At 52.2% G+C, this 101,661-nt stretch carries 91 protein-coding genes, 7 tRNA genes and 1 riboswitch; of the genes, 61 read left to right on the top strand and 37 right to left on the bottom strand.

The window, feature by feature from the left end:
- The first annotated feature begins 36 nt into the window (after window positions 1-36).
- Window positions 37-113: transfer RNA gene (locus C9I99_RS24185), tRNA-Asp, on the top strand.
- Window positions 114-255: 142 nt separating this feature from the next.
- On the opposite strand, the gene C9I99_RS24180 is transcribed toward C9I99_RS24185, so the two are convergent.
- On the bottom strand, window positions 256-1,461 hold the full coding sequence (locus C9I99_RS24180) for a Rossmann-fold NAD(P)-binding domain-containing protein (protein WP_107351385.1): 1,206 nt from the start codon (window positions 1,459-1,461) through the stop codon (window positions 256-258).
- Between the two features lie 21 nt (window positions 1,462-1,482).
- Window positions 1,483-2,361: an HTH-type transcriptional activator IlvY gene (gene ilvY / locus C9I99_RS24175; RefSeq protein WP_107351384.1), complete on the bottom strand. Its 879-nt coding sequence runs from the start codon at window positions 2,359-2,361 to the stop codon at window positions 1,483-1,485.
- Window positions 2,362-2,492: 131 nt separating this feature from the next.
- On the opposite strand from ilvY, the gene ilvC reads away from it, so the two are divergent.
- Window positions 2,493-3,977, top strand: coding sequence for a ketol-acid reductoisomerase (gene ilvC, locus C9I99_RS24170; protein WP_107351383.1), 1,485 nt, complete (start codon window positions 2,493-2,495; stop codon window positions 3,975-3,977).
- A 70-nt stretch (window positions 3,978-4,047) separates the two neighbouring features.
- On the opposite strand, the gene ubiK is transcribed toward ilvC, so the two are convergent.
- The 4 genes from ubiK to C9I99_RS24150 form a co-directional block, all read right to left on the bottom strand.
- Window positions 4,048-4,317 (bottom strand): ubiquinone biosynthesis accessory factor UbiK, encoded by a 270-nt coding sequence (gene ubiK, locus C9I99_RS24165; protein ID WP_107351382.1) that lies wholly within the window; start codon window positions 4,315-4,317, stop codon window positions 4,048-4,050.
- Window positions 4,318-4,446: 129 nt separating this feature from the next.
- Window positions 4,447-7,566 carry a multidrug efflux RND transporter permease subunit gene (locus C9I99_RS24160; RefSeq protein ID WP_107351381.1) on the bottom strand — a complete coding sequence of 1,040 codons (3,120 nt, stop codon included), beginning with the start codon at window positions 7,564-7,566 and terminating at the stop codon, window positions 4,447-4,449.
- A gap of 12 nt (window positions 7,567-7,578) precedes the next feature.
- Window positions 7,579-8,685, bottom strand: a complete 1,107-nt coding sequence (locus tag C9I99_RS24155) for an efflux RND transporter periplasmic adaptor subunit (RefSeq protein WP_107351380.1) — start codon at window positions 8,683-8,685, stop codon at window positions 7,579-7,581.
- Between the two features lie 35 nt (window positions 8,686-8,720).
- On the bottom strand, window positions 8,721-9,287 hold the full coding sequence (locus C9I99_RS24150; protein WP_107351379.1) for a TetR/AcrR family transcriptional regulator: 567 nt from the start codon (window positions 9,285-9,287) through the stop codon (window positions 8,721-8,723).
- A gap of 185 nt (window positions 9,288-9,472) precedes the next feature.
- Between C9I99_RS24150 and rep the strand changes: the two genes are divergently transcribed.
- On the top strand, window positions 9,473-11,488 hold the full coding sequence (gene rep / locus C9I99_RS24145; RefSeq protein ID WP_107351378.1) for a DNA helicase Rep: 2,016 nt from the start codon (window positions 9,473-9,475) through the stop codon (window positions 11,486-11,488).
- Window positions 11,489-11,589: 101 nt separating this feature from the next.
- Here the strand turns inward: rep and C9I99_RS24140 are convergent, their stop codons facing one another.
- The gene (locus C9I99_RS24140) at window positions 11,590-12,000 is read right to left on the bottom strand and encodes a c-type cytochrome (RefSeq protein ID WP_107351377.1); all 411 of its coding nucleotides are present in this window, start codon (window positions 11,998-12,000) and stop codon (window positions 11,590-11,592) included.
- A gap of 290 nt (window positions 12,001-12,290) precedes the next feature.
- Here C9I99_RS24140 and C9I99_RS24135 point away from each other — a divergent pair.
- The 12 genes from C9I99_RS24135 (at window position 12,291) to hemB (ending at window position 21,008) form a co-directional block, all read left to right on the top strand.
- Window positions 12,291-12,367: transfer RNA gene (locus tag C9I99_RS24135), tRNA-Arg, on the top strand.
- 35 nt (window positions 12,368-12,402) lie between these two features.
- Window positions 12,403-12,478, top strand: a tRNA-His gene (locus C9I99_RS24130).
- Between the two features lie 61 nt (window positions 12,479-12,539).
- A tRNA-Pro gene (locus tag C9I99_RS24125) sits at window positions 12,540-12,616 on the top strand.
- A 9-nt stretch (window positions 12,617-12,625) separates the two neighbouring features.
- Window positions 12,626-12,701, top strand: a tRNA-His gene (locus tag C9I99_RS24120).
- Window positions 12,702-12,828: 127 nt separating this feature from the next.
- A tRNA-Pro gene (locus C9I99_RS24115) sits at window positions 12,829-12,905 on the top strand.
- A 98-nt stretch (window positions 12,906-13,003) separates the two neighbouring features.
- Window positions 13,004-13,079: transfer RNA gene (locus C9I99_RS24110), tRNA-His, on the top strand.
- Between the two features lie 611 nt (window positions 13,080-13,690).
- A complete protein-coding gene (locus C9I99_RS24105; protein ID WP_107351376.1) occupies window positions 13,691-15,409 on the top strand; it encodes a dipeptide ABC transporter ATP-binding protein in 1,719 nt (572 codons plus the stop codon).
- A gap of 93 nt (window positions 15,410-15,502) precedes the next feature.
- Window positions 15,503-17,059, top strand: coding sequence for an ABC transporter substrate-binding protein (locus C9I99_RS24100; RefSeq protein ID WP_107351375.1), 1,557 nt, complete (start codon window positions 15,503-15,505; stop codon window positions 17,057-17,059).
- Between the two features lie 68 nt (window positions 17,060-17,127).
- Window positions 17,128-18,105 (top strand): ABC transporter permease, encoded by a 978-nt coding sequence (locus tag C9I99_RS24095; protein ID WP_107351374.1) that lies wholly within the window; start codon window positions 17,128-17,130, stop codon window positions 18,103-18,105.
- Window positions 18,106-18,108: 3 nt separating this feature from the next.
- Window positions 18,109-19,050 carry an ABC transporter permease gene (locus C9I99_RS24090; RefSeq protein ID WP_107351373.1) on the top strand — a complete coding sequence of 314 codons (942 nt, stop codon included), beginning with the start codon at window positions 18,109-18,111 and terminating at the stop codon, window positions 19,048-19,050.
- Window positions 19,051-19,112: 62 nt separating this feature from the next.
- Window positions 19,113-19,910 (top strand): 3'-5' ssDNA/RNA exonuclease TatD, encoded by a 798-nt coding sequence (gene tatD, locus C9I99_RS24085; protein ID WP_107351372.1) that lies wholly within the window; start codon window positions 19,113-19,115, stop codon window positions 19,908-19,910.
- Between the two features lie 48 nt (window positions 19,911-19,958).
- The gene (hemB, locus tag C9I99_RS24080) at window positions 19,959-21,008 is read left to right on the top strand and encodes a porphobilinogen synthase (protein ID WP_107351371.1); all 1,050 of its coding nucleotides are present in this window, start codon (window positions 19,959-19,961) and stop codon (window positions 21,006-21,008) included.
- A gap of 99 nt (window positions 21,009-21,107) precedes the next feature.
- On the opposite strand, the gene asnC is transcribed toward hemB, so the two are convergent.
- Window positions 21,108-21,569 carry a transcriptional regulator AsnC gene (asnC, locus tag C9I99_RS24075; protein WP_107351370.1) on the bottom strand — a complete coding sequence of 154 codons (462 nt, stop codon included), beginning with the start codon at window positions 21,567-21,569 and terminating at the stop codon, window positions 21,108-21,110.
- Between the two features lie 137 nt (window positions 21,570-21,706).
- On the opposite strand from asnC, the gene C9I99_RS24070 reads away from it, so the two are divergent.
- The 3 genes from C9I99_RS24070 (at window position 21,707) to C9I99_RS24060 (ending at window position 26,234) form a co-directional block, all read left to right on the top strand.
- On the top strand, window positions 21,707-24,838 hold the full coding sequence (locus C9I99_RS24070; protein ID WP_107351369.1) for an ABC transporter substrate binding protein: 3,132 nt from the start codon (window positions 21,707-21,709) through the stop codon (window positions 24,836-24,838).
- Between the two features lie 60 nt (window positions 24,839-24,898).
- A complete protein-coding gene (locus C9I99_RS24065; RefSeq protein ID WP_107351368.1) occupies window positions 24,899-25,669 on the top strand; it encodes a class I SAM-dependent methyltransferase in 771 nt (256 codons plus the stop codon).
- Window positions 25,670-25,751: 82 nt separating this feature from the next.
- The gene (locus C9I99_RS24060) at window positions 25,752-26,234 is read left to right on the top strand and encodes a hypothetical protein (protein ID WP_107351367.1); all 483 of its coding nucleotides are present in this window, start codon (window positions 25,752-25,754) and stop codon (window positions 26,232-26,234) included.
- Window positions 26,235-26,585: 351 nt separating this feature from the next.
- Here the strand turns inward: C9I99_RS24060 and C9I99_RS24055 are convergent, their stop codons facing one another.
- From C9I99_RS24055 to hemC, 4 genes are read right to left on the bottom strand one after another with little or no spacing between them, the layout of a single operon-like run.
- Window positions 26,586-27,773, bottom strand: a complete 1,188-nt coding sequence (locus C9I99_RS24055) for a heme biosynthesis HemY N-terminal domain-containing protein (RefSeq protein WP_107351366.1) — start codon at window positions 27,771-27,773, stop codon at window positions 26,586-26,588.
- Complete coding sequence (gene hemX / locus C9I99_RS24050) at window positions 27,770-29,005, bottom strand: uroporphyrinogen-III C-methyltransferase (protein WP_107351365.1); 1,236 nt, start codon at window positions 29,003-29,005, stop codon at window positions 27,770-27,772. Before hemX ends, C9I99_RS24055 begins: the two co-directional genes overlap by 4 nt.
- On the bottom strand, window positions 28,998-29,765 hold the full coding sequence (locus C9I99_RS24045; protein WP_107351364.1) for a uroporphyrinogen-III synthase: 768 nt from the start codon (window positions 29,763-29,765) through the stop codon (window positions 28,998-29,000). The genes hemX and C9I99_RS24045 overlap by 8 nt, the downstream gene beginning before the upstream one ends.
- Window positions 29,765-30,697 (bottom strand): hydroxymethylbilane synthase, encoded by a 933-nt coding sequence (hemC, locus tag C9I99_RS24040; RefSeq protein WP_107351363.1) that lies wholly within the window; start codon window positions 30,695-30,697, stop codon window positions 29,765-29,767. The genes C9I99_RS24045 and hemC overlap by 1 nt, the downstream gene beginning before the upstream one ends.
- Before the next feature lie 408 nt (window positions 30,698-31,105).
- Between hemC and C9I99_RS24035 the strand changes: the two genes are divergently transcribed.
- On the top strand, window positions 31,106-33,664 hold the full coding sequence (locus tag C9I99_RS24035) for a class I adenylate cyclase (protein ID WP_107351362.1): 2,559 nt from the start codon (window positions 31,106-31,108) through the stop codon (window positions 33,662-33,664).
- 76 nt (window positions 33,665-33,740) lie between these two features.
- Here C9I99_RS24035 and cyaY read toward each other — a convergent pair whose 3' ends face one another.
- Window positions 33,741-34,052 carry an iron donor protein CyaY gene (gene cyaY, locus C9I99_RS24030; protein WP_107351361.1) on the bottom strand — a complete coding sequence of 104 codons (312 nt, stop codon included), beginning with the start codon at window positions 34,050-34,052 and terminating at the stop codon, window positions 33,741-33,743.
- A 78-nt stretch (window positions 34,053-34,130) separates the two neighbouring features.
- Here cyaY and lptM point away from each other — a divergent pair, with 78 nt between their 5' ends.
- Genes lptM through yigB form a run of 6 tightly spaced genes read left to right on the top strand, consistent with a single transcriptional unit; the run spans window position 34,131 to window position 38,736 of the window.
- Complete coding sequence (lptM, locus tag C9I99_RS24025; RefSeq protein WP_107351360.1) at window positions 34,131-34,250, top strand: LPS translocon maturation chaperone LptM; 120 nt, start codon at window positions 34,131-34,133, stop codon at window positions 34,248-34,250.
- Between the two features lie 26 nt (window positions 34,251-34,276).
- Window positions 34,277-35,530, top strand: coding sequence for a diaminopimelate decarboxylase (lysA, locus tag C9I99_RS24020; RefSeq protein ID WP_107351359.1), 1,254 nt, complete (start codon window positions 34,277-34,279; stop codon window positions 35,528-35,530).
- Between the two features lie 14 nt (window positions 35,531-35,544).
- Window positions 35,545-36,375 (top strand): diaminopimelate epimerase, encoded by an 831-nt coding sequence (gene dapF, locus C9I99_RS24015; RefSeq protein WP_107351358.1) that lies wholly within the window; start codon window positions 35,545-35,547, stop codon window positions 36,373-36,375.
- Window positions 36,372-37,076 (top strand): DUF484 family protein, encoded by a 705-nt coding sequence (locus C9I99_RS24010; RefSeq protein WP_107351357.1) that lies wholly within the window; start codon window positions 36,372-36,374, stop codon window positions 37,074-37,076. The genes dapF and C9I99_RS24010 overlap by 4 nt, the downstream gene beginning before the upstream one ends.
- The gene (xerC, locus tag C9I99_RS24005; protein WP_107351356.1) at window positions 37,073-37,984 is read left to right on the top strand and encodes a tyrosine recombinase XerC; all 912 of its coding nucleotides are present in this window, start codon (window positions 37,073-37,075) and stop codon (window positions 37,982-37,984) included. Before C9I99_RS24010 ends, xerC begins: the two co-directional genes overlap by 4 nt.
- Before the next feature lie 29 nt (window positions 37,985-38,013).
- Window positions 38,014-38,736 carry a 5-amino-6-(5-phospho-D-ribitylamino)uracil phosphatase YigB gene (gene yigB, locus C9I99_RS24000; protein ID WP_107351355.1) on the top strand — a complete coding sequence of 241 codons (723 nt, stop codon included), beginning with the start codon at window positions 38,014-38,016 and terminating at the stop codon, window positions 38,734-38,736.
- Window positions 38,737-38,875: 139 nt separating this feature from the next.
- On the opposite strand, the gene C9I99_RS23995 is transcribed toward yigB, so the two are convergent.
- The 5 genes from C9I99_RS23995 to C9I99_RS23975 are packed head-to-tail and all read right to left on the bottom strand — an operon-like array spanning window position 38,876 to window position 41,527.
- Window positions 38,876-39,331, bottom strand: a complete 456-nt coding sequence (locus tag C9I99_RS23995; protein ID WP_107351354.1) for a DoxX family protein — start codon at window positions 39,329-39,331, stop codon at window positions 38,876-38,878.
- A complete protein-coding gene (locus tag C9I99_RS23990; protein ID WP_107351353.1) occupies window positions 39,325-40,101 on the bottom strand; it encodes an HvfC/BufC N-terminal domain-containing protein in 777 nt (258 codons plus the stop codon). Before C9I99_RS23990 ends, C9I99_RS23995 begins: the two co-directional genes overlap by 7 nt.
- Entirely contained in the window at window positions 40,082-40,951 is an 870-nt protein-coding gene (gene bufB / locus C9I99_RS23985) for an MNIO family bufferin maturase (RefSeq protein ID WP_107351352.1), read from the bottom strand. Before bufB ends, C9I99_RS23990 begins: the two co-directional genes overlap by 20 nt.
- On the bottom strand, window positions 40,952-41,212 hold the full coding sequence (locus C9I99_RS23980) for a BufA1 family periplasmic bufferin-type metallophore (protein WP_107351351.1): 261 nt from the start codon (window positions 41,210-41,212) through the stop codon (window positions 40,952-40,954). It lies immediately after the preceding gene.
- A 48-nt stretch (window positions 41,213-41,260) separates the two neighbouring features.
- Entirely contained in the window at window positions 41,261-41,527 is a 267-nt protein-coding gene (locus C9I99_RS23975) for a BufA1 family periplasmic bufferin-type metallophore (RefSeq protein ID WP_107351350.1), read from the bottom strand.
- Window positions 41,528-41,862: 335 nt separating this feature from the next.
- Here C9I99_RS23975 and uvrD point away from each other — a divergent pair, with 335 nt between their 5' ends.
- A complete protein-coding gene (gene uvrD, locus C9I99_RS23970; protein WP_107351349.1) occupies window positions 41,863-44,034 on the top strand; it encodes a DNA helicase II in 2,172 nt (723 codons plus the stop codon).
- A 104-nt stretch (window positions 44,035-44,138) separates the two neighbouring features.
- On the opposite strand, the gene ggt is transcribed toward uvrD, so the two are convergent.
- The 4 genes from ggt to rarD all read right to left on the bottom strand — a co-directional run bounded on the left by ggt (window position 44,139) and on the right by rarD (window position 48,656).
- Window positions 44,139-45,908 (bottom strand): gamma-glutamyltransferase, encoded by a 1,770-nt coding sequence (gene ggt / locus C9I99_RS23965; protein WP_107351348.1) that lies wholly within the window; start codon window positions 45,906-45,908, stop codon window positions 44,139-44,141.
- Between the two features lie 120 nt (window positions 45,909-46,028).
- Window positions 46,029-46,691 (bottom strand): LysE family translocator, encoded by a 663-nt coding sequence (locus C9I99_RS23960; protein WP_107351392.1) that lies wholly within the window; start codon window positions 46,689-46,691, stop codon window positions 46,029-46,031.
- A 113-nt stretch (window positions 46,692-46,804) separates the two neighbouring features.
- The gene (locus tag C9I99_RS23955) at window positions 46,805-47,599 is read right to left on the bottom strand and encodes an AraC family transcriptional regulator (RefSeq protein WP_107351347.1); all 795 of its coding nucleotides are present in this window, start codon (window positions 47,597-47,599) and stop codon (window positions 46,805-46,807) included.
- Window positions 47,600-47,744: 145 nt separating this feature from the next.
- Entirely contained in the window at window positions 47,745-48,656 is a 912-nt protein-coding gene (rarD, locus tag C9I99_RS23950; protein ID WP_107351346.1) for an EamA family transporter RarD, read from the bottom strand.
- Between the two features lie 246 nt (window positions 48,657-48,902).
- Here rarD and recQ point away from each other — a divergent pair, with 246 nt between their 5' ends.
- The 4 genes from recQ to C9I99_RS23930 all read left to right on the top strand — a co-directional run bounded on the left by recQ (window position 48,903) and on the right by C9I99_RS23930 (window position 52,729).
- The gene (recQ, locus tag C9I99_RS23945) at window positions 48,903-50,747 is read left to right on the top strand and encodes an ATP-dependent DNA helicase RecQ (protein WP_107351345.1); all 1,845 of its coding nucleotides are present in this window, start codon (window positions 48,903-48,905) and stop codon (window positions 50,745-50,747) included.
- A gap of 322 nt (window positions 50,748-51,069) precedes the next feature.
- Window positions 51,070-51,375: a DUF3630 family protein gene (locus tag C9I99_RS23940; protein WP_107351344.1), complete on the top strand. Its 306-nt coding sequence runs from the start codon at window positions 51,070-51,072 to the stop codon at window positions 51,373-51,375.
- Between the two features lie 118 nt (window positions 51,376-51,493).
- Window positions 51,494-52,189 carry a 7-cyano-7-deazaguanine/7-aminomethyl-7-deazaguanine transporter gene (locus C9I99_RS23935; RefSeq protein WP_107351343.1) on the top strand — a complete coding sequence of 232 codons (696 nt, stop codon included), beginning with the start codon at window positions 51,494-51,496 and terminating at the stop codon, window positions 52,187-52,189.
- Window positions 52,190-52,282: 93 nt separating this feature from the next.
- A complete protein-coding gene (locus C9I99_RS23930; RefSeq protein WP_107351342.1) occupies window positions 52,283-52,729 on the top strand; it encodes a GNAT family N-acetyltransferase in 447 nt (148 codons plus the stop codon).
- Window positions 52,730-52,973: 244 nt separating this feature from the next.
- Here C9I99_RS23930 and elbB read toward each other — a convergent pair whose 3' ends face one another.
- On the bottom strand, window positions 52,974-53,624 hold the full coding sequence (gene elbB / locus C9I99_RS23925; protein WP_107351341.1) for an isoprenoid biosynthesis glyoxalase ElbB: 651 nt from the start codon (window positions 53,622-53,624) through the stop codon (window positions 52,974-52,976).
- 324 nt (window positions 53,625-53,948) lie between these two features.
- Between elbB and polA the strand changes: the two genes are divergently transcribed.
- Complete coding sequence (gene polA, locus C9I99_RS23920) at window positions 53,949-56,720, top strand: DNA polymerase I (RefSeq protein ID WP_107351340.1); 2,772 nt, start codon at window positions 53,949-53,951, stop codon at window positions 56,718-56,720.
- A 188-nt stretch (window positions 56,721-56,908) separates the two neighbouring features.
- The gene (gene spfP / locus C9I99_RS27770; protein WP_438616993.1) at window positions 56,909-56,956 is read left to right on the top strand and encodes a small protein SpfP; all 48 of its coding nucleotides are present in this window, start codon (window positions 56,909-56,911) and stop codon (window positions 56,954-56,956) included.
- A 725-nt stretch (window positions 56,957-57,681) separates the two neighbouring features.
- Here the strand turns inward: spfP and yihA are convergent.
- Window positions 57,682-58,338: a ribosome biogenesis GTP-binding protein YihA/YsxC gene (yihA, locus tag C9I99_RS23915; RefSeq protein ID WP_107351339.1), complete on the bottom strand. Its 657-nt coding sequence runs from the start codon at window positions 58,336-58,338 to the stop codon at window positions 57,682-57,684.
- 158 nt (window positions 58,339-58,496) lie between these two features.
- Here yihA and C9I99_RS23910 point away from each other — a divergent pair, with 158 nt between their 5' ends.
- From C9I99_RS23910 to hemN, 5 genes are all read left to right on the top strand, one after another.
- On the top strand, window positions 58,497-59,114 hold the full coding sequence (locus C9I99_RS23910; RefSeq protein WP_107351338.1) for a c-type cytochrome: 618 nt from the start codon (window positions 58,497-58,499) through the stop codon (window positions 59,112-59,114).
- Window positions 59,115-59,987: 873 nt separating this feature from the next.
- Window positions 59,988-60,629 (top strand): class I SAM-dependent methyltransferase, encoded by a 642-nt coding sequence (locus tag C9I99_RS23900; protein ID WP_107351336.1) that lies wholly within the window; start codon window positions 59,988-59,990, stop codon window positions 60,627-60,629.
- Window positions 60,629-61,168, top strand: a complete 540-nt coding sequence (gene yihI, locus C9I99_RS23895) for a Der GTPase-activating protein YihI (protein ID WP_107351335.1) — start codon at window positions 60,629-60,631, stop codon at window positions 61,166-61,168. The genes C9I99_RS23900 and yihI overlap by 1 nt, the downstream gene beginning before the upstream one ends.
- Window positions 61,169-61,180: 12 nt before the next feature.
- Window positions 61,181-61,657 carry a DUF2489 domain-containing protein gene (locus C9I99_RS23890; protein ID WP_107351334.1) on the top strand — a complete coding sequence of 159 codons (477 nt, stop codon included), beginning with the start codon at window positions 61,181-61,183 and terminating at the stop codon, window positions 61,655-61,657.
- A gap of 154 nt (window positions 61,658-61,811) precedes the next feature.
- Window positions 61,812-63,185, top strand: coding sequence for an oxygen-independent coproporphyrinogen III oxidase (hemN, locus tag C9I99_RS23885; protein WP_107351333.1), 1,374 nt, complete (start codon window positions 61,812-61,814; stop codon window positions 63,183-63,185).
- A 79-nt stretch (window positions 63,186-63,264) separates the two neighbouring features.
- On the opposite strand, the gene C9I99_RS27620 is transcribed toward hemN, so the two are convergent.
- The 5 genes from C9I99_RS27620 to glnA form a co-directional block, all read right to left on the bottom strand.
- On the bottom strand, window positions 63,265-63,393 hold the full coding sequence (locus C9I99_RS27620) for a hypothetical protein (RefSeq protein WP_275937939.1): 129 nt from the start codon (window positions 63,391-63,393) through the stop codon (window positions 63,265-63,267).
- Window positions 63,394-63,689: 296 nt separating this feature from the next.
- Window positions 63,690-65,105, bottom strand: coding sequence for a nitrogen regulation protein NR(I) (gene glnG, locus C9I99_RS23880; RefSeq protein ID WP_107351332.1), 1,416 nt, complete (start codon window positions 65,103-65,105; stop codon window positions 63,690-63,692).
- A gap of 10 nt (window positions 65,106-65,115) precedes the next feature.
- Window positions 65,116-66,165: a nitrogen regulation protein NR(II) gene (gene glnL, locus C9I99_RS23875; RefSeq protein WP_107351331.1), complete on the bottom strand. Its 1,050-nt coding sequence runs from the start codon at window positions 66,163-66,165 to the stop codon at window positions 65,116-65,118.
- Between the two features lie 120 nt (window positions 66,166-66,285).
- Complete coding sequence (locus C9I99_RS23870) at window positions 66,286-66,846, bottom strand: DUF4124 domain-containing protein (protein ID WP_107351330.1); 561 nt, start codon at window positions 66,844-66,846, stop codon at window positions 66,286-66,288.
- Window positions 66,847-66,968: 122 nt separating this feature from the next.
- Window positions 66,969-68,378: a glutamate--ammonia ligase gene (gene glnA / locus C9I99_RS23865; protein WP_107351329.1), complete on the bottom strand. Its 1,410-nt coding sequence runs from the start codon at window positions 68,376-68,378 to the stop codon at window positions 66,969-66,971.
- A gap of 483 nt (window positions 68,379-68,861) precedes the next feature.
- On the opposite strand from glnA, the gene typA reads away from it, so the two are divergent.
- Together typA and C9I99_RS23855 are read left to right on the top strand one after the other, a co-directional pair.
- Window positions 68,862-70,691, top strand: coding sequence for a translational GTPase TypA (gene typA / locus C9I99_RS23860; RefSeq protein ID WP_107351328.1), 1,830 nt, complete (start codon window positions 68,862-68,864; stop codon window positions 70,689-70,691).
- A 91-nt stretch (window positions 70,692-70,782) separates the two neighbouring features.
- Window positions 70,783-71,322, top strand: coding sequence for an AAA family ATPase (locus C9I99_RS23855; protein ID WP_107351327.1), 540 nt, complete (start codon window positions 70,783-70,785; stop codon window positions 71,320-71,322).
- Here C9I99_RS23855 and C9I99_RS23850 read toward each other — a convergent pair.
- Window positions 71,319-71,960, bottom strand: coding sequence for a DUF2959 domain-containing protein (locus tag C9I99_RS23850; protein WP_107351326.1), 642 nt, complete (start codon window positions 71,958-71,960; stop codon window positions 71,319-71,321). The two genes, C9I99_RS23855 and C9I99_RS23850, sit on opposite strands and share 4 nt — an antisense overlap.
- Before the next feature lie 65 nt (window positions 71,961-72,025).
- Between C9I99_RS23850 and C9I99_RS23845 the strand changes: the two genes are divergently transcribed.
- From C9I99_RS23845 to C9I99_RS23835, 3 genes are read left to right on the top strand one after another with little or no spacing between them, the layout of a single operon-like run.
- Entirely contained in the window at window positions 72,026-73,003 is a 978-nt protein-coding gene (locus C9I99_RS23845) for a virulence factor BrkB family protein (protein WP_107351325.1), read from the top strand.
- On the top strand, window positions 73,000-73,437 hold the full coding sequence (gene dtd, locus C9I99_RS23840; protein ID WP_107351324.1) for a D-aminoacyl-tRNA deacylase: 438 nt from the start codon (window positions 73,000-73,002) through the stop codon (window positions 73,435-73,437). Before C9I99_RS23845 ends, dtd begins: the two co-directional genes overlap by 4 nt.
- A 43-nt stretch (window positions 73,438-73,480) precedes the next feature.
- Window positions 73,481-74,401, top strand: a complete 921-nt coding sequence (locus C9I99_RS23835; protein WP_107351391.1) for a bifunctional GNAT family N-acetyltransferase/hotdog fold thioesterase — start codon at window positions 73,481-73,483, stop codon at window positions 74,399-74,401.
- Here C9I99_RS23835 and C9I99_RS23830 read toward each other — a convergent pair.
- The 4 genes from C9I99_RS23830 to hslR all read right to left on the bottom strand — a co-directional run bounded on the left by C9I99_RS23830 (window position 74,356) and on the right by hslR (window position 79,916).
- The gene (locus C9I99_RS23830; protein ID WP_107351323.1) at window positions 74,356-76,410 is read right to left on the bottom strand and encodes an AsmA family protein; all 2,055 of its coding nucleotides are present in this window, start codon (window positions 76,408-76,410) and stop codon (window positions 74,356-74,358) included. The two genes, C9I99_RS23835 and C9I99_RS23830, sit on opposite strands and share 46 nt — an antisense overlap.
- A gap of 170 nt (window positions 76,411-76,580) precedes the next feature.
- Window positions 76,581-78,212 (bottom strand): phosphoenolpyruvate carboxykinase (ATP), encoded by a 1,632-nt coding sequence (pckA, locus tag C9I99_RS23825; protein WP_107351322.1) that lies wholly within the window; start codon window positions 78,210-78,212, stop codon window positions 76,581-76,583.
- A 320-nt stretch (window positions 78,213-78,532) separates the two neighbouring features.
- Entirely contained in the window at window positions 78,533-79,411 is an 879-nt protein-coding gene (gene hslO / locus C9I99_RS23820; RefSeq protein WP_107351321.1) for an Hsp33 family molecular chaperone HslO, read from the bottom strand.
- 94 nt (window positions 79,412-79,505) lie between these two features.
- Window positions 79,506-79,916, bottom strand: coding sequence for a ribosome-associated heat shock protein Hsp15 (gene hslR / locus C9I99_RS23815; RefSeq protein ID WP_107351320.1), 411 nt, complete (start codon window positions 79,914-79,916; stop codon window positions 79,506-79,508).
- A gap of 284 nt (window positions 79,917-80,200) precedes the next feature.
- Between hslR and gspC the strand changes: the two genes are divergently transcribed.
- The 14 genes from gspC to cysQ all read left to right on the top strand — a co-directional run bounded on the left by gspC (window position 80,201) and on the right by cysQ (window position 93,018).
- Window positions 80,201-81,103, top strand: a complete 903-nt coding sequence (gene gspC, locus C9I99_RS23810; RefSeq protein WP_107351319.1) for a type II secretion system protein GspC — start codon at window positions 80,201-80,203, stop codon at window positions 81,101-81,103.
- A 38-nt stretch (window positions 81,104-81,141) separates the two neighbouring features.
- On the top strand, window positions 81,142-83,160 hold the full coding sequence (gspD, locus tag C9I99_RS23805) for a type II secretion system secretin GspD (RefSeq protein ID WP_420849265.1): 2,019 nt from the start codon (window positions 81,142-81,144) through the stop codon (window positions 83,158-83,160).
- Window positions 83,160-84,662 carry a type II secretion system ATPase GspE gene (gene gspE, locus C9I99_RS23800; RefSeq protein WP_107351318.1) on the top strand — a complete coding sequence of 501 codons (1,503 nt, stop codon included), beginning with the start codon at window positions 83,160-83,162 and terminating at the stop codon, window positions 84,660-84,662. Before gspD ends, gspE begins: the two co-directional genes overlap by 1 nt.
- A gap of 3 nt (window positions 84,663-84,665) precedes the next feature.
- Entirely contained in the window at window positions 84,666-85,886 is a 1,221-nt protein-coding gene (gene gspF / locus C9I99_RS23795) for a type II secretion system inner membrane protein GspF (protein ID WP_107351317.1), read from the top strand.
- An 18-nt stretch (window positions 85,887-85,904) separates the two neighbouring features.
- Window positions 85,905-86,339 (top strand): type II secretion system major pseudopilin GspG, encoded by a 435-nt coding sequence (gene gspG, locus C9I99_RS23790; protein ID WP_166645514.1) that lies wholly within the window; start codon window positions 85,905-85,907, stop codon window positions 86,337-86,339.
- A 9-nt stretch (window positions 86,340-86,348) separates the two neighbouring features.
- Window positions 86,349-86,939, top strand: coding sequence for a type II secretion system minor pseudopilin GspH (gene gspH / locus C9I99_RS23785; protein ID WP_107351389.1), 591 nt, complete (start codon window positions 86,349-86,351; stop codon window positions 86,937-86,939).
- Window positions 86,936-87,313, top strand: coding sequence for a type II secretion system minor pseudopilin GspI (gene gspI, locus C9I99_RS23780; protein WP_275937940.1), 378 nt, complete (start codon window positions 86,936-86,938; stop codon window positions 87,311-87,313). The genes gspH and gspI overlap by 4 nt, the downstream gene beginning before the upstream one ends.
- A complete protein-coding gene (gene gspJ, locus C9I99_RS23775; protein WP_420849266.1) occupies window positions 87,300-87,986 on the top strand; it encodes a type II secretion system minor pseudopilin GspJ in 687 nt (228 codons plus the stop codon). Before gspI ends, gspJ begins: the two co-directional genes overlap by 14 nt.
- The gene (gene gspK / locus C9I99_RS23770) at window positions 87,976-89,004 is read left to right on the top strand and encodes a type II secretion system minor pseudopilin GspK (protein WP_243734694.1); all 1,029 of its coding nucleotides are present in this window, start codon (window positions 87,976-87,978) and stop codon (window positions 89,002-89,004) included. The genes gspJ and gspK overlap by 11 nt, the downstream gene beginning before the upstream one ends.
- Window positions 88,973-90,244, top strand: coding sequence for a type II secretion system protein GspL (gene gspL / locus C9I99_RS23765; protein ID WP_107351315.1), 1,272 nt, complete (start codon window positions 88,973-88,975; stop codon window positions 90,242-90,244). Before gspK ends, gspL begins: the two co-directional genes overlap by 32 nt.
- Entirely contained in the window at window positions 90,241-90,717 is a 477-nt protein-coding gene (locus C9I99_RS23760; protein ID WP_107351314.1) for a type II secretion system protein M, read from the top strand. Before gspL ends, C9I99_RS23760 begins: the two co-directional genes overlap by 4 nt.
- Before the next feature lie 2 nt (window positions 90,718-90,719).
- Window positions 90,720-91,478 (top strand): type II secretion system protein N, encoded by a 759-nt coding sequence (locus C9I99_RS23755; RefSeq protein ID WP_107351313.1) that lies wholly within the window; start codon window positions 90,720-90,722, stop codon window positions 91,476-91,478.
- Between the two features lie 143 nt (window positions 91,479-91,621).
- Window positions 91,622-92,173, top strand: coding sequence for an ADP compounds hydrolase NudE (nudE, locus tag C9I99_RS23750; RefSeq protein WP_107351312.1), 552 nt, complete (start codon window positions 91,622-91,624; stop codon window positions 92,171-92,173).
- 8 nt (window positions 92,174-92,181) lie between these two features.
- A complete protein-coding gene (gene cysQ, locus C9I99_RS23745; RefSeq protein ID WP_107351311.1) occupies window positions 92,182-93,018 on the top strand; it encodes a 3'(2'),5'-bisphosphate nucleotidase CysQ in 837 nt (278 codons plus the stop codon).
- Window positions 93,019-93,075: 57 nt separating this feature from the next.
- On the opposite strand, the gene sthA is transcribed toward cysQ, so the two are convergent.
- A complete protein-coding gene (gene sthA / locus C9I99_RS23740) occupies window positions 93,076-94,491 on the bottom strand; it encodes a Si-specific NAD(P)(+) transhydrogenase (protein WP_107351310.1) in 1,416 nt (471 codons plus the stop codon).
- A gap of 317 nt (window positions 94,492-94,808) precedes the next feature.
- Here sthA and fabR point away from each other — a divergent pair, with 317 nt between their 5' ends.
- Complete coding sequence (fabR, locus tag C9I99_RS23735; RefSeq protein WP_107351309.1) at window positions 94,809-95,441, top strand: HTH-type transcriptional repressor FabR; 633 nt, start codon at window positions 94,809-94,811, stop codon at window positions 95,439-95,441.
- A 23-nt stretch (window positions 95,442-95,464) separates the two neighbouring features.
- On the top strand, window positions 95,465-95,836 hold the full coding sequence (locus tag C9I99_RS23730) for a YijD family membrane protein (protein WP_107351308.1): 372 nt from the start codon (window positions 95,465-95,467) through the stop codon (window positions 95,834-95,836).
- Between the two features lie 64 nt (window positions 95,837-95,900).
- Here the strand turns inward: C9I99_RS23730 and trmA are convergent, their stop codons facing one another.
- Entirely contained in the window at window positions 95,901-97,007 is a 1,107-nt protein-coding gene (trmA, locus tag C9I99_RS23725) for a tRNA (uridine(54)-C5)-methyltransferase TrmA (protein ID WP_107351307.1), read from the bottom strand.
- 146 nt (window positions 97,008-97,153) lie between these two features.
- Window positions 97,154-97,378, top strand: a riboswitch (cobalamin riboswitch).
- A 39-nt stretch (window positions 97,379-97,417) separates the two neighbouring features.
- On the opposite strand from trmA, the gene C9I99_RS23720 reads away from it, so the two are divergent.
- The 3 genes from C9I99_RS23720 (at window position 97,418) to murI (ending at window position 100,844) form a co-directional block, all read left to right on the top strand.
- On the top strand, window positions 97,418-99,265 hold the full coding sequence (locus C9I99_RS23720) for a TonB-dependent receptor domain-containing protein (protein WP_107351306.1): 1,848 nt from the start codon (window positions 97,418-97,420) through the stop codon (window positions 99,263-99,265).
- 49 nt (window positions 99,266-99,314) lie between these two features.
- Window positions 99,315-99,977: a Dph6-related ATP pyrophosphatase gene (locus C9I99_RS23715; protein ID WP_107351305.1), complete on the top strand. Its 663-nt coding sequence runs from the start codon at window positions 99,315-99,317 to the stop codon at window positions 99,975-99,977.
- 81 nt (window positions 99,978-100,058) lie between these two features.
- Window positions 100,059-100,844 carry a glutamate racemase gene (murI, locus tag C9I99_RS23710; RefSeq protein WP_107351304.1) on the top strand — a complete coding sequence of 262 codons (786 nt, stop codon included), beginning with the start codon at window positions 100,059-100,061 and terminating at the stop codon, window positions 100,842-100,844.
- Here murI and C9I99_RS23705 read toward each other — a convergent pair.
- A complete protein-coding gene (locus C9I99_RS23705) occupies window positions 100,816-101,265 on the bottom strand; it encodes an RNA recognition motif domain-containing protein (protein ID WP_107351303.1) in 450 nt (149 codons plus the stop codon). The two genes, murI and C9I99_RS23705, sit on opposite strands and share 29 nt — an antisense overlap.
- Window positions 101,266-101,661: the final 396 nt, after the last annotated feature.

The raw sequence follows: 101,661 nt of genomic DNA, 5'->3' as shown, positions 1-101,661 counted from the left end.
GGTATCGGATAGAGACGAAAGTGTCTATCACCGTGTGGAGCGGTAGTTCAGTTGGTTAGAATACCGGCCTGTCACGCCGGGGGTCGCGGGTTCGAGTCCCGTCCGCTCCGCCACTTATACTAAGCCCAAGCAGAAATGCTTGGGCTTTTTTACATCTGTAGGTTTTGGTGCCACTCCAGTTCTTCATCATTTATGAAAAAGCCTCATCTTGCGATGAGGCTTTGTTCTATAAGACGGTAGCACCCGGTTGATGCCCTACTGGTAGTTATAAAAGTGCCGTAACCAGTGTTCGGCTATGGCGGTCTCGTCAGTCTCGTTTAATGGCTGGATCCCCGGTTTAAAATCGTCTGGTTGGCAAAGTAGCTGTAGTCCTGCCAGCATGTGCGCCGCTTCGAATAAATACAGAGTCGGATCACCCATGCCTGTTTTGAATGGGGTATTGGCTGATTCACCACCGGCAAGAAGGTAGAGGCGATGGCCCTGCCGCGTCTGATATTCACGGATTAGCTTATTCCCACCTACCTCTATTAGTGCGCCATTGGCTATCAGGCTTGGCAGGTTGAGCTCATCATCGGCCGAGGTCACGGTGGCGATAAAGCTGTTGTCATTGATGGTATCAAGGAGGTGTTCCGGGATCGCACCATTACCCGTACAGCAGTAAATCAAATTACATTCGTGAACCAATCGCTCTATCGAGCTGACTTGTACACCGTTGCGGGGAAATTGAGTTAGCCTTCTCGGGTCGATATCTGCAACTAGAATGTTGCCAATAGCTTTACCTTTAAGGTATTGGATCACCCCGCAGCCGAGGTTACCGGCACCAATCACACCTACCTTGAGGAACCCATCGTTATTGAGTTTCAAGCCAAATTCTTCACGCAGGATCTGATCGGAATAATGGACAATGCACTCTGAGGCCTCATAGTCTGCAGGGGCCTTGATGCTGAGGTGGGAGACCGTGACCAGAGGGTGATTCAGGTTGCGGTTTAGGTATTTGTACAAACCATTGGCGGTGAGTTCGGTGATGCCGACGAGTTGTTCTTTAAAGACTTTACCAAGGTGCTCGATGGCGTGAGAGAAGTAACCACCGTGATCGAGAAGCAGGAACTTGCTGTCCGCCTTGACGTATTGACGAATAAAGCTTTCAGCAGCAAGGGGGTCTCTGAGGTGTTCTTTGGTTATGTCATTATTGGCAATAGTACAGCTCGGCAGTTTCTCGATCGTTGCTTTGATTTCGCTGTTACCGTTGGCTGTTGCCCCCTTGGGGATAAAGATCAGTTGATGAGCAAGCTCGGCAAGGACATTGATATAAGGTAGCGAGCCTTCGTAGCAATGCATGACTGAAAAAATAATAAGGTTTTGCGGTGTGTTATAGCACTGCGAAATCTGTTTTAGGAAATCGTAGCCTTTGGCGGCATAAAAATCAGAGTAGTACGAATGAGTTAAGATTGGTTGGGGCATTATTATTATTCCATTGATAAATTAATTACAGCCAAAAAGATTCAGTAGCGCATAGAGTAACGGCTCATTCTGCCTGCTTTGTTTACAGCACAGACCCAAATGCATTGGTTGTACTTTTTCTTTTTCTAGCCGTTTGACTTTATTACCTACCGGGCTGTTCTCAATCACCACATCAGGAGCTATACCTACTCCACAGCCCAGGGCAACCATACTGACAATGGCTTCGTGACCACCGACTTGAGCATAAATATTAGGCTTTATCTTTTTGCTTTTTAGCCATCTATCGGCCTTATCCCTCGCTGTGCCCGACTCCGGTAGGATAAATGGCAGACTGGCCCAGTTCGGTGGTTCTGCCAATGCTTTTTGCAGGCTCGGTGGTGGAAGAAAAGGGGCGATGACCGACATCGAGACATTGTCGAGTTCGATATAGGTCATTTTCCCAGGCAAGGTCTCGGGTTTGGCTGCAATGGCGATATCAGCTTCATCTTGCTGTACTTTATCGATCGCTTGGGCGGGATCGCCGGTAAGCAGCTGGATTTCAACCTGGGGATAGAGCTGACGGAAACGGTTAAGAATATCGGGCAGGTGACTATAGCTGGCGGTGACGGAGCAAAATAGCTTGAGCTTACCTTGCAGCTTATGGTGGTGATCAGCAAGTTCAGCTTTGACTTCCTGCCAGTTAGAGACAATGAGTGCCGCTGTCGGCAATAAGGTTTGGCCAGCAGAGGTGAGTTCGACACTTCGATTGTCACGGACGAACAGACTTTGGCTTAAGTCTTCTTCGAGGCGTTGGATAATCCGGCTGAGGGCGGATGGGCTGATATGCATAGCCTGAGCGGTCTGGCTAAAGCTCTTTGACTCGCACAGGTGAAGGAATAACTGCAAGGTTTTTATGTTCATCTTCCATGTTGCACTTTTTGCAATGACTTATTGTGAATATATCACTTTGCGCAATTTACTGCGTGATCTACTATCGGATTATTCGACAAGCATTGTCGACCCAAGGAATAGAATTCACGGAGTTTGCTGTTATGGCTAATTATTTCAACACCCTTAATCTTCGCCAGCAATTAGATCAACTAGGTCGTTGTCGATTCATGGATCGCAACGAATTTGCCAACGAGGCTGATTACCTCAAGGGTAAGAAAGTCGTTATCGTCGGTTGTGGCGCTCAGGGCCTAAACCAGGGTCTAAACATGCGTGACTCTGGCCTGGATGTGGCTTATGCCCTTCGCCAGGCTGCTATCGACGAGCAGCGTCAGTCCTATAAGAATGCGAAAGAAAACGGTTTTGAAGTAGGTAGCTACGAAACGCTGATCCCAAAAGCGGATCTGGTTGTTAATCTAACGCCGGACAAGCAACATACCAATGTGGTTGAAACAGTGATGCCACTGATGAAGCAAGGTGCTTCACTTGGCTACTCCCACGGTTTCAACATTGTTGAAGAAGGTATGCAGATCCGCCCTGATATTACGGTTGTCATGGTGGCACCTAAGTGCCCGGGGACTGAGGTACGTGAAGAGTACAAGCGTGGTTTTGGTGTACCAACACTGATCGCGGTTCACCCAGAAAATGATCCTCAAGGTGATGGCCTAGAGATTGCCAAGGCATGGGCAGCTGCAACAGGCGGCCACCGTGCAGGCGTATTGGAGTCCTCTTTCGTTGCTGAAGTAAAATCTGATCTTATGGGTGAGCAGACTATTCTGTGTGGCATGCTCCAGGCTGGCTCGATTGTTTGCTACGAGAAAATGATTGCTGATGGTGTGGATGCGAGCTATGCCGGTAAGTTGCTGCAGTACGGTTGGGAAACCATTACCGAAGCACTGAAGTTCGGTGGTATCACTCATATGATGGATCGCTTGTCTAACCCTGCGAAAGTGAAAGCCTTTGAGCTATCAGAAGAGCTGAAAGATCTCATGCGTCCGCTTTACAACAAGCATATGGACGACATTATTACTGGCCACTTCTCTAGCACTATGATGGCTGACTGGGCCAACGACGATGTGAACCTATTGGGTTGGCGTGGTGAGACAGCAGAAACCGCATTTGAGAACTACCCAGATAGTGATATTGAGATCTCAGAACAAGAGTATTTCGATAACGGCATCTTGATGGTGGCAATGGTACGTGCTGGTGTTGAACTAGCGTTCGAAGCAATGACGGCTTCCGGCATTATCGAGGAGTCGGCTTACTATGAGTCACTGCACGAGTTGCCACTGATTGCTAACACTATTGCCCGTAAGCGCCTATACGAGATGAACGTGGTTATCTCTGATACGGCTGAATACGGTAATTACCTGTTTGCCAATGTTGCCACGCCTCTATTGCGTGAGAAGTTCATGCCATCTGTAGGCACGGATGTTATCGGCAAGGGCCTAGGTGAGACCTCTAACCAGGTTGATAATGCAACGCTTATTACGGTGAATGACACCATCCGCAATCACCCGGTTGAATATATCGGTGAAGAATTGCGTGGCTACATGACTGACATGAAGCGCATTGCTGTAGGCGGTTAATTTCCCCCTGCAAGCCAAGCATAAAAAAGCCCGGACAATATCCGGGCTTTTTGTTGGCAATGTCGCAAGATTACTCTTGTTCTGTATCTGCCTTTGGTGCCAAACGGCCTTCTAGCTCATCGAGCTTCTGCTCAAGTGCCGATAGTTTTTGGCGGGTACGTAGTAGCACCTGAGTCTGTACATCAAACTCTTCACGGCTGACAACATCCAGTTTACCAAGCTGTGCTTGGATCACCTGGCGCACTTTTTGTTCTACATCGTTGCCCAACTCTTTGACTGGCTGAGGCATGGAATCCTGGATCTGCTTGGCCACTTGCTCAAGTTTCTTTGGATCAAACATAGCTTAGTTAACTCCGTAACGGCATTTCATCTGTTGTCGTTATTTTATTCAAATATAACAGGATTGTCGTTGCTGTTGATACAAAATAAAAGAGGCCGTGTAAAACGGCCTCTTTGCTCACTGTGTAGACTAGCAATCGTGCGCTTCTTTCAGAGCGTTGCGTGCTTCATCAGCACGCTTAAGCTTTTCCAAGTCTTTGTCCTCGACAAAGACCGGCAGCGGTTTATGAATGCTCGCAAGGTAAGAATAAATCACCGGCAGTACAAACAAGGTGAATACCGTACCGATAGCCAGGCCGGCAACGATAACAATACCGATACTGAAGCGCTGAGCCGCACCGGCACCGGTAGCGTACAGTAGCGGGATCAGGCCGGCTATCATTGCAGCCGTGGTCATCAGAATTGGACGCAGACGAATTTTCGCCGCTTCCATTACTGCTGCCGTTCGGTCTTTCTTGTGGTGCAGTTGCTCTTCTTTGGCAACCTCACAAATCAAGATACCGTGTTTGGTGATAAGCCCAATCAGGGTGATGAGACCGACCTGCGAGTAGATATTCATCGAGGCGGCACCCCACGCCAAGGCGATCAGGGCACCACAGATTGCCAGCGGTACCGACACCATGATAACCAGTGGGTCGCGCAGCGATTCAAACTGGATCGCCAGAACCAGGAAGATGATCGCCAATGCCAAGGCAAAGGTGGTGTACAGCGCATTACCTTCGGTCACGAACTGACGGGCCTCACCCATGAAGTCATACTGGTAACCTGCAGGTAGGGTACTGGCAGCTTCGTTCTGGAACCAGTTGATTGCATCACCCATCGCGACACCCGGTGCAGGAACTGCGCCGACGGTGGCTGAGTTCAGCTGGTTGAAGTGCGGCAGTGAACGCGGTTCAGACACAACGTCAATCGTCACCAGGCTCCCCAGTGGAATCGCATTGCCGTCAGCGGCGCGGACATAGTAGCCCTTAAGTGACTCAGGGTTGAGGCGGTACTTACGCTCCACCTGCGGGATCACCTCGTAAGAGCGGCCGTTGAGGTCGATACGGTTGACATAACCATCGGCCATCATGGTACTCAGGGTGATACCGATATCCTGCATCGTTACACCATAGGCACCGGCTTTGTCCTTGTCGATCTTGATCTTCATCGTTGCCGAGTCGTAGTTCAGATCGAGATCCGAGTAGACAAACATTGGGTTGCTTTTCACCTTACCCAAAATATCACTACTGATCTGGAATAGGCTCTCGAAGCTGTTCGGTGTAGTGAGCACGAACTGGATTGGCAAGCCAGAGCCCGCGCCGGGTAGCTCAGGCATCTGGAATGCCGTGACGGCCATTTCCGGTACGTCCTTCACCAAGTCCGTCACTCGCTTGACCACTTCAGCCTGGCTCGCTTCACGTTCGCTCCACGGTACCATCGAGGCAATACCAAAGGCCTGGTTGGAGTTCGGTACCCCTGAGAAAACTTGGGCAAAGGCTACTTCTGGCTGTTCGACCAGCATACGGTTCACTTCGCCCATGGTGTTCTCGATATAATCGAGGTTGGCATTTGATGGTGCGGTGCCCATCATAACCAGTACGCCTTTATCTTCCGATGGGGCCAGTTCACTCGGGATGAACTTGAACAGCACAGGCATAACACCGAATACCAGCAGTGCGAACACTATGACCACAGGGCGCATTGTCATGATCCCGCCAAGCATTTTCTCGTAGCGGTTGGTCATGCGATCAAGGAAATGGTGCACCGTGGTTTCGAATTTGCTTGGCTTTTCGTTGGCCTTCAGCATTTTCGAACACATCATCGGTGAAAGTGTCAGGGCGATGATCCCCGAGACGAATACTGCACCAGCCAGGGTCAGGGCAAATTCCTTGAACAGTGAACCGGTGATCCCACCCATCATTGCAATAGGCGCATACACCGCACCCAGTGTCAGGGTCATGGCAATAACCGGAACGGCGATTTCACGGGTACCGATAATCGCTGCTCGGAACGGCGACTCCCCTTCCTTGATATGACGGTCGACGTTTTCCAGTACCACGATGGCATCATCAACCACGAGGCCGATAGCCAGTACCATTGCCAGCAGGGTCATCAGGTTCCATGAGAAACCGAAGGCCTGCATCACCATGGCAACGCCAATCAAGGAGAGCGGAATGGTGACAATCGGAATAATAACGGCACGGAACGAGCCGAGGAACAAGGTGATCACCACCAGTACGATCAATGCTGCTTCGGCAATGGTCTTGATAACTTCATTGATAGACTCGTTAATCGCAATGGTCGAGTCATACATGATGTTCATCGAGATGTTGCTTGGCATGTTGCGCTCTAGTTCTGGCAACAGCTCATAGACATCAGCGGCAATGTTGATCGGGTTGGCACTAGGCGCGGCGTTGATCGCCGCGACAACGGCCTCTTCACCGTTGGCAGATGCACGATAGACATCGTGGCTCTTCTCCAGGGTTACCTTGGCGATATCACCGAGGCGGATCACCTGGCCTTCCTTGGTGGATACGACCAGCTTTTCCAGATCATCGGTATTGCTCACCTGGGTATCAGCCGTACCGTTGTACAGCACGAACTCGCCCGTCGCCTGACCGGTGGCCGACTGGTAGTTGTTGGCGTTCAGTACGCTCATTACGTCCGACGCTGTCAGGTTATAGGCCGCCATCTTGGCCGGATCCAACCACACGCGCAGGGCATATTTCATCCCGCCGTACAGGTCGACCTTGGAGACACCGTTGACCGTGAACAGCTGCGGGTTGATCACTCGCTCCAGGTAATCGGTGATCTGGCTAGAAACCAACTCATCACTGGTAAAGCCGATATACATGACCGCTGTTGTCGATCCTGTCGACATGGTCACGGTTGGGTCTTCGGCTTCTTTGGGTAGCTGCGAGCGAACCGAGTTAGTCTTGGCAAGGATATCTGCCAGGGCCGCATTCGGATCGGTGTTGAGCTTCATGGTGACCGTGATGGTCGATGAACCGAGCACCGATGACGAGGTCATGAAGTCGATATTGTCAGCCTGTGCGATGGCCTGTTCCAATGGCTGGGTAATAAAGCCCTGGATCAGATCGGCACTGGCGCCGTAGTAGCTGGTGGTCACCGTCACTACGGTATTGGTCATGTCAGGGTATTCCCTGACCTGCATTTTGAAGATTGCCTGCAGGCCAAGAAGGGCGATCAAAAAGCTGATCGATACCGCTAACACAGGACGTTTAATAAAAACATCTGTAAAGCGCATGGCTCCTCCGGATCACAGCATTGGGGTTTTAGCTGGGGCTTCCAGCGAGTTGCTTTCTACCACGCGTACTTTGGCATGGTTACTCAGGCGTACTTGACCGGAAGTCACGACGGTATCTCCCGTTTTCACACCCTCTAGGATGTGGACGCTGTTACCTTTGCGCTCACCGACTTTGATGACGGACTGGGTAACCCGGAGGACTCCGTTTTCATCTTCACCGGCCAGGTAGACATTATCGCCATACAGGGTATAGGTGATCGCCGACTGTGGCAGGATGATCTGATCTTCCTGTGTCGGCAGAATGATGTGGGCACGGGCAAACATACCGCTACGAAGCTGACCTTCGTTGTTCGGAATATCAGCCTGGATCTGTACCAAACCGCTCTGGTAGTTCACCGCAGGCTCAATCGCGCTGATATTGCCGCTAAATGGCGTTTCCGGATAGGCGTCAACAACGATCTCAACCTCCTGACCCAAGTGAATATCTGAGATATCAGTCTGGGGTACCGTAAAGCGCAGTTTCATCAGAGAGGTATCTTCAAGGCGTACCACATCGTCACCCGGCTGGATGTATTCACCGAGGAACACATTACGCAGACCGACCACACCGTCAAACGGTGCCTTGATGGTGCGGCGTTCAATCGTCGCTTTTAGGCTTTCGATATCGGCAGCCAATGAAAAGTACGACGCTTCGGCATCATCATAGGCTTCTTTGGAAATCGACCCTTTCTTGAATAGGCCACGGTAGCGCTCATACTTGGCCTTGGCTGCTGGAAGGCGAGCTTGGGTACTTTTTAGGTTGGCAGCCTCGACATCGGAGTCAAGCGCCAGGAGTTGTTGCTCTGCTTTGACGGCGGCACCGGACTCAAAGTCGAGGGTTTTGATCACGCCTGCCACTTCGGTGGTAATGGTGACACCCTGATTTGGTTCGATAAAGCCGATGGCTTCGATGGCTGGAACCCAATTGCCCGGATTGGCGGTGGTCACCGTGACCGGAAATTCCGGTTCAGGCATGTTGGCCATATATTCGGCGATTTTTTGTTGTTTGAAGAGATTGAAACCAATCACGCTGCCAAATAGCAGCAATGCGATCAGTAGCATCACTATCCACTTTTTCATTGTTGGGTGTGCTCCGAAGTTAGCTAATGTAATGTTTAATGTTTAATGATGGCGTCCCATGAGGCTAGGATGGCAGCTTCTAGTGCTTCATCGCTGACCTTGTAAACGCCGTTTATATGTTTGCGAGCCAAGCAAGCGCTTGGCTCAAGGCTCAGTGCGCTCAAGAGTTCGTTATCCAGATTTTTGAACAGGCCAGAAGCCTTTCCTTCTTCGAATAACGTGTTTACCTTGGCGAACATTTTCTTTTCTAATAATTTTTGTTCATGGCTTTCGCGCCGGGGCAGGTTCTCGAACTGACCACGGTTGATCAGTGGGGCATCTTCTTGGGTCGCCATATTCCAGATGTTTAACCACATAGTGCGAAACCTATGCTGCAATGGCATGTCATCTGACACGTTGTGGCTGATTTTGTTCGCGACATAGGCCAAAATATGATCATGGAGCTGTTGCAACAGATCATCTTTGTCCTCGAAATAGCGATAAATCGTCCCCGCAGCTACCCCTGCCTCCTTGGCCACCATTTGCATCGAAATCCCATGAAAGCCATGTTTTGCCAGTAACGTTTCCGTTGCCTGGAGAATGCGTTTTTTCTTGTCACTCATAAAAGGCAGTTGTAAATAAAAATGATGAATGAATGTTCATTCATTATTCTATGATGCCTGAGTATATGTGCAAGCAGTTTTTTATATCGTAAGGATAAGCAGGCTAAAGAGGTTGGCGAATAGACAATGGCGGTGAACCCGCTACAATGCGCCTGCTGGCCCGAAGATCAACACAGGATACGTCAATGAAATTGAACCCTAGGCAAAACGAAGCGGTAAAATACGTCGCTGGACCGTGTTTGGTCCTTGCCGGCGCTGGCTCGGGTAAAACCCGGGTGATCACCAATAAAATTGCCTACTTGGTTCAGCAATGTGACTACAAAGCCCGCAACATTGCGGCGCTGACCTTTACCAACAAGGCGGCCCGTGAGATGAAGGAGCGGGTGGGACAGACGCTTGGCAAGCAGGAAGCCAAGGGGCTGATGGTCTCAACGTTTCATACCCTGGGACTCAATATCATCCGCCGTGAGTACAAGGCGCTGGGGCTCAAAGCCAGTTTCTCGCTGTTTGATGACCAAGACCAGATGGCGTTGCTCAAAGAATTGACCGAGCAGCAGATTGATGGCGACAAGGATTTACTCAAGCAGCTGTTGTCGACGATTTCCAACTGGAAAAATGACATGCTGTCACCGGCACAGGCCAAGGCGCATGCCTCAAGCGAGCGCGATCAGATGTTCGCCTATTGCTATGAAATGTACCAGCGGCAGATGAAGGCGTACAACGCCCTTGATTTCGATGACTTGATTTTGATGCCAGTGCTACTGCTGCGTGATAATCAAGAAGTGCGCCAGCGCTGGCAGAACAAGATCCGCTACCTGCTGGTGGATGAATACCAGGATACCAACACCAGCCAGTATATTTTCGTTAAGCTGCTGGTCGGTGAACGTGCCCGCTTTACCGTGGTTGGCGATGATGACCAGTCGATCTATTCTTGGCGTGGTGCCCAGCCGGAAAATTTGGTGCAGCTTAGCAAAGACTTCCCTAGCCTGAAGGTTGTTAAGCTGGAGCAGAATTATCGCTCGACCAGCCGTATCCTGCGCACCGCGAATATTTTGATTGCCAACAATCCGCACGTGTTCGAAAAAAGCCTGTTCTCGGAGATCCCCGACGGCGAGGTGCTCAAGGTGATCACCGCCAAAAACGAAGAGCACGAAGCGGAAAAGGTGGTGGGGGAGTTGATTGCCCATCGCTTTCTCAATAATACCCAGTACAAGGACTATGCCATCCTGTACCGTGGCAACCACCAGTCGCGCCTGTTCGAGAAAGCCCTGATGCAAAACCGGATCCCCTATAAGATTTCCGGTGGTACCTCGTTTTTCTCTCGGGCTGAGATCAAAGACATCATGGCGTACCTGCGCCTGCTGACTAATCTGGATGATGACAATGCCTTCCTGCGCATCGTCAATACCCCGCGCCGTGAAATTGGCCCGGTGACATTGGAGAAGCTCGGTACCTATGCCAACATGCGTGGCAAGAGCCTGTTTGCCGCCAGCTTTGAAATGGGGCTGGAGCAGCACTTGTCGGGCCGAGGTTTGGAATCCCTGCAGCGCTTCACGCGTTGGGTTGTCGAGTTATCCGATAATGCTGAGCGCGGTGATACTGTTGCGGCTGTGCGCCAGTTGGTACGGGATATCAACTACGAAGATTGGCTGTATGAGACATCGGCCAGCCCGAAAGCAGCCGAGATGCGGATGAAGAACGTCTCTGACCTGTATAGTTGGATCACTGCCGACCTGGAAGGTGATAACTACGACCAGGAAGTGAAGACCCTCAAGGAAGTGGTTCAGCGCCTGACCCTGCGCGATATGATGGAGCGGGGCGAAGATGACGATGATGCTGATCAGGTTCAGCTTATGACCTTGCACGCCTCGAAAGGTCTGGAGTTCCCTTACGTGTACCTTGTGGGTAGCGAAGAGGGGATCTTACCGCACCAAACCAGTGTTGATGAAGACAATGTTGAGGAAGAGCGACGCTTGGCCTACGTGGGGATCACCCGCGCCCAGAAGGAGCTGACCTTTACCCTGTGCAAGGAGCGTCGCCAGTTCGGTGAATTAATTAAACCTGAGCCAAGCCGGTTCTTGTTTGAGTTGCCGCAAGATGATCTGGAATGGGAGGCTGATAAAAAACCAATGACCCAGGAACAGCGGATGCAGAAGGGCCAAGCCCACATAGCCAATATCCGGGCGATGTTCAAGAAATAGTGTTGCTATCTATGAGCAACACTATTGCCGGACGAGACAGCATATAAAGAAAAAGCGAGGGCCGGTGGCACTCGCTTTTATCATTGTTGGGGAGAGGTTGATTACAGCCCTTCGATCATATGGTCAATGGCGGCAATGATTTCGTCATCGCTACAGTCCATACATGATCCCTTGGCTGGCATGGCATTGAAGCCGTTAATCGCGTGGTCTGCCAGTACATCATTGCCCTTGGCGAGACGAGGGCTCCAGTCAGTCGAGTCACCAATCTTTGGTGCCCCCATGATTCCCGTTCCATGACAGGCTGCGCAGAAGGTACCGTAGACGGTATCACCACTACGAGGGCCAGCAGCCACGATCGGGCCAGCAGGGGCGTCGCCCTCAAGGTAAACGGAGCCTACCGGTTTGATACGTTCTGCGATAGCCTCATCTGACATATCGGCTGCCACTGCGGTGCCGGCAAATGCCAGGGCAGCAACGGCCGCTACCATAAGTTGTCGAAGAGAAAATTCCATTGAGCTCACCTTTACACTTCCAGATCATTATGTGCTGTTGCCACAGTCTTATTCGTGCTTGTTGTAGTCAAACTGTTGAGACAAGGCAGGTATTATTTACAGAATGTTTAATTTGTAAAAACAACGTGAGTATATCGCCTATTTTCGCTGTGATAAACTAGGCGGCTGCTTTTGTATGATGCGAATCAACAGTTATTTGCCTATATTTGCAGCGAACGAGAAAAAAACTTAAAAAAACACTTTACGAGGAGGGCCCCGATCCGTAATATTCACCTCCGCCGATAGGGCATGCGCCCGTAGCTCAGCTGGATAGAGCGTTGGCCTCCGGAGCCAAAGGTCGAAGGTTCGAATCCTTTCGGGCGCGCCATTCCGGACAGGATCGTATCGGCGAAAGTAACATTGGTGGCTATAGCTCAGTTGGTAGAGTCCCGGATTGTGATTCCGGTTGTCGCGGGTTCAAATCCCGTTAGCCACCCCATATTTATAGGTATTGATTATAATGTCAGTATCTAGAGGTGAAAACCTCAACAGAATTAAGTCGGTGAATAGCGCAGCTTGGTAGCGCATCTGGTTTGGGACCAGAGGGTCGGGGGTTCGAATCCCTCTTCACCGACCACTTACAATGGTGGCTATAGCTCAGTTGGTAGAGTCCCGGATTGTGATTCCGGTTGTCGCGGGTTCAAATCCCGTTAGCCACCCCATTATTAAAGACTTCATTATTGAAGCGCTTGTCATGAATCGCCTAGTTTGATAGTGCATCATGGCTCTTGGTAATAGCGGACCAGAGGGTAACCCTCTTGGAGCAAAACCAAGGAAAAAGAATTTTGTCGGTGAATAGCGCAGCTTGGTAGCGCATCTGGTTTGGGACCAGAGGGTCGGGGGTTCGAATCCCTCTTCACCGACCACTCTTCGAAAGCCTCGTCAGAAACGGCGAGGCTTTTATACATCCAAGAGATGTATTCGGTTAGTGGTTATCACCCCCTTTCACTAACCATAAATAATGGTGGCTATAGCTCAGTTGGTAGAGTCCCGGATTGTGATTCCGGTTGTCGCGGGTTCAAATCCCGTTAGCCACCCCATTCTTAAAAAGCCTCGTCAGAAATGACGGGGCTTTTTTCGTTTACGGCTTATCTTCGACCTTTGAAGCCCTTCTGAGGGTCCTTTCTAACTACCCTGTATTCTGCCTCTCCCTTCCTTTGCTTCCTGTCGGAGACTGGACCCATCTCCCACTTCTCGTAAAAGTGTGATCTGCTGCCAATAATGTTTTGTTACAGCTTAGCCTTCTGGTTTGTGCTTGATATGCGGGATATAGATTCAACTAATAGCGGTAGTGTAGCGCTTGTTTCTGAATTGTTAACTGTGGCTTTTGGGGTATTTGTATATTTATGCAAAATGAAAAAGTGTTAGCTGTATCATATGACAGTGGTTGCAGTTTCTTCCACTGCTGGTGGTCGGTGTTACGTGCAGAGGTTATTGCTGCTTTCACTCCTGTTTTCTTGTTCTTCTTTCATATTATGTGATTATTTATTCTTTTTTTATTCGTTTTGCTGGTTTTTACTCATGCGTTGTTGATTTTTTGTGAAATATTTGACAGATTATGACCTGAACATATATTCAGCAAATTATGCTGAAAGAAGGGATTCAATTTTTCAGACAGGGCAGAACGCTGCCAAGCAGTTGGGGTCTGGTAATGGCTTTATTGGAAGTGAAAAACCTGCGTATCGAATACCCATCACGACATGGGGTTCATGCGGCAGTGAAATCGCTCTCGTTTTCGATTGAGCGAGGGGAGATTGTCGGCGTGGTCGGTGAGTCCGGTGCCGGAAAGTCGACCGTGGGCAATGCAGTTATTGATTTGCTCAGCCCGCCAGGGCGAGTTGCGAGTGGAGATGTCTATCTTGATGGGGAGCTTATCTCGGGGTTGAAACCAGAGCAGATGCGCTCGGTTCGGGGGTCGAAGATCGGTTTTATCTTTCAGGACCCGATGACATCGCTTAATCCACTGTTTACGGTTGAGCAACAACTGACCGAGACAATTGTCACCAACCTGAAAGTGAGTCAGGCAGAAGCGGTGAAGCGGTCCATCAACCTGATGGAGCAAGTCGGGATCCCGCAACCAGAAATACGTATCAAACAGTATCCGCATCAGTTTTCAGGTGGTATGCGTCAGCGGGTGGTGATTGCGATAGCCTTAGCGGGTGAACCGGATTTGATCATTGCCGATGAACCCACGACAGCGTTGGATGTGTCGATTCAAGATCAGATCCTCAATCTTATCCGCGAACTGTGCGTGAAGAAGAACGTTGGCTGTATGTTGGTGACCCATGATATGGGCGTCGTGTCCAATGTGACCGATAGGGTCGCGGTGATGTACCGCGGTGATCTGGTCGAGTTTGGTGAGACGGAGCAGGTATTATGCCGCCCGAATCACCCGTATACCCAAAGTTTGATTTCAGCCGTTCCGCGTTCCGATATCAAGCTCAAGCGCTTCCCGCTGGTCAGTTATATCGAAGATGCCCAGGAAATGAGTCAGCTCGATGTGAAAAATCATTGGCTGGGCCAAAGTGAAGATCAACGTAGTTATACCGGAGCCTTGCTGCAGGTTGAGAATGTTAATCTACGCTTTGTCACCAAGGATTCTTTTTTCGAAAGCCGTCGTGAATACGTCCAGGCGAATAATGACGTCAGTTTTGAGATCTTTGAAGGGGAAACGTTCGGTTTGGTGGGAGAGTCGGGCTCGGGTAAGTCGACGATCGCCCGAGCGATCACTGGCTTGTATCCGCCTAACTCCGGTAAAATTACCTTTGAAGGTGTCGATCTTACGGCACTCAAAAATGAAGCAGAGCGCCGTCCGCTGCGTCGCCAGATGCAGATGGTATTCCAGAACCCTTACACTTCGATGAACCCGCGGATGAAGGTTGCCGATATCATCGCCGAACCCATTCGTTTCCATAAACTGACTGAGAGCGAAAGCCAGACTCGACAAATCGTTAATGATTTGCTCGACCACGTCGGATTGGGCAGTGCATCCGGTGTAAAGTACCCGCATGAATTTTCGGGTGGCCAACGCCAGCGGATTTCGATTGCCCGGGCATTGGCCACCCGTCCCCGTCTATTGATTTGTGATGAACCGACATCGGCGCTAGATGTGTCGGTCCAGGCGCAGATCCTCAATCTACTCAAAGATCTCCAGGACGAGCTGAACTTGACCATGCTGTTCATCAGCCATGATCTCCCAGTGATCCGCCAAATGTGCGATCGCATTGGGGTGATGCAGCGAGGCACCTTGCTCGAGGTCGCCCCGACCGAGCAGTTGTTCACTGCGCCGCAACACGAGTACAGCCGCCAACTTATCTCGCTGATGCCTGAGTTCAAGGGCATGAGCCAAGAAGGACTGAAGTTAGCTTAACTATTTGATGCCGCTGCTTGCAGCGGCAATAGGACACAACAAAAGCAAACACAACAGCAAGGGAGTTTCCTCCCCGCATAAAGGAGCTATGCAATGAAAACCATCAAGACCAAGTTGGCCGTTGCCCTTATGGCAGCCGGCCTGAGCTTAAGTGCCGCCGCAGCTGACATCAAAGTCGCTTATGATGCTGACCCAGTATCACTTGATCCGCATGAGCAATTATCTGGTGGCACCCTGCAGCTATCGCACATGGTCTTCGACCCATTAGTGCGCTTTAGTCAGGATCTTGATTTTGAACCACGTCTAGCGACGAAATGGGAGCGTGTAGATAGCAACACTTTTCGCTTTCACCTGCGTCAAGGCGTGAAATTCCACTCAGGTAATACCATGACGGCTGATGATGTCGTTTGGACTTTCCAGCGCCTGAAAGATTCGCCAGATTTCAAAGCGATCTTTGACCCATTTTCTGCGATAGAGAAAGTGGATGATTATACGATTGATCTAAAAACTACAGGCCCATATCCACTCGTGCTGCAAACCGCGACATATATTTTCCCAATGGACAGCCAGTTCTACACCGGCACCACGGAAGATGGTCGTGATAAAGCCGCGATTGTTAAGCACGGTAACTCGTTTGCGTCGACGAACATGTCTGGCACCGGTCCCTTTATCGTGACGAGCCGTGAGCAAGGCGTGAAAGTAGAGTTTGAACGTTTTGATGGTTACTGGGACACCGCGTCTCCAGGCAACGTTGACACTATTACTTTGCAGCCTATCAAAGAGAATGCCACCCGTGTTGCAGCGCTGCTGTCTGGTGGTGTCGATATGATTGCTCCTGTGGCACCTAATGATCACAAACGTGTTGAATCGTCGAAGGGCTTGGATTTGGTGACCCTACCAGGCACTCGTCTTATCTCGTTCCAAATGAACCAAAATAGCAACGAAGCACTGAAAGATGTCCGTGTGCGTCAGGCGATTGTTCACGCAATCAATAACGACGGTATCGTACAGCGTATTATGCGAGGCTTCGCGACAACGGCTTCTCAGCAGAGCCCGGTGGGTTACACTGGCCACAATGAAGCGTTGGATGTCCGTTTTGATGTCGCTAAAGCGAAAGAGTTAATGAAAGCGGCGGGCTATGAGGATGGCTTCACTATAACCATGATGGCACCAAACAATCGTTACGTGAACGATGACAAGATCGCCCAAGCTGCCGCCCAGATGCTGTCTAAAATCGGGATCAAAGTTGACCTTAAAACGTTGCCGAAAGCGCAATACTGGCCGGAATTTGATGTCTGTGCAGCTGACATGATGATGATCGGTTGGCACGCAGATACAGAAGATTCAGCGAACTTTACCGAGTTCCTGACAATGACGCGTAATGAAGACACTGGTCGTGGTCAATACAACTGTGGCTATTACTCAAACGCCGAAGTGGATGGTCTGATCGAAGCATCAAACGTTGAAACGGATCCAGCCAAGCGTTCTGCTCAGCTGAAGAAAGTTGAGGAAATTCTATATAACGATGCGGCATACGTGCCGTTGCATTGGCAAAACCTAGCGTGGGCTGCAAAGTCTAACGTCAAGATCGCGCCGATTGTGAACGCAATGAACTTCCCGTACTTCGGGGATCTGGTAGTTGAAGAGTAATTCTTCACTGCAACAACGTCAGGCCAAGGTTGGCCTGACGTTTCTTTAGTTTATGAAAGGGATAAGAAATGTTTACGTTTCTGGTTAAGCGCCTGTATCAGGCACTGATAGTGATGTTTGTGATCAGTCTGGTTGCGTTTGCAATCCAGGATAACCTTGGCGATCCGCTGCGTGAGTTGGTGGGGCAATCTGTCTCAGAGGCAGAGCGACAAGCACTTCGTGATGAGCTGGGCCTGAATGATCCATTTGTGACTAAATACGCTCGCTTTGTTGGCAATGCGGTTCAAGGTGACTTAGGGACATCTTACTTTTTTAAACGTCCGGCACTGGACGTGATAATGGATAAATTGGTGGCGACGCTCGAATTGGTCTTTGGCGCCTCCGTGATTATCGTCTTGCTCTCGATACCACTGGGGGTTTATTCCGCGATTCACCCCAAAAGCTTTTTTACCAAAGTGATCATGGCCTTCAGCAGTGTGGGTATATCCATTCCGGTTTTCTTAACCGCTATTATGCTGATGTATGTATTTTCAATCGAGCTCGGTTGGTTACCTTCGTTTGGACGAGGCACAACCACTAGCCCATTGGGGTGGGAATCGGGTTTGTTTAATTTAGATGGACTGGCGCACCTTGTCTTACCATCGATCGCACTGGCATCGATTATGCTGCCGCTGTTTATCCGTCTTGTGCGCTCCGAGATGCTTGAAGTGCTGAGTTCAGAGTACATCAAGTTTGCCAAGGCCAAAGGCTTAGCGCTGAACAAAATTTATTATCAGCATGCGCTGAAAAACACCATGTTGCCAGTGATCACTGTCGGTGGTGTGCAGATCGGTACCATGGTTGCTTATACCATTTTAACCGAGACTGTTTTCCAATGGCCGGGAACGGGGTTCTTGTTCTTAGAGGCAATTAACCGGGTCGATACCCCTCTTATTACGGCATATGTGATTTTTGTTGGTTTGATATTTGTGGTCACCAATACCATTGTGGATCTGCTTTACGGTCTGATTAACCCGACTGTTAACCTGACTGGAAAAGGAGCGTAATCGATGTCTATGACTCAAACGACAACACCTAGCCGCTTGCAGCGTTTTCTCGATTCTGATTTCATCTATCACTTCAAGCGCGATAAAGTCGCGATGCTGAGTTTCGCGGTCTTTCTAGCATGTGCACTAAGTGCCGCTTTTGCGCCGTTGCTAGCTCCGGTTAACCCTTATGACCCAACCGCCATTGACATAATGGATTCTGAGATGGCACCCGTCTGGATGGAATATTCAGACCCGCGCTTTTTGCTTGGTACCGATCCGCAAGGACGCGATATTTTATCGACCATTCTCTATGGTATGCGCATCTCGCTGATCATCGGTATTTTGGCCGTCGCTGTCCAGATGGTCCTCGGCGTTGTTATTGGCCTGAGTGCTGGTTACTTCGGCGGCCGTATTGATAGCTTCTTGATGCGCTTTGCCGATATTCAGTTATCGTTCTCTACCATGATGGTGGCGATCATTGTTTCGGCTATCTTCCGCGCAGGCCTTGGTACTCAGCTCTATAGCCAGTATGCAGTGGTGATGCTGGTGGTGATTATCGGTATTGCTGAGTGGCCACAGTATGCACGAACCATTCGCGCCTCTGTCTTGGCTGAAAAGAAGAAAGAGTATGTGGAAGCGGCGAAAGTGATGGGCTTTAAGGCGCCGCGGATCATGTTCCGCCATATTCTGCCTAACTGTCTGTCACCGATTCTAGTGATCTCAACCGTACAGGTTGCCAATGCCATCATGTCTGAGGCTGCCCTGTCGTTCCTTGGTCTTGGTTTGCCTGTCGACCAGCCGTCGCTGGGCTCGCTGATCAGTATCGGCTTTAACTATATCTTCTCAGGCTCCTGGTGGATCACCGCCTTCCCTGGGCTGGTTCTGATCATCTTGGTACTGGTGATCAACCTGCTGGGTGACTGGTTGCGTGATGTCTTTAACCCGAAAATTTATAAAGGGTGATAGTAAAACGTAGCGATATTCATTAAGTTGTTTCCCATTGCTTAGAAAAAGTGGGAGCAACGATGATTGATATCGGGGTAAACCTGACGAATAGCCGGTTTGATAAAGACCGCCATGAGGTCGTGGAGCGCGCCAAAACAGCGGGTGTCCACGGCCTTATTCTTACTGGTACCAGTATCGAAGAAAGCCGACAGGCCGTGGCGATGGCCCGCCAGTGGCCGGGCTACGCCTACAGCACCGCAGGGGTGCATCCCCATGATGCCAAAAGCGTCCAAGACTTGGCATTGGCCGAGATCCGTGAACTGGCGGCCAACCCTGAAGTGGTGGCCATCGGAGAATGTGGACTCGACTTCAACCGTGATTTCTCACCAAGACCACAGCAGGAAGCCGTATTCGAGGCCCAGTTGGCTTTGGCCGCTGAGTTGAATATGCCGGTTTTCATGCATTGCCGTGATGCTCATGAGCGTTTTATGGCGATTCTCAAGCCGTGGCGCGATAAGCTGCCAGCTGTGGTACTGCATTGTTTCACCGGCACCCGGCAAGAGCTGCGGGACTGCTTGGCGTTGGACTTGCATATCGGGATCACTGGCTGGGTCTGTGATGAGCGCCGCGGCACCGAGTTGCGTGAGATAGTCGCTGAGATCCCAGATAACCGTTTGATGGTAGAAACGGACTGCCCTTACCTGCTGCCTCGGGATTACCGCCCCAAGCCGAAGTCGAGTCGCAATGAGCCTAAGTTCTTGCCCCATATAGCGACGGTGATTGCAGCGTGTCGCGGCCAGCAGGCTGAGCAGGTGATGGCCAGCGCGTATGTTACCACTCAGGCTTTTTTCAAGATCGGATCACCTGCTGCCCAATGAGGGTGGTATGATCCAAGCAAAGCGAGTTAACCCAAAAAGGAGTATGCAGTGTCTGTATCTATCCAGGGCGCGTTTCCGGCACGCCGTATGCGTCGCATGCGCAAGCATGATTTTAGCCGCCGTTTAATGGCCGAAACCCAGATTTCTGTGAATGACCTGATTTATCCGATGTTTATCCTGATGGGTAAAAACCGTCGTGAAACCGTCGATTCCATGCCGGGGATCGAGCGTCTGTCTATTGACCTGATGCTTCAGGAAGCCGAGTACCTAGCTACGTTGGGTGTGCCCGCGATTGCTTTGTTCCCGGTCGTATCGCAGGACTTCAAGTCGACCTGTGCCTCGGAAGCCTTTAACCCGGAAGGGTTGGTCCAGCGAGCTGTGCGACTGCTTAAAGAGCATGTGCCACAGATGGGCGTGATCACCGATGTTGCCCTCGACCCGTTCACCATCCATGGTCAAGACGGCATCATCGATGAAGACGGCTATGTGATTAATGATGTCACGACCGAGGTGTTGATCAAGCAAGCGCTGTCTCATGCCGAAGCTGGGGCAGACGTTGTGGCCCCGTCGGACATGATGGATGGCCGTATCGGTGCAATCCGCGAAGCGTTGGAGCAGGCCGGGTATGTGCATACCCAAATCATGGCTTACTCTGCCAAGTATGCATCCAACTATTACGGCCCGTTCCGTGATGCGGTCGGTTCGGCTGGCAACCTCAAAGGCGGCGACAAGAAAACCTACCAGATGGATCCGGCCAACAGCGACGAAGCGCTGCATGAAGTGGCGATGGACGTCAATGAAGGTGCGGACATGGTCATGGTCAAGCCGGGCATGCCGTACCTGGACGTGGTACGCCGGGTGAAAACGGAACTGCAGGTTCCGACCTTCGCCTACCAGGTATCGGGTGAGTACGCGATGCACATGGCAGCGATCCAGAATGGCTGGCTCAAAGAGCGTGAAACCGTATTGGAATCCCTGTTGTGCTTTAAGCGCGCGGGTGCCGACGGTGTTCTGACTTACTTTGCCAAGGCTGTTGCCGAATGGCTGGCGGAAGATGCCGCAGCCCGTCAGGCGGAGTTGGATAACCTGGGCTCGTAGCCTGTGTAAGCAGCAAGGTAAGTCTTTACTTACTGGCGATAAATCATGGGGTCTGCACAATCGTGCAGGCCTTTTTTTACGCGGGACAATCGCAGACGGTTAGGGTTGGACGTTGCGGTTGATTGGATTTTGCAGTGAGATCAGGGTTTCGGTCGACTGGACTTCGTCGATGGCCTGCAGCTTGTCGATCAGCACGTGTTGCAGTTCTTCTATCGATTTGCACATTAGCTTGACGAAGATATTGTATGCCCCGGTGGTGTAGTAGGCCTCGACGACCTCGTCGAGTTGATTAAGCTTGGTCAGCGCCGAGTGATAATCCCGGGCGGCATTGAGGTTGATACCGATAAAGCAGCATACGTCATAGCCGAGCAGTTTGGGGTTGATGATCACTTCGGTGCCGGTGATGATTTCAGCTGCACGCATTTTCTCGACCCGGACATGGACTGTTGCCGGGCTGACGTTAAATCGCTTGGCCATTTCGGCATAGGGAGTACGGGCGTCGTTCATCAGGGTATTGAGAATTTCTCGATCGAGATCATCAATTCGAATCTGGCTGGTCATGATTGAAGCAATCCTTGGTTTATACGTACTTGTTCATATCTTATACTGTCGCCACGCTATGTTGCTAAATTATATTGAAAAATAATCCTTTGGTCTGCTTCTGGCCGGGCAATTGATAGACAGGACCCCTGACCCTTATGCGCTTGATTGTTCTTTTTTTTCTGCTCTGCGGGTTACCGCTCAAGGCATCGGCCCACGACACCTTGGTGATTCATTCTTACCACAAGGGAATGCACTGGACAGATGGTATTCAAGCTGGTTTGGAGTCAGTGGTGAGTGCCCAGGGGGGATCGCTCCATGTCAACTATATGGATAGCAAGCGCTACCAGTCACCGTCATATCTCAATGAGCTGTTGGATATTTACCGCACGAAGCTGAACCAGGAGAACTACCGGGCCATTGTCGCCATTGATGACAATGCCCTGTGGCTGCTCAACCAATTGGCGGATGAGGTGCGCGAGACACCGGTTATATTAGCCGGTATCAATGACTACCACCCCCGCAAGCACAAGCGACTGAAAAATGTTATTGGGATCCTCGACCAGACCGATGCGGCTGCCAATATCAATTTGGCCTTGTCGGTACAGCCGGAACTGCGAAGCATATATGTGCTTGCCGATAATACCGTTACTGGCCGGGCGTTGTGGAAAGAGATCAAGGAATTTCTGGCGGTCAATTTCCTCAACCTTGAAGTGATCCGAATTCAGCACGGAAATGCCGAGGCGGTGCTGGCTGCAAGTGAGGCACTGCCACCCCGCTCGGCGATTCTGTATTTGAGCTACTTTCAGGATAGCGAAGGCCGTTATGTGGACAGTGACGAGTTTCTCGAACAGTTAACCGCTCGGGCCTCTGCGCCGGTGTATGCTTCTTATAAGTACATGCTCAACCACGGGGTTGTCGGTGGCGTGATGCTGGGGGGAAGCGAGAAAGGCCGGCAGATCGGCAAAATGCTGGTTAAGTTGTTTGATGGCAAAGTGACCCGCTTTCCGACGTTTATTCGCAATACCGGCAAGGAGATTTTCAACTATCACGAGGTAACTCGGTGGGGGTTAGAAATCGATAACAACGAAACCTTGATCATCAACCAGCCACAAAGCTGGTTCCACCGCTACCAGAATGAAATACGGGTGCTGACTATTGCCCTGAGCGTCATGGGGGGGGTTATTGCTTTGCTGGTGATGGTGATCCGCCGGTTGCGCAAAGGTGAGCAGCGGCTGCAGCAGAGCCGCGCCCTGTTCGAAGGGGTTTTTGATCAAAGCTTCCAGTTTATCGGGATCTTCGATAAGGCGGGAATGCTGGTATCGGGTAATCTGGCCTTGCATGAACTGGTTGGACGCTCGGTAGTCAAGTATGACCGGCCGCTGTGGCGTTGGTTTTGCTGGAGTCCCGAGGCTGCGCTGAAGCTAAGCCGGGCAGTGGTTCAGGCGTGCAGCCAACCGGTGCGGTTGGAAATCGATATTCAAAGCCATGAGGATGGTAGCCGGATGCTGGACGTGGTGATCAAGCGGATGCCAGCCGGAGAGAGCGGTGAAGTCCAGCTGTTGCTTGAAGCTCGCGATGTCACGGCCCGTCACCAGATGGAGGAAAAGCTGCGCGAACGTGAGGCTAGCTACCGTCTGCTCTACGAGCAGCAGCCGGTGATGCTGCTGACAGTAGACCGCCAGTCCCGGATCCAGTCGGTCAATCAGTTTGCCGCCGATCTGTTAGGCTACGGCAAGCGAGATTTGCTCGGCCACAAGGTCACTGGCTTCTATGAAGAGGGAGAACCTGAACCGCAACGCTATATCAGTTCGGCACTGGATCACGCCGGTCAGCGGGTGTGGCGGCGTAAGCTGCGCTATTGCTGTGCCGATGGCCGCACAGTGTGGATTCGCGAGACTATCCGCCAGGCGCAAAACCGCCAGTTACTGGTCGTGGGGGAAGATATTACCTCGACACGCGCACTGGAGGAGCAACTCGCTTACCAGGCCTGCCATGATTACCTGACCGACCTGTACAATCGCAACTACTTCGAGCAGGCGCTGGAGCAAGCACTGGCAGAAGCCCGTGAGCACCATGCCCAGCATGCTATGCTGTATATTGACTTGGACCAGTTCAAGATCATCAATGATACTGCTGGCCACGAAGCCGGTGATGAGGCCCTCAAGCAGGTCGCGATGATGCTCAAGGAGATCACCCCGGTGCAGGCGGTCTTGGCTAGGCTTGGTGGTGATGAGTTTGCAGTGATCCTGACCGACTGCCAACTGGCCGACGCGGTGGCCTTTGGCCGTGAGATATTACTATTGCTCGAAGAGAGTGAGTTCTATTGGCAGACTGCGCGGTTCAGCTTCAGCGCGTCGATTGGCTTGCGGATGATTGACGAAACAGCCGGATCGACCCAGCAGGTCCATGCCCAAGCCGATACCGCGTGTTACGCTGCCAAAGATGAAGGGCGTAACCGGCTGCATGTCTATTATCCGGGTGATGAGGAACTGCGCCGGCGAGAGCTAGAAATGGAGTGTGTCAGCCTGATCCGCCGGGCACTGTCCGAACAGCGGCTGGATCTCTATGCCCAGCAAATTTCGCCACTGAGCTCAAGCAGCCTGGGGCACCACTATGAAATCCTGGTCCGGATCCGTAATGATGACGGCGAGATGATTTCTCCGGGGTTGTTTATGCCGGCTGCCGAGCGCTACAACCTGGCCCACCGTATTGACCGCTATGTGGTGAATGCGGCGATTGATTGGCTGGAGGCGCACCCGGATGCGGTTGCGGTATTGGATATGTGCGCGATTAATCTGTCGGGACAGTCAATCGGTGACCGTGACTTTGTCCACTTCTTGCAAGACAAGATCCGCCAATCCTCCCTGCCGGCGCAGAAACTGTGTTTGGAAATTACCGAAACGGCGGCGATTGGCAATATGAGCGAGGCGATCCGTTCATTCACCTTGCTTAAGGAGCTCGGTTGTCGGATCTCGCTCGATGACTTTGGCTCGGGACTGTCGTCGTTCGGTTACCTGAAAAAGATGCCAGTTGATATTATCAAGATTGACGGCATGTTTGTCCGTGATATCGCTGATGACGAAGTCGACTTTGCCATGGTGAAGGCGATCAATGAACTGGCCAAGAAGATGGGCAAGCAGACGGTGGCTGAATTTGTCGAGAACGAGGCCATTCTTACTAGGCTCGGTGAGCTGGGGGTAGATTATGCCCAGGGCTATTTGTTTGGCCGCCCACAGCCGTTACCTCAGTTGGTTGCTCAATTGAGCCAGCGGGAAGAGGTGTTATAATCCGCGGCTTAATGCCTGCCGTGTTTGGCTGGCAGGTGCTGTATTTACCGGAGTGTGTGTGTGCAACTAGCCTTAATTTCTGAGTTTCCTGAACGTCAACATGAACTTGATCAACTGGCTGAACGCTGGGGGCTATCCCATGACCCAGACAGCGTGTTTGCATTGGTATTGACCGCCGAGCGGCTGGAGCTGCGAAAGCTTGACGAGGCCAAGCTGGGGGCGGTATATGTCGATTTGGCGAGCGGTGCTGTGGCACACCGGCGTAAGTTCGGTGGTGGCCGGGGCCAGGCAATTGCCAAGGCGGTGGGCCTCAAGGGGGGCGTGACACCGACCGTGGTTGATGGCACGGCAGGGCTGGGGCGAGACGCGTTTGTCTTGGCCTCGCTTGGCTGCAAGGTACAAATGGTGGAGCGCCATCCGGTCGTGGCTGCGTTGCTGGACGACGGCTTGGCCCGCGCCAAAGCCGATAGCGAAATCGGTGGCTGGATCAGCGAGCGAATGACACTGCTGCATGCCTCGAGTCATAACGCCCTGGAGGTGCTTGCCGCCGATCCGGATTTTGAGGCACCGGATGTGGTGTATCTTGACCCGATGTACCCACACAAAAAGAAGTCGGCGTTGGTGAAAAAGGAAATGCGGGTATTCCAGACCTTGGTGGGGGCCGATCTTGATGCTGACGATTTGCTGGCTCCTGCTCTGGCACTGGCCACCAAGCGGGTGGTCGTCAAGCGGCCGGATTATGCTGAGTTTTTGGCAGGGAAAAAGCCTTCGACAGCCATCGAGACCAAGAAAAACCGTTTCGATGTGTATGTGAAAGCAGCAATGAAGTAGCCGCCGGCGGTCAGCAGCGGTATATTGTAATGAGAATAGTTACTTTGGCCTGACAGTTGGTCGGGCTGCCGGAGACAAGGCAATGGCAAAGTCGTTATGTAAATACCGCCGGGTTGAGATCGCGGCCCAGTTTTCAACCATCAGTCGGATGGTCAGTACGGCGAACTATATGTGCAGTAGCTGTGCCCGTGTGGCCGTGGAAAAAAGCTACCTGTGCAAGCCCAGCGCCCTGAAGCGCCCGGCAGAGATGGCCCATGTGGTCAAACCTAACCTGGCGGCGGTTGAAGCGGTGGCGGTTAAGACGGCAACGGCCTCCGAACTGACCAACCTGGCCCCCTTATCGCCGGCTCCGGCTCCTGTTTTGGCTACCGAGTTGGATACGCCAACGTCGGTGATTGCTTCGCATCCGGCCGTGACTGCGAGCCGTAAAGCGGCAAAGAAAAAAGCCAAGCAGCTGAAAAAAATCAAGAAACTGGCGAAAAAGCAGAACAAGCAGCTGAAGAAGGCTATCAAGGCGACCCGTCGTTACCACAAGGCTATGGAGAAGGCGCAAGCTTCGGCTTAACGAGTAGTAGACGGACATAAAAAAACCTCCTGGCGGAGGTTTTTTTGTTCTGGGCAATTATGATTCTTTGATCAGTACAGCTGTCATCAGGCAAGTGATCACAGCGACAATGATGCCAGAAACGATTAACGCAGGAAGCATATCCATAGTTAAGTATCCATCTGTTGAGCAACATGAACCCCTATTGAAACCTGTTTACAAAATGCTAGCAATGGGATGGATATAGGTTGAAACGCCTGTTAACAAATAGAAACAATTATTCGCGCTGAGACACATAATCTATTGCTTTTAAGCATAAAAAAGCACCCGTTCGGGTGCTTTTTAATTACCAAATGTTATGTTGTTGTTTTGTTAACTCTTGGCCGGTAGTGCCAGTGTCAGGGCTTGTCGTGACATCTCGGCAGCGCCTTGCTTGTCATCGAGCTTCTCCATGACTTCAACCAAGTAGCCATAGTCGGCGACATCGCTGCGCAGGGCAATAGCCGTCTCGAAATGCTCTTTGGCTTCTTCCAGCTTACCATCACGCATCAACAATTGGCCCAGCGCACTGTGGGTGCTCGGGTTGCTGCTATCATAGCGCAGCAAATCCTGCAGGCGGACAATCGCTGGGTGGTTGTCGGCCAGTTTCAGGGCCGGGACAAGGTTGATCAGCGACTCGTGATTGTTCTTTTTCAGCGCGTCACGCAATACGGTATAGGCTTCGCTGTCGGCGTTATATTGACTCATCAGCTTGACAAAACACACAATCAGATCTGGACGCTGTTTGGTCTTGCGGTTCAGGCTGTTCCAGTGCCCCATCAGACCTTCGCTGCCTTGCTGCTTGGCGATGTGGTGCATGATCCCGCATTCGGCTTTCGCTCCGAGGTGGGCGGCCTCTTCAGTATCCACCACACCGGCTTTCTCTAGCTGAGGAAGCAGGGCCAGCAAAGGTTTCCAGTCTTCCAAACGAACATAACAGTCTTTCAGTAGGGTCAGCAGCACGGGATTGCGGCTATGGTCGTGTTTGATATCCTGAAGGGTGGCAACAGCCTGTTCAAATTGTTGCTGGCGGAACTGAAGTTTGGCTCTGGTTAGCGCCACTGCGAGGCTTTGGCCATCGATTTCGGCCGCTAATTTCAAGTATTCGTCACGCTGGCTGGCATCGCCCTGGCCCTGTGCGGCTTCGGCGGCTGCCAAGTAGTTCAGCAGCGGGGAGTCACTGTGCTTGGCTGACTTGACGACCAGCTTTTCAGCCTGCTTCCAGTCACCTTCGATCACCTTGGTCAGGCCTTCAGACGTCTGCAGGCGGGCTTTGCGTGTTTTGCGGCCCGAGAACCAACCGCGGGTCGAGCTACCCAATGAGAACAGGCGCTTGAGGATATTCTCCAGCAGGAAAAAAGCACCGAACAGCACGACCACCAGGATAATCAGTGTCGTCAGGCTCATCTCCACGGTTTGGTTGGCCGCAGAGATCAGCACATAACCTTGGTTTCCGGCCAGCATCGGACCGACAACGATGCCAGCAATCAGTGCGGCGACCAGCAATAGCAGTTTGATCATGCAGGGTTCTCCTCTGTGCTAAGCGGTTTCACCTGCTGGCGTAGACGATCGCTGATGGTATCGGTGATCAGTGCTTGCGACTGCAGCTTGCTCGGGTAGTCGGCTTCGATATTTTCTTGGCCGAGTGCCTCTAGTGTGGCGATGAAGCTCTGAACGGCAGGATCGTCCATATTATAGAACTGCTCAGCCCAGTCTTTGGCCATAACCAGTGACGTGGTGTACAGATCGCCCTGCTCGCGGTATACCGACTTGATCGCGGTTTCTAGCTTGGATTTGATGTTTTCCTGCAGGTAGAAATCTTGCTTCGGTGTCAGTAGAGGGATAACACTGCCGTCACGCTGGCGGTAAGTGATGAAGTGATCACTGAAGTTCTTCAGTGATGTCATCATATTCTGCTTCCAATCGTCGACCGAGGTAGATACTTCGGTAGTCTCGACAGCTTCGGCTTCCGGCAGGATGGCGTTGGCCAGTGGTAGCTTGCCAATTTCTTCCTGTAGGCTAGTAAGGCGTAACACCAGACCGTCACGGTCAACACGGGCGACCGCTTTCAGTGCGGTAATATCGGTATGCATCGCCTGGCGGATAGGAGTTAGGCTTGGATCGTTAAGCTCGGCAATACGGTGATCGGCAGATTCAAGCAAGACCGTTGCACTGGCGGTGTCATGCTCTAGCCACAGTTTGCGGCCTGCCATTTTGACCAGATAGTCAGCCTCAGCCAGCAGCCAGTCGTTCGGACGGCGACCTTTCATTTCTGACAGTGCCATCTGCAAGCCGGTAATTGATTTTTCCTGCTGCTCAAGCGATGTTTCGGTGCGCTGCAGGCTGGTATTGACCTGGCTCAGGGTTTCTTGCTGGGACGTTTTTAGAGATGACTGGAGCTGGGATTGAAGCTGGGCGATTTCTTGCTGCAAAGCCGCCATTTGGCTGTTCTGGGTTTCGCTCTGTTGGTGCCCGTGGTAATAAAGACCGGCACCGAGCGCGATGACCAAGGCAATGGCGATCGCACCGGTTTTGCTGCCACCTTGTTTCTCGCTCGGTTGGCGGGCTGGCGCTGCGCTAGCCGGTTGGGCGGGCTGTTCGGCTTTTACCTGTTTTTCAGGGGTCGGCTTTTTCTCAGCGGCTGGCTTTGGCGCTTGTGCCTTGGCACTGGCTTGTCCTTGCTTATTGGTATTGTTTGCTGCGGATTGTTGCTTATCTGCAGGGTTTTCATTATTGGTTTTTTTATCAGTCATCCGATTTTCCCATTGTGCCTATTTTGCTTAGGGTCGTGAACAGTGGGCCATTCGCCGCACTTCCCACATTCGAAATTAAACGAAAACCAAGCTCGAGAGCTTGATCGGCGATTCGCTGGCTTGGTACGAATAGCTGGCAGTTAAGAAACCAAGCCATAGCGCTGTCTGGTATGAGCTTGACCAACTGGTCAAGTTGCTCACCGCTGGTGACGACCAGGGTGTCAACATTGGCCTGCTGCCAATTCCGGCTCAGGGCCGGGCCATCAAGCGGTAACCAGCTACGCTGGTAAGTCTCGCAGTAGGAGACATCGGCTCCACCTTGGCTCAGGCGCTGGTAAATCAACTCGCGCCCACCATTGCCGCGCAAGATGAGCACTCGTCGCTCTGCGACCTCAGACAATACCGGTAAGGCCAAGAGCCCCTCACTGTCGCAACGCTCGGGCGGGGTCAGGACGGCTTGTCCTGTATAATCCTGCAGCGCTGCGGCGGTTTTCTGGCCGACTGCTATATAATGCACGTTTTTTGGCCAGCTGGCACCTACCGACATCATGTAATTATGCGCTAGGTTGACGGCGTGAACACTGACGGCAATCAGAAAATCGCCATTTTTCAGGTGTGAGAGAGCGTTAGGTAGGTCTTGAAGTTGCTGCCCCGGCTGAATTTCCAGCAGGGGCTGGGCAATGGCGCTGATCCCCGCGGCGGTCAGCTGCTGCGTAAGCTGGTGGCATTCCGGTGCCGGGCGGGTGATCAGTATGGTCATCAGGCGTTGCCGTAAAGCTCGTCGAGGATTGTCTTAGCCCCATCAGCCAACAGCTGATCGGCCAGTTCGAGGCCCAGTTTTTCTGCGTCATCACGGTGACCACGGACTTCGCCGCGAACAATCTGGCTACCGTCAGGCTCACCGACCAAGGCGCGAAGCCAGATCTGATCGCCTTCCAGTACCGAATAGCTGCCGATTGGTACCTGACACCCGCCTTGCAGGCGGTTGTTCATGGCACGTTCGCACAGTACGCGGGTTTCCGTGTCCTGGTGATTCAGTGCGGCCAGTAGCTTGCGTACGCGCTCGTCGTCGAGGCGGCACTCAATGCCGACGGCACCTTGGCCAACGGCTGGCAGGCTGGTTTCCGGGGCGATGGCTTCGCGAATACGGTCTTCCATTTTTAGGCGCATCAGGCCGGCACAGGCAAGGATGATGGCATCATATTCGCCGTCATCCATTTTGCGTAGGCGGGTGTTGACGTTGCCGCGCAAATCTTTAACCACCAAATCAGGGCGCTGGGCTCGCAGTTGGCATTGGCGGCGAAGGCTCGATGTCCCTACCACGGCACCGACCGGCAGTTGCGCCAGGTTGTCGTAGTGGTTGGAGACAAACGCATCGCGTGGGTCTTCACGCTCGCAGATGGTGACGAGGCCCAACCCATCGGGGAACTCTACCGGGACGTCTTTCATCGAGTGTACGGCAATGTCAGCACGGCCTTCCAGCATGGCAACTTCCAGCTCTTTGACAAATAACCCTTTGCCACCCACTTTTGCTAGCGGGGTATCGAGAATTATATCGCCTTTGGTGACCATCGGAACCAGTTCGACTTGCAGGCCGGGGTGGGCTTGCTCCAAGGCAGCTTTGACAAATTCGGCTTGCCACATCGCGAGTGGGCTCTTGCGTGTGGCAATACGGATTGGGGTATCGGTCATAGGATCGGGTCCATATATGTAATTGGGCACTATCATTGTTTCTAATCCTACCACTACTGGGCGGGGATGGTAATTGATGTGTGACTCCGAGTGCGTTGGGGCAATATTGTCTTGATATCAACTGCAATTAATGTGATATTGGTCACATATGTCCTTGACGGTATACAGATAACCGATCGCAAAGTGGCGGTTTGGTGAGCGTGTACTAGTTTGAGGGAAGGCGACTATGGAAAGGTCCGCTGGCAACATTTCAGTCCATTCATAACCTGTCATAAAACGGCACTATCTTTACGGTTAATACAAAAACTGTTAGATTGATCACGTTTTTACTCCTGGTTCGAGCCATCTCAACCGCTTTAATGACAAGATTTGGGCCGCTCTTAAGCTGGCAGCTCTTGGAAGAGTAATTTGCAGAACTATATTGAAACGCTTAAAGGTAGATTGGATCAGCTCAACGAGCTAAGACTCGAGCGTGCGCGTGGCGCCATGACTCCGCAGTCTGTACAGGTGTTCAACCTGTTGCCGGTCCTACTTCACTATAATCACCCGGCGGTGCCTGGCTATCTTGATCAGGATGTACCGGTGGGGATTGCGTCTTTTATTGCCTCCGAGCAGCAGCAACAGTTGATCGATGACTGTGGCTTGGCTTGTGCTACTCCGATTTCTCCTCCTGCAAATGATATTTTCCCTATTCAGGGGCTCTATGCGATGGGCAGTACGGCCTCATTGGGTCAAAGCCTAACCAGCGATCTCGATATCTGGGTTTGTATCCGGACCGATATGCCAGCGGAAAGCCGTCAGGCTCTCGATGCCAAGTGTGCGGTGATCTCTGAATGGGCCCAGGCCCAAGGGGTGGAGGCCAACTTCTTCCTGATTGACGAAAATCGCTTCCGTGAAAACTTTTCCGAGCAGATGACCGGTGAAAACTGTGGTTCGAGCCAACATTTATTGCTGCTTGACGAGTTCTACCGTTCTGCCGTCAACCTGGCTGGCCAGCGTCTGCTGTGGTTCATGGTGCCACCTGAAATGGAGGAGTGTTACGATGACTACATCTGCTATCTCGAAAATGGCGGGTATATCCATCGTGATGAATGGATTGATTTTGGTGGCCTGTCGCGCATTCCGGCCGAGGAATATTTCGGCTCTAGCTTGTGGCAGCTCTACAAAAGTATCGACTCGCCGTATAAGTCGGTACTGAAAGCGATTCTGCTTGAAGCCTATTCTTGGGAATACCCGCATACCCAGCTGCTTAGTGTCGACGGCAAACGGCGCTTCTTCGCCATTGACCGTACTGAGTTCTGTATGGATGCCTATTACCTGATGCTGGAGAAGGTGACCCGCTACCTTGAACGTATCGATGATCACCGTCGTCTGGATCTGGTCCGCCGTTGTTTCTATCTCAAGACCCATGAAAAGTTGACCCGTGAGCCCGCATCGGGTTCGGTACCGTGGCGCCGCAAGGTGTTGCAGGATCTGACCGATGAATGGCAGTGGCCGCAAGAGGTCTTGGTGGAGCTGGACCGTCGCCGCGACTGGAAGGTCGAGCAGGTCAAGAGCGCGCACAACGAGTTGCTTGATGCCCTGATGCTCAGCTACCGTAACCTGATCCGTTTTGCTCGCCGTAATAACATTACCTCGGCGATCAGCCCGGAAGACATCAGTATTCTGGCCCGTAAGTTGTATGCGGCGTTCGAGGTGCTGCCAGGTAAGGTGACCTTACTCAATCCGCAGCTGTCACCGGACTTGCACGAGCAGGACCTGAGCCTGATCCAGGTACCGGCCGGCCGTACCAATACGGCGGGGTGGTACCTCTACAAGCAGTCGCTTGATCCGGTAGCGATTATGGGCCGTCCGGCGCTGGAGCATAACCGCTATCTCAGCAAGCTGGTGGCGTGGGCCTATTTCAACGGCCTGCTGACCGAATCGACCTGTCTGCACACGGTGGTCCGCAACTCGGCGGTCGATATTGACAAGTTTTACCAGTTGGTCAGCGATATTCGCAATACCTTCCCGATCCGTCGCCCACAGCCGAGTTTGCAGGCGTTATCGAGCCCGTGTGAAATTCGCCAGCTTGGTTTGTTTGTCAACCTGGAGAATGATCCGACGACCCGACTGCGTAGTCGCTCGGTCAAGTTTGATTTCAAGAACACCGATATCTTTAGCTATGGCCCGGACCAGATGTGCTTGGTGGGCAGTGTCGATTTAGTGTACCGCAACTCGTGGAACGAAGTGCGTACCCTGAACTTCATCGGTGATAGTGCTATGCTGGATGCATTGAAGACGGTACTGGGCAAGATGCACCAAGATGCGCTGCCGCCGGAATCAGTGGACGTATTTTGTTACAGCAAGCATATGCGTGGCTTGATCCGTAACTTGGTGTACCAGTTGGTAGCCGAGTGTATCGAGATGCGACTTAAACCGGTTGAGCAGGAAAAGCGCCGCCGCTTCAAGGCGATCCGGATTGCCCGCCAGACCCACGGCTTGTTCTTCGAGCGTCGTGGCGTGTCGGTGCAGAAGCTGGAAAACTCGGTTGATTTCTACAGCTGCATCTCGACCAATAAGCTGCTCGGCTCGGCCAACTTGGTGATGGGCAAGACTGACGAGCCGCATCCGCCGGAGATTGTTGATGCCTACGCCAGTGAAGGCTTGATCCAGTTTTTCTTCGAAGATTGCGATGCTGGCTTCAATATCTATATTCTGGACGAGTCAAACCGCATTGAAGTCTATCGTCAGTGCAGCGGTGATAAGGATGAGATGGTGCATGGCGTGAATAGTTTTTATACTTCGGCGCACGACCGTTTTAGCTATAGCGCCAACTTTATCAATTTCAACTTGCCGCAGTTCTACGACATTGTCCACAGCGAGAATAGCGCACCGCAGGTACTGCCGTACAAGAGTGGCCAGCAGCCGTCACGGCGACAGGTCGTGGCTTCCCAAGGGTTGGTGAATGCCAATTTGACCCGCTGAGACTAACAATAAAATACGAAATAAAAGCGGAAGCCTAGGCTTCCGCTTTTTTGTTCGGGCTGCTTGGTGGTAGGCATTACCAGTCGACAGCTTCGCCGGCGTGTAATGAGCACTCTTGCTTGACCAGGGCGATCAGCTCGTTACCGCTGCGGGTACAGTGCCACTTGCCATCCTTGTACTTGAAGTGGTAGCCGCCTGATTTTGACGCCAGCCAGATCTCGTGCAACGGCTCTTGGCGGTTGATCACGATTTGGCTGCGGTTTTCAAATTCCAGTGTCAATACGTTGCCAGTGGTCTCGTATTCGATGTCGGCACCGGACTCGTCGATGCCTTCTTCGATGCTCATCAGCACTTCATCTGCTAACTTATGAAATTCTGTATCATTCATCCCCGATCGTCCTATTGCTTTTCCTAGTGTGGGTGCGATTATAGAGGGCAATGAAATGATAATCACTGGCTTTCAAAAATGCGTAAAGGTTTATTAGCAATTTTGGTGTTGGGCGTACTGGCCCTCACCGGTTGTGGGCAGAGCGGGTCACTGTACATGCCTGACGACAGCGAGCAACAACAACAGAGCGATCAATAAACGGTTCAGACAGGGAAGAGATTACATTGGATTACTTTAACTATCAGAAAGATGGCCAGCTATGGGCCGAAGAAATTCCACTGGCCGATTTGGCTGACCGTTTTGGCACACCGCTATATGTTTATTCGCGTGCGACGCTTGAACGTCACTGGCATGCTTTTGACCAAGCTGTGGCCGATCACCCCCACCTGATCTGCTATGCCGTGAAGGCGAATTCCAACATTGGCGTGCTCAATGTGCTGGCACGTCTGGGCTCTGGCTTTGATATCGTCTCGGGCGGTGAGCTGGAGCGAGTGGTTGCCGCTGGTGGCGATCCGGCCAAGGTGGTGTTCTCGGGGGTTGGTAAGACCGCGGCGGAAATGAAGCGCGCCCTGGAGCTTGGTATCAAGTGTTTCAATGTAGAATCCGAACCTGAGCTGGAGCGGCTCAATCACGTCGCCAGTGAGCTGGGCAAAATCGCACCGGTATCTCTGCGAATCAATCCGGATGTCGATGCCCAGACCCACCCGTATATCTCGACCGGCCTGCGCGATAACAAATTCGGTATTGCCTTTGACCGTGCGCCGGAAGTATACCGTTTAGCCCAGCGTCTGCCGTACTTAGCCGTGACGGGAATGGATTGCCATATTGGCTCTCAGCTGACAGCCATAGACCCGTTTATTGATGCCACTGACCGCCTGCTGGCCCTGATTGACACCCTTAAAGCCGAAGGCATTACCATTCACCATCTCGATGTGGGCGGCGGCTTGGGCGTGACCTACAGTGATGAGCGTCCGCCTCAGCCTTCGGAATATGCCAAGGCCCTGATGGCGCGCTTGGTTGATCACCGTGACTTGGAGCTGATTTTCGAGCCGGGCCGGGCGATTGCCGCCAATGCTGGGGTGATGCTGACACGGGTGGAATACCTCAAGCACACCGAGCACAAGAACTTTGCCATTGTCGATGCGGCGATGAACGACATGATCCGCCCTACGCTTTATCAGGCCTGGCAAGATATCGTACCCGTTGTGCCGCACAATGGTGAGAAGGTTTCCTATGATTTGGTTGGCCCTATCTGTGAAACCGGTGATTTCCTCGGTAAGGATCGCGAGCTGTGCTTGGAGACGGGTGACTTGCTGGCGGTACGCTCGGCAGGAGCCTATGGCTTTGTGATGTCATCGAACTACAATACCCGTGCGCGCGCGGCGGAGATCATGGTCGACGGCAGTCAGGCCCATGTGGTGCGCGAGCGCGAAGAGCTTGCGCAATTGTGGCAGTCAGAGCACCTGTTGCCAGAATAACGAGAAGGAACAACATGCAGGTTAATTTTTCGAAAATGCATGGGCTGGGTAACGATTTCATGGTCGTCGACTGTGTGACTCAGAACGTGTTCTTCTCGCCGGATGCTATCCGGCGTTTGGCTGATCGCCACCGTGGCGTGGGGTTCGATCAGCTGTTGGTGGTGGAGCCGCCCTATGATCCCGAGACCGATTTCCATTACCGGATCTTCAATGCCGATGGTAGCGAAGTGGAGCAGTGCGGTAACGGTGCCCGCTGTTTTGCCCGGTTTGTTTGGATGAAGGGGCTGACCAACAAATACCATATTTCGGTCAGCACCAAAGGCGGTAAAATGGTACTCAAGCTGGAGAACGACAACCAGGTCTCTGTGAATATGGGGATACCTGAATTCGATCCGGCCAAAATTCCTTTTCGCGCCAAGCAAAGCGAGAAAACCTATATCCTGCGGGCCGGTGACAAAACGGTGTTCTGTGGGGCCGCGAGCATGGGCAACCCGCACTGTGTCACTGTGGTGGACGATGTCGAGACAGCTGAAGTCGAGACGCTGGGGCCAATCTTGGAATCCCACGAGCGTTTCCCCGAGCGGGTCAATGCCGGTTTTATGCAGGTGATCAACCGCAGTGAAGTGAAATTGCGGGTGTATGAACGCGGTGCCGGTGAAACCCAGGCGTGTGGCAGCGGCGCATGTGCCGCGGTGGCGATTGGCCGGATGCAGGGGCTGCTGGATGACAGTGTGAAGGTGTCGTTGCCGGGAGGCGATTTGCAGATCCGCTGGGCCGGCGAGGGTAAGCCTTTGTATATGACCGGTGAGGCAACGCACGTGTTTGATGGACAAATTGTATTATGACCGATATATCTCAGCTTGACGTATGTGCTCCCGATGAGGATGCCATCTCGTTGAACGAGCAGGAGGTGGCGGACTTTTTGTTGGCCAACCCTGACTTTTTTGTTCGCCATCCAGATCTATTGAGCCGGATCCAGGTCCACCATGCCGATCGCGGCGTGGTGTCACTGGTTGATATCCAGCTTGAGCGCCTGCGCAGCAATGTCGGTGAGCTGGAAGAGAAAATTACCGGTTTGGTCGGCGCCGCGACCCAGAATAGCCAGCTGTTCCATACTTTCGCCAAGGCGCAGCAGCAGCTGTTCCAGACCCATAATATCTACCAGGCATTGTGTGTGCTGGAAACGCTGGCCGACGAGCTGAAGCTCGATGTCAGCCTGCGCCTGTTTGATAGCCTTGATGATAACCTGTTCCTTGAACGCCGCAGTTTTGACAGTTTCAGCCGTTCGCGCTTGTCATCCCGCCCGGTCTATCTGGGTCGGTTGCGTAAGCTTGAAGCGGAGCTGCTGTTTGACCAGCCGCCGCAGCTGGGATCGTTTTTGGTATTGCCGCTTGGCAATGACAGGCCGTTCGGGGTACTGAGCTTTGCCAGTGTCGATGGCGGCCACTTCCAGCCGGAGATGGACACCCTGTTTGTCGAGCAGCTGGCCATGGTGCTCGCCAAGCTTATCCACCACTGGGAATACACCCGCGAGGTGATAGAGTGAGCCTGCCGGCTGGCTTGGAAAAGCCACTGCAGCGATTCTATGAATACCTGCGCAGTGAACGGGAGCTTAGCCTGCATACCCAGAAAAACTACAAGCGTCAGCTGACGACATTGGCCGAGCAGCTGGTGGTGTTGGGTGTCGATAACTGGCAGACCGTCGATGCCGGCTGGGTCCGCCAGCTTGCCTCCAAGGGAATGCGAGATGGCCTCAAGGCCAGCAGCCTGTCGATGCGGTTGTCGGCACTGCGCAGCTTTTTCGATTACCTGGTCCAGCATGGTATCCTCAAGGCCAACCCGGCCAAGGGCGTATCGGCACCGCGCAAGGCAAGGCCGTTGCCGAAAAACCTGGATGTTGATGAAATGGATCAGTTGCTCAGTGTTGACGATGATGATCCCCTGTCCATCCGCGATCGGGCAATGATGGAGCTGATGTATGGTGCCGGCTTGCGCTTGTCGGAGCTGGTGAGTCTTAATGTCAAAGATGTCAGCCTGCGCAAGGGCGATTTGCGGGTGATCGGTAAAGGCGACAAAGAACGTGTTGTTCCGTTTGCCGGACTGGCCCGTGAATGGGTGGGACACTGGCTGAAGGTACGGGGGCAATTGGCCGCAGGCGGCGAGCCGGGGTTGTTCGTGTCCAAATTGGGCCAGCGAATTTCCAATCGCAATGTTCAGAAACGCATGGCGGAATGGGGCCAGAAGCAGGCGGTATCGAGCCATATCAACCCGCATAAACTGCGCCATAGTTTTGCCACCCATATGCTTGAATCCTCGGGGGATCTGCGGGCGGTTCAGGAATTGCTGGGCCATGCCAATCTCTCGACCACCCAAATCTATACCCATTTGGACTTCCAACACCTGGCACAGGTGTATGATGAAGCCCACCCCCGAGCCAAGCGCAACAAGCGTTGAGCCAGGACAGCTTTCGAGAGTAGCCACCGATGCAGTTTTACCGACCTTTTTCTGCGCCCAAGGCGCTGACCTTTGATCTTGACGATACCCTCTATGATAACCGACCGGTGATTCGCCGAGCCGAGCAGTCGATGCATGATTGGCTGGCGGTTAACCATCCGCGGTTGAAAGGGATGGGAGTAGCTGATTGGCAGCAATTGAAAATGCGCCTTGCTAAGGCGGATCCCCTGCTGCGCCATAATGTGACCCAATGGCGGTTTGAACTGCTCAAGACTGGCTTTATGCAGCTCGGTTATTCCCTGTCGGCCGCTGAGCAGGCCGCTGGCGAAGGCGTCGCGGTGGTGCTCGAGGTCAGAAATCAGGTTGATGTTCCCGCGGAGACCCACCGGGTATTGGCGTTGCTCAAGCAACAGCTGCCGCTGGTGGCCATTACCAATGGCAATGTCGATGCGGAAAAAATCGGTCTGGCGCAGTATTTTGATGGCGTGCTGATGGCGGGCCGTGATGGGTTGGCCAAGCCCGAGCCTGATTTATTTGCCTGCGCGGCGGTCGATCTAGGCATTGCCCCGGCCGATATTCTCCATGTTGGCGATCATTTGGTGACCGATGTCGGTGGCGCCAAGCAAAACGGTTTCAAGGCCTGCTGGCTCAATGATCAGCAACGGGTACTGAGCTGTGAACCTCGGGCTAAGTGGTTGCCGGATGTGGAAATCAGCCAGCTTTCACAGTTGTTGGCTTTGGTGAATGACTAATTAAATCGACTTAACTTGAGCTTCATTTTTCTGGATAAAGTTTCAAAACCTACTCGCCATGAATGGCGAGTCAGAGCTACATGGAGGTATCTATGTGTTTTTGAAACTTCTATCCAGATGAATTTATTAAGGCAGCAAGCTATTGCAATAGGGACTGTTTCGGCTTGCTGCTGATGAGGTGGTCGACGGATATCATCCCTGCCCCCCAGAACACGTTGACTAGCATCATCATGCCCCACAGCTGGTGGTCGAAAAAGCCTTTCTCCCACAGCAGCGGGTAGGATACAACCGCAATGATGTTGAACACGAACAGTGCCAGTGCCATTGGTCGGGTGAATAGGCCGAGCAGCAAAAATACCGGTAGGATCAGCTCGGCTGCAGTGCCCGAATAGGCGGCGAATTGCCAGGGGATCAGGGGCACTTGGTATTCATACTCGAACAGGTACAGGGTGCTGTCCCAACTGCTGTATTTCACCATCCCGGACTTGAAGAATACCCATGCCACCCACAGTCGGGTGAACAGCAGGAACAGGGGGATCAGGGGCTCGGTGATCCGCTGGGCGGTGATATCGATGTGTTTGAGAAAATTCAGCATGCGCACTCTCCCTCGGGCAGGCCGTGGATACGGGTGAATAGTTGTTGTTGGATCAGCTCGCCCAGGATGGCCAGCATGGCACCATCAGCGTCGCCCAATGTTCGACCTTGCTGGCACAGGCGTAACAAAGCCGTTGCCGCCGTGGTTGTCGCGACCACCAGCATGCCTTGCGGGCGGTGCTGGATAATGACCGACTCCGGCTGGTTCATATCAATAGGCTCAATTTGCTCATCGGTGATCATCTGCCACAGGCTGGCGACAGGATAGTGTGCATCGAAGCTGTAGGTGGGTTCGGCCACCTCCAGTGTCAACAGCCCGAGGTTGTCCTCGGTGATCTGGGCCAGTTGCTCAAATGGAAAGTCCGGTGTGATGGCGACATGCTGGCTGGCCCGGTCGACAAGCCATTCCAGCTGGGCCAATTCAGCCAGATAAGGGACAGCCTCAATCACTGACGGCTGGTCGGAAACGGTATCGACAAAGCCTTCACCGTAATCGGTCACATTGCCTTCCCCGAGCGGATGGGTCAGTACATGCTGGCGGGTGAGCTGGGCGAAACACTCGTCACCGACCACGGCCTTGCAGCATGGATAGGTAGCTTCCAGTACCTCTGACAGGCTGATAATAAAGTTGTTACGGTAGATCTGTATCAATTGCTCCGGGGTAAACTGACCGGTTGCAACCGTCTCGCTGGCGGGACTTGGCCGGTAGTGCAGGGCGTCGGCAAAATCCAGCTGTAGGTGATGTAGGCTTTTAGGTGGTGGTGATCCCATCTTTGGCCTCCTCAGCAATTATTTGTTGTGCTTTGTCAGCTTCCCCAAGTAATACGTCGAGATCCGGAATATCAAGATCCCATTCAATCAGCGTGGGCACACCGGCGAGGGCGCTGAAGTGCCCACGCACCCACTGGCGATAGAGTTGCCATACCGGTTCACTGACCGGGCGACTGTGGGTATCTACCCAGATCTCTCCCTGTTCGAACTGCTTGACGGTAAACCCCGCCAGATGGATCTCTTTAACCGTTTGCGGGTCAATAGCATCCAGATAGGTTTGGCAATCGAAGCGGTGGTTGAAACTGCTGACGTAGATGTTGTTGAGATCGAGCAGCAAGCCACACCCGGTGCGCTGTTGGACCGCACGTAGGAACTCCCATTCTGGAATCGTCGAGTGGTTGAAACTCAGATAACTGGATGGGTTCTCGACCAGTAACTGGCGGCCGAGTACCTCCTGCACCCGATCAACCTTGTGGCAGAAGTGGGCCAGAGCTTCCTCGGTATAGGGCAGGGGCAACAGATCATTGAAGTACTGACCGTTAACCGAACTCCAGCTGAGGTGGTCGGATACCGCAATCGGGTCGATGTCGTCCACAAGTTGCTTGAGTTGGGATAGGTGCTGTTTATCCAGCGTATCGGCAGATCCGAGCGACATCCCGATCCCATGGCAGCTGATGGGGTAGTGGTTGGCAATGTCCCTGAGTTGCTGGCGTGCTGGCGAGTGGGGCGTAAAAAAATTCTCGCTGTGGATTTCCAGCCAGCCGATATCCGGTCGCTCAGAGAGAAAGTGATGGATATGGGGGGAGCGAAGCCCCACCCCTACCATCTTGTCAGGAGACAACCCGCTCAATTACTTGGCCTCTTTAGAGCTGCCGGCCAAGCGATCGCAAAGTCCTTTAGGCACCATGACGAAAGCATCTTTCTGACCATCGGTTTTCGAGGTGCCGGCACAAGAGCTGGTTTTGGTCGCACAGTCGTTTTTACCGGCTTTCACCACCCCGTAGCACTTTTCCTTTTCCGCCGCGACGGCAACAGAAGGCGTTAAAGCTGTACCCGCAAGAGCAAGTAAACCAGAGACCGCGGTAGCAACAGCAAGATTAGACTTTTTCATAATGATTCCTTCATTTGAGATGTTATCAAGTTGGTCGTTGGCTAAGGATTATGATGAGCTGGTTGAGCCGCCAGCCAAGCGATCACACAAGCCTTTAGGAACCATCACAAACGCATCTTTCTGGCCGTCGGTTTTCGAGGTGCCGGCACAAGAACTGGTTTTGGTGGCGCAGTCATTTTTGCCTGCTTTCACCACGCCGTAGCATTTTTCTTTTTCCTCGGCAGCAACCGCCGTGGTGGTGGTCATGGCGGTACCGGCGAGTGCAAGCAGGCCTGTTACTGCAGTCGCGAGTGCAATGTTGGTGGTCTTTTTCATGTTTATTCCTCTTAAATACGCTGACCGTTGCAGGAAAATGCAACGTTTCCTTTTGGGTTAACTGGCACCTTGTTGGTGCTCTCGGTACATAAGAAAGGGGGAAGCGGAAATAACTTTCACGCTTTCTTGGTTTTTTTAACTTCTTGTTAACTTTTCGCAATTCCAAGCATAGAACAAAAATATTTGGCAGTAGGTCGATAGGTGAATTTTTGTCATGCTGTGTGGGCTGTTTTGTCATCTGCCACTAGGGAGAGCGGCCAGCGGGAGGTTTCTCGCATCACGGGGGGCTTTGTGGTTATAATCATCACCATTGTATAAATAACCAGTAGAGAGCGATGGACGTTTCACTTCTGTTAGATGGCCTGAATGACAAGCAACGCGAGGCGGTGGCGGCACCGTTGGGTAACCACCTGGTTTTGGCCGGCGCCGGGAGTGGTAAAACCCGGGTCTTGGTCCATCGCATTGCCTGGTTGATGACGATAGAGCAAGCCTCGCCTTACTCTATTATGTCGGTAACCTTCACCAACAAAGCGGCTGCCGAGATGCGCGGCCGGATCAATGAGCTGATGCACGGCTCGTCGGCGGGGATGTGGAACGGTACCTTCCATGGCTTGTGCCACCGTATGCTGCGCGCCCACTATTTGGATGCCCGCTTGCCGGAAGATTTCAATATCCTTGATTCTGACGATCAGATGCGTTTGATGCGTCGTTTGATCAAGGCCCAGAACCTTGACGAGAAGCAGTGGCCGGCTCGCCAGGCAGTGTGGTACGTCAATGCCAAGAAAGACGAGGGCCTGCGCCCGCAGCACATTGACTCGTTCAATGACCCGGTCGAGCAAACCTGGCTGCGTCTTTACACCGCCTACCAGGAAGCGTGTGACCGTGCCGGTTTGGTCGATTTCGCCGAGCTGCTGCTGCGTGCGTTCGAGTTGCTAAAGCGCAGCAAGCATATCCGTGAACACTACCAGGCTCGCTTCAAGCATATTTTGGTGGATGAGTTCCAGGACACCAACAACATCCAGTTTGCCTGGTTGCGCCTGATGGCCGGTCCGGACTGTAATGTGATGATTGTGGGGGATGATGACCAGTCGATTTACGGCTGGCGTGGTGCCAAGGTAGAGAATATCCAGCGCTTCCTCGATGACTTCAAGGGAGCCAGCTCGATATTCCTGGAGCAAAACTACCGTTCAACCGGTAACATTTTGAAAGCCGCCAACGGCCTGATCGCCAACAATAATGAGCGAATGGGCAAGAACCTTTGGACCGACGGTGCCGAAGGGGAGCTGATCTCGATTTATTCGGCGTTCAACGAGCTGGATGAAGCCCGCTTTGTGGTCGGAAAAATTAAAGAGCTGCGTGATCAGGGCGGTGCCTTGAGCGAAGCCGCCATGCTTTACCGAAGTAATGCCCAGTCACGGGTATTGGAGGAAGCATTGATCCAAGCGGGGATGCCGTACCGGATTTATGGCGGTATGCGTTTCTTCGAGCGTCAGGAAATCAAAGACTCCCTGTCGTACTTGCGATTGATGGCCAACCGTAATGATGATGCCTCGTTTGAGCGGGTAGTGAACACCCCGACCCGGGGTTTGGGCGATCGTACGCTGGAAACGATCCGCATGACAGCCCGTGACCGCGGGGCGACCATGTGGCAGGCCAGTGTTGCCTTGCTGGAAGAACAAGTGTTGGCTGGCCGTGCTGCCAACTCGCTGCGGCGCTTTATCGAACTGGTCAACGCACTGGAAGATGATACCCGCGAGCTACCGCTGTACCAGCAAACCGATGAGGTGATCCGCAGTTCTGGCCTGCGTGCGATGTACGAGCAGGAAAAAGGCGAGAAAGCCCAGGCGCGAATCGAAAACCTTGAGGAGCTGGTCACCGCAACCCGCCAGTTCGAGATCCCAGAGGAAGCCGAGGAGATGAGCCCGCTGTCAGCATTCTTGTCTCATGCTGCGCTGGAAGCGGGGGAAGGTCAGGCGGATGAGTTCGAGGATGCCGTCCAGCTGATGACCATGCACAGTGCCAAGGGGTTGGAATTCCCAGTGGTATTTATGGTCGGTGTCGAAGAAGGGATGTTCCCGAGCTCGCGCACCACCGAGGAAGTGGGCCGTTTGGAAGAGGAGCGCCGCTTGTGCTATGTGGGTATGACCCGTGCAATGCAGAAGCTCTATATCTCCCACGCAGAAATGCGTCGCCTGTACGGCAAGGACAACTTCCATAAACCGTCACGCTTTATCCGCGAGATCCCGGAAGAGTTTATCGAAGAAGTGCGGATGAAGGCCAAGGTGTCACGACCTGCCAGCAGTGGTCGCTTCAGCCAGAGCCAGGTCAACGATAACTTCAACCAGACCGGCTACACCCTTGGTCAGCGGGTCCAGCACCCGAAATTTGGTGAAGGGACCATCATCAACTTTGAGGGAAGCGGTGCCCAGAGCCGGGTACAGGTTGCCTTTAACGGTGAGGGCATCAAATGGTTGGTAACCCAGTATGCCAAGCTTGAGCCGATGTGATCGCTGAAGAGAATCATGATTAGCGCTAAGTTAGCCGGACAATGAAAACAGAACCCGTGGTCGGTGCCACGGGTTTTTTTATGCCGATTTGCTCAGTGGTGAGCTTATTTCGCGATGACCTTGCCTTCGCGGCGTGGATCGGCGGCACCGGTTAGGGTCTTGCCATCGAGCTTGATGGCCTGAACGCCGGAGTTGAGTTCCTTGATCTTCACGGTGAAGCCGAGGGTTTCCAGTTTTGGGGCCCAGCTTTCTGCGCCAGTACCGACTTCCAGTTCAAACGGTCCGAAGCGGTTGTTCATGTTCGGCAGGTTGATAGCCTGCTGCAAACCCATCCCCCAATCGAGGTGGGCGACCAGGGTTTTGGCGACATAGCCGATGATCTGGCTGCCGCCCGGTGAGCCGATAGCAAGGTAGGGCTTGCCGTTTTTCATCACGATGGTCGGAGCCATGGAGGAGCGGGGACGTTTGCCGGGCTCGACCCGGTTGGCAATCGGCTTGCCATTGTCATGGCTGCGGAAGGAAAAGTCGGTCAGCTCGTTGTTGAGCAAGAAGCCGCGCACCATCACCCGGGAGCCAAAGCCGTTCTCGATGGTGGTGGTCATGGAAATCACATTGCGGCTGTTGTCGACAATCGAAAAATGGCTGGTCGAAGGGAGCTCGAGAGATTCATCCATCGCATAGCGCATGGCGTGATCCCATGGAGGGCTGCCAGCTTCAGCCGTGGCTAAGGCGTTGTCATTGTTGAGCAAGGCTGCCCGTTGCTGGAGGTAGTTATCTGCCAGCAACCCCTGGGTGGGCATCGGCACATAGTCGCTATCGGCCATGTAGTGGCCGCGATCGGCAAAAGCCAGGCGCGAGGCATCGCCGAGCAAGCGCCAGCTAATCAGGTTGTCCGGCCCCAAGTCTGCAAGCGGATAGTGGCTGAGCATCCCCATGATCTGGCCCAGCGTCAGGGCGCCGGAGCTCGGAGGTCCCATGCCGCAGATCTCATACTGGCGGTAAGGGGCGCAGATGGCTGGCCGTTCTTTGACCTGGTAGGTGGCGAGATCCATGGTACTGAGAACGCCCGGGTTGCCCGGTGCTGTACGTACCACCTTGACGATATCTTTGGCGATTTCACCGGTGTAGAAGGCACTGGCCCCGCGTTCGGCGATTTGACGCAGGGTATTGGCATACTCTGGGTTCTTCAGCGTTTGGCCAGCCTGAATCGGCGAGCCATCGTTATTGAAGAAATAGGCTTTGGTAGCCTCGAAGCGCTGTAGGTGGGTTTGATCTTTTTCGACCAGAGCTGCCAGTCTCGGACTGACGATGAAACCGTCCTTGGCCAGCTGGATCGCGGGTTCGAACAGCTTTTTCCAGTCCAGTTTGCCGTGACGCTGGTGGGTATACCACATCAGCTTGACTGTGCCGGGGGTACCGACTGAGCGGCCGCCGACCACGGCATCGAAGAATTGCAGCGGTTGCCCCTTGTCATCCTGGAATAGTAAGGGGGTGACGGCGAACGGTGCCGTTTCACGGCCATCAAAGGTGGTCAGGGCTTCTTTTTTCTGATCCCAATACACCATAAATGCCCCGCCGCCGATGCCGGAGGACTGGGGCTCGGTCAGGCCCAGTACCAACTGGGTGGCGACCATGGCATCGATAGCGTTGCCGCCTTGGCGCAGGATCTCGGCGCCAGCCTCGCTGGCGTATGGATTGGCCGAGGCGATCATCCAGTCCTTGCCCGTCACCGCTTGCTGCTCGGTGAGACCAGTTGCTGCTTCCGGTGCGAGCTGATCCGTACTTTGCTGGCTGTCTTTGGCAGAGGCGGTCGCGGGTAGGGTCAGCAGGCAGGCTGACAACAGGGCGAGCCGGTGTCGGTGATTCCATTCCATGGGTATTTAACTCCTTACTTAGGCTGCTGCTAGCCTAAGTAAGGACAGGGGGAGATGTCTAACGGTTGACTGTTTTTTGTGCAGTGGGTCAACCTGTGAGCGGCATTACGTTGGCAAAGTTTACTGCGCGATGATGCTGAGCAGGATCAAGCTGCCGATTAGGGTGAATAAGGCGCCGCAGGTGGCATCAATCCATGGTGTCCAGCGCTGTAGTTTTTGTTGCAGGCGAGCACCGGTCAACAGCCAGGCCAGCAAGGCAAACCACAGGAAGGATGTTCCCCACAGCAAGCAGATTGCCGTTGCCTTACCACCCAAAGACATACTGGCCGGTACCAAGGTTGATAATAAGCTGATAAAGAAAACCAGGGCTTTGGGGTTGAGGATATTGGTGGTAAAGCCCTTGGCCAGCGCTTGCTTACGGTTAGCCAGTACTCGCTGAGCTTCTTGCTTGGCTGTTTGTTGTTCGGCTGGCTGATGGCGCTGCTGGTAGTGTTGCCACGTGCCTTTGAGCGCGCCGATCCCAAGCCACAGCAGGTAGCTGCCACCTACCGCTTGCAGCAGAGCAAATAACATAGGGTGCTGATGGATCAGCAGGCTGGCACCGGTCAGGCTGAGAATAGCGTGGAGTAGGATCCCTAATGACAAGCCGAGGGCGATCATCATCCCGGTCTGGCGGCCGTAGCGGCCGGCGTTTTGTACCACTAAGGCGAAGTCGGGCCCCGGGCTCATCAGGGCGATAATATGGACAGTCACCAGGGTGGCGAGGGTGGTCATTTCATTGATCATTGCGGGTATATCATCCTTCAAACTACAGGGCGGTATGCCCAGTAAATCGAAGCATGCCGCAGTCATTCCTAGGATGCTTGTAAAAAAATGACACATCGCTGGATAAAGTCTTACTTGATATGCGAAGGGGCAACGCCGAAGGTTTGCTTGAAGGCATGGGTAAAGTGGGCTTGATCGTAAAACCCGACGTGATAGGCCACTTCGGTGCTGCTGAACCCCGCTTTCAGCAGTGCCATCGCATGTTCCAGCCGCAGCCGGGCTAGCCAAGCGTACGGTGTCATGCCCGTGGCTTTTTTGAACTGGCGCAACAGCTGCGATGGACTGAGATCGCACAGGCCTGCCAGCTGCTCTAAGCTGATTTTTTGATCCAGATGTGCCATCACATAGTCGCGTAGCTGGTGTAAGTCTTTGGAGCCCAAAGGGGTCACATTGGCTTCACGAACCTGGCCGTAATGGGTCAATAAATAGGAAAAGGATTCTATCGGCAGGGTGTCTTTGGCAAGTTGCGATACCAGCGGGTTGTCCAGCTGCTGGTGAAGCCAGGTCAACTGCTGGAACAGGGCGTGATCGGCGATATTGTGTTGCGGAAAGCAGAAATGGTTTTTGCCGGATACATCATCGGCTTGCTGGTTGAGCCAATCAGGAGTAATGCTAAAGACTTTGACCTGGTAACCTGATTGCTCTTTGGCTTGGCCGTCGTGGATTTCATCCGGCGGCATGATCACCAATTGCCCGGCCCCTGCGATGTGCTTGCTGCCGTTGTAGTAATACTGTTGCTGACCTTGGGTGATCAGGCCCAAATGGTAATCCAGGTGGTAATGACGTTTAAAGGCAAAGTTCTGGTAATGGGCATCGATCAGGCTGATATCGTCAATGGGGCTTTTGCGGTGACTGATTTTATTCATCGTACGCTGCCCCCTTTTTGCTGTATATAACCTGAGTATTTAGACTTGGATGCGGAGTAACCGAAAACTGCTGGGTATGAGTACACCATAGCGATGACGGTGCGGCTTGTAAAAAATTAACAGCACCGCCTCGCAAGTTGTGGCTCTAGCCGATGGCGGATTGCTTTTTGTTGCTGCGGTGGTTGCGTAGCCCTTCAAGGCTGAAAATCAGCAGTGCCGCCCAGATGAAGGCAAAGGTATAACCTTTGTCGGCGGTAACGCTTTCGTCATAGACAGTAATCGCCAGCAGGAACATCAGGCTTGGGCCGATGTACTGGAAAAATCCCAGGGTCGAGAGCTTGAGCTTGGTGGCTGCCCCGGTAAAGCACAGCAGTGGCAAAGTGGTGACGATGCCAGCCGCCATTAACAATAGATTGGTGGTCATCGGGTTGGCGGACCAGTCTGATGTTGGGCTGCTGGCAAAGAGAAAGACATAACCCAGCGCCAAAGGTAGCAACAGGCTGGTTTCCATAAACAATCCTGTTGCCGCATCAAGGTTGACCTTTTTGCGTAGCAGACCGTAAAGGCCGAAGCTGGTTGCTAGGGCCAAAGCGATCCACGGCAACGAGCCGAATTGGATCAGCTGGACTGCTACTCCGGTTGCCGCCAGTGCCACTGCGACCCATTGTAACGGACGCAGGCGCTCGCCGAGGAAAAACATCCCGAGCAGAACATTGAACAATGGGTTGATGAAATATCCGAGGCTGGCATCAAGCATGTAATTGTTGTTGACCGCCCAGATGAAAATTAGCCAGTTCCCCCCGACCAGCAAAGACGTTGCCAACAGTAGCATGACCACTTTCGGCCGGCCTAGTACGGCCCGGACCTGTCCCCACCCCTTGCTAACCGCCAATAACAGAGCGAGAAACACAAACGACCAGATCACCCTATGGCTTAGGATTTCCGGCGCACTGACATGTTGGAGGGACTTGAAATAGATAGGGGCAATTCCCCACATGGTGTAGGCCGCGAGGGCGAGGATGACGCCGCGCTGGGTCTGGGTATTTTGCACTTCCATGATTACCTGAAAAGTTGGTGCCGAGCTGGCTGGAGATAAATAAATATTCAGTTGTGTATGCAGGCGCAGTATAAATCGTGATCGATCTCAATACTATTGTCTTTTTCCTCAGCAACCACGGCCTCGGGGTACGAAAATGAATTGAACGGGGGGTGACTCCCATCGGTGATCTGAATGGTATAGAATAGCCAGCCTTGTCCATCTTCTTGTGCCCGGTTTCGGGTCACCCACGCCAATGAGAACGTTATGCCAGCAAGCCAGCCGTGCCAGACCGAAAGCCCCATGACCTGTGAACAGGTGCTGCAGGATGTGTTTGGCTACCAGCAGTTCCGTGAGGGTCAGCAACCTGTTATCGAGGCGGCGGTGTCCGGGCAGGATTGCTTGGTGATCATGCCAACAGGTGGCGGCAAGTCGCTGTGCTACCAAATACCAGCCTTGTTGCGTGACGGGCTGACACTGGTGGTGTCTCCCTTGATTTCCCTGATGAAAGATCAGGTGGACCAGCTCAAGGCTAACGGGGTGGCTGCCGCCTGTATAAATTCCACCATGTCATGGGAAGAAGTGCAGGGTACCTTTCAGGCGATGGAACAAGGCCAGATCAAGTTGGTTTATGTCTCGCCAGAGCGCCTGCTTGGCCGTGATTTCTCCGAGCGGCTTGCCAGTTTGCCATTGAGCATGGTTGCAGTGGATGAAGCGCACTGTATCTCGCAGTGGGGGCATGATTTCAGGCCGGAATACGCCGCTCTTGGCAGTATGCGCCAGGCATTTCCCGATGTACCGGTGATCGCCCTGACGGCAACAGCGGATGATACCACCCGGCAGGATATCATTGCCCGGTTGTCCTTGCAGTCCCAGCACACCTATCTCGGTAGCTTCGATCGGCCGAATATCCGTTACACCCTGCAGGAAAAATACAAGCCGATGGCCCAGCTGACTCGCTACTTGGCTGGGGTGCGCGGCCAGTGCGGTATTATCTACTGCAATAGCCGCAAGCGGGTGGAACAAATCAATGAAAAATTAAACGAGAATGGGATCCGTGCAGCCGCCTATCATGCTGGTATGGAGCATGATGAAAGGGCGTGGGTACAGGAAGCTTTCCAGCGTGATGATGTACAAATCGTGGTGGCGACCGTGGCATTCGGCATGGGGATCAACAAGCCCAATGTCCGTTTTGTGGTTCATTACGATATCCCGCGTAACATTGAATCCTATTATCAGGAAACCGGACGGGCAGGCCGAGATGGCTTACCGGCCGAGGCGATTCTGTTTTATGACCCATCCGATTTGGCCTGGCTACGCCGTTGTCTGGATGAGAAAGAAGACGGTGCCCAGAAGCGAGTGGAAAGCCATAAGCTCAATGCCATGGGAGCGTTTGCTGAAGCTCAAACATGTCGTCGCCAGGTGTTGCTCAATTACTTTGGTGAAGCGCGGGAAGAGCCTTGTGGTAACTGCGATGTGTGCCTTGACCCGCCCAAGCATTTCGATGCCTTGGAAGTGTCGCAAAAGGCACTTTCCTGTGTCTACCGGGTTAACCAAGGTTTCGGTATTACCCATGTGGTGGAAGTGCTGCGTGGTATGCAGAACCAGCGTATTCGTGAATATGGCCACGATAAACTGAGTACTTATGGTATTGGCCGTGAGCACAGCCATGAGTTTTGGGTCAGTATTTTACGTCAGCTGATCCACCGTGGTCTCCTGACCCAGAACATTGTCCGCAGTTCGATTTTGCAGCTAACGGCCAAAGCACGCGAAGTACTGCGTGGGGAGATTCCCCTTGAGTTGGCGGTGCCGAGGCTTGATATTGCCGCCCGTAGTGCCAAAAGCGATAAAATGGCCAACCGCCAATACGACAAGAAGCTGTTTGCCAAGCTGCGTAAGCTGCGCAAGGCCATTGCCGATGAAGAAGATTTGCCGCCGTATGTGGTATTTAATGATGCCAGTTTGATGGAGATGGCTGAACGCTTGCCGACCTCGGCGGGGGAGTTGCTGTCAGTTAACGGGGTTGGGCACCGCAAGCTGGAAAAATACGGCAATGTCTTCTTGGGGCTGATTGAAGATCACCTGACCGCAGGTGAAGACGTCGGGTTCTGAGTCACTTTCTAGGCCGGTTTCGCAGCCGGCTGGTGTCGACCAGACAAAAAAATACCGGACAATCCGCGTCCGGTACAAAATGCGTATTAGATACAGGCAGGAGCGGGGCTCCGGCATGCTCTGTTCGCTACAAAACAGCTTGCGTATTTGGTGAGAATGTTAAATTCACCGATTGCTAACCGGGTTTCCCCTGCTAGCAACACCCTCATAAAACCATGATCATCGCCCCTTGGCTAGAGGCTGGTTATTGGTTGATACTCAGAGAAACAATTGGTTACAGGAAACAATCGCTGGCCAAGCATTGCGAAAAGGAATAAGCACTATGACAGCAATCCCTCACTACTGGTGTCGCCGGTTGGATACCGCAGCAAAGCTGCTTGAGATCGGTGGACCAGAGTTCGATTATGATAACTTTGCCACGGTGGCCGATGCGTTGCTTCAGGGGCTTGGGATCACGGTCGTGGACAAAGAGCCCAATGCGGATTTGCATGTGTGGCTGGTGGATTTTGAAGGTTGCCGCTTGCTGCTGAAGGGGGAGCACTACAGTGGCCAGATGTGGCTGGAAGGACTGGATAGTGAAGCACAAGAAACACTGTTATTCCTCGCCGGGTTGCTGGGCGAGCGGTGATGCTCTAGGCACCGCGGTGGTTTGCTGTATAATCCCCGCCTTCGGTTGCTACTGGCGGTGTGAGAGCTAGCAGTAGTGTTTTGGGTTCCCTCTCCCCCAATGACAAAAAGGTCTGACAATGACGACTTCTCAATTTTCGCCTGCGCAGCAGCGCAAGGCCCTTTCTTTTCTGGTGGTTTTCCACCTGTTGATCATCGCATCAAGCAATTATTTGGTTCAGCTTCCTTTTACGGTCATGGGACTCCATACCACATGGGGCGCCTTTACCTTTCCGTTTATCTTTTTGGCGACCGACTTGACGGTACGTATTTTCGGCGCGGCAATGGCAAGGCAGATCATCCTTCGGGTAATGATGCCAGCACTGGTGATTTCCTATGTGCTATCGGTACTTTTTTACCAAGGGGAATATCAGGGATTGGGCCATCTCGCTGAGTTCAACTTGTTCGTTGCCCGAATTGCGATTGCCAGCTTTATGGCTTACTTGCTAGGGCAAATCATGGATGTGTCGGTATTCAACCGGCTCCGTCAGACCAAGCAATGGTGGGTCGCCCCGAGCTGTTCGACCTTATTCGGTAATGCCCTTGATACATTGGCTTTCTTCGCGATTGCGTTCTACAACAGCCCTGATGCATTCATGGCAGAGAACTGGGTCGAGATTGCCTTGGTGGATTATGGTTTTAAACTGCTGATCAGCCTTGGCTTGTTTGTACCTATGTACGGGGTGCTGCTCAATTATCTGATTAATAAGCTGACGGCCTTGCCGCCAGCCCCACAGAAGAGTGACCCGCAATCGCACAACACCTTGGGTGTCTAGCTTTCCCTTCTCTGGGTTTCGCACCATAATAACCAAACTGAATAAGGCCAGCATTGCTGGTCTTATTCAGTTTGGTATAGAGGAGGAATTAGTATGCATATTCGTGAGGCCAGTATTGAAGAAGCCGTCACGGTGTTGGCCACGATCACCGAGTTTGCTCGCCCCGCTACCGAAGATGAGCTCAGGAAGAGGCTCCGTGGCCATCGGGTACTGATTTTAGTGGCTGAGATCGATGGCGAATTAGCCGGGGTCAAGATTGGCTATCAGCTGTCGGAAGATTGTTTTTACAGCTGGCTGGGTGGTGTGGCGCCGCTTGGTCGTCGTGGTGGTGTGGCACAAGCCCTGCTCGAGGCCCAGGAAGAGTGGGTCGTGGCACATGGCTATCAGACGTTGAGGGTAAAATCCCGAAACCGGTTTCCTGCGATGTTACGTTTATTGCTGAGAAACGGCTACCAAGTCGAGCATTTAGAAAAAAAAGACGGTATTGAAGACTTCAGGCTGCACTTTGTTAAGTCACTAAATGAAAGTCATTCTCAATAAGTGCTTGCATCTCAATTGAGAATGGTTATTATTAGCTTGCACTCAGCGAGAACGGTTCAAAACGGTTCTGGTTGAAGGCACGACATTGCTCACATTGCTTCCAGTGTACTTTAGCTCGGATCGGTTTTTAGTGTAGGGCTAAAAACGGCTATCCTTTCTGCTGAGCGGCGACTACTTCCTGTTTTTAAGGTGGAAAGTAGTGCCGCTTTTTCTTTATCTAGCGCTGATTGCCAGATCGGCGGCCTCAGGCTATTTTCACCAACTCCCTGACCAGCTTATTGATCCCTTCCGCAGCTTCAGACACACTGCCGGCCAGCATATACGCAGGGGTAGTCAGCAGCCGGCGCTTTTGATCCAGGACGAAATCATCGACCGGGCACTTGATATGCTCACCGCCCATTTGGTTGAAGGCTTTTGACGTATCGGGATCCGTACCTATCGTCCCTTTGGCTCCCGGGCCGTAGATCAGTGGGATCATTGCAGGGGCGATGCAAAGGTAACCGGCGGGTTTCTCTTCCTCGGCAAATTGCTGGCAGACCCGTTTGACCTCGGGGTGGATGGAGCACTCACTTCCCTTGAAGGCAAAGTCTGACAGGTTCTTGGCTGCCCCGAAGCCGCCGGGCAGCAGCAGGGCGTCATACTGGCTGGGATCCAATATGACCAGATCGTCGATTTGTCCGCGGGCGATCCGGGCTGCCTCGATCAGCACATTCCGTGTTTCCGCCATTTCTTCACCGGTCAAATGGTTAATCACATGGTGTTGATCCATATTCGGGGCAAAGCAATGCCAGCTGGCCCCTTCTTGCTCGATAGCCAGCAGGGAGAGGACGGCTTCATGGATCTCGGCACCGTCAAACACCCCCGAGCCGCTCAAAATAACTGCTATTTTCTTCATAATGGCTCCCTTTATCGTCAGATTTGTCTGTTTTTACTCTCAGTTCATCTTATTTAAGAACGCTCTGTTAACTTTTTCCACAATTAACGATCATTGCAGGATCGTGGATCAAATGAGCTTTATTGGTTTAAGTGCTTGTATTTTAGTGATTTTATTCGCTATTTTTTTAGTGTTTTAAAAATTGATCAACGCATTAAAATGAACTACCAACAAACTTATCCACAGATGTAAGGCCGGGATTGGAAAACAGCAGTTAACAGTTGATGGTAGTCATGGCATCCTAGTGTCCTCACTCTTTCATCCCCCGGATATAAGACTATCTCTATGGCAACTATCCCAGAAAATCCACTTATTCTGATTGATGGATCATCTTATCTTTACCGTGCCTACCATGCTGCGCCTAACTTCACTAATTCAGACGGTGAACCAACCGGTGCTGTCTATGGTGTGGTGAATATGCTGCGCAGTATGCTGCGTCAGTTTTCCACCGAGCACATTGCCGTCATTTTCGATGCGAAAGGAAAAACATTCCGAGATGATATGTATCCGGAATACAAGGCCAACCGTCCGCCGATGCCGGATGATCTTCGCTCTCAAATCGAGCCTCTTCATGCCGTTATCAAGGCCATGGGCCTACCGCTGATTTCGATTTCCGGGGTTGAAGCCGACGACGTGATTGGCACCTTGGCCAGCCAGGCATCTAAAGCCGGTATGCCGGTCTTGATCAGTACCGGTGATAAAGATATGGCCCAGCTGGTTGATCAGAACGTTACCCTGATCAATACCATGACAGATGTGGTGATGGATCCGGCCGGGGTTGTTGATAAGTTCGGTATCGGCCCAGAGTTGATCATCGACTACCTTGCCCTGATGGGAGACAAGGTCGATAACATTCCGGGTGTACCGGGCGTTGGTGAGAAAACAGCCAAGGCCCTGTTGACGGGGATCGGTGGCCTGGATGCACTGTATGCCAATCTCGACGATATCCCGCCATTGGGCTTTCGTGGCTCGAAAACCATGCCGAAAAAACTGCAGGACAATAAAGAGGCGGCATATCTGTCCTACGAGTTGGCGACCATTAAGCTGGATGTTGAGCTCGATGTAACGCCTGAGCAGTTGGTGAAAAGTACGCCGGATACTGATGCGCTGACCAAGTTGTTTGGCCAGTTGCAGTTCCGTCGTTGGCTGTCTGAAATGCTAGACGGCAGTGACGGCCGTATTGTTGCCGATGAAAAAGCGTCATCGCCTACAGCAGACACTCAACCGGTGGCACCGGTGATTGACCGCAGTGGTTATGAAACCGTATTGGATGAAGCGGCGTTTAATCAGTGGCTGGAAACACTGAACTCCTCTGAAGTCGTTGCGTTTGATACTGAAACCGACGGCCTCGATTACATGACGGCAAACCTCGTGGGCGTGTCATTCGCGGTCGAAGAAGGCAAAGCGGCTTATGTGCCGGTTGCCCATGATTACCTTGATGCGCCAACCCAGCTGGACCGTGACTGGGTGCTGGCTCAGCTTAAGCCATTGCTGGAAGATCCAGATCGTGCCAAGGTGGGCCAGAACCTCAAGTTCGATGCCAGTATCCTTGCCCGTTACGGTATTGACATGCAGGGGATCCGTTTTGACACCATGCTGGAGTCTTACGTATTCAACAGTGTGGTCGGTCGCCACGATATGGATAGCTTGTCGTTACGCTACCTCGAGCACAAAGCCATTAGTTTTGAAGATATTGCTGGTAAGGGCAAGAAGCAGCTGACTTTCAATCAGATTGATTTGGAGCAAGCCGGCCCTTATGCGGCAGAAGATGCCGATATTACCCTGCGCCTGCATAACCTGCTGATTGAAAAAGTGAATACCGATGAAAAGCTCAAGTCGGTGTTTGAAGACATTGAAATGCCATTGGTACCGGTATTGTCTCGCATAGAGCGTACCGGTGTGCTGATTGATAGCATGCAACTTGGCGCCCAGTCTACCGAGATCGCCGTCCGTCTTGATGAACTGGAGAAGCAGGCCTACGAGATCGCGGGTGATGAGTTCAACTTGAGCTCGCCAAAGCAGTTGCAGGCAATTCTGTTTGAAAAGATGGGCCTACCGGTGCTGAAGAAAACGCCATCTGGTACGCCTTCGACCAATGAAGAAGTGCTGCAGGAGCTGGCATTGGATTACCCGCTGCCTAAGCTGATCTTGGAATACCGTAGTTTGGCGAAGCTGAAGTCGACCTATACCGACAAACTGCCGAAGATGGTGAACCCGGCAACAGGCCGCGTCCATACTTCCTACCATCAGGCCGTAACCGCGACGGGACGTTTGTCATCGAGCGATCCGAACTTGCAGAACATCCCGGTACGTAATGAGGAAGGGCGCCGTATTCGCCAGGCCTTCATTGCACCAACTGGCTATAAGGTATTAGCCGTCGACTACTCGCAAATTGAATTGCGTATCATGGCCCATCTCTCGGGTGATCAGGCCCTGTTGGATGCCTTCCGTAATGGCAAGGATATCCATGCCGCGACGGCCGCTGAGATCTTGGGGATCCCGCTCGAGTCAGTGTCTACTGAGCAGCGCCGTCGTGCTAAGGCGATCAACTTCGGTCTGATCTATGGCATGAGCGCATTTGGTTTGGCCAAGCAGCTGGATATGGGGCGTAATGAAGCACAAGATTACATGAATGTGTATTTCGAGCGTTACCCTGGTGTGCTCGAATATATGGAAAGCACTCGCAACCAAGCCAGTGAGCAGGGCTATGTGGAAACCTTGTACGGTCGTCGCTTGCACCTGCCTGATATCAAATCGCGCAACGGCATTCGCCGTAAAGCGGCTGAGCGTGCGGCGATCAACGCCCCGATGCAGGGGACGGCCGCTGATATTATCAAACGTGCGATGGTGTTGGTGGATGAGTGGGTTGGCCAGCAGCCTGAAGGCCAAGTACGCTTGCTAATGCAAGTGCATGACGAACTTGTATTTGAAGTACAGGAGTCGGAGGTCGATAACGTTTCTGCCGAAGTTCGTCGTCTCATGGAATCCGCTGCTGAATTGGCTGTCCCGCTGATTGCGGACGCTGGGATTGGTGATAACTGGGATCAGGCGCACTAATTTAATCCGAAAGCCCATAATCGTACGATAATAGCCAGCATTGCTGGCTATTTTTTTGGCTTAAATTATTCGTTCAATGAATTACGATTGTTAAAAATTACTTACGAGATCTTGAAAAAAAACTACAAAAATGCTTTTCAAAACTGAGCAATTGATATACAGTTAGAGGCGTAGGGTACAGAGGTAAGATGTTCTATCTTTCAGACCTTTTGTTTCACGTTATTGGATTTGGCTGATTCAGCCGCCCTGGTCATTTGGCCAGGGCGTTTTTTATTGTGGCGCCGAAAAATCCATTCCCCCCTCATACTCCCGTTTATCTTTTGATCATGTTGGCGCTGATTGGTTGCCATATCACCTATTTAGAGACCGAACAACAGCGCTGGAAGGTTTTGTTTCCAGTGTCTACTCTGTATGGAGAATTTTTCTTCACTTGTTTTTAGAGTAATTACTTTAATTTGGTTTGGCGGATCGCTATAATCTTGTTTGCTTCTTGTTCATATTTGTTTTCGGGAGTGGGCTCCAAGCCGGCTAGCCAGCAAATACATGAAATAGCCATCCTGGATTTGGGGTGGCTTTTTTTTTACCCGTCTTACCGTAAAACTGTAATTTAATTCCATTTTGGGATGTTATTATTAAGCTACATCACTCTTTATTTTTGATAAAAAACAACTTTCCCTGTTATTGCCCTCCAACCACTTAAAACTGGTAGTTATCTGCTGGAAACCAAGGCATAACCTGTGATTAGGTTAGGGTGGATACACAATTATGGGAGAAAAAACTTGCGTTGGTGGGGGAAATCACTGATGCTTTCTGGACAAATATAAAAACCTCCTATTTCTCTCCCATTGCCCCGCCTTGCTGGTGGGGTATTTTTATGCCCGGGTCTGGCTACCTGTAAGGCTCGACCACGGGGCAAAAAAAAAGCCCCCAGACGGGAGCTTTTGTATTGGTCGGCTAGCGTTTACTCTGCGCCTTGCGCGTCGTCTTCTTCGAGCATTGCCAGTTGGCGCTCTAGCTCTGGAGCAAACCATTCATCCAGCTTACGGCGAACTTGGTCCAAACCGATCCCCTTGAGTGACGAGAAGGCTTCGACTTGCACGTCACCGCCGAATGTCTTGACGTTATCGCGCACTTTCATCAGCTGCTGTTTGCGGGCACCGCTTTTAAGCTTGTCGGCCTTGGTGAGCAGGACCAATACTGGCAGGCGGCTTTCGATCGCCCACATGATCATCTGCTGATCCAGATCTTTTAGCGGGTGACGGATGTCCATCAGCACGACTAGGCCCTGCAGGCATTCGCGCTTTTGCAGGTATTCACCCAGTGATTCCTGCCATTTCAATTTCATTTCCAGCGGAACCTGGGCATAGCCATAACCCGGAAGGTCAATCAGGTTACAGCCGGGTATCACCTCGAACATATTGATCAGTTGGGTACGTCCGGGCGTTTTAGATGTACGGGCCAGGCTTTTTTGGTCGGTGATGCGGTTTAGTGCACTCGACTTACCTGCATTGGAGCGGCCAGCAAATGCGATCTCAACGCCTGTGTCGTTTGGCAAGTGTCGGATTGTAGGCGCACTTGTGATAAATCCTGTGTTTCTATAGTTGAGAGGTTGATTCACTGTTAACTCCGTCAAGTCTTGATGTAGTCGACTGATTACTTTTATGTGAAATTGTGTAAAATGTATGAAAACCGAGCTCGGTTAGTGGTCGCATTGTATACCATGTTACTGAGCATTACTTGTGGTACTGGAAGCTCTATAATTATAAACGGAATGTCATGAAGAAATTAGCACTGATATTGACTCTGCTGGCCAGTTGCTCAGCCTGGGCCCAGGGAGATGCAGAAGCCGGAAAGGCAAAAGCCGCAACATGTGCCGCCTGCCATGGTGCAGATGGTAATGGGATAATGGCGCAATACCCGAAGATCGCCGGTCAGCACGCAGGTTACCTTGAAAAGCAGCTCAACGATTTTAAGCTAGCCATGAGTACCGGTGGTGCCCAAGGGCGTAACGATCCTGTGATGGGGGGGATGGCCATGCCCCTGACCGAGCAGGATATGGCTGATTTGGCCGCCTTCTATGCCTCATTACCGATCTCCGATAACACCACGGCCGAGTCGTCGATTGAACTTGGCCAGACCCTGTACCGCTTTGGTGATACCGAGCGCGGTGTGACGGCATGTACGGCGTGTCACGGTCCTCGAGGCAATGGTACCAGCCTATCAGGTTTCCCTAAAATCTCCGGCCAGAATGGCGAATACGTCAAGCTACAGCTGGAGAAATTCCGCGACGGCCAGCGTGGCAATGACATGAACGCCATGATGCGTGCGGTAGCTGCTAAGCTGACGGACGACGAAATTACCGCTTTGTCGCAGTACGTCGGCGGCTTGCACTAACTATTACTTCAGCCTGGCTTCCAGTCGGTGGTGAGAAGAAGGCAGCTCCGGCTGCCTTTTTTGTTGCCTGGAGGTGGCTGAGCCTGCAAGAAAATGACAGTTTTTTCACCTTAAAACGCAAATGGCTGGGTGGGTTGTGAGAGATTGGCTATTCGTATTGGCCGATGTTGATGAAGTTGTTAATAGTTATTGCCTGAAAGCCACTATGAAACAATATCTTGTGCTTATTGAAATAAAGTTACAGCCAAACATTTCTAGTAGGTACATTGTTTCAAGTCTAGATTGGCGTAAAGTATGCCTTGTCGACAGGGAGTCGGCTAGGAACGGAAAGCGCCAGTGACGGCATGGGCAGGGTGCCCGAAGGAATACAGGATTGTCCGGCAAGGAGCCGGGTAGGCCGCAAGATGTGGTAAGGACTGTCAGGAAAGACGCTTACGGAAAAGAAAACACAACATAGGAAGCAGCATTCTAGGACGGAGTGCACACACGGATGGTGAACTGGTTGCCAGATGGCAACACGCTGATGGACACAGCCGGTTAAGGATAGCCGCATGAACAGGGATAACCGTTCAGGGACGGAAAAAACTCATCAGGACGATGAAGAACAACACGTTGGCACGGAAGCAACAATAACAAAAGGATATTGTCAGACCGGGATGTTACATACTGGTTAAGGACAGACTAGACAGGATATAGCCTCTAATGGCGAACCCACAGAGCGACAGGTTGAATAACCTGTCGCTTTTTTCTTTTTGGCCGTTTGCCTCCCCCTCCTTTGTAGTGCACATTTCTCCATCAAATCTGCTATGATACCGGGCTTCATTGGGAGCCGTGGCAATGCCCTGTACGATAGACTTAAACAGGAGAGCGAAGATGACCCCTTGTCCGCTGTGCCGCAGCCAGAGTACTGCGCTGTTTTTTGAAGATCGGCGCCGACAGTATGTCCGCTGTGGGGAGTGCGCATTAATTTTTGCTGATCCCGAGTCGAGATTGTCGCCACAAGAAGAGAAAGCGCACTATGATTTGCATGAGAATAACCCAGAAGACTTGGGTTACCGGCGCTTTCTGGCCCGGCTTGCCGATCCGCTGAGGGAGCGTCTTGGCGATACGCCGCTTGATGGCCTAGATTTTGGTTGCGGCCCCGGCCCGACCTTGTCGCTGATGCTGACTGAAGCTGGCCACAACATGGCAATTTATGATCCGTACTTTGCCAACAAGACTGAGGTACTGGGCACGCAATATGACTTTGTGACCTGTACCGAGGCGATTGAACACTTTTATACGCCTGCGAAGGAATGGGGGCAGCTGGTTGGTATGGTAAAACCCGGTGGTTGGCTGGGCTTGATGACCAAACTGGCAAAAGATGCAGATGCCTTTGCGCAATGGCATTACAAGAACGACCCAACGCATGTGAGCTTTTTTAGCCGCGAGACGTTCCACTATTTGGCTCAAAGAGATGGCCTGGACGTCGAGTTCGTTGGGAATGATGTAATTTTGCTGAGGAAAACCCAGTAATGACCCGTAAGAAAAGAAGCCGTGCTACCGGATCATCCGATCAGGTAGTCACCATTAAGACCCGTAACCAGAATGATCTAGACGGCCTGCAGCGCAAGAAAGATCGTAAGCGCAAAGGCCTGAAGTCAGGTAGCCGCCATTCAATAGTATCGCCTGATGATGCCCGCAAGGCAGCACAGCGTAAAGACCCGCGTCACGGCAGCAAGAAAGCGATCCCTTTGATTGTTGAGCCGAAAAAGCCGATGACCAAGCAACAGCGCCGCATGAGCGCCGAGCAAGAACTACAAATGCTGGAAAATGATGCCCAGCTAATGATACTGCTTGACCGCATCGAGGCCGGTGAGAAGCTGGGTGCCGGTTTGCAGAAGCAAGTTGACCAGAAGCTGGATCGTATCGAGCAGCTGATGAACCAGCTTGGTTTGCTGGAAGAAGACGAGCCGGAAATGGACGATGTGCCGACCCCTCGTGGCCCTCGTTCAGACGATGACTTGCTTGATCAGTTCGAAAACATGGATTTTGATGGTTTAGACAAGGAGTAAGCCTTGCAGGATATGACATTGTGGCTAGGACTGGCCGGCGTGATTGTGGCCGTTTTGGCAAGCTATGCCGGTTATTTGTTGTTTAAGCTCTATCAGCAGACCCAGCGCCATAAGGCATTTCTGGCTCGCGCCCAGCGCCAGCAGGAAGCTGGGATCAAGCAGCGCAATGCCAATATCATGGAAAGCGTGCTGATCATTGCCGAAGCCGGCAAGAAAGAAGAATGTGATATGTCGGAAATTGCCATCCGCTTGTACAAGCTGATGGAAGTGCTGCAGGGGGACCATCGGGTCGATTTTGCCAACCGGTATCCGTCGATGCACGAGCTTTACCTGGTGGTGAAGGACATGCCGCGCGGCGATGCGCGCAAGACCCTGGCCAAGAAAGAACGTATGCAGCTGGATTTGATCAGGATGAAGGCCGAGGCACGCTTGGTTGAATCTATCAAGTCTGAGCTGGATTTGATCTTGGCGGCGAAGCCAACGGTCTGAGTTCGGTTCCTGTTTTCCCCTGTCTATACTGAGAGACAGGGGAATTCTGATCGGGATAGCAGTTTAGTTATCTCCTATCTACATCTTTACCAACTTGTGTCACACTTGGTGGCCAGTATTCTCCCCCCTCTATCTAATTTAGTGGAAACAAGTCATGTCAAATGAGCAAATTATTTGGGATCAGGCCTTAATCGAAAAATATAATTATTCGGGGCCGCGTTATACTTCATACCCAACAGCGCTGGAGTTCCATGAAGCGTTTACACCAGCGGAATTTGACATGGCGTGCGCCCAGTACCCTGAGCGTAACCTGTCGTTGTATGTCCATATCCCGTTCTGCCACAAGCTTTGCTATTACTGTGGCTGTAACAAGATCATCACCCGTCACCAGCACAAGGCCGATCAGTACCTTGATGCGTTGGAGCAGGAAATCCGCCAGCGCTCGACGCTGTTGGGCCAGCGGACCGTGAGCCAGCTTCACTGGGGCGGGGGCACACCGACGTTCCTGACCAAGGTGCAGGTAAGCCGCCTGATGGATCTGTTGCGTGAACAGTTTACGTTTACCCCCGATGCCGAGATCAGTATCGAGGTCGACCCGCGTGAAATCGAGCTGGATATGCTTGACCACCTGCGCAGCGAAGGCTTCAACCGCCTGAGTATCGGGGTGCAGGACTTCAATAAAGAAGTACAGAAACTGGTTAACCGCGAGCAGGATGAAGCGTTCATTTTTGCCATGGTAGAGCGTGCCCGCGAACTGGGTTTCCGTTCGACCAACCTGGATTTGATCTATGGTCTGCCAAAGCAGACCCCGGCGTTATTTGCCCAAACCCTCGATCAGGTGCTGACCATGCGCCCTGGCCGTTTGTCTATTTTCAACTACGCCCACATGCCGAAGCTGTTTGCTGCCCAGCGTAAGATCAAAGATGCCGACTTGCCGCAGGCCAATGAGAAGCTGACGATTTTGCAGCAGACCATTGCAACCCTAACCGGTGCCGGTTACCAGTTTATCGGCATGGATCACTTTGCCCTGCCGGAAGATGAACTGGCGGTGGCCCAGCGCGAAGGCATCTTGCACCGTAATTTCCAAGGGTATACGACCCAAGGGGATACCGACCTGTTGGGTCTGGGGGTATCGGCGATTTCGATGATTGGCAATTGCTACGCCCAGAACCAAAAAGAGCTCAAGCAATACTATGCCAGCGTTGATGAAAAGCGCGAAGCGCTATGGAAAGGGGTGTCTCTGGATGGCGATGATCTGCTGCGCCGCGAGGTGATCAAGTCGCTGATTTGTAACTTCCACCTCGATAAAACAGCGATTGAGCAGCAGTTTGATATCGAGTTTGATCGTTATTTTGCTGAAGATATCGAGTTGCTGCAGACCTTTATCAATGATGGTCTGGTTGAAGTCAGCGATACGACGATTGAGGTCGCGCTGAAAGGCCGTTTATTGATCCGAAATATCTGTATGTGCTTTGACAAATATTTGCGCCACCGCGCTCGCCAGCAACAGTTCTCGCGGGTGATCTAACCCCCGTTATTGGCTTTATCGTCCAGATAAACAAAAAGCCCTCGAGCCGTTATGGCTCGGGGGCTTTTTGGTTCAGGCGCTAGCCATGAAACATGTTCACCGCGGCAATCAGGGCCAGGATACCGGCAGCAAAATGGCCAGGGCCATTGGTTGCGATTTCGCTGACAGCAGGCATTGCCACGCTGAATGAAAATAGACTTTCCAGCATGGTGGGGATCCAACTGTGTTTTGAGTGTTATGTGGTGTGGTTTCAGTGATGGCTGAAACCGGGGGGTATTGTACGCAAAACGCGCGAAGATGGAATGGGGGTAGGTCAAAAAACAACCAGTAATGGCGATTTATTTGCACCTCTCCGTTCTAGTCATACTGCGTTCGATTTTCAGTCTCGACAACTTTTGTATACGGGTACAGAAAGTTGCAGGGGCAAATTGTCGATGCGGAAAGAAACTCTGTTGATGCTTACTGAAGCTGTTGAAATTCTTTCCGCATGAAAGGTGTGGAGGATTAGTCAGTCACGACATTGAGCTCTTTGAGTTTACGGGTCAGGGTATTACGGCCCCAGCCGAGTAAGCGTGCCGCTTCCTGTTTGTGGCCATGGGTGTGCTCCAGCGCCGCTTCGAGCAGGATTTTTTCAAACTCCGGCAGTGCCTCGCCGAGCAGGTTCTGGTGTCCTTGGCGCAGGTTGTCGAAGGCCCACTTTTCCAATGCGTGATGCCAGTGCTGGTGGCCGCCCTCGCTGGCTTCCCGTTGACTGGGGGCGACTAGCTCCGGCGGCAAGTCCGCCGGCAGGATTTCCTTACCGCTGGCCATCACGGTGAGCCAGCGGCAGGTATTTTCCAGCTGGCGGACATTACCCGGCCAATCCAGCGTCATCAAGGCCTCTTCGGTATCAGGGTGCAGGGTTTTGACCTCGACCCCGAGCTCGTCGGATGCACGCATCAGGAAATGGCGGGTCAGCTGCGGAATATCTTGGCGGCGGTCTTTGAGCGCGGGCAGGTGGACCCGAATGACGTTGAGGCGGTGGAACAGATCCTCACGGAAGTCTCCGCCAGCAACCAGCCTTTCGAGGTTCTGGTGGGTGGCGGCGATGATCCGGACATCGACATTGACCGGAGAGTGGCCGCCTACCCGGTAGAACTGGCCGTCTGCCAGTACCCGCAGCAATCGGGTCTGGATATCCAGTGGCATGTCGCCGATTTCATCGAGGAACAGGGTGCCGCCGTTGGCCTGTTCGAACCGGCCCTGGCGAACACTGTTGGCACCGGTAAAGGCGCCTTTTTCGTGGCCGAACAATTCCGATTCAATCAGATCTTTGGGAATGGCAGCCATGTTGAGGGCGATGAATTCCTTGTGGCTGCGCGGGCTGTGGCGGTGCAGCGCATGGGCGACCAGCTCTTTGCCGGTTCCCGATTCACCGTTGATCAGCACCGATATCGATGAGCGGGATAGGCGGCCGATGGCGCGGAACACCTCCTGCATCGCCGGGGCTTCACCGATAATTTCCGGGGCGTTTTTTTCGAACGCTTCTGGTTGCTGCTGGCGCTTTTGCTCTTGGCTGTGGGTCACGGCCCGCTCGACGAGGCTGACCGCCTCGTCAATATCAAATGGCTTGGGCAGGTATTCAAAAGCCCCTTCCTGATAGGCATTGACGGCGGCATCGAGATCGGAGTGGGCTGTCATGATGATGACTGGCAGGGTCGGGTAGTCTGCCTGTAGCACCTTGAGTAAAGAGAAGCCGTCCATCCCCGGCATACGGATATCGGACACCAGTACATCGGGCACGCTGCGCTCGAGGGCTTCAACCACGCTGTCGGCATTGGCGAAGGTTTCACATTTCAATCCCGCTGCATTGAGGGTCCGCTCCATTACCCAGCGGATCGAGCTGTCGTCATCAACGACCCAAATTAGTCCTTTGCTCATGGTGAATCCTCTACATTATCGGTAAATACAGGGTGAATTTGGTATGGCCCGGCCAGCTGATGACCTCAATCTTACCTTGGTGCTGGTCGACCAGGTTCTGTGCAATAGACAGTCCCAGCCCGGTTCCGCCTTCGCGTCCGGTGATCATGGGATAGAACAGGGTGTCCTGGATATCACTCGGGATCCCTGGGCCATCGTCGATGATGTCGATTTTGGCGGCGACCCGGTAGCGCTTGCCGTGGATCAGTGCCTGGTGGGCGGTGCGGGTTTTGAGGGTAATATTGCCGCCACCATATTGCTGGAGAGCCAGCGAGGCATTGCTGACAATATTGAGAATGGCTTGTTCGAGTTGCTCGGCATCCATGGTGAAATCAGGCAGGCTGGGATCATAATCGCGGTGCAGGTGAATATTCTCGCCACAGTCAATACTGATCAGCTGGCGGACTTTTTCCAGCACAACGTGGATATTGTCTTGCTGGCGGCTGCCGGGACGCTGCGGCCCGAGTAGGCGATCGACCAGATTACGTAGTCGGTCGGCCTGCTCGATGATCATTTGGGTATATTCGGTGTAACTCGGATCGGGCAGGGTTTTTTCCAGCAACTGGGCTGCACCGCGCAGACCACCGAGCGGGTTTTTGATTTCATGAGCCAGCCCGCGCACCAACTCCTTGGCGGCTTGCTGCTGGGCATGCTGACTGAGTTCTTGGCTGATACGGCGTTGTTGGTCGATCGGCTTGAGCTCAAGCAATATCAATAACTCGCGCTGCCAAGATAGTGGGCTGGCATTGAGCTCAAGGGTATGGTGGCGACCGTCGATGACAAAGGTGACATCACTGTCTGCCAGCCCCTGCCCGCTTTGCAAGGTGTCGGAGATCAGGTTCAGATCTAACGACGTATGCTGAAGCAGATCCGGGAAATGGGTATTGTTGAGCCGGCGCTTGCTGAACGACAACAGCTGCTCGGCTGCTGGGTTGACGTAGCGTATGGTCAGCGATTCATCGAGCAATACGATTGCCGTGACTTGGTTGTCCAGGATCAGGGGGGAAAAGTCAGCCGTCACAGTTACCATCCTTGTTGGTGCAGTTCATGTTGGTGCACTGAACTGCTAGTGCACCATATTGGTGCAATCAAGTGTAGCCTGTCTGCCTGGTATCGTGAACGAAAAAATGGCGTGCGCCTGTTATTTGGGCTCTGGGACTGGTTCAGGGCGCTGGTTGATGCGGGCACGGTGCAAGAAGACAGTTATTTCTTCAGATGATGCAATAACCTTGCCGTGTTTTATTAATTCTACCTGTAGGGTATGGCTGCCGCGATCAATATTGGTGAGAGGCCAGATAAGCTGGGTCTGCGCTCGGCCATAGACATCACCATCGAGGCGCAGGCGAGCGCTGTGCCCTTGATTAAGCTTGCGGTTGCTCGAGGCCATGACCGTCAGGTTGCCTTGGTTGTCGCGAAGGGTTTGCTGGTCGGAAGGGGTCGTTAACAGGATGCGAGCATCCGGAAGGACGGGGTCGGTTGACGGCTCTGGCTTCAGCTCTGGTGCGAGTCCTGGCTCGGCGGCGAGCGCCTCGGGCGTGGTGGATTGCGGCGGGGCCTGAATGTTTATCACTGAGGCGCTGGGGTGGGGCTTGTCGGAAAAGTGGGTGATCCCTTCCTCGTCTTGCCAGGTATAGATCTCGCTGGCAGCAGCGGTGGCAGAGAGTAATAGGAGTGTCGGCAGTAAGTGGGATGTTTTGTCCATGTTTGCTATTAGGCGGTGAGTGATCCCTCATTGTTGGCATTGGGGCTGATGGGGAACAAGATCAAAAAGGCCAGCTTGTGAAGCTGGCCTAAATCTATTATGTCGATTTGTTTATCAGTTACTTAAACTGAGTAGTACAGTTCGAACTCTAGTGGGTGCGTAGTCATGTTTACTTTCGCAACATCTTGAGATTTTAGCTCGATGTAAGAATCGATGAAATCGTCAGAGAATACACCGCCAGAAGTCAGGAACTCACGGTCTTCGTCTAGTGACTGCAGAGCGCCCTGTAGCGATTCAGCAACCGTTGGGATTTCAGCTGCTTCTTCTGCTGGCAGGTCGTACAGATCTTTATCCATTGCTTCGCCCGGATGGATCTTGTTCTGGATACCGTCTAGGCCAGCCATTAGCATTGCTGCGAATGCTAGGTATGGGTTCGCTGCTGGGTCACCAAAACGTACTTCGATACGGCGTGCTTTCGGGCTTGGTACCACCGGGATACGGATTGACGCTGAACGGTTACGTGCAGAGTAAGCCAGCATTACCGGTGCTTCGAAGCCAGGAACAAGACGCTTGTATGAGTTTGTTGCTGGGTTGGCGAAGGCGTTGATTGCACGTGCGTGCTTGATGATACCGCCGATGTAGTAAAGCGCCATTTCAGACAGACCGCCGTACTTGTCACCCGCAAACAGGTTTTGACCATCTTTTGCTAGTGACATGTGAACGTGCATACCGCTGCCGTTATCACCAACGAGTGGCTTAGGCATGAAGGTGGCCGTTTTACCAAATGCGTGTGCGACGTTGTGAACAACGTACTTGTACACTTGGATTTCATCAGCTTTCGACGTTAGGGTATTGAAGCGTGTTGCGATTTCGTTTTGACCCGCAGTCGCTACTTCATGGTGGTGGGCTTCGACGACTAGGCCCATTTCTTCCATGATTAGACACATTGCAGAACGAATATCTTGCGATGAGTCAACCGGTGCTACTGGGAAGTAACCCCCTTTCACGCCAGGACGGTGACCTTTGTTACCACCATCGAAATCAGAACCTGTGTTCCACGCCGCTTCCACGTCATCGATCTTGAAGAAAGAGCCTGACATGTCAGTGTTGAACTTCACGTCATCAAATAGGAAGAACTCTGGCTCAGGACCAACAAGTACGCTATCAGCAAGGCCAGTTGAACGCATGAACTCTTCTGCGCGTTTCGCGATAGAGCGAGGGTCACGATCGTAACCTTGCATTGTTGCTGGCTCAAGGATGTCACAACGAATATTAAGCGTTGAATCTTCTGTGAATGGGTCAAGTACCGCGCTAGCTGCATCTGGCATCATCACCATGTCTGATTCATTGATACCTTTCCAACCTGCAACAGAAGAGCCATCGAACATTTTGCCTTCTTCAAAGAAGTCAGCATCGATCTGGTGGGATGGGATAGAGATGTGCTGCTCTTTACCTTTGGTATCGGTAAAGCGTAGGTCAACAAACTTAACTTCGTTTTCCTGGATCAGCGCAAGTACGTTTTCTACTGACATCTTGAGTAACCTCCGGTGTTAGATTGGGCATCAGGCCGCAATAAATTAGTAATGAGCATGTTTTGCTCTATTGCTAAATAGAATGCGATAACTGTGCCAACTTTTTAAAGCCCCAAAATAGCGCGCTAAGCGGTGATTCCGGGCTGATTATGTCCATTGTTTGCACCGTTTTGGGGATTGTTTGCACCGATATGGTGCAGTAAGGGGTGTTGTCCCTCAAATGGTGCGCGTATCTACATTAGCCCAGCGCGGCATATTGTCAATTGGCCCGGTGCTGAAAAATCGATGGAAAAGACGGTCGGAGCGGGGGCGCTGTGGGCTCAAGTGCAGAAAAAAGCATGAATAGCGCAAGCAGAATGAAAAAGGCGGTGATATAAATCACATATTACGTGGGTTTTGGCGTAAAATCTGTTAGATTATGAGCCGTTTTTTTAACCAAGTAGCGCCATCCGGTCGCTGCATGTTCTGAGTGAATGTGAATCCATGTCTAATCCACAGATCGATAAATTAAGAAATATCGCAATTATTGCGCACGTTGACCACGGTAAAACCACCCTGGTTGACAAACTGCTTCAGCAGTCTGGCACGTTAGAGTCTCGCGGTGAAGTTGAAGAACGCGTAATGGATTCCAACGACATCGAAAAAGAGCGTGGTATTACCATTCTTGCTAAGAACACAGCGATTAACTGGAATGATTACCGCATCAACATCGTAGATACCCCAGGACACGCCGATTTCGGTGGTGAAGTTGAGCGTATCATGTCGATGGTTGATTCTGTGCTGTTGATTGTTGATGCCGTTGACGGCCCAATGCCTCAGACACGTTTCGTAACCCAGAAAGCGTTTGCCCACGGCCTGAAGCCTATCGTTGTTATCAACAAGATCGACCGTCCTGGCGCACGTCCTGAGTGGGTAATGGATCAGGTATTCGATCTGTTTGATAATCTAGGTGCGACAGATGAGCAGCTGGACTTCCAAGTGGTTTACGCATCGGCACTGAACGGCTGGGCAACGCAGGAAGAAGGCGTGACTGGCGAAGATATGGAGCCGTTGTTCCAGGCTATCGTTGATAACGTTGAAGCGCCAAGCGTTGACGTTGAAGGCGCGCTGCAGATGCAGGTTTCTCAGCTAGACTACAGCTCTTACGTGGGTGTTATCGGTGTTGCTCGTGTAACCCGTGGTTCTGTAGTACCAAACCAGCAGGTTACTGTTGTGGGTGCTGACGGTAAGAAACGTAACGGCAAAGTCGGTACGGTACTGGGTTATCTTGGCCTTGAACGTCACGAAGTTGAAAAAGCAACGGCTGGCGACATTATTGCAATTACAGGTCTTGGTGAGCTGAAAATCTCTGACACTATCTGTGATGTGAACGCGGTTGAGGCTCTGCCTGCTCTGTCTGTTGATGAGCCAACAGTAACCATGACTTTCCAGGTCAATACGTCTCCGTTCGCGGGTAAAGAAGGTAAGTTCGTGACTTCACGTAACATCCTTGAGCGCCTGCAGAAAGAATTGGTACACAACGTTGCTCTTCGCGTTGAAGAAACTGATAACCCAGATCGTTTCCGTGTTTCAGGCCGTGGTGAACTTCACCTGTCTATCCTGATCGAAAACATGCGTCGTGAAGGCTTCGAACTTGCGGTATCTCGTCCAGAAGTTATCATCAAAGAAGAAGATGGTCAGCTAATGGAACCGTACGAAACGGTTACCATCGATGTGCTAGAAGAGCACCAAGGTGGCATCATGGAGAACATCGGCCTACGTAAAGGTGAGATGACTGATATGTCTCCAGATGGCAAAGGCCGTGTACGTATGGATTTCATGATGCCGTCTCGTGGTCTTATCGGCTTCCAAACGGAATTCCTAACACTAACGTCAGGTTCTGGCCTGATGTACCACACGTTTGATCACTACGGTCCACACAAAGGTGGCGTAATTGGTCAGCGTAACAACGGTGTTCTAATTTCAAACGCAACAGGTAAAGCGCTAACTTATGCGTTGTTCAACCTGCAAGAGCGTGGCCGTCTGTTTGCTGAACACGCCGACGAAGTTTACGAAGGCCAGGTTATCGGTATTCACAACCGTTCTAACGATCTGACTGTAAACTGCCTAAAAGGTAAGCAGCTGACGAACGTACGTGCGTCTGGTACTGATGAAGCGCAGGTGCTTTCGCCACCAATCAAGCACACACTTGAGCAAGCGCTAGAGTTCATTGATGAAGATGAACTAGTAGAAGTAACACCAGAAAGCATTCGTATCCGTAAGAAACTACTTACTGAAAACGAACGTAAGCGTGCAAGCCGTACAGCAAAATAATTGCTAGCTGATTGCCGTTAATCAATCCCCCCATCGGTGCTACCATGGGGGGATTGTTGTATCTGGCCCTACAAAAAAAGAAGAACAGACTATGCAGCCCATAATTATTACCGGGGGACCGGGAGCCGGGAAAACCTCGCTGCTGGAGACGTTGGCACGGCGGGGATATATGACTTTTCCTGAAGTGTCACGTAGCTTGATCCGCGAGCAGGCCGCTTTGCCTGACGGTATTCTGCCCTGGACCAATTTGCCACGCTTTGCTGCGCTATGCCTTGAGATGATGAACAACCAGCGCGAGCAAGCTCAGCGCGGTACTATGCCGGCATTCGTCGACAGGGCGATTGGTGATATTTGTGCTTACCTGACCATTGGTGGAGAGGCGGTTGACGAGCACTATCGGACGATGGCCAAAGGGTACTTTCCGACTGTTTTCGCCTGTGCCCCGCATGCCGATATCTATGTGCAGGATGACGAGCGCCCGCACAGTTTTGCCGAGGCAGAGCAAATTCATGCCCAGTTGGTCTCAACCTACCGTGAGCTGGGTTACGAAGTGGTCGATGTGCCGTGGGACAAGAAAGAAGAGCGGGCCAGTTGGTTACTGGCCCGGCTTAAGCAGGAATATGTAGGCTAGCTGCGCTGCAGTTGGGAGATAAAGCGTTCGGACTCGGTGATAGCCGCTTCCATGTCGGTGATAGCCCGCTGGATATCCCGTTGCAGTGACTGGAATTCTCCCTGTAGAGAACCAATCGCGGCTGCATTGAGGTTATGCTTTAAGTACAGAGTGTTATCCCGTAGGGTATCCAGTACCGGATCCATTTTTTGCTCGGCGCGATGCATCGCACTGAGCATGCGCTGGTATGAGGTTTTAGTGCTGTTGAGTTTTGCTTCACTGTCGCGGCGCAGCTTGCTGTTGCTATACAGGGACAGCTCATCTTGCCATTCAGCAAATAGGGCATCGGCAACATCTTCAATCGCCGCAATGCGCTCGCGCACTTTCTCGGCGGCGTCATCGCTGGCTTCGTACTGGTCATTGACCTGGTTGTAGGCGCTTTCCAGATCGCCGCCGTCAAATTGGTTGAGAGCCTTCACTGCATCGAGTGCACTGGTAAATTGCTGTTGGGCGTCTTGCTGGGCCTCGTTGGCATCCTCGACCCGGTCGACCATGATGTCGCGTTTGTGAATGCCGACTTGTTCCATGGCAGAGTAATAGGCACTTTGGCAACCGGTCAGGGCGGTGAGGCTGATAAGGATCGCAAGCAGGTAGGGCATAGTTGACTCCATGTGTCCTAATATGTGAAAAGTGACTGTGAATACAAGTAAATAATGACATGACTATGGCTGACAAACAAACAACTAGCAAGCAGACATGGCGCCAACGGGCACGAAGCGCCATGGCGTTTTCCGGTTATTTACATCACCGGATCGGGCACGATAGATTGACCGTGACGGCGGGGTCGATGGCTTATGTCACCCTGCTGTCCTTGGTGCCGTTGATCACTGTGGTGCTGTCGGCCCTGTCGTCTTTTCCGGTATTTGCTGGGCTGGGGGAGTTGCTGCAAAATTTCGTGATCGAGAATTTTGTCCCGGCCGCGGGCGAGGTGGTGAAGCAGTACCTCAACGAGTTTGTTGCCAATGCCGGCAAGATGACGGCAGTGGGGGTAGCAGCCCTGTTTGTGGTGGCGATGATGCTGATCTCGTCGATAGACCAGTCACTCAACTATATCTGGCGGGTGCATGAAAAGCGCCGTCCGGTGATCTCGTTTTCGATTTACTGGATGGTGCTCACTCTCGGGCCGATCTTGGTCGGCAGCAGCATTGCCGTTAGCTCCTACCTTGGCTCGCTCAACCTGCTCGGTAGTGATGCGGTCAATGGTTTGCTGCAGCGCTCCCTGCGCTGGCTGCCAGTGATCATGTCAAGCTGCGCATTTCTCGGCCTCTATCTCCTGGTCCCCAATACCAAGGTCCGCTTTCGCCATGCCTTGGTCGGTGCGGTGATTGCCAGTATCCTGTTTGAGCTGAGCAAGAAGGGGTTCGCCCTCTATATCACCAATTTCCCTTCATACCAGGTGATTTACGGTGCCTTGGCGGTGGTGCCGATTTTATTTGTCTGGGTGTATTTGTGTTGGTGTATTGTATTGTTCGGGGCTGAGTTCACTGCCAGCCTCGGAGAAAAGAGCCATTGGCATCCCGACACGAAGGGATGGCAAACCACGGTACCGACCCAGGCCGAATTGTCGGGTATCCAACAGGCAGCAAAGAAAGGCACAGATGTTCAACAGACTGACATTATAGGAAAAGGTAAAAACAAATGATTGCACTGATCCAGCGGGTAAGCGAAGCCAGCGTAACAGTAGATGGCCAGGTGACTGGCGCTATCGGCAAGGGCTTGCTTGTTCTGCTTGGCGTAGAGAAAGGTGACGATGAGGCCAAGGCCAAGCGACTGCGTGAAAAAGTGCTGGGCTACCGGGTATTCGAAGACGAAGACGGTAAGATGAACCTCAACGTCCAGCAGGCGGGTGGCAGTGTATTGGTCGTTTCACAGTTCACACTGGCGGCAGAGACCAAGAAGGGGATGCGGCCGGGCTTCTCCAACGGTGCGGCACCGCAGGATGCCGAGCGTATGTATGAATTTTTTGTTGATTGCTGCCAAGAAACAGGGATCAAAACGGAAACGGGTATTTTTGCTGCTGATATGAAAGTGGCACTGCTTAATGACGGCCCAGTAACCTTCTGGTTGCAGGTATAATGATATAAAGGCGTATTGCCTAGGAATGCTGGAGAAGGATTTCATGTTTCGACTTGTCACCCCACAAACGGAAGAAGAGCTAGCCAGCTATTATGACTTTCGCTGGCGGATGCTGCGTGAGCCTTGGCATATGCCGGTCGGCTCTGAGCGAGATGCCTATGATGGCCTCAGCAGCCACCGGATGATCGTCAGTGACAATGGCCAGACGATAGCCATTGGCCGGCTTTATATGACGCCGGATAACGATGGTCAAATTCGCTATATGGCGGTGCATCCGGACCATCGTCATCAGGGGATGGGGGCTATCGTACTGATGGCATTGGAGTCATTGGCTCGGGAAGACGGCGCAAAGCGACTGGTCTGTAATGCCCGCGAGGATGCGATACCCTTCTACCTACGTAGCGGCTTTACCAACCAGGGAGAGCTGAGCGAGGAAAAAGGGCCGGTCAGGCATCAACAAATGCTCAAGCACCTTGAACCGTTGGCGGAAGTGGTCCGCCACCCGGACTGGTGTCAGGAACTGCAGGAATTGTGGCAGTCCCAAATCCCTATCAGTGAAAGAATGGGGGTGAAGATCAGCCAGTATACCGGCTACCGTTTTGAGGTCAGTGCCCTGATCAACGCCAACCTCAATACCAAAGCCAACATGTTTGCCGGCAGTATCTTCACCATGGCGACACTTGCAGGCTGGGGCTTTGTTTGGATGCTATTGAAAGAGCGTAAGTACAAAGCTGATATCGTTCTGGTTGATAGCCATATCCGCTATCGTTCTCCGGTCAAGGAGCGACCACGTGCGGTCGTCACCGTTGAAGATCTCGAGGGGGATGTTGAGCGCCTAGCCAGCCACCGCAAAGGCCGGGCTGTCGTCAAAGTCAACGTCTACAGCGGCGATGAGTTGGCATCGACCTTTACCGGTACCTACATGCTGTTGCCGTCACACGTCGACACCGACACCGTTTGCTGACCATCCTGCCAGCGCCGGATCAGGCGCTGGCAACCCAATTTCGCATCCAGCTCCATTTGCTGCCCGGCAGGGTTAGCCAAATCCCATTGGCCTTCCAGTAAGGCGTCGACATCTTTGCCCTTGATACTGAGCGGCGCTATCGCAAGGCGGCCCCGATCGCTCCGGATCTTGAGCGGGGTAATGGCCAACGAGATTGGCTCTTCTATGCCAACCGTTGGTTTATCACTCTGGCTACCAGTCATCGTAGGATCGGCGGTGGAGTTAGCCTCTTGTGTTACTGGTGGCAGCCAGGCTTGCAGCAAGGCGGCTGAGCCTTGGTCAATCTCGCTGTCGCGGAATGTTGCTCGGACCTCGCCATTCAGGCTATGGGCCAGACCGGTATAGTGTTGGCCGAGTCCCTGCAAGGCGGCGGTGGCATCGATGCGACCGGTCGCTGGCCACGGCAGGGATAACCACTGTGGCAAGATTTTGGCAGGTAGGCTATCGCCTTGCAGTGCTGCGTGCCAAGGGAAGCCTTCTTGATTCAGATCCCATTGCCCTGTCGCCTCGAGCAGTCCGCCTTTGAATGGCAGGAAGGCTTGCTCCAGTTGCCACCGGCCTTGCTCACTGCGCATCTCGATCAGCGGTTCTTGCAGGTCAATGGTATTGAGGCTTGCTTGCCTGGCGGCAGCAGACAGGCTGCCTTGCCATAGGCTGAAAGAGGGTTGCTGACGGATAAGCAGATCGCGGCCGTTGACGTTGAGTCCATGGATATACCAAGGCGTGTTGCTGTCGGCGGCGGTTAGCTGGGCATAACCGATGTCCAGCGTATCGATACGGATCTGCTTGAAAGGCGAAACCGCCTGTACCAACTGTCTGGCCCAATCGGCGGGCAGGAACCATTTGATCCCCTTGCTGGTAAGGTTGCCCAGCTGCAAAGCATCAGGGGTAACGAGGCCATCTGCACGCCAATATCCTTCTAGCGCGTTAACTGCGGCACCGTTGAGGACAATGGTGTCGGGGGTGAAGCTCAAGTCAAGCAGGGGATCGGTAAAGGGCAGTTGCCGCCAGTTACCGCTTTCGGCAGTGAAAGATAACCAAGCATCCTCCTGTGAATAGGCGGTACCGGGCCAATGCCAGTTGGTCAGGGATAAATTAGCATGGTTAAGGCTCAGCGGCGGCAGCTCGATACTGCTGTCGAGAATATCAACCCGACGTACTGTCGCCTGCCAGTCTTGCGAGGCCAGCGCATTGGCTTGTTGCTGGATAGCATCGGTGAGTTTGATATCTTGCAGCTGGAGCCCAGAGAGGGTGAGTTGATGGATATCCACTGAGCGTTTGTCGAGGGCGGCATCAAGTTGGCCATTGATGCTGGCATTCTGCCAGTTGAAAGAGAACCCATTGAGTTTCCACAGACTGCTACGGTGGTTACCATCAAGTAAAAGCTGCTGGGTTTGCCATTGCTGCCAGTGGGCGCTGTTGGCGGCCAGCTGGAAATTGCCATCGAACTGTTGCCACCAAGGGGCCGGGTCTCCGGGTTGATAATGCCATTGATCGAGTTGAAGTTCGCCCTGCTTGAGCGTTAGCGAGGGGGTGGATACGTTCAGGCGACTGATCGCGAGTCGGTGGCTCCGTAATTCGGGGAGTGCAAAAGCGCTTGCTTCGAGATCGCTTGGTGCTAGGGCGGACAGTTGCTGAGCGGAGACCGTCGGCTCGTCAATCAGTATGCTGTCAAATTGCCACTGTAGCTGGAGCAGTGAGTTCAGGTTGAACCAAACAGAAAGTCGGTTGGCGGCGATCGGCGGTTGCCCGTCTGTGATGGTCAGTGCAGGGCGTTGTAAGGTCAGGTGCCACGGATCGCGGATATGATAACGGATGTCATCGAGGGTCAACGTATAGGGGGTAAATCGGTTAACGACTTGGGTGACCATCGGTGTCGCATAGCGGGTATGCAGAAGAGCCAGTACGATAGTGAGACCCAGTGAGACAAGCACAGCAAAGGTGGCGATGATCTTCCCGATAAAACGCATAATGGCTCCCAGCACGCTATAGATCTGAATATACCGTCAGTAACCAAGGACTGACGGCAATGATTATTAGGCGGTAATTTCACTAAGGCTGCAAGCGCTGAGCGGGAAAATTGGCGTTGAACTAACGAAAAAGCCCCTCGAGTGAGGGGCTTAAGTATTTAAGGCTGAGGTTAGTCTAGCTGTGGGCCGGCAGCAACCAGAGAGGCACCTTCGTCGTTGTCGGTGTATTTCTCAAAGTTGTTGATGAAACGCTCGGCCAAGTCCTTCGCCTTGCTTTCCCACTGTAGTGGATCGGTGTAGGTATCGCGAGGATCAAGGATTTCAGGGTCGACATGCGGCAGCGATGTTGGCACTTCCAAGTTGAAGATTGGGATATTCTTCATTTCTGCGTTCTCGATAGAGCCATCAAGGATAGCATCGATGATCGCACGGGTATCTTGGATTGAGATACGCTTGCCAGAGCCGTTCCAGCCGGTGTTCACTAGGTAAGCTTCAGCACCTGCGGCTTCCATGCGCTTAACCAGCACTTCTGCGTACTTGGTTGGGTGCAGGGTGAGGAACGCATTACCGAAACATGCCGAGAAGGTCGGTGTTGGCTCGGTGATCCCACGCTCAGTACCGGCTAGCTTAGCGGTGAAGCCGGATAGGAAGTGGTACTTGGTTTGCTCTGGCGTTAACTTGGACACCGGAGGCAACACGCCGAAGGCATCAGCCGATAGGAAGATCACCTTGTTAGCATGGCCACCTTTCGATACGGGCTTAACAATGTTTTCGATATGGTAAATCGGGTACGAAACACGGGTGTTTTCAGTTTTCGAGTTGTCATCGAAGTCGATGGCACCGTCACTGCGTACTGTGACGTTTTCTAGCAGGGCGTCACGGCGGATAGCATTGTAGATGTCAGGCTCGGCTTCTTTCGATAGATTGATTGTCTTCGCGTAGCAACCCCCTTCGAAGTTAAACACGCCGTTATCGTCCCAGCCGTGTTCGTCATCACCAATCAAGGCACGCTTAGGATCGGTCGACAGGGTCGTTTTCCCCGTGCCTGACAAGCCGAAGAAGACCGCCACATCACCGTCTTCACCCATGTTGGCAGAACAGTGCATTGATGCGATATCACGCAGCGGCAGGAAGTAGTTCATCATTGCGAACATGCCTTTCTTCATTTCACCGCCGTACCAGGTACCGCCGATAAGCTGCATTTTCTCCGTGAGGTTGAACACCGTAAAGTTTTCGGAGTTCATTTCGTGCTCTTCCCACTTCTGATTTGTGCACTTGGCACCGTTCATGACCACGAAGTCAGGCTCGAAGTTCTCCAGCTCTTCTTCTGTTGGACGAATGAACATATTTTTCACGAAGTGGGCCTGCCAAGCGACCTCGGTGATGATACGGATACACAGGCGGGTATCAGGGTTGGTACCACAGAAGCCGTCAATAACGAACAGACGGTTGCCAGACAGCTGGCTTGTCACTAGATCTTTCAGATCGTTCCACGCTTCAACACCAATACTTTTATTATCGTTTTTACCTTGGTCTGCCCACCACATGGTGTCGCGGGTGGTGTCATCTTTAACGATGAACTTATCTTTCGGGGAACGGCCAGTGAAAATACCGGTATCAACGGCGACGGCACCAAGCTCGGTCACGATACCTTTTTCGTATCCTTCCAGGCCTGGCTTGGTCTCTTCTTCAAACAGAACTTCGTAGCTTGGGTTGCGAACGATTTCTGTAACATTGCTGATACCGTATTGAGACAAATCTAGCGTTTTTGCAACCTTTTTCTCGACGTTCATGACAGTCATAGGTGCTCCTTGGGTAAGATGTTGTTTAACTGTTGACCATGCTAGCAACCCTAAAGGGGTAATTCAGGGAGGTTTATCAAATATTAACCATTAAAAAGTTACAGTTAGGTAAAATCCTTTAAATTATTGTAGGTGGTGATTTTGCCGTGATGTGAAGTGCTTTGTCCAGCTTGGGCGGTTTAATATTTTCCTTGAAAAAAGCGAGGGTTAGCGTGTTGCTTGTTTACAAAATGAGCAGTAAAAGTGTGGGGGAGGTAAAAAAAAAGCCGGACAGTGTCCGGCTTTTGTAATTTAGTTTCAGGCTTATTTAAATGGAATAATTAATGCACTTGGTTGCTGTTGCCTGTTGCCGCTTGTTCGAACAGGGCTGCCACATCCACACTATCGAAGTCATAGCTGGTACCGCAGTAGTCACAGTGCAGGGAAACCTTGCCTTCTTCAGTAATGATGCGCTCGACTTCAACACGTTCGATGGAGCAGATTGCCGAGGCACTGCGCTCACGTGAACAGCCACACTGGAAAATCACGTCTTGCGGATCGAACAGCTGAACGTTTTCCTGGTGGTACAGGCGGTACAGAACATCCTGAGCTTCCAGGCTGAACAGTTCTTCGTTCTTCACGGTTTCTGTCAGCTGCTCAAGATGATCGAAGTCACTCTCATGGCCCTGGCCGTCCGGCAGGATCTGCAGCAGCATGCCCGCGGCTTTGGCTTGGCCTTCATACTCGCCGGTGCGTAGCCAAATACGGGTTTTCAGCTGCTCGGAGTTGGCGAAGTAACCTTCCAGGCAAGATGCTAGGCTATCGCCTTCGAGGCCAACCACGCCTTGGTAACGTTCGCCTTTGATAGGGGTAATGGTGATCACCATGTGGCCTTTGCCCATCAGATCATGGATAGTGCCTTCGGCAGGTATGTCACCGTCCCAGCGGGCAACACCACGTAGTTTCTGATCATTATCACCGTTGATCACTGCCAGTTTTACCGGACCGTCACCTTGTAGCTGGACAGTGATTGAACCTTCGAATTTTAGCGTGGCAGTTAGCAGGCTCGTTGCAACCAGCAGTTCACCCAACAGGGTCTGAACTGGGGTTGGGTAATCCTTGCTGGAAATGATCTGTTGGTAAGTATCGCCCAACTGAACCAGTTCACCACGTACTGATACACCGTCAAACAGGTAACGGTATAGACTATCTTTTGTCATTAGCTTGATTTCTCCAGCAGGTATCTAATTGACCAATTTTGGTATTCTACGTCAACATAACGAAACTTTTCTGCGCTACACTGAACTAATACCGTTAATCGGAATGACTTTTAAACTTAATTATATCGCGACGCTGCTTTTTATCAGGACGCTTTTCGGGACTAGGGCTGCCGTAGGCATGGAGGCGACGCAACTTGGCGTGCTCTTCGCGTAGCTTGACGCTTTCCGCTGTCTCCCGGTAGAGAGCCTGCGCTTCAGGTGCACCGCGGCGGGTGTCTGAGAGTTTCTCTATAATAATGGTCTTTTCGTCGTTGCCCTGGCGTACGCGGATCTCTGCACCCACTTCAACCAGTTTACTGGGCTTGGACCGTTGGCCGTTGTATTGCACCTTTCCGCCATCGATCATGGTTCGGGCAATAGAACGGGTCTTGTAAAAGCGTGCCGCCCATAACCACTTATCAAGACGGACCTGAAAGTTGTCTGAATGCGATGTTTGCTGGCCCACACTATGCTCCTTAACCCGAAAGGGCGCTAAAAGTACCACATTGCCGACAGAGCGTCAGCAGGCATTGAGAGTTTATAAATGGTGATATGGGATCGGGATTTCAACAACAAACGGGGAATAAATCACATAAAATAGATAGTCTATTGATAGTAGGAGGAACTTTCTTTGCTCACTTTGGTAAACTAAGAAAGATAATCATACGATGTAACCTAAAAGTAATACGTTTACATCTTACATTTTGATATAACGCGCTCGGTTTATTTCCGCAGGATGATGGATTTTTCATGGTAACAGCAAATTGGTTAGGGGCCCTGCCGGCTAAAAGCAGGATCTCAATCTCGTCATTGACTCGCGTCCTGACTTGGACGTTGGTTGTGATGCTCGCCTGGGTGATTGGCCGAATGGTGTGGCTGGCCTTGCAGCCAACCCCTGCTCCGGCTACTTGGCAGGCGTCTACCGTCGCTGTATCGTCCAGCACAGGTAACGATCGCGGCGAAATCGCCACCGTGCTGAACATGAACCTGTTCGGCCGTTTTCAGGCAAACGCCCCGGTCGTGGAACGTAAGCAACCGGTGAAGCAAGATGCGCCGCAGACCCGCCTTAGTCTAACCCTCGTCGGCCTGGTTGCCAGCTCAAACCCGCAAACCGCTTTGGCGGTCATCACCCACCGCGGCAAACAAAATACCTATGGCTTGAATGAAGCAATAGAGGGGACCCGTGCCACCTTACAGGCCGTATATCCTGATCGGGTGATCATCCGTAACAGCGGACGCGATGAAACCCTGATGCTCGATGGTGTCGATTTCAATAAATCTTCCCAGAATACGTCAAGAACTCGCCCACCTGAGCCCCAGGCTTCCGAGGAACCGGAGCCAACGTCTGAACTGAGCCGTATCAAGCAAGAAATTCTCGAGAAACCACAAACTTTATTTAGCTATATTCGCTTGTCCCAAGTGAAACGGGATGGCGAGTTGGTGGGATACCGGGTTAATCCCGGTAAAGATCGGGCGTTGTTCGACGCCGTGGGCCTGCAGGTCGATGACCTGGCCGTTAGCCTTAACGGCAATGATCTGACTGACGCTGCGGTGATGGCGAAATTGTGGACCGAACTGTCGGATGCGTCCGATTTTACCTTGACCGTCGAGCGAGAAGGTCAGTTACACGATATTTATATTGAGCTGCAATAGTAGCCCAAAGCGAACATGCGATAGCGCAGGAGTTTTTTGTGAAAAAATGGATGGGTAAAAGTGCCCTCTGGTTATTAGGCAGCTTGATGTGCAGTTCTGCATTGGCGAGTGAGTTTAGTGCCAGCTTCAAAGGAACAGACATTCAGGAGTTTATTAACATCGTAGGGCGGAACCTGCAGAAAACCATCATCGTGGATCCGGCGGTGCGTGGTCAGGTCAACGTTCGCAGTTATGATTTGCTCAATGATGAGCAGTACTACCAGTTTTTCCTGAATGTACTCGAAGTCTATGGTTTTGCCGTGGTTGAAATGGAGAACGGTGTACTCAAGGTTGTCCGTGATAAAGATGCCAAGATCTCAGCTATCCCTGTGGTGGGCGATAACAGCAACATCACCGGTGATCAGGTTGTAACGCGCGTTATCGCGGTTCGCAATGTATCGGTACGTGAGTTGTCGCCGCTGCTGCGTCAGCTGAACGATAACGCTGGTGCCGGTAATGTGGTGCACTACGACCCGGCCAATATCATTATGATCACCGGGCGTGCGGCAACCGTGAACCGCTTGGCGGAAATTATCGAGCGGGTTGACCGTGCCGGTGACAAAGAGATCGATGTGGTCGAATTGCGCAATGCTTCTGCGGCGGAAATGGTCCGTATCGTCGATGCGTTGAACAAGACGGCTGATGCGAAATCAACGCCTGAATTCCTGCAACCTAAGTTAGTTGCAGATGATCGTACTAACTCGGTTTTGCTATCGGGGGACCCGCAGGTGCGTGACCGGCTTCGCCGTCTGATCCGCCAGTTGGATGTTGAAATGGCCTCGTCGGGTAACAACCGCGTGGTTTATTTGAAATATGCCAACGCCGAAGAGATGGTCGATGTCCTTAAGGGGGTATCCGATAACCTGCAGGCAGAAAAGCAGGGTAACGCCAAAGCGACATCCAGCAGTAATTCCCAAGTCATGATTTCGGCCCACGTTGATACCAACTCGCTGATCTTGACCGCGCCGCCAGATATTATGCGTGCACTGGAAAATATCATTGCTCAGTTGGATATCCGCCGTGCCCAGGTACTGATCGAAGCGATGATTGTCGAACTTGCTGAAGGTGACGGGGTCAACTTCGGTGTTCAGTGGGGCACCACTGACGGTGGAGTGATCCAGTTCGGTAATTCGGGTGTACCGATTTCCCAGTATGCTATCGGTCTTGAAGACGCTAAAACTTCAACTCGAACTGAAACTTATCTCGATGCCAATGGTATTGAGCAGACCCGTACTATTACTGAAGACGGTGATTTTAGTACCTTGGCCAGTGTGCTGGGGGGGGTCAACGGTGCGGCGCTGGGGATCATGATGGGTGACTGGACTATGCTGGTCAATGCCGTTGCCTCAGATCGTAATTCCAATATTCTATCATCGCCGAGTATTACCGTGATGGACAATGGCGAAGCTTCATTCATTGTCGGTGAGGAAGTCCCGGTTGTGACAGGCTCGACCTCGAGCTCGAACAATGATAACCCGTTCCAGACCGTTGAGCGAAAAGAAGTGGGCATCAAGCTGAATGTGACGCCTCAGATCAACGAAGGGGACTCGGTCCAACTGAAAATCGAGCAGGAAGTCTCTAACGTTCTGGGGGCCGATGGTGCCGTCGACGTCCGTTTCTCCAAGCGCCAGCTCACGACCAGCGTGCTGATCCAAGACGGTCAGATGCTGGCACTGGGGGGCCTGATCCAAGAGCAAACCAATGAGAGTGAGCAGAAGATCCCTATCCTGGGGGATATTCCGGTCCTCGGTCACCTGTTCAAATCGACCAACACCACCACGGCCAAGACCAACCTGATGGTGTTTATCAAGCCGACAATTATCCGCGATGGGGTGACGGCCGATGGTATCACCCAGCGTAAGTACAATTACATCCGCGCCGAGCAGCTATACAAAGCGGATCAGGGTCTGCGCTTGATGCCGGATATGGAAATGCCGGTACTGCCGAGATACGGTGAAGATATTGCGTTGCCGCCTGAGGTTCGCGCCTTTGTTGCCCAGTTGGAGGGCAAACCGTAATGCATGATTTGAGCCAGGAACAGGATAAGCAGCCGCTGTTCCGGCTGCCTTTCTCTTTTGCCAAGCGCCACCGGGTGGTGCTTGAAGTATTGGAGCAAAATGTCGCGCTGTATTACAGCGGCCAGATCTCTGGTTCGGTACTGGCGGAAATCCGCCGGGTGGCAGGTGGCAGTTTTGTCCCGTATCCATTGGAAGACAAAGCGTTCGAGCTTAAATTGACCGAGGCGTACCAGCGTGACTCCTCCGAAGCCCGCCAGTTGATGGAAGATCTCGGTTCGGACAGCGATGACTTCTTCGCGTTGGCTGAAGAGTTACCCGAAACCGAGGACTTGCTTGAGTCGGAAGATGACGCACCTATCATCAAGCTGATCAATGCCATGTTGGCCGAAGCGATCAAAGAAGCTGCGTCGGATATCCACATCGAGACGTTCGAGAAAGTGTTGTCTATTCGTTTCCGGGTTGATGGCGTACTGCGTGAAGTTTTACAGCCGAGCCGTAAATTGGCCCCGTTGCTGGTATCGCGTATCAAGGTAATGGCCCGGTTGGATATTGCCGAGAAGCGGGTACCGCAGGATGGCCGTATTTCGTTGCGGATAGGTGGCCGTGCGGTGGATGTGCGTGTATCAACCATGCCGTCCTCCCATGGCGAGCGGGTGGTACTGCGCTTGCTCGACAAAAACGCAACCCGACTGGATCTCTATAGCTTGGGAATGACCGAAGCTAACCATGCCAACTTCCGCCACCTTATTGAACGTCCGCACGGCATTATTCTGGTGACCGGCCCGACAGGTTCGGGTAAGTCGACCACCTTGTATGCTGGCCTGCAGGAGCTTAACGGCAGAGAGCGTAATATCCTGACGGTTGAAGACCCGATTGAATTTGATATCGACGGTATCGGCCAGACTCAGGTTAACCCGAAAGTGGACATGACGTTTGCCCGTGGCTTACGTGCTATCTTGCGTCAGGATCCCGACGTGGTGATGGTCGGTGAGATCCGAGACCTTGAAACGGCCTCTATCGCGGTGCAGGCCTCGTTGACCGGCCACATGGTAATGTCGACCCTGCACACCAATACCGCAGTGGGTGCGATTACCCGATTGCGTGATATGGGGATTGAGCCTTTTTTGGTGTCCTCTTCCCTGCTTGGGGTACTGGCACAGCGTCTTGTCCGGACCCTTTGCCCGACCTGCCGTGAACCGTATGACGCCGATACCGAGCAGAAGAAGCTGTTCGGCCTCTCGGCAGAAGAGAGTCTGATCCTTTACCATGCTAAAGGCTGTGAAGCCTGTAACAGCAAAGGGTACCGTGGTCGAACCGGTATCCATGAATTGTTGATGATCGATGATTCAGTCCAGGAGTTGATCCACGCTGAAGCCGGTGAGATGGCGATTGAAAAAGCCATTCGCTCCTATACCCCAAGCATTCGTGATGATGGCTTGTCCAAAGTTAGAGCCGGTATTACTACCCTTGAGGAAGTAATGCGGGTGACCAAGGAGGGCTAACCGATGGCGGCGTTTGAATACAAAGCCCTGGATGCCAAAGGACGCCAGAAGAAAGGGGTCCTTGAAGGAGATACGGCGCGGCAAATTCGTCAGCAACTCCGTGAGCAGGGGATGATCCCGGTAGAAGTGGTACAGACCCGCGAGCGCGAGAAGAAAAAAGCCAGTGGCGGTTTTCAGCTACGCCGGGGGATCAGTACCACTGAACTGTCACTGATCACCCGTCAGTTGGCAACCTTGGTACAGGCATCGATGCCTCTTGAAGAGTGCCTGAAGGCCGTGGCCGAGCAGAGCGAGAAACCACGGCTGAAAAACATGCTGTTGGCGGTTCGTTCCCGGGTGGTCGAAGGGTATACCCTTTCCGATTCATTGGCGGAATATCCGCACATCTTTGATCAGCTGTTTCGGGCCATGGTGGCGGCGGGTGAAAAATCTGGTCACCTGGATACCGTGTTGAACCGCTTGGCGGATTACACTGAAAATCGCCAAAAAATGCGCAGCAAACTGCAGCAGGCAATGATCTACCCAACCATGCTGACGTTGATCGCGATTGCCGTGGTAGCCTTTTTGTTGGCCACCGTGGTCCCGAAGATTGTCGATCAGTTTGTCCAGATGGGCCAACAGTTGCCGACCATTACCGAAATCTTGCTGGCCGCCAGTGACTTTGTCCAGAACTGGGGCTTGGTGGTATTGCTGGTTATCGCGGCTGTGGTGATGCTGCTCAAGATAGCCCTCAAGCGGCCGGACTTCCGGCTGAAGTGGGACCGCTGGGTCATGCGCTTACCGGTCATCGGTAAAGTTGCCCGGGGCCTAAGCACCTCACGCTTTGCCCGGACGCTGTCTATTTGTACGTCGAGTGCCATTCCGCTGCTGGAAGGCATGAAAGTGGCGTCGGATGTGATGACCAACACCTGGGTCAACCAGCAGATCCGCGAAGCGGCAGACAAGGTGCGCGAAGGCTCGAGCCTTCGGGTTTCGCTGGAGCAGACCAAAATCTTTCCCCCGATGATGCTGCACATGATTGCCAGTGGTGAGCGCAGTGGGGAACTCGAGCAGATGCTTACCCGTGCTGCCGACAACCAAGACCGTGATTTCGAGTCGCTGGTAAATATGGCGCTCGGAATTTTTGAACCCTTATTGATCGTCGCGATGGCTGGCATCGTGATGTTTATTGTTATTGCTACCCTTATGCCGATCATTGCTTTGAACAATATGGTCGGAATGTAATTTTTGGAGGTTTTCTCAATGCAACGCAAACAACGCGGCTTTACGCTGCTGGAAGTCATGGTCGTGATCGTTATCCTTGGGGTATTGGCCAGCTTGGTGGTACCTAACCTATTAGGTAACAAGGAAAAAGCCGATCAGCAGAAAGTCGTGACCGATATCAGCGCGTTAGAGCAGTCATTGGACATGTACAAACTGGATAACAGTGTGTACCCAACTACGGATCAGGGCCTTGAGGCATTGGTGAGCAAGCCTTCTTCCAGCCCGGAGCCGCGTAATTACCGCGATGGTGGTTATATCCGCCGTTTGCCAAACGATCCTTGGGGCAATCCATACCAGTACGTGATGCCGGGTGAGCACGGCGCCGTCGATATTTTCAGCCTGGGTGCTGATGGTCAGGAAGGCGGTGAAGGTATCAATACCGATATCGGTAACTGGAACATGCTGGACTTCTAAGTTGTGATGATAAGTAAGCGTGCAGCGGGTTTTACCCTGATAGAGATACTGCTGGTACTGGTGCTTTTGGCAACCAGTGCCGTGGCCGTTATCGTGGCCTTGCCCGAGAGCAAGGAGGATAACGTCAGGAAGGAAGCTGCGCGCTTTCACTACCTCGTCCAGCTGCTGGGCGAGGATGCTTTGCTCAATGGTTACGACTACGGTGTGCGGATTGAGCGTAATCGGTACCAGTTTCTTCAGCTAACCAGTCAGGACTGGCAGCCACTGGAATCTTCGAAGTTCTTCACCGAGGTGGAGATGCCCGAAGAGATCCGTTTGGTTGTGGAAATTGGCAGTTACTCCTGGCAGGACAAGGATCGCTTGTTCAAGCCGGGCTCGCTGTTTAATGAAGACTTGTTTGCTGAGCAAACTGACAAAGACAAGATAAAACCCCCGCAGGTGGTGGTGATGGCCAGTGGGGAATACACCCCTTTTTCGTTGGAGTTTGAAGTGACGGGCGAGAACCAGTTTTGGCGAGTACAGGCCGATGAATTGGGTCAGTTGTTCCTGTTGCCGCCGGGCGAGACTATCGCCAGCGTGCAGGAGAACACCCAGCAGTGAAACACCCATTGACCACCCGGCGTGATCGGGGCATGACCTTACTTGAGGTGTTGGTGGCACTGGCGGTGTTTGCGACGGCAGCACTCAGTGTGATGAGAGCGGTTAGCCAGCACCTCAATACCTTGGGTTATCTTGAGGAAAAAACGTTTGCCGCCATGGTGGCTGATAATGAAATGGCCAAAGTTAGATTGTCGGGTGAGATCCCGACGTCGGTCAAACGCGGGAAATCCGAGCTGGCTGGACGTGACTGGTATTGGTCGATTAAAAGCACCAAAACCGCAGACGGCTTCCTGCGGGCACTGGATGTGACGGTAGCAACAGATGAAGCGCGCAAGAAGTCGGTGGTGTCACTGAGAACCTATGTTGAGAATTAATTCTACCTCCCGCCAGCGCATGTCTCGCCATTACGTAGCCGGTCAAAACAAATCTGGCCAGTCTGGTTTTACCTTGCTGGAAGTGCTGGTGGCCATTGCCGTATTTGCCATGCTGAGTCTGTCGGCCTATCAGGTAATGAACGGGGTACAGCGAAGCGATGCCCAGTCTCGTGAGCATAGCGAGCGGCTTAAAGACATCCAGCGAGCCATGATCATGATGGACAATGATTTTCGCCAGGTGGTTGCCCGTAAGGTGCGCAATCAGGGGGAGGCTGTCAGTGACCGGATATTCCAGAGCCGGGAGTACCTGCTGGACTCGTCGAGCTACGGCATTTTGTTTACCCGTACCGGGTGGCAGAACCCACAGCAGATGTTTCCGCGCGGAGAGAACGTCAAGGTTGGCTATCGGATTGTCGACGAACAGCTGGAGCGGGTCTGGTTCCGTTATCCAGACAGTGTGGTGGGCACTGAAGCCTTGGTTAGGGGGCTCTTGCCCGGAGTCGAGGCGATGTCATTCCGGTTCTACAGCGACAAGACGTGGCTGGAAACCTGGGACAAGCCTGCCGCTTTGCCGGAAGGGGTGATGATAAAACTGACGCTTGAGGACTACGGCGATATCGAGCGGGTGTATATGCTGCCGACCTCGGCTTTAGAGGCAGGTGATGATGAATAATTTCACGCCGTTCAGGCAGCAGCGTGGTGTTGCTCTGATTGTGGTGCTGTTGCTGCTGTCGCTGATGACCTTACTGGCGGTGCAGATGACCGAACGGCTCCACCTCAATTTTTACCGGGTCGAAAATCAAATCCAGAATCAGCAGGCCTATTGGTATGCGCAGGGGATGGAAGAGTTGGCCAAGGTGGCGATCAAGCAAGGGATTGACGATAGCGATACGGTCAACCTGAGTCAGGCTTGGGCCACTCAGGGCCAGCGTTATCCGCTTGAGGGCGGAGAGGCCATTGGTGATATTATCGATCGCCAGGCGTGCTTTAACCTCAATGCCCTGTCGGGTGTTCAACCGACAACCGGGAGCAGTACCAAGCCCTATATCGTGACGGTACTGCAGACCTTGATAGAAGAAACCGGTGTCGATAGCTATGACGCCGAGGTCGTCGCCGACTCGGTATGGGAATACGTCGACACAGATGAGAAAGTCAATGCTGCCTTTGGGGCTGGCGACAGTACCTATGAAGGCTTTCGTCCGCCTTACCTTCCCCCGCGAGATTGGATGGCCGATGCCAGTGAGTTGCGAGCCGTGAACGGTGTAACGGCGGCTATTTTTGATAAGTTGCGCCATCAGATCTGTGCCATCCCCACGACGACGCTGGCGATTAATGTCAATACGCTGTTCGAGCAGCAGGCGCCTATCTTGGTGGCACTGTTCTCACCACGGTTGTCGCTGTCGGATGCCCAGAAGTTGATTGCTGACCGGCCATATGATGGCTGGGATAATGTTGATGATTTTCTCGGTGAGTCACAGCTGGCCAGTGTGGATGCTTCGGTAAAAGATCAGGCCAAGGATTTCTTGGCGATCAGTAGTGATTATTTTCAGATGGATACCGAGGTATTGGTCGATCGGTCTAGGGTGAGGTTAGTGGCCTTGCTCAAACGAGATAGTGAAGACACGGTGACGGTAGTGCGTCGCCGTTATGGAGGAGTGAGTGAGCGAATTTCTGACAATCAGGCTAAGTAGCCGTGCTGATCAGCCGGTGCAATGGCTTGTCTGGTCGCCACAGCAAAAAGAAGTTATCGCATCAGGCCAGCTTGAGGCGATCAGCCAGCTGAGCGAGATTGCCGATTATGCCAGCCAGCGCGTTGTCTATGGATTGGTACCGGCGGGCGATGTATTGCTGACCGAGATCGCCATTCCAGCTGGCAGTAGCCGGCAGCTGTCGGCGGTATTGCCGTTCTTACTGGAAGAAGAGCTGGCGCAGGATGTGGATAGCTTGCATGTACATCTGCTTCAGAAAAGCGGTGATATGGCTCAGGTCGCGGTGGTCGAGCATCAAAAAGTGGCGCTATGGTTAGCGGCGCTGGAAGATGCTGGTATAGAAATAAAGGCTTTGCTGCCCGACTGTTTGTGTCTGCCGCTGTTCGACAACGGCTTTACCGCCGCTGAGCTCGATGGCATGTGGTTGATCCGCCAGTCGGGATCTCTAGGGATTGGTGCTGAGCGCGCCTGGCTGGCGCCATGGCTTGAGACACAGAGAGTGGCCGGTGAGCAAGACACACATAGCGCACAGGCTGACACGGATGATCTGCCTGAACCGGAGGAAGTCGCGCTAGATGATGATCTTGTGGTGCATTATTACACCCCTGCCCCTGAAAATATGCCGGGTCAATGGGTGGCTGAAACGCCTGAGCTGGTAATGCAACTGCTAGCGCAGGGAGCCGCAGAGAGCAAGGCGAACTTGCTCTCGGGCCGATATAAGCAACAACCAGCGTGGCGTAAGTTCCTTAAGCCATGGCGCAAGGTGGCTATTGCTGCCGGGGTGCTGATGGCGGTATTGGTGGCAGAGCATGTCATTTCAGTACAGGCGATGGAGCAGCAAGCGCTGGCCTATAAGGCAGAGAGTGAGCGTATTTTCCGCCAGGTACTGCCTCAGTTCCAGCGCGTGCCGTCGCAGAGTTACCTCAAGCGACAAATGAACAGTGAGCTGTCCCGCTTGGGTGGCGGAGGCAGTACGGAAGGTATTCTGCATTGGCTGGCAGAGCTCCAGCCATCATTGGCCAAGGTCTCGCAGTTGTCGGTGCAGAACTTTCGTTATGATCAGAACCGCAATGAAATGCGCTTCCAGGCGGTCGCCTCTGAGTTCCAGCATTTCGAGCAGCTAAGAACCATGTTGGATGAAGACTTCGAGGTCGAACTTGGGCAGCTGAACCGTGAGGGGAATCAGGTAACCGGTGCCATCGTACTAAGGAGAAAATCATGAACGCGTGGTGGAAAGGCTTGAACCAGCGGGAGCAGAAATTGGTATTAGGCGGGGGAGCGGCCTTGTTCGTTGCGGTTCTCTACTGGGGAATATGGCAACCGATGGCAGCGTCGGCGGATAACACCGAACGTCGCCTGCAGAGCGAGCGCCAGTTACTGAGCTGGGTGAAAACCAAGGCCGATGAAATTCTGTCGCTGCGCGGTGCTAGCGGCGCGACAGGTTCAGTGAGCGATAAAGGGTTGAACCAGGTGGTCAATGAAACGACTCGCCAGTTCAATATTGAATTGATCCGGATGCAGCCACGCAGTGAATCGGTACAGGTATGGGTCCAGCCGCTGCCCTTTAATACGCTGATCAACTGGCTGGCTTTTTTGCGTGATGAGCATGGTATCGATGCCCAGTTCTTGGATGTGTCGAAAGCTGATCGTACTGGTGTGGTCGAGGTTAACCGCTTGCAGTTAGGGCGGGGGTAATTGTGAAGTATAAGTTATTACTGGGCGCCTCGTTTGGCGCGGTATTAGTGGGCAGCCTGGTGGCTCATATTCCGGCGAGTTGGGTATGGCAACAGGCACCGAATATCCGGGGCTTAGATGTTTCGGGGATCCGGGGGACACCTTGGCAGGGCTCGGCCAGTCAGATCCGTTGGCAGGGTAAAAACTTCGGTCGGGTACAGTGGGATATGCAAGTGCTCTCCTTGCTGACCGGCAAGCTGAAGTTGGATGTCCGGTTTGGTCAGGGCAGTGAGATGAAACTGCAGGGGCGGGGTATTGTAGGCTATGCCGGAAGCGGGCCGTTTGCCGAGAACCTGCTGGTCTCTATGCCTGCTAGCGAAGTGCTCAAGTTCTCACCGACAGCCTTGCCGGTATTGGTCAATGGCAACCTCGAACTGACGTTGCGTGACTATACATTTGAAGCGCCATACTGTGCCCAGCTAGACGGTGCGCTGGCGTGGACGGCAGCACAGGTGTCTTCACCGCTGGGAGCGTTAGATCCCGGCCCGGTTATCGCGGATTTAGCTTGTGAGCAGGGTAAGTTGCTGGCGGATGTCTCCCAGTCTTCTGATGACGTGTCCAGCGAGTGGCAGGCATCACTGGCGCCTGGCAACACCTATTCGTTGGCGGGTTGGTTCAAGCCCGGGGCGCAGTTTCCTCCTCAACTCGGCCAACAGCTCAAGTGGCTGGGTACCCCCGATCCTAAAGGGCAGTACAAAATTTCTTATAGCGGACGGCTATAAATGTTAACCCGGCTTTATTCGTCGGGTTAACGTTTTCCTCACAAATTACTTTATTTCCTTTGCGGCATGCCATTAAATAGCAGTTCTTGTCTTGGTTGCCGCGTCGTTTGCGGTAAGCCGCTTTCCCTGGAATAGGACATTACATGGCTGCGGAACACAACAAACCCGAAATTTTGGCAACAGAAGTGATTGCCCAATCCCGACTGTTCAAGATTGAATCGCTCGACCTACGGTTTTCCAACGGTGTAGAGCGGACTTATGAGCGGATGAAACCCTCAGCGCGTCACGCAGTACTGGTTGTACCGGTGTCAGAGCAAGGCGACTTATTGTTGATCCGGGAATATTCCGCAGGGACCGAGCGCTATGAATTGGGATTCCCCAAGGGACTGATTGACCAAGGTGAATCGGCAGCCGAAGCGGCAAACCGTGAGCTAAAAGAAGAGATCGGCTTTGGGGCGAATGATTTGCAACCACTCAAGGAAGTGGTGCTGGCACCGTCGTACTTCTCCAGCAAGATGACCTTATTTCTGGCACAGGGACTTTACCCGGAAAAGCTCGAAGGTGATGAGCCGGAGCCATTGCAGATTGTTCGCTGGCCGCTTAGCCAAGCTGAGGAATTGCTGCACCACTTGGACTTTGCCGAGGCGAGAAGTATTACAGCTTTATTCCTTGCCCTCAAACAACTTGGAAAGTAGGAGCGAAGATGGACTTATCTAACCTGTTGCCGCAAGTTATCGATATTGCCCGATCGTCGGGTCAGGTGATCCTGGATATCTATCAGCGCGGACAGTTTGAAAAACAAGTTAAGAGTGACAATACGCCGGTAACCAGCGCCGATTTGGCGGCGCATAAGCTGGTGGTCCGGCGCTTGTCTGAACTTACACCTGATATTCCTGTATTGTCAGAAGAAGACGCTGATGTGCCATTGTCAGAACGTGCTCAATGGCAACGATACTGGTTGGTGGATCCGCTGGATGGCACACAGGAATTCATTGCGGGTAGCGGTGACTTTGCCACTATTATTGCACTAGTGGATAACAATACTCCGATCATGGGGGTGGTATACGCGCCTGTATCGGGGGTGGTGTACTATGCCTATCATGGGAAAGGGGCATGGAAAATCACCCCGGAAGATGAAACGGTGCGTATTTCCACCCACAAGCATCAGCTACCTACCCAGTCGATTGCCGTCGCGATAAGCCGCCGACAAGACATCGGTGCGATCACCAGCCGCTTAGATCCGGCGCTGAACTATGATTTGGTGCCACTTGGCTCGGCAGCGCTTAAGTCGTGCCTGGTTGCAGAAGGTGCTGTCGATTGCTACCTGCGTCTTGGTCCGACCGGCGAGTGGGATACGGCTGCGACCCAGTGTATTGTCGAAGAAGCAGGTGGGCGGATCCTCAATACCCACCTGACACCGCTGTCTTACAATGAACGTGATACGCTGGAAAACCCTAACTTTATCACCCTTGGCGATGAGCGTTTGCCGTGGTCATCGATACTGACTCCGGATAATCGGCTGATGGAAATCAGTGACTAGCAAACAAAACGGAGCCCTCGGCTCCGTTTTTGTTCAATGGTCTATCTACCTTGCTGGTCAAAATAGCCGGTTGAGTCCGTTGAGTGCTGCGACCCGGAAGGCTTCGGCCATGGTGGGATAGTTGAAGGTGGTGTTGACGAAGTAGTTGATGTTATTGCCTTCCCCCTTTTGCTCCATGATCGCCTGGCCGATGTGGATGATCTCGGCGGCACGTTCACCGAAGCAGTGGATCCCGAGGATCTCTCGCGTCTCGCGGTGGAATAGGATCTTAAGGCTGCCGACTTCCGTTCCGGCGATCTGTGCCCGGGCCAAGTGTTTGAATTGCGAGCGGCCAACCTCGTAAGGTACCTTTTCGGCTGTTAGTTCCTGCTCCGTTTTACCCACCGAACTGATTTCCGGTATGGTGTAGATCCCCGTCGGGATATGGTCGATGAGCTGGCCCTCAGCCGCGCCGTTGGCAATCGCTTGGGCGACAAAACGGCCTTGGTCATAGGCGGCACTGGCAAGACTTGGATAACCAATCACATCACCCACGGCATAGATATGCTCGACATCGGTACAGTAGTTCTGGTTAACCTTTAATTGGCCGCGGGAGTCCGGCGTCAGGCCGACTTTATCCAAGCTGAGTTTGTCGGTATTACCAGTGCGCCCGTTTGCATAGAGTAGGCAATCGGCGCGCATTTTCTTGCCGGATTTCAGGTGCAGGATCACCCCGTCTTCGGTGCCTTCTATCTGGTCGAAGACTTCGCCGTTGCGGATCATGACCCCGCTATTCCAGAAGTGGTAAGACAGGGAGTCGGAAATCTCGTTGTCGAGAAATTCCAGCAGGCGATCCCGGGTATTGATCAGATCGACCTTGACACCCAGCCCACGGAATATGGAGGCGTACTCACTGCCGATGACGCCGGCACCATAGATAATGATATGGCGCGGATCATGCTTGAGCTGCAAGATGGAATCGCTGTCGTAGATCCGGCTGTGGGTGAAATCGACACCGTCCGGCTGGTAAGGGCGTGAACCGGTTGCGATGACAAACTTGTCGGCACTGTAATGCTCCCGGCTACCATCGGGTTTTTTCACCATCACGCTATGGCTACCGGTGAAACAGGCTTCGCCGAAAATGATGGAGCACTGGTTGCGATCGTAAAAGCCCTGGCGCATCCGGGTCTGCTTGTTGACGACGTCCTCGGCATGACCAAGGATCTGGCTGAAGGTGCTGTGCAAGGTTGAGTTGTTCTTGCAGTAGAGCGGATTTTGGTTGTACTCGATGATCCGGCTGACAGCATGGCGTAGCGCTTTAGAAGGAATGGTTCCCCAGTGAGTACAACCGCCACCAACACTGTCTTCACGTTCAATGATTGCGACATTGAACCCAGCCTTGGTCAACCCCATCGCCGCCCCTTCTCCACCAGGACCACTGCCAATAATGATGGCATCAAAGTGTTGGGTGGAAGCGTGTTTGCTTTTTGTCATGCTTGGCCTTACTTATCATTCTTGCAACATTGCGACCGTGTTATTTTAACTTCTTCTAAAGCAAGGTAGAATTAGCGTTCTGCGATAGGGAGCGGAGGATCACGTTGCCGGGATAACTTTTCGGTAAAAGTTGGACGTTGGTGGGAGTTTTGGTTGTCGCCTTGCTGGTGGTGGAGTTTGTGAGCTACTAGTAAAACTAGCAAGAACGACTTTGATTAAGCGCCAGTCAGGATTTACTATGTTTTGATGGCAGTGAAAAAGCGCGTATAGTGACTATCAATGTGACGCAAGATAATTCAAAGAGAAACAAAAACCCCATGGGAATCAGGGCTCAGCAGAAAGAGAAAACCCGCCGTTCACTGATTGATGCTGCCTTCAATCAGCTAAGTGCTGAACGTAGCTTTTCTAATTTAAGCTTGCGGGAAGTGGCCAGAGAGGCCGGTATTGCACCGACCTCGTTTTATCGTCACTTTAAAGATATGGATGAGCTTGGCCTGACAATGGTCGATGAAGGCGGTTTGATTCTTCGCCAGCTAATGCGTCAGGCTCGTCAGCGTATTGCCAAAGAGGGGAGTGTGATCCGTACTTCGGTGGAAACCTTTATGGAGTTTATCGAGAGCAGTCCGAACGTATTCCGTTTGCTGCTGCGTGAACGTTCGGGTACCTCGCCGGCATTTCGTGCTGCTGTGGCCCGCGAGATCCAGCACTTTGTTGCGGAACTTACTGAATATCTCGTGGCCAAAACCGGGGTGACCCATGATGAGGCATTTACCCAGGCAGAAGCATCGGTAACGTTGGTCTTCAGTTCGGGGGCAGAGGCACTGGATTTGGATAACCATGCTCGTGCAGAGCATGCAGAAAGATTGATTCTGCAATTGAGAATGATTGCAAAGGGTGCTTATTGGTACCGCAAAGAGCGTGAGCGCAGAGAGCTCAGGCAAAAACTCTAACTTTATTATGTTGGTGAAAGGATATGAACAAGGAACAAACTAAAGCTGAACGTAAAACGCTGGTATTGTCATTGCTGGCTGGCCTATGTGGTAATGCCACACTGGCAGTGTTTACCTCAAGCGCGGTGGCGTTTTCTATCTTCCCAGTAATTGCGTTTGCATTGGCGTTGTACTGCTTGTACCAAGAGTACTTGAGCAAGCCGATGGCCGAAGGCACACCTGCGATTGCATTTGCCTGTTTCCTCGTGGGCGCGTTTGGCTATTCGGCATTTGTCCGTGCTCAGGTACCGGATATGGGGTCGAATTTCCTACCTTTGATTCTCGCGTTGGGCCTTCTGTTCTGGGTTGCTTACAAACTGGGTATCATGACACCAAAAGCACAATCGGAAGCATAACCGCAGCGGTTGTCACATAAACAAAAAAAGGCGCCGATTGGCGCCTTTTTTGTTTTGGTTGGGCCTATTTACGCTCGAGTAGAACACCCGCTTCCATGTGGTGGGTATACGGAAACTGGTCAAACAGGGCGAAACGGGTGATGCGGTGGGTTTCAGATAAGATCTCTAGGTTCTCTTTGAGCGTATCTGGGTTGCATGAGATGTACATGATACGTTCGTAACCCTGCACCATGCGACAGGTCCCTTCGTCCATACCGGAACGAGGTGGATCGACAAAAATCGTGTTGCAGTTATAGCTCTGCAAGTCGATATTTTGATCTTTCAGGCGACGGAACTCACGGCGCCCTTCCATTGCATCGGTAAAGTCTTCAGCTGACATCCGGATGATCTGGACATTGTCGATACTGTTCACGGCAATGTTGTACTGGGCTGAGTCAACGGATGGCTTCGCCAGTTCAGTGGCCAATACGCGGTCGAAATTCTTGGCGAGAGCAAGCGAGAAGTTTCCGTTACCACAGTACAGCTCAAGCAGATCGCCTTGGCTCTCTTGCGTACAGTCAACCGCCCACTCCAACATCTTTTGAGCCACTTCACCATTAGGCTGGGTAAAGCTGTTTTCTACTTGTTTGTACGTCAGCACGCGATCGTTAACCTGTAGCTTCTCGATAACAAACTCTTGGTCTAGCACAATCTTCTGCTTGCGGGCGCGGCCGATAAAGTTCAGCTTGAAGCCTTCGTCATTCAGGCGCTGTTTCAATGCGGCGGCTTCTTTCTCCCACTCGGCATCTAGCTGGCGGTGATATAGCAGGGAAACCAGAATTTCGCCGCTAAGGGTCGATAGGAAGTCCACTTGGAATAGCTTGTGGCGTAGGGCTTTCACTGGTTTTAGTGCATCAACCAAAAGGGGCATCAAATCATTGATCAAACGACTGGCCGCCGGGAATTGATCAACGCGATACTTCTCGCGGGTCTCTTGGTTGAACATCACGTAGTAAAGATCTTCGCCTTCATGCCATACACGGAACTCGGCACGCATACGGTAGTGTTCGGCAGGAGAGGCAAACACCTCAAGCTCAGGTGTATCAAAATCGGCAAAGATATTTTGAATACGCGCTGCTTTTTCATCTAGCTGTGGTTGGTACTCAGCTGGATTGATTGTGGTGGATGCCATAGAGGTTGCCTCAAACTGCTCAAAATAAGAGCGCCAGATTTTATTGTATTGTTGACCGATGTCCAGTGTTGTGCCGGATAAAATCGTGAATCAACCGTTATTTCGCGCTCAAAGCAATAACAACTAGACATTAAGATGTAGGATAATTAGCATGCAATTGCGCTGGTTAGCCTGCTTGCAGGCTGGGGAACGCGGTGAAATTCCGTGACTGACGCGCAGCGGTGATAGAGAACGAAAGCACATGGACGTTAAGTTCGAACACTGCTTCTACAATCTGTGCAATGCAGATGCCTGAAGTGGGAAGTTGTTGCCTAGGTGGCCGTCCGGCCAAGCTCTTAAGTCCGAAGACCGACCAGTGTACCGAGCCAAGCAGTGGCTCAGGAATGAACGCGACTTAAGGTATCTATATAATGAAAAAAACGCTTTTAGCAGTGGCGTTGGCACCCTTGTGCCTGCCGTCTATGGTTTTTGCCGCGACTTCGTCTGACGAAGTGATGGTGGTGACCGCCAACAGATTTGAGCAATCTGTCAAAAATGTGATTGCCCCTGTCTCTGTTGTTACCAAAGAAGAGATTGATGCCATTCAAGCCAAGTCCTTAGCAGAAGTCTTGCGCCGTTTGCCGGGTGTGCAGGTGGTCTCTGGAGGTTATGGCCAAAATACAGAAGTGTATGTCCGCGGTACAACCTCTCGTCACCTACTTGTGATGATCAATGGTGTCCGGATTGGCAGTGCGACGCTGGGCAGTGCGGACTTTAGCCAAATCCCCTTGACGGGTATTGAACGTATCGAGTTTATCCGAGGTTCAAGAGCGGCACTTTATGGCTCAGATGCGGTAGGTGGTGTGCTGAATATTATTACGGCTTATCAACCGGGTGAGACGTTGGCGGAGGTCAGTGCTGGGGTAGGCAGTGATGGTTACTACCAACTCGGTGGTTCCGTTGCTGGATCGCTAGGGCAAAATAGCTGGGGTAAAATCGCCCTTAAAGGTGAAAAGGCTGATGGATTTTCTGCCCGTAAGGAGCCGTATGAGCAAGATGATGACGGTTTCAAGAACAGTAATATCGTGGCTGAAATTGGTACCCAGCTAAATGACAATTGGACACTCAGTCTTCAAGGCTACTACCATGACGGTGAAAGCGATTACGATGATGGGTACTTCGACTTTACAACAGGGGACTTCATTTCAACCCCTAACGCCCAAACGGAATCATCTTTGTATAATGTGGCGGCCAAAGCGGGTTACACCAATGACAACTTCATCAGCGAGTTGACTGTTGCGCAGAACCAAGATGAAGCGCGCAACTTCAGTGATATAAGTGCAGGCAGCAAGATCAAAACCAAGCGTGATGTAGTGAATTGGCAAAATTACTACCAGTTGAATACCGATCTGGAATTCGGCGGTGGTGTTGAGTGGTATCGTGATTCAGTATCCAATAGTACGACTGCCTTTTCAGAAGATGAGCGTGACAATACTGCGCTGTATTTTACTTCTATTTATCGTAATGATGCAGGGTTGCAGTTAGAGGGTAGCGTAAGGACGGATGATAATGACAGCTATGGTCGTAATAATACTTGGCAGGCTGCAGTCGCTTATTCTTTCCTAGTGAACTATCAGATTTCAGCCAATGTCGGTACCGCATTTAAAGCGCCGACATTTAATGATCTGTATTGGCCAGGCTCTGGTAATCCGAACCTTAAGCCAGAAGAGTCGACCAACTATGAAATATCATTGTCTGGCTCACACCCATTGTTGGACTGGCGAGCAACAGCCTACCAATCAGACATCGATCAGCTCATTGCATGGGCGCCGATTGACCCAGATAACCCATTTAGCGACTGGATCCCTATGAATGTGGATGAAGCGCAGATCAAGGGGCTTGAGTTAACGGCTGGATTCAATACGGGGCCGTTATACCACGATATTAGTTATGACTATTTGGATGCCGAAGATAGCAGCACCAAAAAACAATTGATCCGCCGCTCTAAGCATAATGCGAAGTGGAATGTTTCCTACTTGCTTGACCAGTGGCAGTTTGATGTCAGTGCGCTTTACAAAGGTAAGAGCTATGACGATGCTGCGAATACCAAGAGTTTGGATGCCTATACCTTGGTTGATTTGGCGGCAAGCTATTACTGGAACGAGAACTTAATCCTACGAGGTCGAGTCGCTAACTTGTTCGACGAGGATTATGTAGCGAAAGAAACTTATAACGTCCAAGAGCGTAGCTACTACGCCACAGTGACCTACCAGTTCTAACGACACAAAAGCCACCTTTTGGTGGCTTTTTTTATGGAGCCGTATTCTCATGAGTCCATTGAAAACAATTGTTAGCTGGTCTTCCGGCAAAGACTCGACCTTAACCCTTATCCGTTTGCAGGAAGATCCCCGTTATGATGTGGTGGGTCTGTATACTACCTATGTCGCGGACGAGGTCCCTTTTCAAGCCACCCCGTTAGAGGTGGTACGCGCGCAGGCTGCCTTAACCGGCTTACCATTAGTCGAAATCCCCTTGCCAGAGGTGTTTCCTGCCAATGATGTGTATCAATCACTGGTGATTGAAGGATTGCGAACGAGTGACTTGGGGATAGAGGCGGTGGCTTTTGGTGACATGTTCTGCAATGGGATTGCCGATTATCGTCGCAGTTATATCGAACCTGCTGGGTGGCAGTGTGTTTTCCCTTTGATGGGAGAAGAAAGCAGTGCATTGGCCAGCGAAATACTTCAGCGGGGTATCCAAACAATATTAACGACTATCGATACTAGCCAGTTAGATGGGCGCTTCTGCGGTCAGTGGTATAGCCGTGATCTTATTGCTTCATTGCCTGCAGGGGTTGATCCGTGTGGTGAGGATGGCGAGTTTCATACTCTAGTGGTTGAGGCGCCATGCTTTCGTGGGGTGTTAGGTATCGGTTTAACGGAGATAGAAAGACAGGATCGCTTTCATTATCAGCGCTATTGTCTAACTTAAAAATAACCGCTGTTACTTTGTTGAAGCCCTAAATTCGCAGTATGATGTTGCCCCTTGTGAGTAACACGGCAGAGAGTGAGAGTGAAGCGGGTACTGATTTTTGATTCCGGTGTAGGTGGACTTTCCGTATATCAGGAAATATATGCGCAACTGCCTAACGTTCAATATATCTATGCATTCGATGATGCAGCTTTTCCCTATGGAGAATTGCCTGAAGAAGAGCTTATAGAGCGAACCCGTCATATTGTCACTCTATTAGTCGAGCGCCATGTTATCGATTTAGTCGTGATTGCCTGTAATACCGCTAGTACGATTGTGCTGCCAACATTACGCGATTGCTTAGCTATCCCTGTTGTTGGTGTGGTTCCGGCAATAAAGCCTGCAGCTATGCTGAGTATGCGGAAGGTGATTGGGCTCTTGGCAACACCAGCGACGGTACAACGTGAATATACCGATCTGCTCATTAGCCAGTTTGCTAGTCATTGTGAAGTGCTAAGAATAGGATCAACACGGTTGGTTGAAATGGCGGAACAAAAACTGCGTGGTCAGCCGATTTCTATTTCCGAGCTTGAAGAGATTTTATCACTATGGCAAGGGAAAGTGGATTGTGTGGTATTGGGGTGTACCCATTTCCCGTTAATTAAAGATGAAATAATTGAAGCCATCAAAGGTGATGTGATCATTGTCGACTCTGGGCGGGCGATTGCCAATAGGGTAAAGGACTTGCTGGGGGTAATAACGATAACCAGTACTGAGCCTAACCTGACATACAATAGTGCCGCTGGTAATAACACAGCGGCACTCAATAAAAGTTTGGCAGAAATGAAACTAGCGCCAGTTAGGACTCTTCAGTTTCCCCGGCCTTAGGCTCATTGGCTTCACGGACTTTCAGGGTGCGTTGACCATATTCTTTATCATTTAATTGGGCAATCGCATTGTCGGTATCGTTACTGCTCATAACAACGAAACCAAATCCTCGCCTTTTTCCTGTTCGCTTATCTTTCATTAAGCGAACAGCAAAGACTTCACCATGCTCAGAGAATAGCTTCTTTACTTCACTTTCATTGGCCCGATAAGGCAGGTTGCCAACGTAAAGGGTTTTACTGGCTTGGGCTGTGTTTGGTTCTGCAGATGAGGATTGAGTTGGGATAAGTGGCAGGATAAAAGCAGCGCAAATCGCTCCAAGTGCAAAGGCAATGCCGGGGTAGATGGGGAGAAAACTAAATACTAAGCCCCCAACAATGGCGATTGCGAGAATCGGTTTAAGAGATTGATTGGATAATTTCATAAGTTAACTACATCGTCATAAGAAAAAAAAGAAGGCGTTATTGGTTATTTTAACAACAAAGTCACATTGATATTACTTTCATTGACTTGTAATTGCTAGCTAGTGAGTGTGACGCCCCTCTAATGTTGAATTTAGAGGCGTTTCTCTCACATTAGTAGAAATAATCGCCGGGTGGAATTTTTTTTAAAGAAAACCCTTGTCAGAGTGATTCAAGTCTCTATAATGCCGCCTCACTGACACGGAGAACGGCAACTTAAGCCGCTAACCAGTCAGTATTGTTCTTTAACAATTTGACCATGCAATCTGTGTGGGCACTCGTGAAATGATAGTCAACAAAAGAATTATCAATGAAACTGAGTGACCAATACAAAATAGCGATTCTATTTATAGGAAAGG

The organism is Photobacterium lutimaris, assembly GCF_003025555.1.
Lineage (GTDB): Bacteria > Pseudomonadota > Gammaproteobacteria > Enterobacterales > Vibrionaceae > Photobacterium > Photobacterium lutimaris.
The sequence above is the reverse complement of the archived record's forward strand: the minus strand, read 5'-3'. Positions and strand labels throughout refer to the sequence as shown.

Coding starts and splice junctions, on each gene's coding strand:
- C9I99_RS24105 (WP_107351376.1), top strand. CDS start 13,691: ATGGCTTTATTGGAAGTGAAAAACCTGCGTATCGAATACCCATCACGA.
- C9I99_RS23980 (WP_107351351.1), bottom strand. CDS start 41,212: ATGAAAAAGTCTAATCTTGCTGTTGCTACCGCGGTCTCTGGTTTACTT.
- C9I99_RS23760 (WP_107351314.1), top strand. CDS start 90,241: ATGAACGCGTGGTGGAAAGGCTTGAACCAGCGGGAGCAGAAATTGGTA.
- glnA (WP_107351329.1), bottom strand. CDS start 68,378: ATGTCAGTAGAAAACGTACTTGCGCTGATCCAGGAAAACGAAGTTAAG.
- C9I99_RS24010 (WP_107351357.1), top strand. CDS start 36,372: ATGACCGATATATCTCAGCTTGACGTATGTGCTCCCGATGAGGATGCC.
- uvrD (WP_107351349.1), top strand. CDS start 41,863: ATGGACGTTTCACTTCTGTTAGATGGCCTGAATGACAAGCAACGCGAG.
- lptM (WP_107351360.1), top strand. CDS start 34,131: ATGCGTAAAGGTTTATTAGCAATTTTGGTGTTGGGCGTACTGGCCCTC.
- C9I99_RS23835 (WP_107351391.1), top strand. CDS start 73,481: ATGTTTCGACTTGTCACCCCACAAACGGAAGAAGAGCTAGCCAGCTAT.
- C9I99_RS24095 (WP_107351374.1), top strand. CDS start 17,128: ATGTTTACGTTTCTGGTTAAGCGCCTGTATCAGGCACTGATAGTGATG.
- C9I99_RS24045 (WP_107351364.1), bottom strand. CDS start 29,765: ATGACCATACTGATCACCCGCCCGGCACCGGAATGCCACCAGCTTACG.
- hemC (WP_107351363.1), bottom strand. CDS start 30,697: ATGACCGATACCCCAATCCGTATTGCCACACGCAAGAGCCCACTCGCG.
- C9I99_RS23935 (WP_107351343.1), top strand. CDS start 51,494: ATGACGACTTCTCAATTTTCGCCTGCGCAGCAGCGCAAGGCCCTTTCT.
- trmA (WP_107351307.1), bottom strand. CDS start 97,007: ATGGCATCCACCACAATCAATCCAGCTGAGTACCAACCACAGCTAGAT.
- rep (WP_107351378.1), top strand. CDS start 9,473: ATGAAATTGAACCCTAGGCAAAACGAAGCGGTAAAATACGTCGCTGGA.
- C9I99_RS23855 (WP_107351327.1), top strand. CDS start 70,783: ATGCAGCCCATAATTATTACCGGGGGACCGGGAGCCGGGAAAACCTCG.
- asnC (WP_107351370.1), bottom strand. CDS start 21,569: ATGACCAGCCAGATTCGAATTGATGATCTCGATCGAGAAATTCTCAAT.
- C9I99_RS24100 (WP_107351375.1), top strand. CDS start 15,503: ATGAAAACCATCAAGACCAAGTTGGCCGTTGCCCTTATGGCAGCCGGC.
- hemX (WP_107351365.1), bottom strand. CDS start 29,005: ATGACTGATAAAAAAACCAATAATGAAAACCCTGCAGATAAGCAACAA.
- typA (WP_107351328.1), top strand. CDS start 68,862: ATGTCTAATCCACAGATCGATAAATTAAGAAATATCGCAATTATTGCG.
- C9I99_RS23940 (WP_107351344.1), top strand. CDS start 51,070: ATGACAGCAATCCCTCACTACTGGTGTCGCCGGTTGGATACCGCAGCA.
- nudE (WP_107351312.1), top strand. CDS start 91,622: ATGGCTGCGGAACACAACAAACCCGAAATTTTGGCAACAGAAGTGATT.
- polA (WP_107351340.1), top strand. CDS start 53,949: ATGGCAACTATCCCAGAAAATCCACTTATTCTGATTGATGGATCATCT.
- cysQ (WP_107351311.1), top strand. CDS start 92,182: ATGGACTTATCTAACCTGTTGCCGCAAGTTATCGATATTGCCCGATCG.
- gspE (WP_107351318.1), top strand. CDS start 83,160: ATGCATGATTTGAGCCAGGAACAGGATAAGCAGCCGCTGTTCCGGCTG.
- C9I99_RS23720 (WP_107351306.1), top strand. CDS start 97,418: ATGAAAAAAACGCTTTTAGCAGTGGCGTTGGCACCCTTGTGCCTGCCG.
- tatD (WP_107351372.1), top strand. CDS start 19,113: ATGATTGATATCGGGGTAAACCTGACGAATAGCCGGTTTGATAAAGAC.
- gspK (WP_243734694.1), top strand. CDS start 87,976: ATGATGAATAATTTCACGCCGTTCAGGCAGCAGCGTGGTGTTGCTCTG.
- ggt (WP_107351348.1), bottom strand. CDS start 45,908: ATGGAATGGAATCACCGACACCGGCTCGCCCTGTTGTCAGCCTGCCTG.
- dtd (WP_107351324.1), top strand. CDS start 73,000: ATGATTGCACTGATCCAGCGGGTAAGCGAAGCCAGCGTAACAGTAGAT.
- C9I99_RS23730 (WP_107351308.1), top strand. CDS start 95,465: ATGAACAAGGAACAAACTAAAGCTGAACGTAAAACGCTGGTATTGTCA.
- C9I99_RS23850 (WP_107351326.1), bottom strand. CDS start 71,960: ATGCCCTACCTGCTTGCGATCCTTATCAGCCTCACCGCCCTGACCGGT.
- C9I99_RS23995 (WP_107351354.1), bottom strand. CDS start 39,331: ATGCTGAATTTTCTCAAACACATCGATATCACCGCCCAGCGGATCACC.
- fabR (WP_107351309.1), top strand. CDS start 94,809: ATGGGAATCAGGGCTCAGCAGAAAGAGAAAACCCGCCGTTCACTGATT.
- gspC (WP_107351319.1), top strand. CDS start 80,201: ATGGTAACAGCAAATTGGTTAGGGGCCCTGCCGGCTAAAAGCAGGATC.
- C9I99_RS23900 (WP_107351336.1), top strand. CDS start 59,988: ATGACCCCTTGTCCGCTGTGCCGCAGCCAGAGTACTGCGCTGTTTTTT.
- C9I99_RS23930 (WP_107351342.1), top strand. CDS start 52,283: ATGCATATTCGTGAGGCCAGTATTGAAGAAGCCGTCACGGTGTTGGCC.
- C9I99_RS23990 (WP_107351353.1), bottom strand. CDS start 40,101: ATGGGATCACCACCACCTAAAAGCCTACATCACCTACAGCTGGATTTT.
- sthA (WP_107351310.1), bottom strand. CDS start 94,491: ATGACAAAAAGCAAACACGCTTCCACCCAACACTTTGATGCCATCATT.
- C9I99_RS23890 (WP_107351334.1), top strand. CDS start 61,181: ATGACATTGTGGCTAGGACTGGCCGGCGTGATTGTGGCCGTTTTGGCA.
- rarD (WP_107351346.1), bottom strand. CDS start 48,656: ATGGAAGTGCAAAATACCCAGACCCAGCGCGGCGTCATCCTCGCCCTC.
- C9I99_RS24180 (WP_107351385.1), bottom strand. CDS start 1,461: ATGCCCCAACCAATCTTAACTCATTCGTACTACTCTGATTTTTATGCC.
- C9I99_RS23830 (WP_107351323.1), bottom strand. CDS start 76,410: ATGCGTTTTATCGGGAAGATCATCGCCACCTTTGCTGTGCTTGTCTCA.
- yihI (WP_107351335.1), top strand. CDS start 60,629: ATGACCCGTAAGAAAAGAAGCCGTGCTACCGGATCATCCGATCAGGTA.
- gspJ (WP_420849266.1), top strand. CDS start 87,300: ATGTTGAGAATTAATTCTACCTCCCGCCAGCGCATGTCTCGCCATTAC.
- pckA (WP_107351322.1), bottom strand. CDS start 78,212: ATGACTGTCATGAACGTCGAGAAAAAGGTTGCAAAAACGCTAGATTTG.
- C9I99_RS23870 (WP_107351330.1), bottom strand. CDS start 66,846: ATGGACAAAACATCCCACTTACTGCCGACACTCCTATTACTCTCTGCC.
- glnG (WP_107351332.1), bottom strand. CDS start 65,105: ATGAGCAAAGGACTAATTTGGGTCGTTGATGACGACAGCTCGATCCGC.
- C9I99_RS23975 (WP_107351350.1), bottom strand. CDS start 41,527: ATGAAAAAGACCACCAACATTGCACTCGCGACTGCAGTAACAGGCCTG.
- cyaY (WP_107351361.1), bottom strand. CDS start 34,052: ATGAATGATACAGAATTTCATAAGTTAGCAGATGAAGTGCTGATGAGC.
- elbB (WP_107351341.1), bottom strand. CDS start 53,624: ATGAAGAAAATAGCAGTTATTTTGAGCGGCTCGGGGGTGTTTGACGGT.
- hslO (WP_107351321.1), bottom strand. CDS start 79,411: ATGACAAAAGATAGTCTATACCGTTACCTGTTTGACGGTGTATCAGTA.
- C9I99_RS24090 (WP_107351373.1), top strand. CDS start 18,109: ATGTCTATGACTCAAACGACAACACCTAGCCGCTTGCAGCGTTTTCTC.
- C9I99_RS24160 (WP_107351381.1), bottom strand. CDS start 7,566: ATGCGCTTTACAGATGTTTTTATTAAACGTCCTGTGTTAGCGGTATCG.
- C9I99_RS27620 (WP_275937939.1), bottom strand. CDS start 63,393: ATGCTGGAAAGTCTATTTTCATTCAGCGTGGCAATGCCTGCTGTCAGC.
- C9I99_RS24155 (WP_107351380.1), bottom strand. CDS start 8,685: ATGAAAAAGTGGATAGTGATGCTACTGATCGCATTGCTGCTATTTGGC.
- yigB (WP_107351355.1), top strand. CDS start 38,014: ATGCAGTTTTACCGACCTTTTTCTGCGCCCAAGGCGCTGACCTTTGAT.
- C9I99_RS23910 (WP_107351338.1), top strand. CDS start 58,497: ATGAAGAAATTAGCACTGATATTGACTCTGCTGGCCAGTTGCTCAGCC.
- gspF (WP_107351317.1), top strand. CDS start 84,666: ATGGCGGCGTTTGAATACAAAGCCCTGGATGCCAAAGGACGCCAGAAG.
- gspG (WP_166645514.1), top strand. CDS start 85,905: ATGCAACGCAAACAACGCGGCTTTACGCTGCTGGAAGTCATGGTCGTG.
- C9I99_RS24055 (WP_107351366.1), bottom strand. CDS start 27,773: ATGATCAAACTGCTATTGCTGGTCGCCGCACTGATTGCTGGCATCGTT.
- C9I99_RS24060 (WP_107351367.1), top strand. CDS start 25,752: ATGGCAAAGTCGTTATGTAAATACCGCCGGGTTGAGATCGCGGCCCAG.
- hemN (WP_107351333.1), top strand. CDS start 61,812: ATGTCAAATGAGCAAATTATTTGGGATCAGGCCTTAATCGAAAAATAT.
- C9I99_RS23955 (WP_107351347.1), bottom strand. CDS start 47,599: ATGAATAAAATCAGTCACCGCAAAAGCCCCATTGACGATATCAGCCTG.
- ubiK (WP_107351382.1), bottom strand. CDS start 4,317: ATGTTTGATCCAAAGAAACTTGAGCAAGTGGCCAAGCAGATCCAGGAT.
- ilvC (WP_107351383.1), top strand. CDS start 2,493: ATGGCTAATTATTTCAACACCCTTAATCTTCGCCAGCAATTAGATCAA.
- C9I99_RS23715 (WP_107351305.1), top strand. CDS start 99,315: ATGAGTCCATTGAAAACAATTGTTAGCTGGTCTTCCGGCAAAGACTCG.
- dapF (WP_107351358.1), top strand. CDS start 35,545: ATGCAGGTTAATTTTTCGAAAATGCATGGGCTGGGTAACGATTTCATG.
- C9I99_RS24140 (WP_107351377.1), bottom strand. CDS start 12,000: ATGGAATTTTCTCTTCGACAACTTATGGTAGCGGCCGTTGCTGCCCTG.
- ilvY (WP_107351384.1), bottom strand. CDS start 2,361: ATGAACATAAAAACCTTGCAGTTATTCCTTCACCTGTGCGAGTCAAAG.
- C9I99_RS23845 (WP_107351325.1), top strand. CDS start 72,026: ATGGCTGACAAACAAACAACTAGCAAGCAGACATGGCGCCAACGGGCA.
- C9I99_RS24070 (WP_107351369.1), top strand. CDS start 21,707: ATGCGCTTGATTGTTCTTTTTTTTCTGCTCTGCGGGTTACCGCTCAAG.
- C9I99_RS23705 (WP_107351303.1), bottom strand. CDS start 101,265: ATGAAATTATCCAATCAATCTCTTAAACCGATTCTCGCAATCGCCATT.
- recQ (WP_107351345.1), top strand. CDS start 48,903: ATGCCAGCAAGCCAGCCGTGCCAGACCGAAAGCCCCATGACCTGTGAA.
- C9I99_RS24150 (WP_107351379.1), bottom strand. CDS start 9,287: ATGAGTGACAAGAAAAAACGCATTCTCCAGGCAACGGAAACGTTACTG.